At 63.9% G+C, this 113,780-nt stretch carries 108 protein-coding genes, 5 pseudogenes and 1 other annotated feature (2 of these 114 only partly in view); of the genes and pseudogenes, 72 read left to right on the top strand and 41 right to left on the bottom strand.

Annotation, left to right across the window (positions count from 1 at the left end; translation table 11 throughout):
* The 3 genes in view from AC1L34_RS06985 to AC1L34_RS06975 are tightly spaced (each overlapping or abutting the next) and all read right to left on the bottom strand, a layout consistent with a single transcriptional unit that may run on beyond the window.
* Nucleotides 1-62, bottom strand: the beginning of a protein-coding gene (locus AC1L34_RS06985) for a zf-HC2 domain-containing protein (protein WP_081598158.1). Its footprint begins 616 nt before the window's first position; the window shows 62 of its 678 coding nt (coding positions 1-62); the start codon lies at nt 60-62; the stop codon falls past the left edge of the window.
* Entirely contained in the window at nt 59-610 is a 552-nt protein-coding gene (locus AC1L34_RS06980) for a sigma-70 family RNA polymerase sigma factor (RefSeq protein ID WP_006898178.1), read from the bottom strand. The genes AC1L34_RS06985 and AC1L34_RS06980 overlap by 4 nt, the downstream gene beginning before the upstream one ends.
* Nucleotides 611-1,576: a DUF302 domain-containing protein gene (locus AC1L34_RS06975; protein ID WP_039868152.1), complete on the bottom strand. Its 966-nt coding sequence runs from the start codon at nt 1,574-1,576 to the stop codon at nt 611-613. It lies immediately after the preceding gene.
* Nucleotides 1,577-1,845: 269 nt separating this feature from the next.
* Between AC1L34_RS06975 and AC1L34_RS06970 the strand changes: the two genes are divergently transcribed.
* On the top strand, nt 1,846-2,250 hold the full coding sequence (locus tag AC1L34_RS06970) for a Fur family transcriptional regulator (protein ID WP_006898181.1): 405 nt from the start codon (nt 1,846-1,848) through the stop codon (nt 2,248-2,250).
* A 93-nt stretch (nt 2,251-2,343) separates the two neighbouring features.
* Nucleotides 2,344-4,539 carry a catalase/peroxidase HPI gene (katG, locus tag AC1L34_RS06965; RefSeq protein WP_039868156.1) on the top strand — a complete coding sequence of 732 codons (2,196 nt, stop codon included), beginning with the start codon at nt 2,344-2,346 and terminating at the stop codon, nt 4,537-4,539.
* Between the two features lie 257 nt (nt 4,540-4,796).
* On the opposite strand, the gene AC1L34_RS06960 is transcribed toward katG, so the two are convergent.
* The 3 genes from AC1L34_RS06960 to AC1L34_RS06950 are packed head-to-tail and all read right to left on the bottom strand — an operon-like array spanning nt 4,797 to nt 6,109.
* A complete protein-coding gene (locus AC1L34_RS06960; protein WP_151097334.1) occupies nt 4,797-5,432 on the bottom strand; it encodes a class I SAM-dependent methyltransferase in 636 nt (211 codons plus the stop codon).
* A gap of 3 nt (nt 5,433-5,435) precedes the next feature.
* Nucleotides 5,436-5,867 carry a DUF5313 family protein gene (locus AC1L34_RS06955; RefSeq protein ID WP_051999705.1) on the bottom strand — a complete coding sequence of 144 codons (432 nt, stop codon included), beginning with the start codon at nt 5,865-5,867 and terminating at the stop codon, nt 5,436-5,438.
* A complete protein-coding gene (locus AC1L34_RS06950) occupies nt 5,864-6,109 on the bottom strand; it encodes a YgaP family membrane protein (protein ID WP_006898186.1) in 246 nt (81 codons plus the stop codon). Before AC1L34_RS06950 ends, AC1L34_RS06955 begins: the two co-directional genes overlap by 4 nt.
* 135 nt (nt 6,110-6,244) lie before the next feature.
* On the opposite strand from AC1L34_RS06950, the gene AC1L34_RS06945 reads away from it, so the two are divergent.
* Together AC1L34_RS06945 and AC1L34_RS06940 are read left to right on the top strand one after the other, a co-directional pair.
* Nucleotides 6,245-8,425: an MMPL family transporter gene (locus AC1L34_RS06945; protein WP_006898187.1), complete on the top strand. Its 2,181-nt coding sequence runs from the start codon at nt 6,245-6,247 to the stop codon at nt 8,423-8,425.
* 121 nt (nt 8,426-8,546) lie between these two features.
* Nucleotides 8,547-8,810 (top strand): metal-sensitive transcriptional regulator, encoded by a 264-nt coding sequence (locus tag AC1L34_RS06940; protein ID WP_006898188.1) that lies wholly within the window; start codon nt 8,547-8,549, stop codon nt 8,808-8,810.
* Nucleotides 8,811-8,903: 93 nt separating this feature from the next.
* Here AC1L34_RS06940 and AC1L34_RS06935 read toward each other — a convergent pair whose 3' ends face one another.
* Both AC1L34_RS06935 and AC1L34_RS06930 read right to left on the bottom strand, forming a co-directional pair.
* On the bottom strand, nt 8,904-9,440 hold the full coding sequence (locus AC1L34_RS06935) for an Rv2732c family membrane protein (RefSeq protein ID WP_006898189.1): 537 nt from the start codon (nt 9,438-9,440) through the stop codon (nt 8,904-8,906).
* Nucleotides 9,437-10,642 (bottom strand): NAD(P)/FAD-dependent oxidoreductase, encoded by a 1,206-nt coding sequence (locus AC1L34_RS06930; protein WP_006898190.1) that lies wholly within the window; start codon nt 10,640-10,642, stop codon nt 9,437-9,439. Before AC1L34_RS06930 ends, AC1L34_RS06935 begins: the two co-directional genes overlap by 4 nt.
* A gap of 579 nt (nt 10,643-11,221) precedes the next feature.
* On the opposite strand from AC1L34_RS06930, the gene AC1L34_RS06925 reads away from it, so the two are divergent.
* The 6 genes and pseudogenes from AC1L34_RS06925 (at nt 11,222) to AC1L34_RS06900 (ending at nt 17,494) form a co-directional block, all read left to right on the top strand.
* Complete coding sequence (locus tag AC1L34_RS06925; protein WP_006898191.1) at nt 11,222-12,616, top strand: MBL fold metallo-hydrolase; 1,395 nt, start codon at nt 11,222-11,224, stop codon at nt 12,614-12,616.
* A gap of 485 nt (nt 12,617-13,101) precedes the next feature.
* Entirely contained in the window at nt 13,102-13,890 is a 789-nt protein-coding gene (locus AC1L34_RS06920) for a GntR family transcriptional regulator (protein ID WP_006898192.1), read from the top strand.
* A 28-nt stretch (nt 13,891-13,918) separates the two neighbouring features.
* Nucleotides 13,919-14,257 (top strand): rhodanese-like domain-containing protein, encoded by a 339-nt coding sequence (locus tag AC1L34_RS06915; RefSeq protein ID WP_006898193.1) that lies wholly within the window; start codon nt 13,919-13,921, stop codon nt 14,255-14,257.
* Nucleotide 14,258: 1 nt separating this feature from the next.
* On the top strand, nt 14,259-15,101 hold the full coding sequence (locus AC1L34_RS06910; RefSeq protein ID WP_480035225.1) for a sulfite exporter TauE/SafE family protein: 843 nt from the start codon (nt 14,259-14,261) through the stop codon (nt 15,099-15,101).
* An 82-nt stretch (nt 15,102-15,183) separates the two neighbouring features.
* A pseudogene (gene ctaD, locus AC1L34_RS06905) lies at nt 15,184-16,958 on the top strand (aa3-type cytochrome oxidase subunit I).
* Complete coding sequence (locus tag AC1L34_RS06900; RefSeq protein ID WP_480035224.1) at nt 16,955-17,494, top strand: hypothetical protein; 540 nt, start codon at nt 16,955-16,957, stop codon at nt 17,492-17,494. Before ctaD ends, AC1L34_RS06900 begins: the two are co-directional and overlap by 4 nt.
* Nucleotides 17,495-18,078: 584 nt before the next feature.
* On the opposite strand, the gene AC1L34_RS06895 is transcribed toward AC1L34_RS06900, so the two are convergent.
* Nucleotides 18,079-18,765, bottom strand: coding sequence for a sigma-70 family RNA polymerase sigma factor (locus AC1L34_RS06895; RefSeq protein WP_480035223.1), 687 nt, complete (start codon nt 18,763-18,765; stop codon nt 18,079-18,081).
* Between the two features lie 180 nt (nt 18,766-18,945).
* Here AC1L34_RS06895 and AC1L34_RS06890 point away from each other — a divergent pair, with 180 nt between their 5' ends.
* Nucleotides 18,946-19,161, top strand: a complete 216-nt coding sequence (locus AC1L34_RS06890) for a YgaP-like transmembrane domain (RefSeq protein WP_006898201.1) — start codon at nt 18,946-18,948, stop codon at nt 19,159-19,161.
* A gap of 22 nt (nt 19,162-19,183) precedes the next feature.
* On the opposite strand, the gene AC1L34_RS06885 is transcribed toward AC1L34_RS06890, so the two are convergent.
* The 3 genes from AC1L34_RS06885 to AC1L34_RS06875 all read right to left on the bottom strand — a co-directional run bounded on the left by AC1L34_RS06885 (nt 19,184) and on the right by AC1L34_RS06875 (nt 21,355).
* Entirely contained in the window at nt 19,184-20,356 is a 1,173-nt protein-coding gene (locus AC1L34_RS06885; RefSeq protein ID WP_480035222.1) for a hypothetical protein, read from the bottom strand.
* Nucleotides 20,357-20,764 (bottom strand): DUF302 domain-containing protein, encoded by a 408-nt coding sequence (locus tag AC1L34_RS06880; RefSeq protein WP_006898203.1) that lies wholly within the window; start codon nt 20,762-20,764, stop codon nt 20,357-20,359.
* 78 nt (nt 20,765-20,842) lie between these two features.
* Entirely contained in the window at nt 20,843-21,355 is a 513-nt protein-coding gene (locus AC1L34_RS06875) for a hypothetical protein (RefSeq protein ID WP_480035221.1), read from the bottom strand.
* A gap of 106 nt (nt 21,356-21,461) precedes the next feature.
* On the opposite strand from AC1L34_RS06875, the gene AC1L34_RS06870 reads away from it, so the two are divergent.
* Together AC1L34_RS06870 and AC1L34_RS06865 are read left to right on the top strand one after the other, a co-directional pair.
* Nucleotides 21,462-22,190 carry a DsbA family protein gene (locus AC1L34_RS06870; RefSeq protein WP_042925970.1) on the top strand — a complete coding sequence of 243 codons (729 nt, stop codon included), beginning with the start codon at nt 21,462-21,464 and terminating at the stop codon, nt 22,188-22,190.
* 11 nt (nt 22,191-22,201) lie between these two features.
* Nucleotides 22,202-23,074: a cytochrome c biogenesis CcdA family protein gene (locus tag AC1L34_RS06865; RefSeq protein ID WP_042925969.1), complete on the top strand. Its 873-nt coding sequence runs from the start codon at nt 22,202-22,204 to the stop codon at nt 23,072-23,074.
* A gap of 37 nt (nt 23,075-23,111) precedes the next feature.
* Here the strand turns inward: AC1L34_RS06865 and AC1L34_RS06860 are convergent, their stop codons facing one another.
* From AC1L34_RS06860 to AC1L34_RS06845, 4 genes and pseudogenes are all read right to left on the bottom strand, one after another.
* Nucleotides 23,112-23,459 (bottom strand): DsrE family protein, encoded by a 348-nt coding sequence (locus tag AC1L34_RS06860; RefSeq protein ID WP_042925967.1) that lies wholly within the window; start codon nt 23,457-23,459, stop codon nt 23,112-23,114.
* Nucleotides 23,456-23,824: a hypothetical protein gene (locus AC1L34_RS06855; protein ID WP_480035350.1), complete on the bottom strand. Its 369-nt coding sequence runs from the start codon at nt 23,822-23,824 to the stop codon at nt 23,456-23,458. The genes AC1L34_RS06860 and AC1L34_RS06855 overlap by 4 nt, the downstream gene beginning before the upstream one ends.
* A gap of 7 nt (nt 23,825-23,831) precedes the next feature.
* Nucleotides 23,832-24,074 (bottom strand): annotated as a pseudogene (locus AC1L34_RS06850) (class I SAM-dependent methyltransferase); the annotation flags it as partial.
* A 115-nt stretch (nt 24,075-24,189) separates the two neighbouring features.
* Nucleotides 24,190-24,816: a peroxiredoxin gene (locus AC1L34_RS06845; protein WP_042926436.1), complete on the bottom strand. Its 627-nt coding sequence runs from the start codon at nt 24,814-24,816 to the stop codon at nt 24,190-24,192.
* Nucleotides 24,817-24,874: 58 nt separating this feature from the next.
* Here AC1L34_RS06845 and AC1L34_RS06840 point away from each other — a divergent pair, with 58 nt between their 5' ends.
* Nucleotides 24,875-25,552 carry a GntR family transcriptional regulator gene (locus AC1L34_RS06840; RefSeq protein ID WP_167349920.1) on the top strand — a complete coding sequence of 226 codons (678 nt, stop codon included), beginning with the start codon at nt 24,875-24,877 and terminating at the stop codon, nt 25,550-25,552.
* A gap of 269 nt (nt 25,553-25,821) precedes the next feature.
* Here the strand turns inward: AC1L34_RS06840 and AC1L34_RS06835 are convergent.
* From AC1L34_RS06835 to AC1L34_RS06825, 3 genes and pseudogenes are all read right to left on the bottom strand, one after another.
* Nucleotides 25,822-26,136 (bottom strand): annotated as a pseudogene (locus tag AC1L34_RS06835) (integrase core domain-containing protein); the annotation flags it as partial.
* A gap of 4 nt (nt 26,137-26,140) precedes the next feature.
* Entirely contained in the window at nt 26,141-27,538 is a 1,398-nt protein-coding gene (locus AC1L34_RS06830) for an IS30 family transposase (RefSeq protein ID WP_051649791.1), read from the bottom strand.
* A pseudogene (locus AC1L34_RS06825) lies at nt 27,538-28,529 on the bottom strand (IS3 family transposase); the annotation flags it as partial. The pseudogene AC1L34_RS06825 and the gene AC1L34_RS06830, both read right to left, overlap by 1 nt.
* Nucleotides 28,114-28,242, bottom strand: a sequence feature (AL1L pseudoknot). (Overlaps the previous pseudogene by 129 nt.)
* A gap of 279 nt (nt 28,530-28,808) precedes the next feature.
* On the opposite strand from AC1L34_RS06825, the gene AC1L34_RS06820 reads away from it, so the two are divergent.
* From AC1L34_RS06820 to AC1L34_RS06795, 6 genes are all read left to right on the top strand, one after another.
* Nucleotides 28,809-29,390, top strand: coding sequence for a recombinase family protein (locus tag AC1L34_RS06820; RefSeq protein WP_480035220.1), 582 nt, complete (start codon nt 28,809-28,811; stop codon nt 29,388-29,390).
* Nucleotides 29,387-30,058, top strand: coding sequence for a hypothetical protein (locus AC1L34_RS06815; protein ID WP_480035219.1), 672 nt, complete (start codon nt 29,387-29,389; stop codon nt 30,056-30,058). Before AC1L34_RS06820 ends, AC1L34_RS06815 begins: the two co-directional genes overlap by 4 nt.
* A gap of 163 nt (nt 30,059-30,221) precedes the next feature.
* Nucleotides 30,222-30,383 carry a hypothetical protein gene (locus AC1L34_RS06810; protein ID WP_480035218.1) on the top strand — a complete coding sequence of 54 codons (162 nt, stop codon included), beginning with the start codon at nt 30,222-30,224 and terminating at the stop codon, nt 30,381-30,383.
* A gap of 62 nt (nt 30,384-30,445) precedes the next feature.
* On the top strand, nt 30,446-30,895 hold the full coding sequence (locus AC1L34_RS06805; protein WP_480035217.1) for a hypothetical protein: 450 nt from the start codon (nt 30,446-30,448) through the stop codon (nt 30,893-30,895).
* Nucleotides 30,896-30,966: 71 nt separating this feature from the next.
* Entirely contained in the window at nt 30,967-31,341 is a 375-nt protein-coding gene (locus AC1L34_RS06800; protein ID WP_480035216.1) for a hypothetical protein, read from the top strand.
* A 39-nt stretch (nt 31,342-31,380) separates the two neighbouring features.
* Nucleotides 31,381-31,938 (top strand): antirestriction protein ArdA, encoded by a 558-nt coding sequence (locus AC1L34_RS06795; RefSeq protein WP_480035215.1) that lies wholly within the window; start codon nt 31,381-31,383, stop codon nt 31,936-31,938.
* Between the two features lie 64 nt (nt 31,939-32,002).
* Here the strand turns inward: AC1L34_RS06795 and AC1L34_RS06790 are convergent, their stop codons facing one another.
* Nucleotides 32,003-33,100, bottom strand: a complete 1,098-nt coding sequence (locus AC1L34_RS06790; RefSeq protein WP_480035214.1) for a hypothetical protein — start codon at nt 33,098-33,100, stop codon at nt 32,003-32,005.
* Nucleotides 33,101-33,348: 248 nt separating this feature from the next.
* On the opposite strand from AC1L34_RS06790, the gene AC1L34_RS06785 reads away from it, so the two are divergent.
* From AC1L34_RS06785 to AC1L34_RS06775, 3 genes are all read left to right on the top strand, one after another.
* Complete coding sequence (locus AC1L34_RS06785; RefSeq protein WP_480035213.1) at nt 33,349-33,651, top strand: helix-turn-helix domain-containing protein; 303 nt, start codon at nt 33,349-33,351, stop codon at nt 33,649-33,651.
* Nucleotides 33,652-34,027: 376 nt separating this feature from the next.
* Entirely contained in the window at nt 34,028-34,663 is a 636-nt protein-coding gene (locus tag AC1L34_RS06780; RefSeq protein WP_480035212.1) for an MspA family porin, read from the top strand.
* Between the two features lie 55 nt (nt 34,664-34,718).
* The gene (locus tag AC1L34_RS06775) at nt 34,719-35,051 is read left to right on the top strand and encodes a hypothetical protein (protein ID WP_480035211.1); all 333 of its coding nucleotides are present in this window, start codon (nt 34,719-34,721) and stop codon (nt 35,049-35,051) included.
* 192 nt (nt 35,052-35,243) lie between these two features.
* Here AC1L34_RS06775 and AC1L34_RS06770 read toward each other — a convergent pair whose 3' ends face one another.
* Complete coding sequence (locus AC1L34_RS06770; RefSeq protein WP_480035210.1) at nt 35,244-35,429, bottom strand: hypothetical protein; 186 nt, start codon at nt 35,427-35,429, stop codon at nt 35,244-35,246.
* Nucleotides 35,430-36,827: 1,398 nt separating this feature from the next.
* Here AC1L34_RS06770 and AC1L34_RS06765 point away from each other — a divergent pair.
* The 4 genes from AC1L34_RS06765 (at nt 36,828) to AC1L34_RS06750 (ending at nt 41,235) form a co-directional block, all read left to right on the top strand.
* The gene (locus tag AC1L34_RS06765; RefSeq protein ID WP_353108177.1) at nt 36,828-37,163 is read left to right on the top strand and encodes a hypothetical protein; all 336 of its coding nucleotides are present in this window, start codon (nt 36,828-36,830) and stop codon (nt 37,161-37,163) included.
* Nucleotides 37,164-37,212: 49 nt separating this feature from the next.
* A complete protein-coding gene (locus tag AC1L34_RS06760; protein WP_353108178.1) occupies nt 37,213-37,554 on the top strand; it encodes a hypothetical protein in 342 nt (113 codons plus the stop codon).
* 1 nt (nt 37,555) lies between these two features.
* Complete coding sequence (locus AC1L34_RS06755; RefSeq protein ID WP_480035209.1) at nt 37,556-39,898, top strand: hypothetical protein; 2,343 nt, start codon at nt 37,556-37,558, stop codon at nt 39,896-39,898.
* Between the two features lie 629 nt (nt 39,899-40,527).
* Entirely contained in the window at nt 40,528-41,235 is a 708-nt protein-coding gene (locus AC1L34_RS06750) for a hypothetical protein (protein WP_480035208.1), read from the top strand.
* A gap of 394 nt (nt 41,236-41,629) precedes the next feature.
* On the opposite strand, the gene AC1L34_RS06745 is transcribed toward AC1L34_RS06750, so the two are convergent.
* The 3 genes from AC1L34_RS06745 to AC1L34_RS06735 all read right to left on the bottom strand — a co-directional run bounded on the left by AC1L34_RS06745 (nt 41,630) and on the right by AC1L34_RS06735 (nt 46,604).
* Complete coding sequence (locus AC1L34_RS06745; RefSeq protein WP_480035207.1) at nt 41,630-45,223, bottom strand: hypothetical protein; 3,594 nt, start codon at nt 45,221-45,223, stop codon at nt 41,630-41,632.
* Nucleotides 45,220-45,408, bottom strand: coding sequence for a hypothetical protein (locus AC1L34_RS06740; protein ID WP_480035206.1), 189 nt, complete (start codon nt 45,406-45,408; stop codon nt 45,220-45,222). The genes AC1L34_RS06745 and AC1L34_RS06740 overlap by 4 nt, the downstream gene beginning before the upstream one ends.
* Before the next feature lie 239 nt (nt 45,409-45,647).
* The gene (locus tag AC1L34_RS06735) at nt 45,648-46,604 is read right to left on the bottom strand and encodes a hypothetical protein (RefSeq protein WP_480035205.1); all 957 of its coding nucleotides are present in this window, start codon (nt 46,602-46,604) and stop codon (nt 45,648-45,650) included.
* Nucleotides 46,605-46,796: 192 nt separating this feature from the next.
* Between AC1L34_RS06735 and AC1L34_RS06730 the strand changes: the two genes are divergently transcribed.
* Together AC1L34_RS06730 and AC1L34_RS06725 are read left to right on the top strand one after the other, a co-directional pair.
* A complete protein-coding gene (locus tag AC1L34_RS06730; RefSeq protein WP_480035204.1) occupies nt 46,797-46,991 on the top strand; it encodes an XRE family transcriptional regulator in 195 nt (64 codons plus the stop codon).
* Between the two features lie 361 nt (nt 46,992-47,352).
* On the top strand, nt 47,353-48,069 hold the full coding sequence (locus tag AC1L34_RS06725) for a hypothetical protein (protein WP_480035203.1): 717 nt from the start codon (nt 47,353-47,355) through the stop codon (nt 48,067-48,069).
* Between the two features lie 51 nt (nt 48,070-48,120).
* Here AC1L34_RS06725 and AC1L34_RS06720 read toward each other — a convergent pair whose 3' ends face one another.
* From AC1L34_RS06720 to AC1L34_RS06700, 5 genes are all read right to left on the bottom strand, one after another.
* Complete coding sequence (locus tag AC1L34_RS06720; RefSeq protein WP_480035202.1) at nt 48,121-50,226, bottom strand: relaxase/mobilization nuclease domain-containing protein; 2,106 nt, start codon at nt 50,224-50,226, stop codon at nt 48,121-48,123.
* A complete protein-coding gene (gene mobC / locus AC1L34_RS06715; protein ID WP_480035201.1) occupies nt 50,207-50,608 on the bottom strand; it encodes a plasmid mobilization relaxosome protein MobC in 402 nt (133 codons plus the stop codon). The genes AC1L34_RS06720 and mobC overlap by 20 nt, the downstream gene beginning before the upstream one ends.
* Nucleotides 50,609-52,259: 1,651 nt before the next feature.
* Entirely contained in the window at nt 52,260-54,254 is a 1,995-nt protein-coding gene (locus AC1L34_RS06710; protein WP_480035200.1) for a DNA primase family protein, read from the bottom strand.
* A 1,757-nt stretch (nt 54,255-56,011) separates the two neighbouring features.
* The gene (locus AC1L34_RS06705) at nt 56,012-56,329 is read right to left on the bottom strand and encodes a helix-turn-helix domain-containing protein (protein ID WP_161896098.1); all 318 of its coding nucleotides are present in this window, start codon (nt 56,327-56,329) and stop codon (nt 56,012-56,014) included.
* A gap of 249 nt (nt 56,330-56,578) precedes the next feature.
* Nucleotides 56,579-58,039 carry a recombinase family protein gene (locus AC1L34_RS06700; RefSeq protein WP_480035199.1) on the bottom strand — a complete coding sequence of 487 codons (1,461 nt, stop codon included), beginning with the start codon at nt 58,037-58,039 and terminating at the stop codon, nt 56,579-56,581.
* A gap of 38 nt (nt 58,040-58,077) precedes the next feature.
* Here AC1L34_RS06700 and AC1L34_RS06695 point away from each other — a divergent pair.
* A pseudogene (locus AC1L34_RS06695) lies at nt 58,078-58,239 on the top strand (zinc finger domain-containing protein); the annotation flags it as partial.
* 32 nt (nt 58,240-58,271) lie between these two features.
* Here AC1L34_RS06695 and AC1L34_RS06690 read toward each other — a convergent pair.
* Together AC1L34_RS06690 and AC1L34_RS06685 are read right to left on the bottom strand one after the other, a co-directional pair.
* Nucleotides 58,272-58,715: a type II toxin-antitoxin system VapC family toxin gene (locus AC1L34_RS06690; RefSeq protein ID WP_424294339.1), complete on the bottom strand. Its 444-nt coding sequence runs from the start codon at nt 58,713-58,715 to the stop codon at nt 58,272-58,274.
* Nucleotides 58,716-59,026: 311 nt separating this feature from the next.
* On the bottom strand, nt 59,027-59,431 hold the full coding sequence (locus AC1L34_RS06685) for a winged helix-turn-helix transcriptional regulator (protein WP_424294340.1): 405 nt from the start codon (nt 59,429-59,431) through the stop codon (nt 59,027-59,029).
* Between the two features lie 56 nt (nt 59,432-59,487).
* Here AC1L34_RS06685 and AC1L34_RS06680 point away from each other — a divergent pair, with 56 nt between their 5' ends.
* From AC1L34_RS06680 to AC1L34_RS06620, 13 genes are all read left to right on the top strand, one after another.
* Nucleotides 59,488-59,898, top strand: a complete 411-nt coding sequence (locus AC1L34_RS06680; RefSeq protein WP_424294341.1) for a RidA family protein — start codon at nt 59,488-59,490, stop codon at nt 59,896-59,898.
* An 85-nt stretch (nt 59,899-59,983) separates the two neighbouring features.
* On the top strand, nt 59,984-60,391 hold the full coding sequence (locus AC1L34_RS06675; protein ID WP_424294342.1) for an OsmC family protein: 408 nt from the start codon (nt 59,984-59,986) through the stop codon (nt 60,389-60,391).
* Between the two features lie 5 nt (nt 60,392-60,396).
* Nucleotides 60,397-60,684 carry an acylphosphatase gene (locus AC1L34_RS06670; RefSeq protein ID WP_424294343.1) on the top strand — a complete coding sequence of 96 codons (288 nt, stop codon included), beginning with the start codon at nt 60,397-60,399 and terminating at the stop codon, nt 60,682-60,684.
* 73 nt (nt 60,685-60,757) lie between these two features.
* Nucleotides 60,758-64,417, top strand: a complete 3,660-nt coding sequence (smc, locus tag AC1L34_RS06665; RefSeq protein WP_424294344.1) for a chromosome segregation protein SMC — start codon at nt 60,758-60,760, stop codon at nt 64,415-64,417.
* Between the two features lie 16 nt (nt 64,418-64,433).
* Nucleotides 64,434-65,882 (top strand): signal recognition particle-docking protein FtsY, encoded by a 1,449-nt coding sequence (gene ftsY, locus AC1L34_RS06660; RefSeq protein WP_424294345.1) that lies wholly within the window; start codon nt 64,434-64,436, stop codon nt 65,880-65,882.
* Between the two features lie 235 nt (nt 65,883-66,117).
* Nucleotides 66,118-66,744, top strand: a complete 627-nt coding sequence (locus tag AC1L34_RS06655) for a TetR/AcrR family transcriptional regulator (protein WP_424294346.1) — start codon at nt 66,118-66,120, stop codon at nt 66,742-66,744.
* 44 nt (nt 66,745-66,788) lie between these two features.
* Entirely contained in the window at nt 66,789-68,435 is a 1,647-nt protein-coding gene (locus AC1L34_RS06650; RefSeq protein ID WP_424294347.1) for an acyl-CoA dehydrogenase family protein, read from the top strand.
* A gap of 41 nt (nt 68,436-68,476) precedes the next feature.
* Nucleotides 68,477-69,994, top strand: a complete 1,518-nt coding sequence (locus AC1L34_RS06645) for a class I adenylate-forming enzyme family protein (RefSeq protein WP_424294348.1) — start codon at nt 68,477-68,479, stop codon at nt 69,992-69,994.
* A 298-nt stretch (nt 69,995-70,292) separates the two neighbouring features.
* Nucleotides 70,293-71,627 (top strand): ammonium transporter, encoded by a 1,335-nt coding sequence (locus AC1L34_RS06640; protein WP_424297465.1) that lies wholly within the window; start codon nt 70,293-70,295, stop codon nt 71,625-71,627.
* 44 nt (nt 71,628-71,671) lie between these two features.
* On the top strand, nt 71,672-72,010 hold the full coding sequence (locus tag AC1L34_RS06635; RefSeq protein WP_424297467.1) for a P-II family nitrogen regulator: 339 nt from the start codon (nt 71,672-71,674) through the stop codon (nt 72,008-72,010).
* Nucleotides 71,985-74,420 carry a [protein-PII] uridylyltransferase gene (locus tag AC1L34_RS06630; protein ID WP_424322884.1) on the top strand — a complete coding sequence of 812 codons (2,436 nt, stop codon included), beginning with the start codon at nt 71,985-71,987 and terminating at the stop codon, nt 74,418-74,420. The genes AC1L34_RS06635 and AC1L34_RS06630 overlap by 26 nt, the downstream gene beginning before the upstream one ends.
* Before the next feature lie 54 nt (nt 74,421-74,474).
* Nucleotides 74,475-76,055 (top strand): signal recognition particle protein, encoded by a 1,581-nt coding sequence (gene ffh / locus AC1L34_RS06625; protein WP_424296360.1) that lies wholly within the window; start codon nt 74,475-74,477, stop codon nt 76,053-76,055.
* A gap of 120 nt (nt 76,056-76,175) precedes the next feature.
* Nucleotides 76,176-77,249 (top strand): amidohydrolase family protein, encoded by a 1,074-nt coding sequence (locus AC1L34_RS06620; protein ID WP_424296359.1) that lies wholly within the window; start codon nt 76,176-76,178, stop codon nt 77,247-77,249.
* Nucleotides 77,250-77,257: 8 nt separating this feature from the next.
* Here AC1L34_RS06620 and AC1L34_RS06615 read toward each other — a convergent pair whose 3' ends face one another.
* Entirely contained in the window at nt 77,258-77,914 is a 657-nt protein-coding gene (locus AC1L34_RS06615) for a hypothetical protein (RefSeq protein WP_424296358.1), read from the bottom strand.
* 274 nt (nt 77,915-78,188) lie between these two features.
* On the opposite strand from AC1L34_RS06615, the gene rpsP reads away from it, so the two are divergent.
* The 13 genes from rpsP to AC1L34_RS06550 all read left to right on the top strand — a co-directional run bounded on the left by rpsP (nt 78,189) and on the right by AC1L34_RS06550 (nt 88,191).
* Nucleotides 78,189-78,656, top strand: a complete 468-nt coding sequence (rpsP, locus tag AC1L34_RS06610; protein ID WP_424296356.1) for a 30S ribosomal protein S16 — start codon at nt 78,189-78,191, stop codon at nt 78,654-78,656.
* Nucleotides 78,653-78,895: an RNA-binding protein gene (locus AC1L34_RS06605; protein WP_424296355.1), complete on the top strand. Its 243-nt coding sequence runs from the start codon at nt 78,653-78,655 to the stop codon at nt 78,893-78,895. The genes rpsP and AC1L34_RS06605 overlap by 4 nt, the downstream gene beginning before the upstream one ends.
* A gap of 23 nt (nt 78,896-78,918) precedes the next feature.
* Complete coding sequence (rimM, locus tag AC1L34_RS06600; protein ID WP_424322882.1) at nt 78,919-79,446, top strand: ribosome maturation factor RimM; 528 nt, start codon at nt 78,919-78,921, stop codon at nt 79,444-79,446.
* Between the two features lies 1 nt (nt 79,447).
* Complete coding sequence (gene trmD / locus AC1L34_RS06595) at nt 79,448-80,128, top strand: tRNA (guanosine(37)-N1)-methyltransferase TrmD (protein WP_424296352.1); 681 nt, start codon at nt 79,448-79,450, stop codon at nt 80,126-80,128.
* A 62-nt stretch (nt 80,129-80,190) separates the two neighbouring features.
* Complete coding sequence (locus AC1L34_RS06590) at nt 80,191-81,462, top strand: hypothetical protein (protein WP_480035198.1); 1,272 nt, start codon at nt 80,191-80,193, stop codon at nt 81,460-81,462.
* A 168-nt stretch (nt 81,463-81,630) separates the two neighbouring features.
* Nucleotides 81,631-81,972 (top strand): 50S ribosomal protein L19, encoded by a 342-nt coding sequence (rplS, locus tag AC1L34_RS06585; protein ID WP_424322880.1) that lies wholly within the window; start codon nt 81,631-81,633, stop codon nt 81,970-81,972.
* Between the two features lie 132 nt (nt 81,973-82,104).
* Nucleotides 82,105-82,929: a signal peptidase I gene (lepB, locus tag AC1L34_RS06580; protein ID WP_424296494.1), complete on the top strand. Its 825-nt coding sequence runs from the start codon at nt 82,105-82,107 to the stop codon at nt 82,927-82,929.
* 3 nt (nt 82,930-82,932) lie between these two features.
* Entirely contained in the window at nt 82,933-83,610 is a 678-nt protein-coding gene (locus tag AC1L34_RS06575) for a ribonuclease HII (protein ID WP_424296492.1), read from the top strand.
* Nucleotides 83,610-83,921 carry a DUF2469 domain-containing protein gene (locus AC1L34_RS06570; RefSeq protein ID WP_347954436.1) on the top strand — a complete coding sequence of 104 codons (312 nt, stop codon included), beginning with the start codon at nt 83,610-83,612 and terminating at the stop codon, nt 83,919-83,921. The genes AC1L34_RS06575 and AC1L34_RS06570 overlap by 1 nt, the downstream gene beginning before the upstream one ends.
* A 269-nt stretch (nt 83,922-84,190) precedes the next feature.
* Nucleotides 84,191-84,592: a YraN family protein gene (locus AC1L34_RS06565; protein ID WP_424296490.1), complete on the top strand. Its 402-nt coding sequence runs from the start codon at nt 84,191-84,193 to the stop codon at nt 84,590-84,592.
* A gap of 31 nt (nt 84,593-84,623) precedes the next feature.
* Nucleotides 84,624-86,114, top strand: coding sequence for a YifB family Mg chelatase-like AAA ATPase (locus tag AC1L34_RS06560; RefSeq protein WP_480035197.1), 1,491 nt, complete (start codon nt 84,624-84,626; stop codon nt 86,112-86,114).
* A gap of 17 nt (nt 86,115-86,131) precedes the next feature.
* Nucleotides 86,132-87,256: a DNA-processing protein DprA gene (dprA, locus tag AC1L34_RS06555; RefSeq protein WP_424296496.1), complete on the top strand. Its 1,125-nt coding sequence runs from the start codon at nt 86,132-86,134 to the stop codon at nt 87,254-87,256.
* 71 nt (nt 87,257-87,327) lie between these two features.
* Nucleotides 87,328-88,191: a siderophore-interacting protein gene (locus AC1L34_RS06550; protein ID WP_424296489.1), complete on the top strand. Its 864-nt coding sequence runs from the start codon at nt 87,328-87,330 to the stop codon at nt 88,189-88,191.
* Between the two features lie 143 nt (nt 88,192-88,334).
* Here the strand turns inward: AC1L34_RS06550 and AC1L34_RS06545 are convergent, their stop codons facing one another.
* The gene (locus tag AC1L34_RS06545; protein WP_424295421.1) at nt 88,335-89,789 is read right to left on the bottom strand and encodes an MFS transporter; all 1,455 of its coding nucleotides are present in this window, start codon (nt 89,787-89,789) and stop codon (nt 88,335-88,337) included.
* Nucleotides 89,790-89,895: 106 nt separating this feature from the next.
* Here AC1L34_RS06545 and AC1L34_RS06540 point away from each other — a divergent pair, with 106 nt between their 5' ends.
* Entirely contained in the window at nt 89,896-90,804 is a 909-nt protein-coding gene (locus AC1L34_RS06540; RefSeq protein WP_424295419.1) for a tyrosine recombinase XerC, read from the top strand.
* On the opposite strand, the gene AC1L34_RS06535 is transcribed toward AC1L34_RS06540, so the two are convergent.
* A complete protein-coding gene (locus tag AC1L34_RS06535; RefSeq protein ID WP_424295417.1) occupies nt 90,801-91,352 on the bottom strand; it encodes a M23 family metallopeptidase in 552 nt (183 codons plus the stop codon). The genes AC1L34_RS06540 and AC1L34_RS06535 overlap by 4 nt on opposite strands.
* Before the next feature lie 275 nt (nt 91,353-91,627).
* Here AC1L34_RS06535 and rpsB point away from each other — a divergent pair, with 275 nt between their 5' ends.
* The 5 genes from rpsB (at nt 91,628) to AC1L34_RS06510 (ending at nt 95,785) form a co-directional block, all read left to right on the top strand.
* The gene (gene rpsB / locus AC1L34_RS06530; RefSeq protein ID WP_424295416.1) at nt 91,628-92,476 is read left to right on the top strand and encodes a 30S ribosomal protein S2; all 849 of its coding nucleotides are present in this window, start codon (nt 91,628-91,630) and stop codon (nt 92,474-92,476) included.
* Between the two features lie 117 nt (nt 92,477-92,593).
* Nucleotides 92,594-93,418, top strand: coding sequence for a translation elongation factor Ts (gene tsf / locus AC1L34_RS06525; protein ID WP_424295414.1), 825 nt, complete (start codon nt 92,594-92,596; stop codon nt 93,416-93,418).
* Between the two features lie 135 nt (nt 93,419-93,553).
* On the top strand, nt 93,554-94,315 hold the full coding sequence (pyrH, locus tag AC1L34_RS06520; RefSeq protein ID WP_424295412.1) for a UMP kinase: 762 nt from the start codon (nt 93,554-93,556) through the stop codon (nt 94,313-94,315).
* Nucleotides 94,316-94,361: 46 nt separating this feature from the next.
* Nucleotides 94,362-94,919, top strand: coding sequence for a ribosome recycling factor (frr, locus tag AC1L34_RS06515; RefSeq protein ID WP_424295410.1), 558 nt, complete (start codon nt 94,362-94,364; stop codon nt 94,917-94,919).
* The gene (locus AC1L34_RS06510) at nt 94,916-95,785 is read left to right on the top strand and encodes a phosphatidate cytidylyltransferase (RefSeq protein ID WP_424295408.1); all 870 of its coding nucleotides are present in this window, start codon (nt 94,916-94,918) and stop codon (nt 95,783-95,785) included. Before frr ends, AC1L34_RS06510 begins: the two co-directional genes overlap by 4 nt.
* Before the next feature lie 39 nt (nt 95,786-95,824).
* On the opposite strand, the gene AC1L34_RS06505 is transcribed toward AC1L34_RS06510, so the two are convergent.
* A complete protein-coding gene (locus AC1L34_RS06505; protein ID WP_424295406.1) occupies nt 95,825-96,253 on the bottom strand; it encodes a LapA family protein in 429 nt (142 codons plus the stop codon).
* Between the two features lie 31 nt (nt 96,254-96,284).
* Here AC1L34_RS06505 and rlmN point away from each other — a divergent pair, with 31 nt between their 5' ends.
* A complete protein-coding gene (gene rlmN / locus AC1L34_RS06500) occupies nt 96,285-97,391 on the top strand; it encodes a dual-specificity RNA methyltransferase RlmN (protein ID WP_424295404.1) in 1,107 nt (368 codons plus the stop codon).
* Between the two features lie 141 nt (nt 97,392-97,532).
* On the opposite strand, the gene AC1L34_RS06495 is transcribed toward rlmN, so the two are convergent.
* Nucleotides 97,533-97,796 carry a DUF2631 domain-containing protein gene (locus AC1L34_RS06495; RefSeq protein WP_424322876.1) on the bottom strand — a complete coding sequence of 88 codons (264 nt, stop codon included), beginning with the start codon at nt 97,794-97,796 and terminating at the stop codon, nt 97,533-97,535.
* 65 nt (nt 97,797-97,861) lie between these two features.
* Between AC1L34_RS06495 and dxr the strand changes: the two genes are divergently transcribed.
* The 5 genes from dxr to AC1L34_RS06470 all read left to right on the top strand — a co-directional run bounded on the left by dxr (nt 97,862) and on the right by AC1L34_RS06470 (nt 104,398).
* A complete protein-coding gene (gene dxr, locus AC1L34_RS06490; RefSeq protein WP_424295272.1) occupies nt 97,862-99,028 on the top strand; it encodes a 1-deoxy-D-xylulose-5-phosphate reductoisomerase in 1,167 nt (388 codons plus the stop codon).
* A 66-nt stretch (nt 99,029-99,094) separates the two neighbouring features.
* Complete coding sequence (locus AC1L34_RS06485) at nt 99,095-100,303, top strand: M50 family metallopeptidase (protein ID WP_424295270.1); 1,209 nt, start codon at nt 99,095-99,097, stop codon at nt 100,301-100,303.
* A gap of 179 nt (nt 100,304-100,482) precedes the next feature.
* Nucleotides 100,483-101,616 (top strand): flavodoxin-dependent (E)-4-hydroxy-3-methylbut-2-enyl-diphosphate synthase, encoded by a 1,134-nt coding sequence (gene ispG, locus AC1L34_RS06480; protein WP_424295276.1) that lies wholly within the window; start codon nt 100,483-100,485, stop codon nt 101,614-101,616.
* A gap of 69 nt (nt 101,617-101,685) precedes the next feature.
* Nucleotides 101,686-102,522, top strand: a complete 837-nt coding sequence (locus tag AC1L34_RS06475; RefSeq protein WP_424295268.1) for a GNAT family N-acetyltransferase — start codon at nt 101,686-101,688, stop codon at nt 102,520-102,522.
* A 31-nt stretch (nt 102,523-102,553) separates the two neighbouring features.
* On the top strand, nt 102,554-104,398 hold the full coding sequence (locus AC1L34_RS06470; protein ID WP_480035196.1) for a penicillin-binding transpeptidase domain-containing protein: 1,845 nt from the start codon (nt 102,554-102,556) through the stop codon (nt 104,396-104,398).
* A 45-nt stretch (nt 104,399-104,443) separates the two neighbouring features.
* Here AC1L34_RS06470 and AC1L34_RS06465 read toward each other — a convergent pair whose 3' ends face one another.
* The 3 genes from AC1L34_RS06465 to AC1L34_RS06455 are packed head-to-tail and all read right to left on the bottom strand — an operon-like array spanning nt 104,444 to nt 107,317.
* Nucleotides 104,444-105,244, bottom strand: coding sequence for a heme ABC transporter ATP-binding protein (locus AC1L34_RS06465; RefSeq protein WP_424295264.1), 801 nt, complete (start codon nt 105,242-105,244; stop codon nt 104,444-104,446).
* Nucleotides 105,238-106,287 (bottom strand): FecCD family ABC transporter permease, encoded by a 1,050-nt coding sequence (locus AC1L34_RS06460; protein WP_424324221.1) that lies wholly within the window; start codon nt 106,285-106,287, stop codon nt 105,238-105,240. The genes AC1L34_RS06465 and AC1L34_RS06460 overlap by 7 nt, the downstream gene beginning before the upstream one ends.
* 25 nt (nt 106,288-106,312) lie before the next feature.
* The gene (locus AC1L34_RS06455; RefSeq protein ID WP_424295262.1) at nt 106,313-107,317 is read right to left on the bottom strand and encodes a heme/hemin ABC transporter substrate-binding protein; all 1,005 of its coding nucleotides are present in this window, start codon (nt 107,315-107,317) and stop codon (nt 106,313-106,315) included.
* Nucleotides 107,318-107,413: 96 nt separating this feature from the next.
* Here AC1L34_RS06455 and map point away from each other — a divergent pair, with 96 nt between their 5' ends.
* On the top strand, nt 107,414-108,280 hold the full coding sequence (gene map / locus AC1L34_RS06450; RefSeq protein WP_480035195.1) for a type I methionyl aminopeptidase: 867 nt from the start codon (nt 107,414-107,416) through the stop codon (nt 108,278-108,280).
* 96 nt (nt 108,281-108,376) lie between these two features.
* A complete protein-coding gene (locus tag AC1L34_RS06445) occupies nt 108,377-109,204 on the top strand; it encodes an alpha/beta fold hydrolase (protein WP_424295258.1) in 828 nt (275 codons plus the stop codon).
* Nucleotides 109,205-109,219: 15 nt separating this feature from the next.
* On the opposite strand, the gene AC1L34_RS06440 is transcribed toward AC1L34_RS06445, so the two are convergent.
* Together AC1L34_RS06440 and AC1L34_RS06435 are read right to left on the bottom strand one after the other, a co-directional pair.
* Nucleotides 109,220-110,653, bottom strand: a complete 1,434-nt coding sequence (locus tag AC1L34_RS06440) for a mycothione reductase (RefSeq protein WP_424295256.1) — start codon at nt 110,651-110,653, stop codon at nt 109,220-109,222.
* Nucleotides 110,614-111,645, bottom strand: a complete 1,032-nt coding sequence (locus AC1L34_RS06435) for an alpha/beta hydrolase (protein WP_424295254.1) — start codon at nt 111,643-111,645, stop codon at nt 110,614-110,616. Before AC1L34_RS06435 ends, AC1L34_RS06440 begins: the two co-directional genes overlap by 40 nt.
* A 231-nt stretch (nt 111,646-111,876) precedes the next feature.
* Between AC1L34_RS06435 and mqo the strand changes: the two genes are divergently transcribed.
* Together mqo and AC1L34_RS06425 are read left to right on the top strand one after the other, a co-directional pair.
* Nucleotides 111,877-113,313: a malate dehydrogenase (quinone) gene (gene mqo / locus AC1L34_RS06430; protein ID WP_480035317.1), complete on the top strand. Its 1,437-nt coding sequence runs from the start codon at nt 111,877-111,879 to the stop codon at nt 113,311-113,313.
* Between the two features lie 33 nt (nt 113,314-113,346).
* Nucleotides 113,347-113,780, top strand: the start of a protein-coding gene (locus AC1L34_RS06425) for a GAF domain-containing sensor histidine kinase (protein ID WP_424295252.1). It continues 1,189 nt past the right edge of the window; the window shows 434 of its 1,623 coding nt (coding positions 1-434); its start codon is at nt 113,347-113,349; its stop codon lies off the right edge, out of view.

The following is a 113,780-nucleotide window of genomic DNA, read 5'->3' as shown; positions in this document are numbered from 1 at the left end:
TCGAGTCCGTCGAGTACGTACGCCCCGAGCAGTGGTCGGATCTCGTCGTGCGCTGAGCTCATGGAATCAATCCCAACTCGTCGAAGATCCGGCGTAGGGCACGTACAGCGTAGTAGGAGCGGGACTTGACCGTGCCGACCGCGATATCGAGGTGTGCGGCCACTTCGGAGACGGTTCGGCCCTCGTAGTAGATGAGCACGATGACCGCTCGATGCTCCTCGGACAACCGGTGCAGCGACTCGTCTATGAGCCACCCGTCGAGGACCCCGCCCAATTCGTCGTCGATGCACTCGGCAGCGAGTGCGATCTGGTCGTGGACAAGAGTCGGCCTGCTCGTGCTCGCCCGCCACTGATCGGTGAGCACGTTTCGCGCGATCGTCATGAGATAGGACCGCGTCGATGCTGCTGTCACATCGATGCGGTCGATCCCGCGCCACGCACGCAACATCGTCTCCTGGACGATGTCCTCGCACTGCTCGCGGGTCTGGGTGTAGCGGCTGACGAATCGAGTCACTGCATGCTGGTGCTCGCGGAAGAGCGCCGACATGGCAACTTCGGACGCATCGACGAGCTGATGGTTCTGCTGTGAGCCGGATTCGACACCGTCCACCTAACTGCCCGAGCCGGAAGCGGCATCGGTGAAACCGGTCGTGGCGGCCTCGACCATGTCGAGAACGGGATTGGTCGGCGAGATCGAATGCCGAGCAGCGAGTACACGGATATCGGGATGAGCCACGTGAACGATCCCTTCGGAGTCCTGCCACGCCACGTATCGGGCGGGGAGGTCGATCCCCATGGTCTGCTGCGCTCCGACCAGCGCAGTCGAGACCGCAGGATTACCGACGTAGGTGACCATGGTGGGCCTCAGAGGTGTCTCGGCAGCGGCGGACGCGAGATCGACGGTGGCGACTGTGGGCTGATTCTTGGCCGCGAACGCTGCCTCGTATCGAGCGATGGACGCAGCAACCGATGCATCACTGGTCTTTTCGACCAGGTATCTCGGCGCTGTGGACACATCGGTGCCCTCTGCAGCGGCCGCCGAGGATCCCGTCGCATCGGACGCGGTGGATGCCGACCCGGCCCGGAGTCCGTCGAGGGCGTCGGACGACACCGGGATACCAGCGAGCGCCGCGATGTACTCCGCGGAGTTGTATGCCAGAAACACCGTCCCGTTGGCAGCCTGCCAGACCAGGTACTTCTGTGGAAGGTCGATCGCGGCCCGTTGATCCGCGGTGATCAACGGCGACGCCGCCTTCGGATTCCCCCCGATCACCACGGTGGTCGGACGGATCGTCTTACCTGTTCCCTGTGCCAACTTCTCGAAATCCACAGTGGCTGCCACAGTCCCCACCGTCTCGAGCGCGCGCTGGACCCGAGAGACCGTGTCACTCACGGAGTAGTTGCTGGCGTACACCACCAGACCGGGTTCGGACGGTGCTGCATCAGGTGTTGAGGCGCTCGGATCCGCCGACGTGGACACCGGAGTACTCGACACAGCGACCGAACCGGTGGGTTCGGTGGAACCGCACCCGGCGAGGGCGATCATCGCCGCCGACGCCAGGAGCGACGTTGCCATACGGAACCTTGAAGTGTTCATCACGTGTCCTGTCCTCGGGCCCACGACTGCTGTGGGCTTCACTGTGGTGTACGCACACCGAGCCTGAGGGGTTCACCCGAACCGAAGATCCTCCGGCGATTGCTCCCCGCAATCTCGGTGCCACTCGGCGCGGAACGCGCTGGCTCTGCGCTCGCCGCCTCACATCAGTCCGTCGCTCAGTTTCCGGACTCATTCCAGAAAAGTCATGCATACTGGTCGATGTGAGCTCATCGTCGAACTACTCGGAGATGCTGCGTAGTGCTGCGCTCAGAGTCACCCGCCCCCGTCTGGCGGTGCTCGACGTGGTGCACGAACATCCGCACGTCGACACCGACACCGTCTACGGAGCCGTTCGGGCCACCCTGCCCGACGTCTCGCGCCAGGCCGTGTACGACGTGCTCCGCGCTCTGACCATCGCGGGACTGGTCCGGCGCATTCAGCCGTCGGGTTCGGTCTCCCGGTACGAGAGCAGGATCGGCGACAATCATCACCATCTCGTGTGCCGCAAGTGCGGCGCGATCGCCGATGTGGAGTGCGCCGTCGGCGAGGCTCCGTGCCTCACTCCGTCGGAGGCCCCTGGTTTCGTCGTCGACGAGGCAGAGGTCATCTACTGGGGCCTGTGCGAGAACTGCTCCACCAGCGTCAGCCCCTGATGTCGCGGCGCGGGAGCGCCGCGGAAATCAGATCATTCACCATCTTCTGGAGGGAAACTCGTGTCCGAGGACCACACAACACGCGAAAAAGAGATGAACCAGGACCAGCCACAGGAGTCGGGTGGCAAGTGTCCGGTCATGCACGACTCGATGCCGGCACCCGTCGAAGGCGGAAGCAACCGCGAGTGGTGGCCCAAGTCCCTGAATCTGAAGATCCTCAAGAAGAACCCGGCAGTCGGCGACCCCATGGGCCCGGACTTCGACTACGCAGCCGAGTTCAACTCTCTCGATCTCGCTGAGGTCAAGCGCGACATCGAAGCCCTGATGACGAACTCGCAGCCCTGGTGGCCCGCGGACTTCGGTCACTACGGCCCGTTCTTCATTCGCATGGCGTGGCACGCAGCGGGCACGTACCGCAAGCAGGACGGACGCGGCGGTGCCGGAGCGGGCATGCAGCGCTTCGCGCCTCTGAACAGCTGGCCCGACAACGCGAGCCTGGACAAGGCCCGCAGGCTGATCTGGCCGATCAAGCAGAAATACGGCCGCAAGCTCTCCTGGGCCGACCTGATCGTGCTCACCGGCAACGTCGCCATCGAGTCCATGGGCCTGCCGACCTACGGCTACGCCGGCGGACGCGTCGACGCCTGGGAGCCGGACGAGGACATCTACTGGGGCCCGGAGCAGACCTGGTTGGGCGACGAGCGCTACTACGGTGACCGCACCAGCCTCGAGGGCCCGCTGGCCGCAGTGCAGATGGGTCTGATCTACGTCAATCCCGAAGGCCCGAACGGTAACCCGGATCCGGTGCAGTCCGCACTGGACATTCGCGAGACCTTCGGCCGCATGGCCATGAACGACATCGAGACCGCCGCGTTGGCCATCGGCGGACACACCTTCGGCAAGACGCACGGCGCTGCCGATCCCGAGGTGCACATCGGTGCCGAGCCGGAAGGCGCTCCCCTCGAACAGATGGGCCTCGGCTGGAAGAACAGCTACCAGAGCGGTGTCGGTGCGGACGCGATCACCAGTGGCCTCGAGGTCATCTGGACCCCCACGCCCACCCAGTGGGACAACTCGTTCCTCGAGACCCTGTACGGGTTCGAGTGGGAGCTCTACAAGAGCCCAGCCGGTGCACACCAGTGGCGCCCGAAGAACGGCGAGGGCGCGGACCTCGTTCCCGATCCCGCCGATCCCTCCAAGCGTCGCCACCCGTCGATGCTCACCTCCGACATCGCGATGCGCGTCGACCCGATCTACGAGCAGATCACCCGGCGGTGGCTCGATCATCCCGAGGAGCTCGCAGAGGAATTCCAGAAGGCCTGGTTCAAGCTCACCCACCGCGACATGGGACCGGTCACGCGTTACCTCGGCCCCGAGGTTCCGGCGGAGCCCCTGCTCTGGCAGGACCCGATCCCGGCCGTCGATCACGAGCTGATCGGTGACGCACAGATCGCCGAACTGAAGCAGGCCATCCTCGGATCCGAATTGACTCAGGATCAGCTGATCTCGGCTGCGTGGGCGGCGGCGTCGTCGTTCCGCGTCAGTGACAAGCGCGGCGGTGCGAACGGTGGCCGTCTGCGTCTGCAGCCGCAGGCCGGCTGGGAGGTCAACGAGCCCGACGAGCTCGCACAGGTCATCCGCGTTCTCGAAGGAATCCAGCAGTCATTCTCCGGAACTGTGTCCTTCGCCGACCTCGTGGTACTCGGTGGCGTCGCAGCCGTCGAGCAGGCCGCCAAGAACGCCGGCGTCGACATCACGGTCCCGTTCACCCCGGGCCGCATGGATGCCACGCAGGAGAAGACGGACGTCGACTCGTTCTCCGATCTGGAGCCCAAGGTCGACGGTTTCCGTAACTTCCTGGGCAAAGGCCAGAAGCTGCCGGCCGAGTTCAACCTGGTCGATCGGGCAAACCTGCTCTCGCTCAGTGCGCCCGAGATGACCGTGCTCGTCGGTGGTCTGCGCGTGCTCGGTGCGAACTTCAAGAAGTCGACGCACGGCGTTCTGACCGACAAGGTCGGCACGCTCACCAACGACTTCTTCGTCAACCTCCTCGACATGGGCACCGAGTGGGTTCCCGCCGCCGAGGAGGGCATCTACGAGGCCAAGGATGCCGCTACCGGTGAGAAGAAGTGGACCGGAACTCGCAACGATCTGGTCTTCGGCTCGAACTCCGAGTTGCGCGCTGTCGCAGAGGTTTACGCTTGCGATGACGCCAAGGACAAGTTCGTCCGCGACTTCGTCGCGGCGTGGGACAAGGTCATGATGCTCGATCGCTACGATCTGGCCTGATTTCTCCATCGAACCCCATCTTCACCCCCGTACCGACTCTCGGTGCGGGGGTGAAATGGGTTCAGCGTCGGAGCCTCGGCGTCGTTGCGAAGTCTCGGTGGGCTGATCTCGTCGCCCCTACATCCTGGGTTGTTCGCCGTGGGTGCGCGACAAGTGTGGGTGGATGGCAGAGAAGCAACTTCTCGAGTTCGTCGAGACCGAGATAGCCGGGCGTGGCCGGTAGTTCGTGCCGCGAGGATGGTGGTCCTTGCTCCCGTTCAGGCCACTTTCGTGGCGTGAAGACGCTCGACAAGACCGAGAGTGAACCGGTCGATGTCCTCGATGGAGAAGCTCTCGTCACCGGTGATCACGAGCGAGGGCCGGCGCAGAAAGTGCTCGCCGCCGATCGGGACGCTCACCAGTTCCAGGGCGCGTTGGATCCATCGAACCGGCCGGATCGACGAGGCGACGTGATCGGCGAGTAGCAACGTTCCACCCGGACGCAGCACCCGCGACATTTCCGCGAGCGCGATGTCCGTGGCGGGGATGGCGCAGAGTGAGAACGTGCACACCACGGTGTCGAAGGATGCATCGGGAAAGTCGAGAGCATGAGCGTCCCCGAGCGTCAGGTGCGCATCCGGTCTGACGTCGGCGGCGCGAAAGTGTGCCTGCGCGAGCATGTCCGGACTCAGCTCGATTCCGGTCAACGATGTCCCCGCCGGGTAGTGCTCGAGATTGAGTCCCGTTCCCACTGCGACCTCGAGAACCTGGCCTCGGGCGCGACTGCAGATCCAGGATCTGGTGTCGCGGAAAAGGACTCGGTCGAGGAAGGTCATGTGCTTGTCGTAACCGGCCGCTTGCTTGTCCCAGAATCGTTGCCATCGGGCGAGACGGTGCGTCGAATCGCCGACCATCGCTCAGTGCTCCCGGCCGGGAGCGATGGGTGCCGCGGCGGTGCGTGAGGCCTCGGACTCGGGGTGCGCCGCCAGATAACGCTTCTTGACCAGCTCCGATTCCTGCGCTTTACGGGAGTTCGTGAGATCGCGGGGCAGCATGTGTCGCACGAGGCGGCGTTGCCGATTCTCTTCCATGTACGAGGCGGTGAAGAACAGCGAGAGCAGGACCGCCAGAAGCACCATGGAACCACGCAACCACAGTTCACCCGGAAAGAACATGAACACGGCGTAGATGGGAAGAAACGGAACCTGGCCGCGGATCAGGTGCCGAACCACGGCGTGATTGCCCGTCAGATCGTTGGCCACCCAGTCCGTCATGGTCGAGGGCAGAGTGCGGCCGAAGGCGTAGCCGACCCACTGCCACGGCAAAGGGCGGGTCCTGTTGCGGTTCACCGGGTCGGGGTCGCTGTGCTCTGACGCATCCCCAGCCGCTTCATCAACAGGCTGGCCGGGCACCATCCGACTGCGGAATACAGCAGCAGATTCCCGCCGACGAATGCTGTCAGGACATGCCAGCGGCGGTCGTGAAGGGAACCGGCGGCGAGGCTGGCAAGGACCATGGTGCCCGCCAGCGCGGGGACTGCGCGTTCGATACTCGGTCCGCCGGGGCCGGTGAGGGTGTCGGTGCATGACATGCGGTAGATCCTCGCTTCTCTGCGTGTGGTGCGGTCGTCCGTGCATACCCTAGGGGGTAGATACGATGATACCAGCATACCCCTGGGGGTACTGTGTTACGGTTCCTCCATCTTCCCGACCAGTAAGGGCACGATGTGAGTTCCACCGACGTTCGAACCGACGAGAGTTCTGCAGACAACTCGCCGCCAGGAATCACCGGCGGGCCGTTGGCGCGCTTCGGTGCGCGCATGGCAGGCAACTTCAAGTGGGTGGTCACCGCGTGGCTCGTGGTCATCATCGGATTGGGAGCGTTCGCCCCGTCGGTGTTCGGATCCCTCGCCGGTGCCGGGTGGCAATCCAACGGATCGGAGTCGGTCCAGGTTCGCGAACTCGCACAGGAGCACTTCGGCGGGAACTCCTCGGCCGCGATCCAGGTGGTCGTGCATTCGGACACCGAGCAGGTGACCGATCCCGCTGTCGCGGCGGTCATTTCCGAGGTCACCGACATTCTGGCCGCCGATTCGCGGATTTCCGAGGTGATCCCCCCGCAACCGGGAATGTCGATCAGCCCCGACGGACACACCGGGATCCTCATCGGTGGAGCGAACGGGACCACCGACGAGATGGTGAAGGCCGTCGACGATCTCAAAGGTGAGCTGACCGCAGCCTCCACGGACTCGATCGAGGTCTACCCGACCGGAGCATCGGCACTGTGGAGTGACTTCAACAAGGCCAACCACGACGCGATGATCAAGGCCGAAATCATCTCCTGGCCCGTCACATTGGCGATCATGGTGCTCGCGTTCGGATCGCTCGTCGCGGCAGGTCTGCCCTTGCTGTTGACTCTGGCCGGCCTCGTCGCATCCGCGGGTGGTCTGGTTCTGCTCAACGAAATCACACCGATCTCGGTGTGGGCGATGAACTTTGCGATGATGTTCGCGCTGGCGCTCGGTATCGACTACGCGCTCTTCCTCGTCGTCCGATTCCGGGATGCGCTCCGCAAGACCATCGACGCCGGACGGATCGACCCCCAGCGTGCAGTGGCAGAAACGATGGACACGGCAGGCAAAGCAGTCCTGCTGTCCGGCCTGACCGTGCTGATCAGCCTGTCCGCCGTGCTTCTGGTACCTGCACCTGCGGTACGCACGATGGCCGTGGGCATCATGCTCGCGGTGGTGTTCGTTCTCGCGGCCACCCTCACACTGCTCCCCGCAGTTCTGGGCAAGCTCGGACCGAAGGTCAATGCCGGCTCCCTCCCGTACGCGAAGCGACAGGTGCACCGCTCGCCGAAATTCGCGACCTGGGGTCAGTTGCTGCACAAGCATCCGTGGCCGTTCGCCATCGGCTCCCTGCTGATTCTGGTGGCGCTGTCGATTCCGGCACTGGGTCTCAAGGTCGCCATGCCGTCCATTTCGGTTGTCCCCGAGGACGCTCCGGTCCGCCAAGGCTACGAACTGGTGCAGGCACAGATGGGCGAAGGCGCACCAGGCATGCTGCAGATCATCGCCCCCACGGCGGAGGCAGAGCAGACCGCACAGATCGCAGCGAGCGTCGACGGCGTATCGATGGTGACGCCGCCCATGCCCGCCATGGACGGATCCGATTACGTCATGCTGCAGGCCATCCCGAACGTGGACCCGTCGGACCCCGCACTCGAGACCACACTCGACGCCTTGCGCGCCGAGCTGCCCGAGGGAGCGATCGTCGGCGGTGCACCCGCGGAGAACCTGGACCTACAGACCGCGTTGAACGAGTACCTGCCGATCGTGGTGTCGGTGATCCTCGTGCTCGGATTCCTGCTGCTGCTGATCGCGCTCCAGGCACCGCTGATCGCCCTGCTGGGGACCGTGGTCAGCCTGCTGTCCACCGGCGCAGCATTCGGTGTGGCGAAGCTGATCTTCCAAGACGGTCACGGGGCGTCGCTGCTCGGATTCACCCCGCAGGGATTCCTGAACGGTTGGGGCCCGGTGTTCTTCTTCGCGATGATCTTCGCAATCGCGATGGACTACACGGTGTTTCTGCTGTCGAGCGTCAAGGAACACTACGAGAACACCGGTGATCCGCACGGTTCTCAGGTCGACGGAATGGCGCATTCGGGTCGGGTGATCTTCGCGGCCGCAGCGGTGATGATCGCGGTGTTCTTCTCGTTCGCGCTCGCCGAACCACTGCCACCCAAGGAGATGGGCATCATTCTGGGTGTCGCCGTATTGCTGGACGCGATACTCATCCGCTTGGTTCTGCTGCCGGTGCTCCTGCGCCTGACCGGCCATGCCGCATGGTGGTCACCCACGTGGCTACGAGCAGTACTACCCAAGATCGGCTTCTCGCACAGCTGAGACGCTCGCACAGTCGAGATGCTCACCATGGTGGTGGCCGATACCGTCCGGCGTCGGCCACCACGACCACTCTTACCCCTAGGGGTAACCTGGAGTTTCATCGAACGAAGGACTGAACGACATGACCGGTGACACCGAAAGCATCGCGTTGGTACTGAACCGTCTGCGGCGTGCGCAGGGTCAGCTCGCAGGAGTGATCTCGATGATCGAGAGCGGCCGTGACTGCAAGGACGTCGTCACCCAGCTGGCCGCGGTGTCGAAGGCTCTCGACCGGGCAGGCTTCAAGATCGTCGCCACCGGACTCCGTGAGTGCATCACCGGGGCGGAAACAGGGGAGAAGATGAGCGAAGCGGAGCTCGAGAAGCTCTTTCTCGCCCTCGCCTGACAACGGTCCGATCACCCCCGCATCGATGCACGGGGGTGATCGGACCGAGGCAGGACAGCCGGTTCGAGATGGGGTGCTCGGGCCCGCGACGTGTCAGCTCCTGCGCGCTGGACCGGGATGCTCGGGTGGGCGGGTGAACACCACACGAGCCCAGAGAACGGTGGACAGCAGGGCTGCCACCGCCCCCAGATACAGGCCGATCGATGGACCCGCCACCGTCGCGGTCGGTGCCAGTGACTGCCGAGCCCAGATCGCGAGCACACCGAACACCGTGGTGACACCGTTGCCCGCCAAAGCCAGAGCGGCCCACCGAAAACGCCGAACCAGACGCGCGATCGAGGCCGCTACGACGGTGAACGTGAGAGTGAATGCGGTGAACAGTGTCGCCAACACACCCGCTGATTCCGCGTCGGCGCTTTCGGTGCGCAGAAGAACGTCGTACCCGTGTGCGCCGCCGGTGTGCGGAAGCACCACTCCGAGCACGGCCGCCGACACCAGAACGAGCAGATACGGGGTGACCCGGGTGATCACCACCTCCGGTATCACGCGTCGTTCGATGGCCTCGAACACCGACCGATAGTGGCTCAGGTCGCCCTCGCGGTCGTAACTGTGCGGCGGTCGACCGTTCACGCTCGGCCGGTGAGAATGGCATTCCAGTACAACGCCGGCAGTCCGCGTCTCTTGAGGAACCACATGTCGCGGCGTTCGCGGGTGGTGTCGATCAGCGGTATCGAGGGAGCCGGCTGCATCGTGTAGTCGAACTCGGCCAGAAGCATCGTCTTACGAGAGGTGGTCAAGGGGCAGGAGGCGTACCCGCCGTACTGTGCGGTCAGTGGACGGCCGGCGATGCTCGCCTGCAGGTTCTCGGCGACCACGGGTGCTTGCTTGCGGATGGCGGCACCGGTCTTGGAATTCGGTGACGATCCGGCGTCACCGAGGGCGAAGATGTTGTCGAATCTGTTGTGACGCAGTGTGTTCTTGTCGATCTGGACGTATCCGGCTGGATTCTCGGGGTCCGCTATGGGGCTGGCCTTGATCCAGTCCGGTGCAGATTGGCGCGGTACGACGTGGAGCAGATCGTAGGGTAGCTCGTCGGTGGTACCTGCACTGTTGTCGGTGATCGTCACCGACCGGCCGTCCGGATCGACAGCGGTGACTTCGCTGTTCTTGCGCACCTCGATGCCGTAACGCGCCACGACTCGTTCGAGCTCCTCGGCGAACACCGGTACCCCGAACATTCCGGGTGTGGGCAGGACGAGGACAACTCGGATGGCATCGAGCACGCCCTGCTCGCGCCAGTAGTCGGCCGCGAGGTACGCGATCTTCTGCGGGGCACCCGCGCATTTGATGGGGCCGGAGGGCATCGTGAACACGGCGGTGCCCGACCGCATCTTTTGAATCATCTGCCACGTCTTGGGTGCGAGATCGTAGCGGTAATTGCTCGAGACCTGCGGGGTGTCGATCGATTCGGCCATGCCGGACACCGAATCCCAGTCGAGCTGGATGCCGGGGCACACCACCAGGTGGTCGTAATGGATCGTAGTTCCCGAGGAGGTGCTGACCGTCTGGGCATCGGGGTCGACCCCCTCGGCGCGATCCTTGATCCAGCCGACGCCCTGGGGCATCACCGACGCCTCGCTGCGCGCACTCTCCGAGGCCGGGGCGCGGCCTCCACCGACGAGCGTCCACAAAGGTTGGTAATAGTGGGTCTCTGCCGGCTCGATGATGCCGATGTCGGTCATTCCTGCTCGCCGCAAACGTGCCGCGAGCGAAATACCGGCGTTGCCTCCGCCGATGATCGCGACTTTGTGGTCGATGGTGTGCGCGGACATGTGGTCCTCCTGTTCGAGACACGAGCTCGGTGAGCGCTGTCTCGATTTCGGTTGATGCCGGGTGGTTCAGCTCGACGTCGGTGTGGGCGCGAGCCGTGTGGTCACAACATTGGTGGTCATTGAAGCCAGGTGCACTGCATCCACAGCAGTCGTGCTGGAAGGTCATTCCGGCGTTCGAGCAGGTGGTGCAAGGACACGTGCCGAGGTGTACGTCGCCCTCTCCTTGATTGATCGTACGGATGTACGTACATTATGGAAGAGGTTAGTCGCCAATACCGACAAACGCCACACTCGGGACGAATGAAATTTCCTCGTCCGCCCCGAGTCGGTGAGTGCCGGACGGCTGAGGAGGACGTGATGATCGGCAACCACTGCGATGTCGCTGTGAGTCGTTGCGCCTCGCTGGATCAGTCGGTTGCGATGCCCCTGGTCGCCCAGTGGAATGCCGCCCACTTCACCTCCACCCCGCAGGAATCGGAACCGTGCACCTCGCCGCACAGAACCTCCTGAAATACCCCACGGGGTACCATGAATTCTGAGACCTGTACGAACGCCACCACGATCGACAAGGAGATTTCGATGCTTCTCGAACGCATCTACGACGAAGACCTCGCCCAAGCCGGATACTTCATCGGCTGCCAGGCCAAGGGAGAGGCAGTGGTGGTCGACGCCCGCCGCGACATCGGTGTGTACCTGGACCTGGCCGATCGACATGGCATGACCATCACCGCCGTCACCGAGACCCACATCCATGCCGACTACCTGTCCGGCACCCGCGAGCTGGCCAAGGCCACCGGCGCGACCACCTACGTCTCAGGAGAGGGCGGCGACGACTGGCAGTACGGCTTCGAGGCCGAACGCCTCCACGATGGCGACACGCTGGCTCTGGGCAACATCACCGTGCAAGCCGTTCACACGCCCGGTCATACCCCGGAGCACCTCTCGTTCCTGGTGACCGACGGCGCCTTCGCCGATGCTCCGGGATACATGTTGACGGGCGACTTCGTCTTCGCCGGCGATCTCGGCCGCCCGGACCTACTCGACGAAGCTGCAGACGGTGTCGACACCCGTTTCGAGGGTGCCAAACAGATCTTCCGCAGTCTGAAGCGGTCGTTCGTCACGCAGCCGGATCATATCCAGGTCTTTCCCGGTCACGGTTCGGGCAGTGCCTGCGGAAAAGCTCTCGGCGCGCTTCCGTCGACCAGCGTCGGCTACGAACGCCGTTTCGCTTGGTGGGCCGGGTATGTCGAGCGCGACGACGAGCAGGGCTTCGTCGACGAGATGCTCGACGGTCAACCGGATGCACACGCCTACTTCGGCCGGATGAAGCGTCAGAACAAGCAGGGCCCGGTCGTTCTCGGGCCACTCTCTCCCTTGCGCGAGTACGACTCCGCAGAATTGGCACGCGCCCTCGACTCCGACGAGGTCGTCCTCCTCGACACCCGCGGCCAAGATGAGGTGCACGCCGGCGCTGTCCCCGGAGCGCTCAACATCCCCGGCATCGACAAGGCAGCCTCGTTCGGTGCCTGGGTCTACGACCCCGAACGAGAGGACACTCCACTGGTGGTGCTCGCCGAGGACCACGCCGTCGCCGACGAGCTACGTGATCACCTGCTGCGGGTCGGCATCGATACGGTGACCGGGTACGTCACGAGTCTACGAGGGCTCCCCATGACGACACCCGAGACGATCGGTGCGGACGAGCTGGATTCGTTCGACCCGGCAATGGTGCTGGACGTGCGCAACAAAACCGAACACGCCGACGGCCACATACCTGGCTCCGAACAGCTCAGCGGTGGCCGATTGCTGTGGAACCTCGACGGACTGCCCACGGGCGGTCCGATCGTGACTTATTGCCAGAGCGGCGTCCGTAACGCGGTCGCAGCCAGCGCCCTGCGCCGCGCCGGCTACCGAGTTGTCGAACTCGAGGGCAGCTACGCCGCCTGGGCCGAGCGCAACCTCGAAACAGTCTGATCGAACCCGCCCGAATCGGAGGCGGTCGTGCAGTCCGCCCCCGGTTCGGTCCGGTGCTCGCCCTGTCGGCTCGCTGCGCCACCGACGGTAGAGCAGGCCCCGGGCGAGCAGCCCCCGGGCGACACTCCTGATCCGGCACCGACTGGCCTGATCCGGGACCGACTGGGAAGCGAAACGATGACGCTCGCTACGCGGGCGGATTCACCAGGTTCGGCGCGATCTCCACCAGGCGCTCGTTCGTGGTGGGAAACAACTTTTCTCGAAGCAAGCATTGTCTCGTTGTGTGTCGGCGACGCCGACGGATGGTTTCTCGGGGACGGGGGGAGCTGCGGTCCCCGAGATCCTCGGTCGACATCGCTTCGACGCGTAGAGAGCATCACTGCCGTCCGTACGGATGTACGTACATTTGTTGTACAGTGGCCCCGAGGGTCAGCAGCCGGCGGCTCGAATTCGGATTCCGACACAGATCGACAGGAGGGCCTCTGATGGTTGAACCCGATCGCAGCGCCGCGCTCGACCGCTCCAGTGCGATGCCGCTGTGGGCGCAACTGCATGCCGATCTGGTCCGCCGAATCGGTGACGACGAATTCGCCGGCTCCGAGTTCCCGGGCGAGCATGCGTTGACGACGAGCTACGGGGTGAGCCGTCACACCACCCGCGAGGCCCTGCGGCACCTGCGGAACGAAGGAATCTTGATTGCAGAGCGTGGCCGGCCTTCTCGGTTGGCGGCTCCGCCGGTGATCGAGCAGCCACTCGGTGCGCTCTACAGTCTCTTCGCTGCCGTGGAAGCCACGGGTGTTGCTCAGCACAGCGTGGTGCGTGCACTCGAACTGCGGACCGACCCCGCGGTGGCCGCTACCTTGCAGGTCGGTCCCAAGGCTCCGCTGCTCTACCTGGAGCGCATCCGTATGGCAGGGACCATGCCGTTGGCTCTCGACCGTGCCTGGTTGCCGGGGGAGCTGGCACGCGACCTCCTGGATGCGGACTTCACTCACACGGCTCTCTACATCGAGCTCGAGAAACGCTGCGGCATCCGCCTGACCGGTGGCCGCGAGGACGTCACTGCCGTCGTGCCGGATCCGGAGGATGCGGCAGCACTCGAACTCGACTCGAAGACCGCGGCGCTGTCGATCCGCCGCTTGGGCTGCATGAATTCCCGGCCGGTGGAGTTGCGGCACACAGTGATTCGAGGAGATCGGTTCACCGTCTCGGCCACGTTCTCACCGAGCGAGGGCTATCGCTTCGTGCCGGCCACGCCGCTGCACGCCCTGTAAGCACCCACTGATCCAAGGAGCGTTGTTCATGACTGGAGCACCACCGGAAGCCGATCCGGCCGCCGCATATGCACTGATCGCCGAATCGGGAGCCATCCTGATCGATGTCCGCGAGGACGACGAATGGGCTGCCGGCCACGCCCCGGACGCCGTCCATGTACGCCTCGGCGATCTCGATCCTGCTGCCTACCCTCCTGAGCAGAAATTGGTCGTGGTGTGCCGGTCGGGCGCTCGGTCGAGCAAAGCTGTCGCGGCCCTCACCGATGCCGGTCGTACAGCGCACAATCTGTCGGGCGGAATGAAAGCGTGGCACGAAGACGGCCGCCCTGTGGTCCGTGATGACGGCACCCCCGGCGCAGTGATCTGACATGGTCGCCACCCTGGCGATTGCAGTTGCCGCAGGGATTCTCATCGGTCTTTCCCTCGGCGCGCTCGGTGGTGGGGGATCGATACTGACTGTTCCTGCCCTGGTGTATCTCCTGGCGGTCGAACCGCAGTCGGCAACGAGCGCCTCGTTGATCATCGTCGGAATCACCTCGATCATCGCGGCCATCAGTCATGCGCGAGCACGGCACGTTCGGTGGCGGGCAGCGGCAGTGTTCGGAATTCTGGGCTCGGTCACCGCCTTCGGTGGATCGGTCCTCAACCGATCGGTCGACCCGCAGATCTTGCTGCTCGCGTTCGCGGCACTGATGATCGTCGCCGCCGGTGCGATGCTGCGCCGCACCCGGCGTGGACACGATGCCGACCTACCGACACCGAACCCGGCCGAGACCGCGGGAACACGCCCGGGTGCCGTTGCGGTCGCCACCAAGCCCGCGAAAGTGAAGATCACCACGTCGCAGGTAGTCAAGCTGGTCGCTTCCGCGCTCGTCGTCGGCTTCCTCACCGGGTTTCTGGGAGTGGGCGGCGGCTTCCTCATCGTCCCCGCCCTGGTTCTGGCACTGGGCTACTCGATGCCCGTCGCGGTCGGAACGTCGCTGGTGATCATCTCCATCACCAGCGCGGGAGCCTTCACCGAACGCCTCGGCACAGGTGCCACCATCCCGTGGGAGATCGTCGTACCGTTCACCCTCGCGGCCATCGCCGGATCGTTCGCAGGAAAAGCCATCAGCGACAAAGTCTCTGCCACCACACTCACCCGTAGCTTCGCAGCCCTGTTGCTCGTCGTGGCCGTCTACGTCACCGTCCAGGCCTCCATGGCCCTGTAACGCACATCGTTGTGCATCACTGAGCCTATTTCTGCGCATGCAAATGCGGGCGCATCCCACACCTAGTTCGAGGAAATCGTCGATGACCGCACTGATTCCCCGCCCTGAGGCGGCCAGGCCGTATCCGATGCGTCACGAGCCGAAGGGCTCGACGCTGTTCCAATTGGTGACCACCACCGATCACAAGACGATCGGGAAGATGTATCTGGTCACCTCGTTCGGGTTGTTCCTCATCGGCGGGTTGATGGCGCTGCTCATGCGCACCGAACTCGCCGTACCGGGGTTGCAGTTCCTGTCCAACGAGCAGTACAACCAGCTGTTCACCATGCACGGCACGATTATGCTGTTGCTCTACGCCGTCCCGGTCGCGTACGGATTCGCCAATTACATTCTGCCGCTTCAGATCGGGGCACCGGACGTCGCGTTCCCGCGGCTCAACGCGTTCGCGTACTGGCTGTACGTGTTCGGATCGCTGATCGTGCTCGCCGGGTTCATCACCCCGGGAGGTGCCGCGGACTTCGGATGGACCGCCTACACCCCACTGACGAGCGCACTGCATTCCCCCGGCGTCGGCGCCGACCTGTGGGTACTGGGGCTGATCCTGTCCGGCTTGGGCACGATCTTGGGCGCGGTCAACTTCATCACTACCGTGGTGTGCCTGCGCGCACCCGGCATGACGATGTTCCGGATGCCGGTCTTCACCTGGAACATGCTCGTGACCTCGGTGCTGGTATTGCTGGCGTTCCCGACCTTCGCGGCCGCGTTGGCCGGGCTGGCCTTCGATCGACACTTCGGTGGTCACGTGTTCGACCCGGCGACCGGGGGAGCGGTGCTCTGGCAGCACCTGTTCTGGTTCTTCGGCCATCCCGAGGTCTACATCGTCGCGCTCCCGTTCTTCGGCATCGTCTCCGAAATCTTCCCGGTCTTCAGCCGCAAACCCATCTTCGGCTACAAGGGTCTGATCTTCGCCACCCTCGGCATCGCAGCGCTCTCGATCACGGTGTGGGCGCACCACATGTACGCCACCGGAGCTGTTCTGCTGCCGTTCTTTTCGTTCATGTCCTTCCTCATCGCCGTGCCGACCGGGGTGAAGTTGTTCAACTGGATCGGCACCATGTGGCGAGGACAGGTCACCCTGGAAACCCCGATGCTGTTCAGCATCGGGGTTTCTGATCACGTTCCTGTTCGGCGGACTGACCGGTGTGCTGCTGGCCAGCCCCCCCGATCGATTTCCACGTCACCGACACCTACTTCGTGGTGGCTCACTTCCACTACGTGCTGTTCGGGACCATCGTCTTCGCCACCTACGCCGGGGTGTACTTCTGGTTTCCCAAGATCACCGGACGCATGCTCGACGAACGCCTCGGCAAGTGGCACTTCTGGACGACGTTCGTCGGGTTCCACATGACGTTCCTGGTTCAGCACTGGCTCGGCAACGAAGGGATGCCGCGCCGCTACGCCGATTACCTGCCCTCCGACGGATTCACCACCTTGAACCTGATCTCCTCGATCGGAGCGTTCATTCTCGGGCTGTCCACGCTGCCGTTCGTGTGGAATGTGTTCAAGTCCTACCGATACGGCGAGGTCGCGACCGTCGACGATCCCTGGGGCTACGGCAATTCCCTCGAATGGGCCACCACCTGCCCACCGCCCCGCCACAATTTCACCGAACTACCCCGGATCCGCTCCGAGCGGCCGGCGTTCGAGCTGCACTACCCTCACATGGTCGAACGTATGCGCACCGAAGCCCATGTCGGGCTGACGGGCCACACCGCCGCTGTGCGGGCACCCTCCGAAGTGATCGCCGACGGCGTCGAAGAGGGCACCGCCAGCGGGACCTCAGGGGAGAGTCGGTGACGGGCACGCGGAGACTGCGCTCGACGGGTGCCGCTGTCCTGGTACCGGGGCGGGTGTCGTACGCGATAGCGGTCGCCATGGGGTTCTATGTGCTCGCGCTGATCCTGGTGTTCACATTCCTCGTCCCTCGACTCTCTCCCGGGTCAGCGACCGCTGTCACCGCTGCCGTGGTGGCCGGCTTCGCGGTGCTGCTGATGGCGGCGATGATGTTCGCAGCCCGCACGCCGCTGCATCCCGCAGCAGTGTCTCCGGTCCGCGACACGGCGGCGGACCGAGAGGACGACATCGTCGAGGGGTGGGCGGTGGTCCTGGGCACCGACATCGATTCACGACGGGTGGAACTGGAAGTGACGGTGCCCGGGTCCGGAACGTACCAGTGCGATGTGCGTGCAGAACGGTCGACCGGCCGCGCACTGGTGACCGGTGCCACCATTTCGGTGTGGGTCGATCCTCACCATCGCCGATCGTTGACCTTGGTCGGGGTCGGGGTCGGTCCGAGCATCGACGACGATATGTCCGGGAACGGGAAAAGCTGATCGAGCAACCTCGCCTGCACCCCGCGGCGGCGAAAGCCACTCCAGGGTCGCAGACGTCGATCGTAACTACCCTCGACTGCCCGCCGGACGGCTGGCTGTGCCGGTGACCGACGCGAGTGTGCCTGCGCGACATCGACTTTCCCGCGACGGAGCCCCCGCTTGCCGGCGATGGCGAGTGTGGTCGTGGTGTTGCACCTGATCGGGTGGGGGCTGTTCGTTCACTACGATGCGGACCTGCGTATGCACGGTCTGGCCGGTCGGCGCGCCGCGACGGGCGAGACCACGAAGAACGACGACTCGGGTCGCAGCCCTGGCAAGACCAGGGCTGCGGACCGCGATCTACTTCTTGGAGAACATGCGGGAGAACAATCCCGGTGACTTCGGATCGGAGTCGTGCCCCTTGCAGCGATTGGACGCCGGAACGCCCCGCATCACCTGATCGACGTGTTGACCACATCCCGCCCACGTCGTTTTCCCGCACTTCTTGCACGTGACAGCCCTGCACATGAGTCTCTCCCTCGGTCGACAATTCACTTTCAATATACCCTATGGGGTATCTTTTTCCGGGTGTCGGGGATGATCGGTCATCGCGGCGGGGGTCCGCCCAAGTGGGCGACGTCGTAGACGAACTGTTCGGGTACCGCGCTGGTCCACGGCCGCAGGCCGAGTGCGGTCTTGATACCGATCAGGGCCTGTGCGATGGGTGGGCACCGGCGACACTGCCGCAGGTGCGTATCGATGCGGGCCGAGGCGTCGACATCGAGACGCCCGTCCAGGTAGTCCGATGCCGCGGCGAGTGTGCGCCTGCATGCCTGGGAGTCGTTTCGCGGGTGTGCGGGACCGTCGTCGAGGGCGCGTAGCAGCTTCACCCGTGCGCGGTGGATGCGCTTGTACACCGCTGCGGTGGTGAGCGCGCCGACCGCACCGATCTGTGTCGCCGTCCAGCCCTCGCCGTCGTGTAATGCCAGGACCATTCGATCCTCGACGGTCAACGTCGCCAGCGCCGCTCGCACCGTGGATCGATCGCTGAGCGCCTGCGCGACCGTCTCGGGGTGCTCGAGGTCGCTGATCGGTCCATCGATGTCGCCCGTGCCCGATGGTTCGGTGCGCTGAGTCTCCGCGCGTGCGGCCACATCGCGGGCACGATTGATCGCGATTCGATACAGCCACGTCGTGAGCGCCGATTCGGATCGAAACGTTCTCCGGTTGCGCCACGCGCGTTCGAGGACGTCCTGCACCAGATCGTCGGTATCGGCCGGTGATCGTGTCATCGCGGCTGCGAAGCGACGAAGAGTCGTGCCCTGGTCGATCAGATCGCGCGCGAAGCGCTCGTCGTATGCCGCGCTGTCGAGGTCGGGGCTGGGCTGTTCGCGCGAGGAGCCATGGATTGGTCCACTTCGTCGTTCTCGCCCGTCCAACAGTGAAAGTCCCTCTACAGAACTGGAATCATCATGTCGTTCGTCGAATTCATGCGCAGTACTGCCGGACGCGCACTGCGCATCGTGGTGGGAATAGCTCTGATCGTGGTCGCCGTCGTGCTCGGCGGTGTCGGGGGCATCGTGGTGGGAGTGATCGGCGGTGTCTTCGTGCTGACTGGGGTGATCAACGTGTGTCTGCTCGGCCCGTTGTTCTCCGTCGATCTTCGAGGTCGACCCAAGACGTCCTGAACGGGGTGCGCGGGCGGGCAGCTCAGAAATGGGGGATCACCTTGAACGCGGTGTACCCGTCGTTGCTCTGGGCCAATGCGACACCGTTCGAGGTCACTGCTGTCGGCGCCGCACTCGGTGATGTGCCGGTGACGCGGCCGGAGGTCGCATCGATGGCGGTCACCCCCGAGTCCGACGCGCCGTAGACGATGCCGCCGACCAGAGCGAAGCGGTCGGCACCGGGAAATTGATCGGCGGTGAAACCTCGGGTGCCGTACTGCTCGAACAGGACAGCGATTCCGTCGTCGGTGAGGTCTGCGGTGGTGATCATCGTCGCCCCGCTACTGCTGTCGGCGGTCACCACCATCGGACTGCGGCTACCGCTGATCCATCGGATCTCGGCATCGGAGAGGCGATAGACCGCCTGGATCGGTTCGGGACGGGTCGGGATCGTCCATGCCACGACCACTGCATTGCCGGCGGTAGCGACGAATCGTGCGCTCCCGGGGATCGCTGCGGGGGGCGGGGTGAGAGTGTCGGTGGACCAGGCGATGTTGCCGGTATCGGCGGTCACGACATGCGCTGTGTCGCCGTCGACGGTGACCGCGTATCCACCGGATTCGGAGACCGCACCCGCCAGGTCGGTGCGGTGTCCGTCGGTTTCCGAGACGGCGGCGACAGCCACGGGCGCATCCGTTTGCGAGCAGTCGGCGTCGATCAGCAGTCCGGACCCGGTCAGGCAGCCTGCAGTGGAGACCGGGCCCCATACGAGGTCGCCGGTGCGGGTATCGCGGGCGGTCATCGTGGCCGGTGCACCCGAACCGGGATCATCGATGTCCTCGGTGATCAACAGCTCACGGTTGTGTGTGCTGGTGACCGCGAACTCGTCGCGATCGGCGGGTACGTCCACGCCGAATCGTGGTGTGCCGGTGTCGTCGAGTACCTGCACCCGGTGCGAACCGGATGCGTCCGAGGAGTCGACGACTCCGACGAACCCGTCCTCGACGATGTGAGGCTGCGACAGGAACGGGATCGACCACAGGGCCGTGTCTCCGAAGCCCGGCGGCGGCGCGGCCGGCGACGACGGATGTGCCGCCGGATCGGTGCCCGTGGTGTCGGGAGCAGGTGAGGAACTGCACCCCGACGCCAGCGCGACGGCGCACAGTGCAACGGTCCCGATCACCGCCGCCGCTCTGCCGATACGGTGCGCACCCATCTATGCGGTGGTGCTGTCTCCGCCGAGTGCCATGATCGCGCTCTGCAGCAGTGCAGTGGCCCGGTCGGCGACCTCGGCCAGGCCCGCTGCATCCGAGAGCCCCACCATCACCTGGGGGTTCATCGCTTCGACGATCGTGCTGCTGCCATCGGCCCGCACCACCACGTTGCACGGCAGCAGCAACCCCACCTGCCGATCGGTGTCGATCGCAGCCTTCGCCAACTGCGGATTACACGCTCCGAGGATGACGTAGCGTTCGATGTCGGCGTCGATCTTGCTCTTCAACGTCGACTGCATGTCGATCTCGGTGAGCACTCCGAATCCCTGTTCGGCGAGTGCCTCACGGGTTGCGTCCACGGTTTCCTCGAACGGCATGTCCACGCGGGTACCGATGGCCAATTCGGTCATAGTTCGTTCGGTTCCTTTCGATCGGTTCGGGTGCCGGTCACCCGATGGTCGGTGCACGGGTGAGCAGGCGTCGCCCGGTCATGCTGCGCAGGACGCGGAGGTGCAGTCGCGTTTGCGCCATCGCACGATCACCGCTGCTGTCAGCATTGCCAGGGACACCCCGGCAAGGATGGGTTGTATCGGTGCCCACAACCCCAGTGCACCCGAGGTGCCGAGCGCAAGAAGTACCAGCTTGTTGCACACCGGACACCCGACGGCGAAGAAAGTCAGGACCACACCGAGGGCGGCGGGTGTGCCGGTCCGCTCGACCCGCGCGGGTTTGTCGATCCCGAACCACAGTGCGGTCAACAGGGCCGTGGCCAGCAGAACCGGAAGCTCCCATGCCCGCACCGGCACTTCACGGCCGAAGACGGGCGTGTCGATGATGTCGGTGGGAATGCCGACCACCAACACGGTGATCACACCGGCGACAGTGCCGCGTGCCGCCCGCATCCCCCAACGCCGGTACCGAGAGAACTGGGCAACCACCTCGTCATCGGAACGGCCTGCGGTTTCGACGTCGAGGCGGTCGGACGTGGCGGGCTCGGTCATCAGCGAGGATCTCCTACGGGTTGTAGTTGTGTGAGTAGGGTGACACTGTGAGGCTATACCCAGATGGGTATCGCTGCCAGTATTGCCGACTGCCGAAAGGTATTGCATGACTTCGACATCTCGCTCCACTCGCCGACGCGACCTTGTGCTCCTGGCCATCGCCGTGGTGGTGGCGGCCGTGCTCGTGGGAGCTCTCGTGCTCGGAACGACAGGTGACGGCGAGCAGTCGGAGGCGGCACCGGACGCCGGGTCGAGCAGCGTGAGCGGCCCGCCGGCGATGGGACCGCTCGGCGATCTGGCGCACCGCGAGCCCGATGATCCGATGGCCCTCGGCGACGTCGAGGCCCCGGTGGTGATGATCGCCTTCTCGGACTTTCGGTGTCCGTTCTGCGCCCAGTTCAGCCGGGAAACCGAGCCGCAGCTGATCGATCGATACGTCGATACCGGCACCCTGCGCATCGAATGGCGAGATCTACCCATTTTCGGGCAACAATCATTCGATGCTGCCCGGGCCGGACGCGCGGCCGCCGCCCAGGGCAAGTTCTGGGAGTTCACCCGCGCCGTCTACGCCGATGCACCCGAGACCGGTCACGCGGACCTGACACTGGAGACGCTGCAAAGCTACGCGCAACAGGCCGGGGTACCGGATCTGGCTCGGTTCACCGCCGACGCCACCGGCACCGCATTCGATGCCGCGATCACCGCCGACTCCACCGAAGCGCAGTCGCTGGGTATCCCGGCCACTCCGGCGTTCTCGATCAACGGTGATCCGGTTCTGGGCGCACAACCGTTCTCGGAATTCGTCGATCTGATCGACACCGCAGCCGGCGCGTAGGGCGGCCCGCGATGTCGCAGATCGGACTTCTCGGAGCATTTCTCGGCGGGCTCCTGGCACTTCTCAGTCCATGCTCGGCCCTGCTGCTCCCTTCCTTCTTCGCGTACGCCTTCGACGGGGCCGGCAAGCTCGCCGGCCGCACCGGGATCTTCTACCTCGGGCTGGCAGCGGTCCTGGTGCCCCTCGGTGCCGGAGTCGGTGCCATCGGCTCGGCGATCACCCGGTATCGCGAGGTCACCACCATGATCGGCGGCGTGGTCATCATCGCACTCGGAGTGATGATCATCGTCGGTCGCGGCTTCGCGCTGGGGTCCGCTCAGAGAGCAGCCGCGCGCATCGACGTCTCCTCCACCGGATCGGTCTTCGCCCTCGGCGCGGTCTACGGGCTCGCAGGGTTCTGCTCGGGACCCCTGCTCGGCGCGGTCCTGACCGTTGCCGTCGCCGGCGGTCAGGCCGCATACGGCGGAGTGCTCATGGCACTCTACGCAGCGGGGATGGTGATACCCCTGTTCGTGCTGGCGCTGGTATGGGACCGATTCTCGCTCGGATCACGAACGTGGTTGCGCGGCAAGGAAATCAGCATAGGACCGCTGAAGACGCATACCACGTCTCTGATATCGGGGGTACTTTTCATCGGTATCGGAGTGCTGTTCCTGCTCACGGAGGGCACAGCGAACCTCGGCGGCGTCATGGGGGTCGACAGTCAGTACTCGCTGCAGGTCTGGATCAGCGATGTGGCCGACGCGGTACCGAACACCGCAGTACTACTGATCGCAGTGCTGATGATCATCGCAGTCCTGACGGTGCGCATCGTCCGTGGTCGAGGCCGTGACACCGCAGCCGAGTCCTCCGAGCTCGGTGAACGCGAGAACCGAACGCCCTGAGACGATGTGCCTACGACACTGGAGCGGGGATGTGATGTCAGGCGTAGAGCTGTGACCACCCATCTCGCTGACGTCGAGCGAGATGGAGCACTACAGCGGGAACCACTTCGACACCCATCAGCAGATCGTCGTCACCGAGCCCTCTGCCCTCCAGACTGTTGCGGCATGCTTTCACCGTGATGGAGGCCGAATCGATCAACGCCCGCATCTCCAGGGAAATATCCGAACAGCGCAGGGCCGCATCGAGACCCGGTCCGAAGCACACGACTTCGATCGTCACCGGCTCGGTCGCAGCATCGAGAAGGTTGTGGATCGCCCGCACCACCACGGTGGGTGTGGTGTTGACGGCGAACACCACACGCAGGGGAGTCGGATGATCGGTCACGTGAAAGTTCCGCTCTTCAGATCACGGTGAGCTGCGGCGCCCCACGGCTGTGCATGGAGAAGAACATCGATGGCCCGACCCTCGCCGACAGGGCGGACCAGATGTTCCAGCTCGTGGACCTGCAATCCGCTCGCGGCGCGGGCGAGGTCGTCGATGGCGGGCAGGATCGACGGATCCGGCGGGCCCCCGACTCCGTGAGTGAAGTTATCGAGCGCATGACCGAGATACAACAGCCGTCCACCCGGTGCGAGCCAACTTCCTGCACCGGCAATGACGGCAACCAACTCGTCGACCGGTAGATGCAGGAAAGCCGATGGCCACCAGATCCACCGGGCCGGGCGGCTCCCAGGCCCGCACGTCGGCAACGGTGTAGTCGATCGACCGGTCCTCCCCGCCGCTGCGTGCGAGTTCGATTGCCACAGAAGAAAAATCGACAGCATTCACCGTCCACCCCGCGTCGCCCAACCATCGAGCGTGGCGCCCGTTCCCGCACCCCAGATCGACCGCCCGGCCAGGGGGCAGCTCCGCAAACCGCGCAGACAGGGCAGCCGCCGGGGCCGACCCCCACGGATGCTCGACGCTGCTGTACCGAGCATCCCAGTCCGACGAATTCACTGATTCACGCCTTTCCACCGCTGACCACCGCAGGGTCGGACAACCCCACGCGTCGACGAAGCTGTGACTCACTGCACTGTACCCCGGGGGGTAACAGCGCGAACGAGTGCCCTGGTCAGGGCTGCGCGGTCAACCGCAGATAAGGCTTCAAGGTTCGATATCCGGGGAACCGTGTTGTTGCCTCGTCGTCGGAAACGCCCAGTCCGATGATCACGTCTTGACCCGGCTGCCAATCGGCGGGCGTAGCCACTGGCTGACCGTAGGTCAGTTGCAAGCTGTCGATCGCGCGCAGAATTTCCGTGAAGTTGCGGCCGGTGGACATCGGGTAAGTGAGGATCAGCTGTACCGACTTGTCCGGGGCGATGACGAACACCGAACGTACGGTGGCCGCCGCGCTGGCGCTCGGGTGAATCATGTCGTAGAGCTCGGAGACTGCGCGATCGGTGTCTGCGATCATCGGGAAATTCACTGCTGTGCCTTGCGTTTGACCGACATCGCCTTCCCATGCCAGATGCGAATCCACCGAGTCCACAGAGAGGCCGAGTAGCTTGACTCCACGTCGGTCGAACTCAGGTTTCAGCCGCGCTGCCGCACCGAGTTCGGTTGTGCATACGGGCGTGAAGTCACCGGGGTGGGAGAACAGCATTCCCCACGAGTCTCCCAGCCATTCGTGGAAGGAGATCGTTCCTGTGGTCGTAGCGGCGGTGAAATCTGGAGCTGTATCGCCCAATCGAATACTCATCGGTGCATCCTCTCAATAATGGTAGATCCTAAATAATCGATCATCTATGATGGTACATGTGAAAGTCCCCTCGGAGTCGACGGATACTCGGTCAAAGACAGGGCAGGGCGTCACGGTGACCGGTCTGCCCGAACAAATCAAAGATCTGCTGTGGGAACGAATAGCCGATGGCACGTACCCGCCAGGAGATCGGTTGATCGAGACGCGGATCGCTCGTGAGCTCGGCGTGAGCCAAGGTCCCGTCCGTGAAGCTCTTCGGCAGTTGGCCGGAATGGGCCTGGTGGTCTTCGAAGCGCACCGCGGGTGCCGAGTCAGACGGGTCGACCAGGACGAGCTCGATGAGGTGTCAGTGGTGCGCGCCGCACTGGAAGAGACAGCAGCACGACTGGCAGCCGGTCGCGGCATGGCGGTGGACCGCATTGCCGATGAAGTCGACGGTATGCGCTCCGCCGCCGTCACCGCGAACCGTCGAGCATGGGTCGCGCACGCTATGGCATTCCATCGGCTCGTCGTCGCGGCCTCCGGCAACAGCACACTGCTGTCGACGTGGGAGCATCTGTCGATCGAAGGTCGAACCGCTCAACTCGTATTGGCACCAGGATTCGACATGGGTGCCAGCACGGAACAGCACCAAGTAATACTCGAAGCGCTCGGTGCGGGCGATGCCGAAAGGGCCGCTCGGCTGTCCCGCGAACACGAAGAGACCTTCATCCGCGGTGACCCCACGTCAGATTGAGCGGAAGGGCGCGACCACAACGACCGCAGCTGCCTCTGCTTCGCGGCCCGTCACCTATCCAAACGGCGTGGCCGGTTCGGTGGATTCGGACGTCAGGCGACGCTATGCGTGATCCACATCTAGCGTTGGTGACGGTGTATGAAACCCGTGCTCAGTTATGCGAAAAACCGAACGAACCCGAACCACGCCCCGGCGGTAAACGCGCCCAGTCACCGGATGATTCCGTAGCACTCGCTCACTCTGTGAATCGCACCGGCGAGTCCGGAGACTTACTGATTTGAGAACTCCGCAATTCGCGTAGTTCTGTGTTCACCGTAGTAGAACGCCTCGAGTTCGGCAGGAGGCACATCCCCACAATGCTCGTAGAGTCGCCGGTGGTTGAACCAGTCCACCCACTCCAACGTCGCGATCTCCACATGCTCGACCGTTCGCCACGGCCCACGAGGTTTGATCAACTCGGTCTTGTACAACCCGTTGATCGTCTCGGCGAGAGCATTGTCGTAACTCGACCCAGTCGCCCCGATCGAGGCATCGATACCCACCTCAATGAGCCTGTCGGTGAACGTAATTGACGTATATTGGGCGTATTCAACCGGTCGTCGCAACAGTGTGTTGTTGTGCAGATCGTAGCAATTCTTCGAATACCTCCGCGGGGGTGCGCCAATCAAGGATTCCTCGGGGGCGGTTGTTGATCACGTTCGCCACTGCGGTGATCTCCGCGGAATTCCATCGGGAAAGGTCGGTCCCCTTCGGAAAATACTGGCGTAGCAAACCGTTGAGATGCTCATTGCTGCCTCGCTGCCATGGGCTCTTGGCATCAGCGAAATATACTGGGACACCGGTCTGTTCGGTGAAGAGTGCGTGAGCTGAGAGTTCCTTGCCTCGATCCCATGTCAAAGACCGCCTGAGGGTTTTCGGTAGAGGGGTGACGGCCTTGGCCAGGGCGTCTTTCATGGTCAAGGCGCCGTAACCGGCCAGTGCTGGGCCGTTTTTCCTCGGGGGAATCATCCCGTATCCTTTTTGGCGAGGGAGATGGACGAGCACCGCGTAGCGGGAGGTGCGCTCGATCAATGTCGCTACCGCAGAACGCTTCAGTCCGATGATTAAGTCGCCCTCCCAGTGGCCGGCGAGTTTACGATCAGCGACCTCTTTCGGACGTTTAGCCAGCACGGTGTCTGCAGTGACATGAGCCCACGTTTGCTGGCGTGCACGCGATCTGGGCATTCGTTTGGTCCTGCCTCGCCGTAGATGCCAGGATTGCATTCGCTCCAACCCGCCACGGCTTTCGATGTAAAGAGCCTGGTAAATCGCCTCGGCTGAGATCCTCATCGATTCGTCATCGGGGAAATCGAGCGGCAGCCGTTTCGAGATCTGCTCGGGGCTCCACCCCGTCACCCACGCCCGATCTCCGCGATGGGGTTTGTTCTTCCCATCCCAAGACGGACCGTCAGGACCTACGACTTTCCCTGTGGTGGTGTGGACCTCACCGCTGAGCCTGTCCTGCACGTACTCACGCAATCGACCGTTGATGACCATTTTGGCGACCCTGGGCCTGCGAGCACGACGCTCGGCATGCCATTGAGCTGTCGATGCTTTGTACTCGAGTCGGTAGGTTCGCGTTGACGCGTTCCTGCGCAGCTCCCGCGAGATCGTCGACGGGCTGCGGCCCAGACGGCGAGCAATTTGTCGGACTCCTTCGCCTTGCGCACGCCAAAGCGCGATGTCCTCACGCTCGGACGAGGAGATGTACCGTCCAGAAACACTAGGGGGCAGTTGCGGATTCACTCCACCAGCATGCTTGAACCAACGATGAGCGACCGGCTCTGACACTCCGGCGGTAATCCCCGCGTCAACGGTTTTCGCTCCACCGGCGATCGCGATCCAGAAGCGAACCCGGTCTTCACGCCAGGCTATTGTCGGTCGCCCTGGTGAAGCGATCTGTCCTCGATATTCCCGGACTCGTTTCTGCCTCTCGATGGCTCTCATCGAACACCTCTATCGGGTAGGTGTTGCGACGACCGGTTGAATACGCCTTGCGACCCGCGGTCGTTGTGGTGAATGAGCCCGGCCAGTTCGGTAATCCCTTCTCGGCGTCGAGTCCAGATCGCGTGCTCGATCGCATCGAGTACCAACGGTGTCGCCATCGTCGTCGCAGTCCTCCAACCCAGAATCCGCCGTGAATACGCATCGATCACGAACGCGACGTACACCCAACCCGACCACGTCGAAACATAGGTAAAGTCGGCTACCCACAACACATTTGGCGCAACCGGGTTGAACTTTCGCTGCACCAGATCGTCCGCCCGACGGCCTTGTGGATCTGCGATAGTGGTCCGTTTCGCCTTGCCTCGACGTGCACCTTCGAGCCCGAGGACACCCATCAACCGTTCGACCGTGCACCGTGCCACGTCGATGCCTTCTCGACGCATTTCCAGCCACACCTTCCGGGCTCCGTAGACCGAATAATTCTCGGCATGTACACGGCTGACCGCGGCTTTGAGCTCTTCGTCGCGCAGAGCCCGCCGAGATGCGGAACGATTGCGCGCGTCGTAGTAGGTGGACGGCGCAATTGAGCAGCCATGCTCGCTGAGCACCCTGCACATCGGCTCGACGCCGTACTCACTCTTGTATCGGTTGATGAAGTCGATGATCACTTGTTGTTGCGGTCGAGCTCCGCTGCGAAGAAAACCGATGCCGAATTCAGGATCTCGTTGGCGCGCTTGAGTTCCCGATTCTCGGCTCGAAGTTTGCGCATCTCCGCTGCCATTTCGCTCGTCACACCGGGACGTTCGCCGGCGTCGGTCTGAGCTCTCCGGACCCAGTTGAGCAGCGTTTGCGCTGTTCCGATGCCGAGTTTGTCAGCGACGGATTCGACTGCGGCCCACTCGGACGGGTACTCGTGTTGGACTTCTGCGACCATCCGCACTGCCCGCTCACGCAGTTCGGGCGGGTACCTCTTGTTCGTTGCTGAGGACATGACTCCATCTTTCCCAAAGGATGAAGTCTCCGGAAACTCCGGTTCGATTCACTGATTCCGTTGTCGGCGAGAGGCTGCTCGCTTCGTTAGCGAGATTTGTGGACATCACTCTTTAAGCTATGTCGACTTAGTCGACCCTCTAGTGCAGTCCACTTCTGGCATAGTGCAGCCGTCTTCTGAAACTGACACGGCCGGTGGCAGGCCGCCCAGGTCGCGCAGTCTCATAAGGCCCGTCCGCTAATAGTCGCAATGAGGGTACCTCTAACGTACGATTGAGTCATGAAGATCGGCTATGCGCGCTGCTCCACCGACGAGCAGGACCTCACCGCCCAGATCGACGCTCTCACCAAGCTCGGCGTCGACGAGGCGCACCTCTACACCGACCCCGGCTACACCGGCACCAACCGCGACCGGCCTGGTCTGCGCGAGGCCCTGGCCGCAGCCAGCCGCCCCGGCGACGAGCTGGTGGTGACCAAGCTCGACCGCCTGGCCCGCAGCGTGCCCGACGCCCGGGACATCGTGAAGGGGCTGACGGAGAAGGGTGTGAAGCTCCGCATCGGCGAGAGCCTGCACGACCCCGACGACCCGACCGGCCGGTTGTTGTTCAACGCGCTGGCGATGGTCGCCGAGTTCGAGGCCGACCTCATCCGTGCCCGGACCCGCGAGGGCATGGCCGTCGCGAAGGCGAAGGGGCGACTGCAGGGCAAGAAGCCGAAGCTCCCGCCGAACCAGGAGAAGCGACTGGTCGAACTGTTCCACTCCGGCGAGCACACCGTCGGCGAGCTGGCCGAGGACTTCGGAGTCAGCCGGGCGACGGTCTACCGCGCCGTCGAGCGCTCCGGTGCCAAGTCCGCGTCATGACTGTCGAGTTTGACCTAGCCGTGGATGCGACGATCACGCCAACCGTGCCGCCGGAAACCCACGGCGGATACTGGTTGCTCGAAGTGGCATCAGGGCCGGTCGTCGCCCTCATCGTCGGTGCGTTCACGATCGTCGCTGTAGGCATGGCCGGCAGGCGCCGCGAGGCAGAGGTCCAGCTGAGTCACGCGCACAGCGAACTCACCAGCGAGCGAACAGATGCTGCCCGCGACCGTCTATTCCGGCAGAATCGGGAGACTGAGCTGATTCCGGACTATGGCCGCGATGCCAGCCGAGCGATCAATGACTACTTCACTCTCATGTACGCGGTCGAGGCGTGTGCCGTCGCAGTCAAGGCGTTCTGCAGTACTTCCTCCCTGAGGTGGAGTCAGTACCTTCGCGGGGTCCTTCCGAAAGAGCGCGCCGAGTTCCTGAGGTGGCATCTCACAGCGGTCCAGCAGGGCATCGAGGATTTTCGCGATAGGGCAACAGCTGATCGTCCATTCCCATACGGCATCGCCAAACTGAACGATGCCTACGTCCGCGCCGCAATCGAAGCGCACTACAAGACCCTCCGCGAGTACGACCTGCTGGATGCCGTGCCTGCCGCAGGCAGTGCGGATTCCGGTACTGGCGTCGAGGGAGGAGGTGATGAACAGTCACCGCGATGACGTCGAGCGTCGGTCTGGCGGACGCAGCGATCCAACCGTAGGTAGCGCGGTTTTGCCGTCACCCGAGCCGAACAGGTCTTGGACGCCCCCCCGACGTCGCCGGGCGCATGGCCGCCGACATCGACGGCCTGACGCGAGGGAACTGAACCGCTGAGCGTTGGGTATGGAGCAACGCATCGATACCCCAGTCAGCATCTACCTCGGCGACATCGACATCACCGACGGCCCCGCAACGATTGACTTCTCCGACGACGGGCCGGTCGAAATAGTGATTCCCGTTCAGCTTGGCGTGCTCGGCTGGCTGAACATTCGATTCAGCGACTGACCTCCGCGCCGGCGAAGCCGTCGACGGCCGTCTCCTCGACCGATACGAGGAGAGGCACCACAATGTCCGCATCACACCCGTCGCCCGTGACGACCACCGCCACCAGGTCAGGCAGCACCGTTGTCGTCACGAGAACCGATGATGTCCTGCCCGGTTACGAACCCCTTGTCAGCGTCATGGCAGGCAGCTGCGAGATCCTCACGTTCAGCCCGGCGACGGCGCTGGAGCTGGCAGGCATGCTCGCCCGTGCCGCCGCAGCCACGGTTGCTCTGAAGATCAAGGTGACGAACTCCTATCCCACCGAGTCGTTCGAGCACCTCCACGACGTGACCGTGCCAGCACCGCTCGCGGGCGAGTACGACGTCGACGACTGGGCGTACGAGTATCTCTACGAGTTCACCGGCGAGGGGCCGGACTACGCGTCCGTTCCTGCAGTGTACGAGGTCGAGATCGTCTCCGCGCCAGTTCATTTCGAGCATCTGGTCGGCCTGAAGGTCGACAGTTTCGGCTAGCTGCAGGCTAGCGACGGCGGAGCCGTCGACGGCCTCCACCTCGAACACCACACCGAGGGAGGGGACCACCCATGACAACGATCTTCTGCGACCCGTGGGTCGAACGCCACATCACCGCCGGCCGACTCGCTCCAGGCGCTCGCCGCCTCGCTCGCGAGGAGTCGGCCCGGCAGTACAACGACTGCAACGGACTCGTCGAGTCGGACCAGGACTTCCTCTATACGCCGGCCCAAGCGGCTTCCGCCGTCCGAGAACTGCTCGGCGATATCGGCCTCGACATCCCCGAAGGTGCCCGCGTGCTGCTTACCGACGGCGAGGGCGGGTCGAGGTGCTGGAGCTACCTCGTCGAACTCGGACAGATCGAGTACGCGTGCGAGCAGCACCGTCACATCACCGGTGAGAGCATCCGCTCCGACCCGCTGGTCGCCGCCCTGCCGTGGGCGTGAGGAGCACCGAACCGCACGACCTCTGATTGGAGACTTCCCATGGACCAGACCGCACCGTCGGTACCGCTCACCGTGTCCGACGCCCCGCGCGTCTTCGCGACCTGTCTCTACCACTACAACTGCGGCGATCTCGTCGGGAACTGGGTCGACGCGCAGGGCGCCGAGGACGTCACCCTCGCCGACGTCCACCGCGGCCAGGCCCCGGTCACGTCCGAGTGCGAGGAGGTCGCAGTTTTCGACACCGACTGCATGGCCGTGAACCACGAGATGGACCTCGTCGAGGCGGGGAAGTGGGGCGCGCTCTACGCCGAGGTCGGCCCCGACCAGTGGATCGCCTTCTGCGCGTGGGTCCGCGCGCAGGGCATCACCGACGGCGAGGAGGTCGTGACCAGTTCCTTCTACGACGCGTACGCCGGGGAGTGGGAGTCGTGGCGGGACTACGTCGAGAACCTCGTCGACGAGTTGTCGCTGTTCGACGCGCTGCCGACGGACCTGCGCAGCTACATCGACATCGACAAGTTCGGCGGCGACCTCGCCCACGACTACACCGTCGAGGACAGCCCAGGCGGCGGCGTTTACGTGTTCCACGGTTGCTGAACCGTGCGAGCCCCTCACCTGGGATTTCCCGGGTGAGGGGCTCTTCTTTTCGCTCGGCGGACGACTAGTCCGTGAAGCAGATGTCCACGGCGCGGTTCTCGCTGAAGCTCTGTCCCTGGCCGGGGAAGTAGATCGCCGCTTTCGTGTAGGCGCGCCTGCCGTGGCAGGTGCCGGGTGCGAACGCGACGATCGTCGCGGGGCGCTTGACCGACTGCGCGGTGGTGCGGCCGGGCGCGACGTAGTTGCCGGTTCCGGTGCCCTCGGCTCGGTCGTCGCCCCAGGAGCTCCAGGTGATGCCCTCGACGAGGCTCGTCGGCGATCCGCCGTAGAAGACCGTCGCCGGTTTAGGGGTGCCCAGGCCCTGGCCGTTGGAGGCCATCGATCCGAACACGATCGACGAGTCCGCTGTCACGGTGCCGGTCGTCGTTCGAGTCCCGGCCGTGGTCGCGGTGCCCGGACCGTCGAAGGTGACGGCTTTCTCGTTCGACAGGAAGACGCCGGAGCCCGTCTCGGTGTTCCAACAGGTCAGGCCGGTCGTCTCGGACGCGCAGGCCCACTGGTCGAAGCTGTAGACCTTGCCGTACTCCGCGCGTGGCACGGTGTAGCCGAGGCTTGGTGCGTTCATCCACCCGGTCGTGCCGCTGCTGCCCACAGGTGCCTGGACATGGTCGCGGGCCAGTGGGAACAGCCACTTGCCCTTCGTGGTGCCGCCGATCCGCTGGGTGCCCAGCGGGCTGTCGACGCGGTTCATGCTCAGCACGCCGCACTGACCCTGCTCGCCGTCCTGGTTCATCCGGTTGAAGTCGCAGCCCACGCCACCGGTCGGCGTCAGCAGGTGCGCACTGGTGTCGTTGGTGTACTTGTTCACGTACGGGGCCAGTGGCACGGTGCCAGACGGCATGGGGCCGCCCGCTCCCGGGTATGCGCCGGGCACTGGTGCCTGCTGCTCCGGTTCGGTGGTCTCGGCGGTTGGAGTCTGCTCAGCGGTCTCGGTCGACGCTGTCGATGCCGTCGCCGCGGTGTTGTTGCCGTTTGGATCGTCGTCGGACACGATGACGACGATTGCGACCAGCAGTGCCGCTGCGAGCACGACGGCGGTCACCACCAGTAGCGGAAGCAATCGGTTGGGCGTGGGCTGGGGCGGGTAGCTCGGGTAGGTCATGGGTCGTCTCCCGTGGTTGGAACTGGTGCCATATCATGTGGCAGTGAATCACTAGTGAATCACGTGGGTCGGACATTTGAATGAGCGGACCGCGCGAGTGCCCGCGGGTGATCGTGAGGCTCGGGGCGGCTCTGCGTGTGTGGCCTGCACGGTCCGCGCACCGCTCTCGTGAACCACTAATGATTCACGGCCGTGCTGACGAGACAGGGGAGGGCGAATGACGCCGCATCACGTGGGAGACTGGGCACGTGCCCATCGGACCAAACCGCTTCACGCCTGCGCAGTTGGAGCTGCGTGACGTGCGCCGTCGTGCGCTCGGGTCCGCCATCGCCGACGCCCGGAAGGCTGCTGGCCTGACGCAGGACCAGCTGGCCGCGGCCAGCGGCGTCAGTCGCCCGACGATCAGCCGCTTGGAGCAGGGGACCAGCTCGCTGGGCTCGGACCGCATCTGGGATCTCGCTCAGGCGTGCGGCGTCACTCCGGCCGACCTCTTCGCCGCCGCGCAGGAAGGCGTGCGCGTAGCGAAGGGGGCGGGCGAGCAAGCGCAGTAGCTCGTCGGGCTGTCGCGGTGGCGTGGTTCAGGTGCCTGCCTCTCGAGGTGCCGACTGTCCTCCTGGGCGAGCGCTACCCGCGTTGGCATCACTCTCCTCCGCGCTGCCGAGACAAAGTCAGCCATGTTTGCTGCCAAGTGCCTAACGGGTATTGAAACTTCCCCTCGGGAGGGTATTGAACTGGAAAAATCCCCATTTGAATGTGACGTCCGTCTCATTTAGCAGCAAACTTGCAAATGCTTAGTAAAGTCCCAGACATTCCAGTTCAGCCGCATGGGAGGATGCGGTCAAGCTGCGGAGGGGCAATGATTTTGGGGGCCTTCCTTCGGCTTGTCTGATCTTCTTCGGCGGCGCATCGAATCTCGAGGGGGAGTTCATGCGCGTATCGCGCACTGTCGCAGCCGTCGTTCTAGCCGGTAGCGCTCTGATTGCCAGCACCGGCGGTGTCGGGGCCGCTGACGCCGCGTCGACCTACAAGGACAAGACGATCACTCGCACGTCTGATGACGGGTGGAAGGTGTCGTTGACCAAGTCGGGTGAGCGGATTCAGAGCGTTCCGGCGCTCAGTCGTGGACATGGTTCGTATGAGGCGTTCCTGGACTTGCGCGGGTCGGCGACGATCACCGGCACAGGGAGTGCGCCGGTGAATGCTGCGGTGTTGTCGACCGGGTTCCAGGTGTCGTGCCAGTGGCAGATGGACGGGGTGAACGTCGGCATCACTGGTGGTCCGACTGCACAGATGTCGATCAGCTACCCGCCGGCGATCGTGCTGGGCGTGCAGGCGATGCCGAACATTTCGACGTCGCTGAAGAACGGCGCGACCGTCGATGTGCCGTTCGCTCAGAAGCCGTTGCAGGGGCCGTCGGCCGGTGCGCGCCTGGAGGGTGTGCGCGTGGAGATCTCCGGTTGTGTTGGTGCTCGTCCTGCGGTGCGCGCGTATGTGCGGGTGGCGATGACGACCAAGGCCAATGACAACACGTTCAACTTGTACGGCAAGCCGCACCTGCTCTAACAGCGCCCAGGCGCTGACATCGATCTGGCTGACACAACGAATACGGGGGTATGACATGACAACAGCAGAACAAGCGACACGACCGACCAAAGCAGGGGTACCGAAGCACGCGCAGTCCGCTGCAGCGACGTCTACGGGTGAGGAGCCGGGGCAGGCGTCGACCGGAGGTAGCCGGTCGGTCTCGGCCTGGACGATGCTGGGTTTCATCGCCGGTTGCGCGATTTTGATCGTCGCGGCGATCAATCTGCCGAATCTGGGGCGGTGGGGTGATGAGCACGGGAATGTGTTGGTGTTCTTGTGCTTCTTCCTGGTGATGTCGATCGGCGGGCGGTGGTTCTGGGCTGGGGTCGACGCCCTGTGGGGCGCAATTCGCGGCAAGGGGAACTGACATGACCACAACCAATAGCTCACGCGTGGGACGACGCGCAGCGGCCTTGGCTGCGGGGGCGGGGACGCTGGCGTTCACTGGTGCGATGCTGGCAGCAGGTTTCGGCGGTGCCGGTGATGCGCGGGCGGATGCGTTGTGTGATCAGATGCGTGCTCAGTACGGGCCGAGTTGGCCGTGCATCAGTGTTCCGACCTACACTCCGCCGCCGACGATGGACGCCCCGACAACCACTCCGGGCGCACCGGGCACCTCCAGCGGTGGTGCTGTGATCGGCGGCGACGCTGGCCCGAGACCGGGAACCGGTAACGGCACGCCTATCGTCGGCGGTCCGAGTGTCACTGGCGAGCCGTCACCACGCAGCGCCCAACCGGGATCCACGCGCGATGGCCCTTCACCGACAAATCACGGCTCGACGAGCGAACGGCCCTCGACCACCCCGGCGCGGAAGACTTCTGCCGACGATCCACGTGTGCCCGCGCGAGCAAATCTATCTGATCAGAGGTCGAACGACGCCTTAGTTGGCCCGTCCGGGAATAGGGGAGCGGTGCCGATCACCGTCTGGGCGCTGGCAGGTGCTGCCGCAGTTGCGGTCGCGAATCCCCGAACGCGATCGTTCCTACGAACCACTTCGATCAAGAATAACGTCGATGCGTACTCTGGCCAATCTGCGCAGCTTGGAAAGCTAGGGCCTAGCGCAGACCGTATCCTCAGCTGTGATGCGCCTGGAGCAAATGTCGGGCAGCGTTCGCCGGGATACATTACGACTGTGTCGCAGCCCCCGCTCGAAACCACTCCAGGTTATAAACCGGGACCGACTTCCGGAGACGAAGTTTCGATCGACCCGAACTTGCCTGGGAACACCGGTCCGTGGGGTGTCGTTTCCAAGTTTGATGGAGCATCGCACGAGACGCCACCGCTGACCCTTGAGCGTCAGTATCGCGCACGCATTGTTGGAGCACGACCAGTGTTCAACGGATCCGCTCCTGGCCCGGGTGGCAAGCAATACATCGCCATTACGTGGGAACTCCAGTACGAGATCCAGTCTGCAAGTATCGCAAATGTCACAAACGGCGGCGGAACATCGAAATTCCCTGGAGGGTGGGGACAATGGGAACGAGCAACTCCCGACCAGATCAGCTTTTTGCGTTCTCAGGGAGTGATCATTCCTGGCTGACCCGCGGAACGATCGGGATCCTGCTAACGGGCACGGTAATGGCGACGGCAAGTTGCGGTTCAACACCTGGTAGTCAGGACTCGACGCCCACGTACTCGCGTACGTTCCAGATGCCAGGCTACGACGCGACTGAAGAGCATAGGTTCTCGAAGGCAGAGTCGGCAGAACTCTTGACTCCTCAGCGCGACGAACTCGTCAAGTCGTTGCCGTCGCCTTTTCGCGACATCGATCTCGATTTCTACGGACCGTCGATCACGCTGTCTGCGCAGGAAGCGGTTGAGAAGGGGACATGCGTAGCAATCTCAGTCGCCCATAAGGCCGGTGTGCCTGACCACTACGGAGCGACGGTTTACGACTCGCCAGGTGACTGCCGATAGGTCACTCAAACGGCGCAGCCGCCGCGCGGCACGAGATGACTGGCCGTCCAAGGTCGCTGGGCGAAGTCGCATCGTATCCGCCGGTGCATGCGCCGTCCACTGCCGAAGACTCTGGTCGCCAGCGCATGCAGCAGTTGCGGCAGTCAGAGCCTGCTCTAGGCATCGATGTCGTCCCAGAGCGTGCTCGTCACGTTCTTCCGTTCTCGAATTGAGGGAGTTTTCAACATGAATCGTAAGTCGGCTATAGCAGCAGTAGCGGCCGTGGCAGGTGTGGCGGCGTCAGTCGTCGGTGCCGGTGAGGCCGATGCGGCCAAGCACGGGATCAAACTGACGCACTCGCAGACAGTGGTGGTCTCGCAGCAGGGTCTGGGAACGGCGTTCTCATCGGTTCCCTACATTCCGAATCTGGTCTACAACCCCACGTGGGGGCGGATCATTCAGCACGATGCCAACATTGCGGCGCGGCAGGGTGGCTGCATCTCGGTTGGGATCATCACCGTCGCCGGGAAGTCGAACGTCAACTACGTGACCCGCTACCCGGCCCGCAGCTGCGCCCGATAGCCCGAATCCAATGACTACGCCAGCATCAGAGCTACGCACAGGACGCCACATGGCAAGCACCGACACCACGACCGTCGCCGACCCGGCCGCATCTACCGGTGGCAAGGGCAGACGCGCACAAGCCGCTCACGATCATGCCCAGGTTCGAGAACCCGAAGCCGATCAGTCCGCAGGTAGGTCGGTCTCCGTGTGGTCGGTGCTGGCGTTGATCGCCGGCTCCGCGATCTTGATCGTCGCGGCGATCAATCTGCCGAATCTGGGGCGGTGGGGCGATGAGCACGGGAATGTGTTGGTGTTCTTGTGCTTCTTCCTGGTGATGTCGATCGGCGGCCGGTGGTTCTGGGCTGGCGTGGACGCTCTGTGGGGCGCTATCCGAGGTAAGGGCAACTGACATGGCCACAACAAGAAACCAACGCGTGGGACGTCGAGCGGCGGCGTTAGTTGCCGGAGCCGGGACGTTGGCGTTCACCAGTGCGATCCTGGCCGCAGGCCTCGGCGGTGCCGGTGATGTGCGGGCGGATGCGTTGTGTGATCAGATGCGCGCTCAGTATGGGCCGAGTTGGCCGTGCATCAGTGTCCCGACCTACACCCCGCCGCCGACGATGAACGCACCAACGACCACCCCGGGTGCCCCGGGGACGTCCAACGGTGGTGCGGTGATCGGCGGCGACACCGGCCCCGGACCTGGGACCGGAAACGGCACGCCGATCGTCGGCGGTCAGCCGACGGACCAGCGCACGGGACGGACCGGAGGACCGACAGGTCCAAGGACCCCGGCCCCGGCAACGGTCACACCGAACCGTCCAGGCCAGCCCAGCGACAACGGCCAGACGCCCGGCCGTACGCAGGCACCGGCCGGGGTGCCGGTGAAGCAGTCGGAACAGTCACCATCGGATCAGGCGTTCCTATCTCCGTCCTCCTCTGACGGTGATGGCGGGTCGATTCCGTTGCCGGTGTGGGCGATCGCCGGTGCTGCGGCTGTCGCGGCGGCGAGTCCGCGGGCTCGGTCGTTGCTCTCGCGCGGTGGGTCTACTCGGGGGAAGATCGGCTCGTCTGACCTGGTCCTGATTCACGACAGGACCAGCCCCGATCGGTACGTCTTCGATGAGAATGTGCCTCCCGGTGGACACATTCGAATCAACTCGGACGGTTCGGCGACGGTGCTCGATGCTGACGGGAAGGTCGTCAAGCAGATCGGGCGGCCGTGGGCGTTCGACGCCGCCGGTCGACCGCAGAAGACCTGGTACGAGGTCGACGAGAACGGCAACTTGGTTCAAGTTGTGGAACCGGCCGACAACGCTTTGTACCCCATTCTCGCAGATCCTCCGGGCGATACGGGCGGCGGCTTGATCGCTCCCACAACCGGCGACAATGGCGCCGACATCAGTGCGATGCCTGACACGACTGGCAAACAACCCGGCGATACGTGGACGGAGACCCGAGGGGGACAGGACGTCAAGTTCACGATCCCCGAAGGAAACGGGAACCAATCCGTCGAGATGGCCTACAAGGGCAACGACGGTCAAGATGCGACTGCACTGATCGTCTCCGACGGCGAAGGCGGCTACCAGGCATGGTCTCAGTCCGCAGACGGATCTGGACAGTACATCGACAAGGACGGACCTCAAGCTCCCGGGTACTCGCAGTGGTATCGAACCGGCAATGATCCTGCGTATAACTCGCCGAACCAGATCACTGACGCGAACTACAACTTCACTGAGGGCACGACGTACGATCTGGACAATGGTTCCGTCACGCAGGCGCAGCTGCAGCCGGACAATACCTACTTGAATCGGACCGAGTACCAGACGGGTGAAGTCGACACTGCGGTCAATACGCCCAATGGCGATGGTTCGTATGACCAGACGCAGACGTCCCACCTCGATGCCGATGGCGAGAACGGGTGGGAGCTTCGCGACGGGCAGAAGTGGACGATCGAGCGCACCGAAGACGAGTTCGGACGGCCTCTTGTTCAATATGAGAATCCGAAGACCGGCGAATCTGAAATCGATTTCCACGACGAGGATGGAAATAGAAGAATTCAGACGTTCAATTCGGCTGGGGATGTCGTATTTCAGCGATTCTATACCGACGACGGATATAACGAGATAACATACGACTCGACCGGTCGGCAGACTGGAGCTGCGTTCTACGATTCTGAGGGTAAGCTTCTCGCTGGAACTGTCGACCTTGGTGACAAGTACGCCTACAGGCACCTCGATGGCAGCTCGACTATCGAAATGAAGTCGCCGACGCCGGACGGAATTGCAATGCAGCACATTGGCATAGACGGTACCGTGACAAATTTGACGGGCGATGGTCACTTCTCTCGTAGTGAGCCGGGGCAGGCGGCTCCGATGGACTGGACCTGGGGCACATCCAATACTGCGGCAGCTACCATCGATGCTCAGACTGCGTTGACCGAACAGGGGATACGGAAAGTTCCCGGAGGTGCGCTTTCGGCTGGGGATTCGAAAATACTTGGCGGACTAAAATCATTTGGTCTGTTGGGTGGCGTCGCAATCGGTACTATTGCTGACAGTCAGACGATGGACCCTAGCAGAGCATTTATGACCAACGCGATCGGTGGCACGACTGGACTCATCGTCGGCGAAACGGCTGGGGCTTGGCTGGGCACGTTCATCATGCCTGGTGTTGGAACTGCCGTTGGTTGGGCGATCGGGGCAGGTGTTGGGTACGGAGTAACAAAACTGACGCAATGGATGACTCGATGATGCTAGTCGTTAGCGCCATCAGATTGGTGGGGACGCAGTGGAAACCATAGAGAAGCGGATTGAAAGGAGTAGTGCGACTGCTACGTCGTTACGACTCCGAAGTGATGTCAGGCCGGACAGGCTGTGGTCTATTCCTTCCTCTTGGAAAGACTATGAGTCCAAGGCAGATTTGGAGCGCGGACTATATGTAGTGCGGGCTTCAGGTCTGGGTGTTGCTGGGTTCTCTCCTAACTGTTGGGCGGCATTTTGGCGCATAAACGTACCTGTGAACGACGCGTTGGAACTGATCGATGGTACGGTCGAATCGATTCCAAACCTGCCTGATTTTGATGTGATTGAGATGAGAACAGAGTCGATCGTCGACGCTGGCCGTCGAGGAGTTCTCTATTATTCGATCATAGATGCCCGATTCCGGGGGCTTGTTCGTACTGTGACTGAGGTGGAGGTATTAGATGATCCGGAGTCTGAGGCGTGCGCGATTCTTGCTCAGCGAGCATCGTCGGTGCCTGTGCTAATGCAATCAGATGGGATTCCGTCACTCCGGTCAATCGACGCGCGGACTTTATTCGAATAATGCGATCGGTAGCCTTAGATTGAATGAAGTCGAGCGAATTCGTCGAATGCACAGTGTGCAGGGTGGCACTGTAGCCGTTCTTGAGGCGTTGCTGGTTTTGATGCTAGTCGTGTATGTCTGGGCACTTGTGAAGATCTGGCCTGCCCTTGATGCCAAGTGGAGTATAGTCATCGCAGCGTTATTGTATGGAATCGTTCCTTGGTCTGTATGGTTCTTGCTGTACCTAAAGTCGCCGGTATTGACACCAAAGATCATGGCAATTCGTGTGGTGCAGGTTGACGGCGGATTCGATATTGATGTCGGCAGAACCTTTGGGTTTGTCTTCTTGGTTCCGCTGATTAGTGGTGTCTCGATGATTCTCTCGCCAATTGTTTCTCCCGCTGTCCTTCCAGGGGGCGGCGTTTCCGGTCGCGCCCCGGTTGTAGTCGGAATTGCTCTGGTCATTGCGTATGCGGCGCTGCTTACGGCTAGATCTCACACGCGCATACGGCTTCACTCTACGACTACGACATCGCTATTTCTCGGCATCACGAATGTGGTCTCGACAAATAAGGTCCGGCGGATCATGCTGGTCCGTGGTGGAGTGGCGAGGGTGGTGGACGGTGATTATGAACGGAAGGTGTCGATGGGCGGGCGTCCTTATCGACATGTTCAGAGCCCAAATATGAATATTGCGATTCCCGTTTCCGTGTTGAACTCTCCCGATGGATTTTCTGTTGAGGATCTATCGGCAATCGCAGGAATTGAAGTTGTAAGATCGTAATTCTCCCCGTCCTTGATCGGTGGACGAGTGCGGGCTCCGCTACTAGAAACAGATCGGTAACATGGTTTATGTGCCGGGCTGCTCAGCGACGGTGCGTCTGATGAAGGCTACGTAGCTAGTCTGCGGCAAGATTGGTTGGTGGTTCATGGATTTCGTGTCTGCAGTCAAGGCAAGGATGAACAGGTTCAGCAGAAACCCGCACAACCTGAGGTTCAACGCGTGGCTTGAGCGGCATCCAGTTCTCAAGAGGTTTCTCGAGTGGTTTCCCTGATTGTGCGTAGATGATGCTCGTTGGCGCGGGCAGCCGTCTTCGAATTACATGGGCGGTTCGCGGTCGGAAGGACCCCTCACCTGAATTAGCGGGGTGAGGGGTCCTTCTTCTTCAACCACGTTTTCAGTCGCCGCCGCTACCCCGCTTGGGCAGCATGGCGTTCGCGGTGAGCATCGTCGTGGCGGTGGTGCCCAGCTGCGAGGCCGGCTTCTGCTTCTTCGGCAGGCCACCCATGCCCGAACTGGAGCTGCCGCCTTGGCCGCCGGCGCTGCTGCCGGATCCGCCCATCGACTCGCGCACCGTGCGCGCGAGGTTCGAGTTCGACGATCCACCGAACACCCGCTGAGACGCGGCTTGGACCGCGGCCATGCCCATCGCCTGGCGCATCACGCCCGGGCCTCCGTCCGAGCCGCCGTTCCCGTCGGCGCGCAGGTTGCCCGGCCGCGGGGACGCGGTTGTCTCCACGGGAGCCGCAGACGGTGCGACCCCGCCGAAGTTGCCCAGGGCCCCGACCGGCACGCCGGCCGAACCCTCCTGGTTCGACAGGCCGTTGGCCGCCACCCGCTGAGCCAGCGCCTTCTGGCCGGCCAGTCCTCCGGCCATCGACGCGGCGTTCGCGTTGGTCAGCGGGTTGCCGTCGTTGTCGGTCAGCTGACCGCCCTCGCCCATGACTTCGCCGTTGGGGCCGAAGCCGGTCACGTCGTCGGCGGTCAGCGGCGAACCGTTGGCACCGATGATCTCGCCTCCGCTGCCGTCGGTGAGCGGCCCGTCGCCGCCGAGCATCCCCGACACCGTCGACTGCTTGCCGTCCGAGCCCACCACCGGGTTGCCGGACGCGTCGACCAGACCTCCGTCCTCGCCCACGCGCATCGAGCCGTCGCCTGCTCCGGGCACGCCTTCGCCGGTGTCTACCGTGACCCCGCCGTCGGACCCGTCGCCACCGTCGTCACCGCTGCCTCCGCTGGCACGGCCCATGATCGCCGACGTCGCGGCCATGCTGACGCCGCGCTGGAGACCCTGGCGTAGCGCGCCCGGCTGTCCGGGGCCGCCGCTGGAGACCTCCGAGCCCATGAACTTGTTGATGGCCTTGCTCATCGCCTCGTCGATGCCGTTGATCAGCGCTCCTCGCACCTTGAGCGCGAGCATCGTGGCGATGATGATGCCGATCGAGGAGACCAACGTGATCACCAGAACCGCCGTCTTGGGGTTGTCGAAGGCCTCGATGGCTGCACCGACGCCCGCCCCGGCGATGCCGATGGCCTCGTCCTGGTCGATGTTGCTGGCCCGCTCGGACAGCGGTCGCTCCAGGATCGTCGGAATGGCCGTGAGTACCAGCATCATGCCGCGGTAGATCACCATCGTGCCCACGATCTCGACCAACGTTCCCGCCGTGGTGACCACGACCTTCGCGATGCCGGCCTGGAAGCCGAGCAGTGCGAAAGGCGTCGAGCCCAGTACCGTGACCGCCCGGCGCAGGGCGCCGAAGAACAGCAGCAGGCAGTAGGCGTAGCCAATCACCATGAACGACACGAGCAGGCTCAGCGCCGAGAACAGGTAGACCAGTCCCATCGCGCCGCCGCCGTGGAGATTCGCGGCCATGTGCTGGTCACGGGCGTACGAGGACGAACTGTCGCGCGGGCTGTACATCTTCATGCCCGTCGACCCGTCCCACGAGCTGTTCAGGTAGTTGTACATGGCGATGGGACTCATGTTGCAGCCGGTGAGCGGGGAGCCCTTGCCCTTCCATCCGTCAGCGACGACTTTCGTGGACAGGCAGAAGTTGTCCTTGCCCGGCTTGAACTCCATCAACAGGTTGTTGCGGTCGCCGGTGCGTTCACCGCTGAGGCCCCCGTCGGCGACCTTGATCAGGGGGTTGTCGAGCTTCTCGACGTCGGCGGACGTCATCTTCGACAGCTTGGTGGGATCGGTCAGGCTCGTGACCCACTTGAGCACTGTGGGCCCGTTGCCGCCGGCAGCGGCATCCGTCAGGCCCTTCTTGACGCCCGTTTCGAAGCTGCCCGCCGAGATCTGCTCGCCCGCGGTGTACCGCTTGATCAGGTCGAGCGTCGACGAGAACACCGATCGACTGCCCGTCGACTCGCCGGTATCCTCCTCCATTGCCTCTTCGTTCCACTGCGTGTTGTCGCCCGAGGCTTTCGGTGTGAATTTCCGCCATTCTGGGCGGACCTGAGCATTGACGGCCAATGCGGTCCGTCGGCCGTCGGCCACCGTCTCCTTGGACGGCTCGTTGGTGGCGCTGTCCCAGACGAACTCGCCAGCCTCGGCCGGAAGGCCCAACCGCTGGTCGCTCCATCCCTGGAAGTCGACGATCGTCGAGAGCACGACCTTGCTCGCGTTAGCGCCGGCCGCGTCGTCGACGCCGCCCGACAGCGAGTTGAGCACACCTGTGTACGTCGCGCCCACCAGCGGAACGCCGATCGCCACGAACGCCACCTTGATGACCAGCGGCCGGAGACGGTCGCCCGCGGACTTCTTCTTGCTCAGCAGCATCATGATCGCGGTGAAGCCCATGAGCAGCGGAATCGTGACGCCCCAGCTCAGGTCCAGGATCTTGACGATGGTCGTCGACGCGAACTCCTTGAGGTCCTCGAACGCCGAGGAGTCCGAGACGTCCTCGCCGTCCATGCCCTCGGTGAAGCTCGCCGGAGTGCCGGCGTCGCGGAGGCCGTCGGCGATCCATGCGAACGGGTTCAGCTTCTGCATCACCGTCAGCACGGAGTCAAACACTGCATCCACCGAGCCGGCGCCGACGTATGCGAGCATCAGGATCGACCCCGAGGCGTAGCGAAACGGGCTCGCACCCTCGTCCTTGGCCTCGGCCTTGTCCAGGCCCAGAGCAGCGAGGGTAGCGCCATAGAGCACGTACTGGTCCGCGCCCGCATCCACCGCGGTCGGCTGTTCTGCGCGGCTCAGAGCCCGGATATCGAGAGCCGCGTCATTTTTCGCGTCGCCGGCACCAAGGATCCAGCTCGAACTCTCCTGCTTGTCCTTGTTCGGCGCTGCGAGGAAGGCACCCGCCGTTCCTCCTGCGCCCAGCAGGGAAGACCAAGCCGGCAGGCCGGTGGCCGAGGCATCGTCCGTCGCCGCCGGTGCTTCCGACCCTGTTGCCGGGGTCTCATCGTCGCCATCTCGCTCGTCTCCGCCATCAGGTGCCAGCGAGTTCACGTAGAACGCCGTCAGCGCCTCGCTGATGCGCGCCAGCGAGAGGTCGGCGACGGCGTTCTTCGTCTCGTCGTCGACCTCCTCTTCCTTGTCCTCTTCGCCGAAGCCCTCCTCGGCCATGCACTTGAGGAAGTCGTCCTTGTCCGAATCGACTTCCTCGACGGTGGCCTTCTCCTTGGCGTCGCCCGGGGCGCACTTCTCGGCGGCCTTCTGCAGGCCGGTGTCGTCGATGGTGCAGTCGGCACCGGAGCTGGGTGCTGCCGACGTGCTGGGAGAAGCCGATGGTGTGGTGGAGGGTGCGGTGCTGGTGGTGCTCGTCGTGGTCGCGTCGTCATCCTCGCTGCCGGTGTCCTCCTTGCCCATGCACAGCGAGGAGATCTCCTGCTCGACGAGGGCGGCGTAGCCCTTGCCGACCTTGGCGATCAGCGAGTCCGGCGGGGCCGCCATCGCCACGGGCGACGTACCGAACACCGCACCGGCCGCGATGGCCGCGGCTCCCATGAACGCGCCGAAGCGTGCGCGTGCGGTGCTCATGCTCCACCGCCGTACTTCTTGGTCACGGCCTGGCGCGAGACGCCGAACGGCGGGGCGATGTCGGTCCAGGTGATGCCCGCCTTGCGGGCCGCGCCGACGGCGGCCAGGATGTCGCGGTCGAGCGCTCGGCGCTGCTCAAGAAGGACGGCGATCAGGGAGACGGGCGATGGGGGTGCTTTCGACATGACAGATCCTCAGCAGTGGTGTGCTGAGGTCCATCCAGATTCGGCCCCTGAGTTCGGCAGGACTGCCCTCCAGACCCCAGGGTGCGGGCCCGCGTGCGGGCCCGTCAGCGCGGGTGGCAGCGCCATCCTGTGTCTTGTCTGCAACCAATCTTACGAAAGACCGCATTGACTAGCAAGCATGAAAGAACCCCGGGAGCCTGGATGGGGCTCCCGGGGCTCTGTCTTGTGTGCCGGACCGGCTAGTTCTTGACCTTGATCTCGTAGAGGATGCCACGGTTCTCGGTCGTGTCGTCGGTCACCCATGCGGCGAAGATCCGGCCGTCGTCCAGGGCCACGGCGTCGATCACTCTCGCGGGGCCATCGGCCGAGCGGATATCGGTTCCGAGGGTGCCGTCGGTCTCCGCGGCCGACGTACGAGCGTCCATCGCGCCGACAGTGGTCTTGCCCGACTTCACGACCTTCGCGGTGCCGTTCGCGTCGATCGACAGCGTCGCTGACCACTCGTATCCCTTGTTGTACGAACCGGTATTGCTCGCTATGCCGATCTCGATTGTGTCCCCGGGTCCATGAATCAGAATGGTGTCCGTCCAGAACTTGTCGCTCAGGTCTGCGTCGGGGAGCAAGGTCTTGAGGTCGATCGTCCGCACCACCTCGAACTCCGCGCCGTTCGCCAGCTGCTCCAGCGGCGACTGCTCGGCTGCGGTCTCGGTGATCGGGCCGTCCGCCGCGGTGCTTGCCGTGCCCGGCGTCGCGCCGGGGGAGCGGTCGTCGCTGCCGCTGCCGCTGCCGCTGCCGCAGCTCGCGGCACCGAACACGACGGTCAGCAGGATCAGCACCCCGAAGACGCCGTACCCGGCGAGCATCGCCGGGCTGGTCCAGCTCGACCGCCCGGCGCGCATGGCCTGTCGGATCGGAGCCCTGGTCATCGCGACCAACTCCTCGTCGGTCGGTCGGTGACCCGCGGCCCGCGCCGCGTCGTACTGCTGCTTGGGCCCGAGGAAGCCGAGGACGTCGCGGGCCAGGGCGACCCGCGCACGATACGCCGGGTTCACGCTCTGCCCGTGCCGGACCATCGCGTCGAGCGTCATGAGCTGGCCTGTCAGCTTCGCGTTGAGCGCCCGGGGCGACATCGACGGGTCGAGTCCGGCGATCGTGAAGTAGAGGTCTGCCGGATCGATGGTCGGCGGTTGAGTCATGGTGTCGTTCCCCTCGCGTGAATCACTAGTGAGTACATGTGTACCGTGCGTGTGCGGCATCTGCGGCACCCGGCTTCATTTGAACGGTATAGCTACCCTGACGTCTAGTATGACCCGGTTCCGGGTCACCTGTCAAGCTGACCAGGCGTTTTGATCGGGATTCGACCTGGTAGCGGCTGTATGATGAAACGCATGACACTTCACGCCCTCGCGATCGCCGAGGTGGCCGAGCAGGCCGGCGTCGAGCTGGAGCGTCTGCGGTCGATGGTCCGCAGGGGACAGTTTCCCGAGCCCGACGTGATCATTGGTGCCGACTCGGCGCGACCGGTACGCGGATGGACCGCCGAGACCGTCGACGCTTGGGAGCGGAGTCGGTCGGGCAAATGACGCGGTTGGACGACCGCGTCCGAATACGGCATAGTCCGCGAGCGTGAAGAGAATGCGGGTTCTAGCGTTATTGTCACTGTTGCTTGTGATTATCACGGCATGTTCGTCAACAGGGGGTCGATCCGAGAGAGCGGCAGATTCTATGCTGACGCCGTCGTCGCAGGAGGATGAATCGGCGTCTGCGTTGGCGACGGTGAAGGGTCGTACGTGGCCAGTAAGATTGTCGGCCAAAGATGAGGTCGACCCTGCAACGTCGCGTCGCTACACTGATCCGCGGAATCCCGGGTTAGGTAAACCTGGGTACAGTCCAAACCTCGCCGACCCGGGTGGGGTTGCCTATCCGCCCACCTGTGATGGCGGCGTGATGGCGTTGAAGGGGCCGGGTGGTTTCAAGGCTGACTGCTCGTCTTCGGAGCGATACGACATCACTCAGATCAATTGGCTCGCGCTCCAACCAGAGGTGTCGTACGGAATTGGGTACGAAGCGTTGTGCATCAACGAGTGCGCATCGGATGAAGGGGGAATGCGGACGCTGACTCCCGTGACCGTCACGCTGGTCGAGCCGGTCGACGGCCGCTACACGGGGGTGATCGTCGATCGCGGTAAGCACGGGGTGCGGACCTACTCCTTCGTGGGATCGGCGACACCGGTGTCAACCCCGCCGAGCGTCAATTCAGGCAGCCAACGTAAGGAACTTCGAACCCGCGCGTTCTGGTCTCCTACGAAGTCGATCTATTGCCAGGGTGGCGGGGATGCGGCCGGCTGCACGGTGGTCTCCGCAACGTCTGGTTCGTGGCCCGACAACACGCCGAACGCTATGAGCTGTGACAGTGAGCGTTATCCGTCTCCGAATACTGTCGGATTCCTCGGGAGGCAGGGGCCGTGCTGGTGGAGCGCGCAGTGGGGGTATCGCGACCCGAACACGCCTACCCTCGAGTACGGGCAGTGGGCCGTCCTACACTCTCCCGGCGGTCCGCAGCTTAACTGCCTCATGGAGACTCGCGGCGTCACCTGTAAAGAGGTGACAGGCGACCGGGGATTCTTCGCGAGTAAAGAGAAGTTTAGCTACACCGCTTAATAGTTGTGTGACGCGACAGACCCCCGCCCCCATCGAGGGGGTCTGTCGCTGTCAGTCACCGAACTGTTGGGACTTCGTGAAGCCGTCGCCGTTACCGCCCCCATCTGTGCGGGCGCGGTGCTCGTCGACCGACTCCCGGTAGTACAGGTGCTCGCCGATGACCTCGCGCCGCGCCTGTGCCCGCTTGAACTGCTCTGTTGCGAACGCCGCGTACGTCTCGATGTGCCCCGTCGCCGCGAGGTACGCCGCGAACTCCGGCACCCCACCGGTCGCGGCCTGCTGCACCGCCGCTGGCGCCGTGTCTGGCGGGGTGCCTGTGGAGGCGGGTCGGAAGTACGTCGCGCGCCACACCAGGTACTCGGCCTGCTCACCGTGCTCACGTAGGAACGCTGTCGCGGGCCGGGGGAGGGAGCCGAGGAACTCCGTCTCGTCGCGTACCGCTCGCACCGCGTCGCCCCAGGAGTGCCCGTAGTACGCGTCCATGGGCTGCGGTGTCTCGCCCGCGGCCCGCTTCCGGCCCGCGTAGGCTGCGTACTTCTCTTCGGCGAACTGCGCGTACCCGGCGGCTGCGCCGTCCTCGTGCGTCGACAGGAACCGGATCGCATCGGGGCTCAACGACGCCAATGGCCCACTGGCCGGTCGTTCGACCGGCGTGGCCATCGCGTCGCGCTTCTCAGCGGCCCAGGTGCGCAGGGCGTCGGCCTGCTGTCGCTGCTCCATGAACAGGACCAGCAACCAGGCGAGTCCCTCCATGACGCTCTGCGACCGGCTGATCCGTCGCGCCGCCACCTCGACGTCACGGTCGAGTCGTGCCTCGACCTTGTCCCGGACCGTGTCGATCCACGCGTCGGTCTTGGTGCGGTGCCGGGCGGCCCGCTTCTCGATGCTCGCGTTCAGCGCGCCCCGACCACCCATCCCTGCAGGCGATCCCGCTTCGCGGCCTCGGCTGTCCGCTGCGCCTCGGCCCGCTCCCGCGCCGCCTGAGCCCGTTCCGCCGCTCGACGCTCCGTCTGGGCCCGCAGGGCCGCCTCGTCGCGCCTCGCCTGCAACAGCCGATCCTTCTCCCGCTGTCGCATCGACGTCTGCGCCGCCACGGCCCGTGCCGCCGATTGCTCCCGCTCCCGCGTCCACTCCAGGGACAGGCGCGCTTCCTGGAGCGGCGTCAACTCCGGTTCCGGTGTTGGCTGCTGCGTCGCTGGCTTCAATGTTTGCTCCCGCAACTTCTTCTGTCGCTCGGCCCTGCTGCTCATGCTGGATCTCCTTCTGTCGGTCGGCGATGCTCTGCTCGATCGCCTGATAGGTGTAGTCGGTGCCGAAAACCGTTCCTGGGCGCGACATCTTGTAGGTCTTGCCACCGCGCGACTCGAACCGGCGAACTCGGCCCGCGTCGTCAAGGACTGCGAACGACACTGAGTGACTGGGGTTCGTCTTGTTCGGCTTCTTGTAGCGCACGTCGACGCCGCGTGCGCGGATCTGCTTCTTGAAGACGGCCATCGAGTCGACGCTGTCGTCGTCGAGGACACTGTCGACCGTGTCCCGAATCCAGCTCTGCCAGTTCTCTTCGGTGACGTCGAGGTGCGTCATTCCCGCGTTCTCGGGGATCTCGACGCCGCGGCGGCGAAGCCAGACCGACTCCTTGGTCTTCGACACCTCGCCGGGCTCGGCGACCCGTAGGCTGTGTTCCTCCATCAGCTCGTCGTTGATCGGCTTCACATCGCTGTAGACAAAGCCCTTACGCAGCGCCCGCATGGTCTGTGTGTCGTGATTCAGAATGAAGACGTGCGCGTGGAGGTGAGCCTTGTCGGCATGGACGCCGACCACGCACGGGCTGTGCGGCGCGACGCGCTTGGCGAGTTCGTAGGCCAGTTCGAGGACCCGTTGCTGGTGCTCGGGATTGTTCACGTCGAACTCGTCGGGCGGGAAACTCAGAGTAAGCAAGGCGCCTTTGCGTGGACGCCTCTTGTCGTACGGCGCGAACATTTCCTCCGCAGCGATCACCGTTGCCTCTCCCGCCGCGATGCCGGGCGGCAGCATCGTGAAATCGCTCCTGAAGGCGACAGGTCGAAACACCTGATCGCGCTTCCGCACCTTGCCCACGATCACATACATGATCGGCCCGCGGATGCCACTCGCGGGCTCAGCTTTGCAGATGCTCATGGACACCTGCCTGGATCTGGGCCACTAGTTCGCGGAGTTCCGCCACGAGGCCCTGCAGCTCGACGGCCTCGCCGCTGTTGAGCTTCCGCGCGATCTGATTGGCGTTGTTGCCGACGCGATTGATCGACGCGGTGCTCTGGGTCAGGAGCGACGCCCACCGTGCGGTCTCCGACCGCACGGGCCGGCTCCGCGGCTCCTCACGGACGGGTGCAGCGGCAGCGCCCTTGGCTCGTTGCTTCTTGACGTAGCGGTGCGTCATGCCGATCGCGTGGCGGATCGCCGTCGAAGCGTTCTTGGCGCTGTAGAAGTCCTGGATCTCGTCGACGGCGGCTCGCTCGTCGTCCTTGACGCGGACGTGGATGATGGTCGATTTTGCGGACACGGGTTCCCTCGCAATGGTGCTGTGCGAGAGACCTGGAGTGCCCTTGGAACCTGCATCGGCTCGACCCGGACGGGCCTCAAGTGTGGAACCGAAGCGGTTCCTGGGGTTCTTGCCCCTACCTGATTCGTCGTCGATTCTACCTCGGCTGCGCGGTGGGAAACAGCACGGCTAGAAACGCACAAGTGTGAGACACCTCTGCCCGCTGCGCGGGCCTCCTATCACTTGTGCCTGCTAAAGGGAGGTGGCCTGCGGCCCCTCCCTCTCGGCCTGACGGCCGATTCACCCTCCCTGCGGGTGCTCGCACTCCGCGCTGCGCCTGGACCGCGTGCGCCTCGCTGGCCGGCCGATGGCAGGCCACCTCGACCCACGGACGTGTCGACCGCTCCGCGACGCGGGTTGGACGGTGATCCCGTGAGGCGATCACTGACTGTCGCGAGCACGCGCCCGTGACGCAGGTCGTCGCTTCGCTCGTCCCGCTCGGGCGCCGATTGCTGGATGGCCCCGGCCCTGGCGGGCCGGGGAGGGCACTGCGCACTCGCTTCGCTCGCACGCCGCGCCCAGGAAAGAGCCCGCGCCGAATGGCTGCGCGGGAGCCGGCCTCATGAGTGCAGTCAAGGTGGGTTCGGCCCGGTGACGCCGGCGGCTGGGTCCGCGGCGACGTCGTGATCGTGAATCGACGCGGAGTCCTGTGATCAGTGAGGCCCAAGGCTCGGCGGGGCGTCGCGGCGGTCCGGGCCCAGTCGGTCACGGTCGACGTGGTGGTGGAACGACCCGGGAGGTGTCGACGCGTTGAGGAGGCCGAACCCACCATGTCCCCGGCAGCGCCGGAATACCGTCGCCGAATAACGCGCGCGGACGAATCAGGTGCCGAAAACTATTGCAGTGCAATAATTCTGGTCGATCGGTGGTCGGTCGAGGTTCTGTCTTCGGGTCACTGTGTGCCCACACAGGCCCGAAGGCGGGTCCTCGCTGGTGTACTCGAACGACCACTTCGGGGCAAGGTAGCCCGGAGCAGGCCAGGAAGAAGGCGTCGCTGGCTCCCCGAGAGCGTCGTCTCAGGCCACTCCGGCCCGGGAAGGGTTGTCGCTGGCCCGAAATGGGCCTGAGTGGTCTCCGAATGGCTCGCGTTCGGTACATCGGACGACCAGCGACGCCTCGAAGTGGGCTCTCGTCGGTCGCTGGACGGTCTCAGTACATCGGGTGACCATCGACGCCCCGAATCGGGCCCTCGTTGGTCTCTCGACGGTACGAGCAGAAGCCAGCGCGACCCGGAACGGGCGCCTTCGGGTCAGGCGGCGACCAGCGAAAGCTCGTCGAGAGGCCGGTGTGAGCCAGCGCCAACCGTGCCGGCCCGGATTCGCCCAAGCGCGGCCGTGACTGGTCGGTCGACGTACCAGCCAGCGACCACCGCCAGCCCACTTCGTCCCGTCTCGGGCCGAAGTGAGCGGTCGAGCGACCGGCGGGCGACCGTGATCGGTGCGTCACCGAGCCCACAAACGATCCAACCTCCACCATCACGTAGGTGACGGAGTGCGGAGCGCGAATGGCTCGTTGTCGTGAAACGACAGAACCCCTACCGCGGTGGAAGCAGTAGGGGTTCTGAGAGGGTGCGGCTAGGATCGCTGACGCGGCGTGATCGACGTAGTCGAGATCATCGTGCAACCTCCGGGATGAAGCCGACGGCCGCGCGGGCGGCGACCGATCCGGGTGCGGAGTGCACTCGCTCCAGACCGGCGTATCGCGTTTTGAACTGGCTCGCATCGAGAGTCGCCCGGGTGTTGATCGAGGCGTTCTTGGGCGCTTTGCAGTTGAGCCAGTTGGTCAGGTCGTACTCCACGATCAGCGGCTCGGGCAGGGACATGCACATACCCGGCTTCGGCCGCCGCTGCTTGCCGTCCGCACCCACGTCCGGGTAGGACCAGAGACCGGGTTCCTCGTCCACGAGCGACAGCAGCTCCCGTTTGAAGTTGGTGACGCCCATCGGCTTGCTGGCGGAGTTGAACCGCTCCATCCAGGCCTTGAAGTGGTCGTAGAGGAAGCTGTAGGGCAGCAGGTCCCAAGCGAACTCCTCGCGGAACTCGATCCACCACTGGCGGACCGGGTCGTTGTTGACCTTGTATTCACTCTGGTCAGCGACCATCTGCTCGGTCTGCTCGATGTCGTAGTACGTCGGGGTCAGCTCGGCGGTGAGCACACGCTTGAGCACGTACTCCAGGACGTCCGGTCTCTTGAGGTACTCGTCCTTGATGTACTTGCGCTCCACGCCGGTGAAGGACTTGCGGAAGCGCATGAACAGCTGGCGCCGGTAGAACGAGCCCGACTTGTCCTTGGTCCTGGGCTCCTCGTTGACGCACTGGACCATGAACCCGAAGAACTGGAACTCGATCGGGTCGCGGTACTTGACATTGATCGAGAGGACATCGTTGGTGGCGATCGTCTTGAAGTTCGCCAACTTCTCGATGAACAAGCCCACGTCGTTCTCATCAACGAGGATCGCGCTGGCAGTCAGCAAGCTCGTCAGCATGAAGTCCCGACCGAGATCCGCCAGCGCGATCGACGCGTAGTTGCCCACGCCAACGAGGTTGCGTATGAGCTCCAGGAGCGTGCCCTTGCCGTTGTTGCCCTTCTCCGAGACGAAGAAAGCGGCCTTGTTCCAGCTCACGTACGGCCGGACGACGGCGCCGATGACCTGCCAGAGGACCTCGGAGAACCCGGGGTCGCTCTCGTCGTTGAGGTCGCGCATCCAGGACTCGATGTCCCAGTCCTCGGCCTTCATGCACGTGTCGTCGCACTCGGGCACGTCCGGGCACTCGTCGTCGTAGTCGCGGGTGCACACGGCCTTGCTCGGGTGGTTGTGGCCGCAGACCCAGAGGGCATGGCCTTCAGTGCAGGTCGCCGGCATGGTGATGACCGGATTCTCGGCGGCTGGGTTCCATCGGATCGGGAGCTTCGACAGGAAGATGTAGTCGGGGCTGAACTCGATGCGCTTGGGATGCCCGCCGTTGTAGTCGACGATGCAGTCGTTCGCTGCGATCAGGTCCCTGTTCGTCGCCCTGAGCGCCGGCTGCGCGATCAGGCGCAGATGGGACATAACCTCCTCCCGCTCCTTTCGCAGCACGCCCTCCTGGTAGCGGTTGATCAACGCCGCCCACTCCACCGGCTCACTGCGGTACGTGCCGTACGTCTCAGACCGAGGATCGCTGTCGTAGAAGGCCAGGAGCGCCGTGGACAGGCTCCCGCCCTTCTTCGTCCTGACCAGCACCACTCGGTTCTGGGCGGCCACCAGCTCGGCGACCTGGACGAAGCTGAGGCGATCGAGGCCTCGATAGACGCTTCGGTGCACCGTGCGCTTCTCGGTGATGTGACCGTTCTCGGCGGTGATGGCGGCGTTGATGCGCCCCAGGAGGCTGTCGCGCAGGTCCTGCGGGGTCATGTTGTCGATCATGGCGCGCCCGGCGTCGGTGGTCGGCTTCAGGAACCGCTGGGTGACGACGTTGACGATCGTGTCGAACGACGCGGCGTACGGCTTGGACTTGCGGTTGTTCGGGTCCAGGCGGGAGCGGGGGATGCCGTCCTCGGCGAGCCGGTCGAGTTCGTCGGAGGTGAGCTCACGACGGTTCTCGCGCTTGATCTGTGCAGGGGTCAACTTCCGCGTCCGCCCGTTGTCACCCGAGTCGGCGGGTTCCTCTGTCGCTGGCTTCTCTGCCTTCGACGCGTTAGAGGAGTCAGCCTGTGACTGGGCCTGCTGTTCGGCCTGAATGGCTTCGAACGCGAGGTCGAGCGCGTCGAAGATGTCGGTGCTGGACGGACCTGCGCTGACACCGGTATCATCGGTATCAGATCCGGTACCCGCCAAGGCCTTGATCTCAGGAGCCCCGCCCTTTGCTGCGGGGCTTTCTGCTGTGGTCGTCATCCCTGTGCACCCCCGACCGCGGCCGGACGCCGGCGAGCGGCGCGCCACATGATGTAGGAAGCGACCGGAATCGCGAACGACTGACCATCGCGGATCGCCGCCAGCCGGCCCAGCCTGACCTCTCGGCGGATCGTAGCCGCTGACAGGTGGCAGAGGTCGCTGATCTCGCGTGCAGAGTAGTCCGCGCGACGGCCCCGCTCGGGCCGCTCGGTCGGCGGGATCGCTTGAAGCGCTTCGCGCAGCTCGTCGAGGGACGGTGAACAGGAGTCGTCCTCGATCCGAGGAGCGTCCAGCGTAGATGATGTAGCGGCCATGGAAGCCACCCCTTTCATAAGGGTGTGACTTCGAGGGAGTTTGGCTGTTCGCTCCGGTGGTAATCGGACCGGTGGAGCACATTCACGGGGGCCGCCGCCCGGATCCGCATATCCCCGCGCCTCGAGGAAGGGTCACTGTGCAGTCCATCATACGCAACCTGTGAACGACGAGCAACGTGCACACTGATCTGATTAATCCGCAGCAACCGGTGCAACCCGAGCGTCAATCGGTGTGCAACCGGTGCAACCCGAGCGTCAATCGGTGTGCAACCGGTGCAACCCGAGCGTCAATCGGTGTGCAACCGGTGCAACCCGAGCGTCAATCGGTGTGCAACCGGTGCAACCCGAGCGTCAATCGGTGTGCAACCGGTGCAACCCGAGCGTCAATCGGTGTGCAACCGGTGCAACCCGAGCGTCAATCGGTGTGCAACCGGTGCAACCCGAGCGTCAATCGGTGTGCAACCGGTGAACTCCGCACTGCCGAAACGCCGTCGGAAGGTGGCAGTTCGCAGAGGATTAACGCCTCGGGAACGCTCTACGGCCAAAAAGTGTTCCCGGTGTTCCCTTCTATGTTCCGCGCTTTGGGTGCGTTTCCGCAGGTCACGGCGTTAAGGAACACCGGGAACACCGGGAACACTTTTCCAGAAACCTTTGTATAGCTGCTTACAACGATCCGCACCGGCGCTCTCCTTCCCATCTCTTATTCTCTCGCGTATAGAACTTCTTCAAAATAGTGTTCCCGGTGTTCCCTACACAGATTTAGCGTTCCTGACCTGCAAAAATGAGGGAACACCGAAGGGAACACCAGGGGAACACCGGGAACACTTTCGATGCTCGCACCCAGGTGCCCCATCTCAACGGCGTCGACAGCTCTCGACTTGCTCCCACGGTCACGCTCCACCGTTCCGAGTACCTGGCTGGCGACAGTGGTGGAGCAGGGTGGTGTAAACAGGCCGTTCTCAACACCCCACCCATGCCACCCTCCACCGTTCCGAGTACCTGGCTGGCGACAGTGGTGGAGCAGGGTGGTGTAAACAGGCCGTTCTCAACACCCCACCCATGCCACCCTCCCCAACGGCGTCGACAGCACCACACTCGCTCCCGTGGTCCCGGAACAGCAGAACGCCCCACCGGATGCTCGGGTGGGGCGTTCTCGGCTTCGCAGTCGGGCACGCCTCACGTGCGCGTCGCGGCTTGTCGCTCCGCACCCCTCAGTGCCGCCTCGATGGCGGCCCGGCGAGCGGGGCTGAATGCCGGCGCGGCGGCCACGATCGCGGCGACCAGCTGTTCGTGCTCGGCTTCGGCATCGGCGATGCGAGGCCGGGTGAGCGCGTCGACGTCCGCAGGACGGAAACGCAACGCACCTTTGAGCTTGGCAGCCGGCAGCCGGCCGGCGTCCTTGAGTCGCCTCAGATGGCGTTCGTTGTAACCGCTACGGGTCGCCGCCTCGGCGAGCGACAGGGTGAACTGGGTGGGATCTGCAACGGCGAGCATCGGCCCGCCTCCTTTCGGAGGTCGAGCGCCCGCACCCTTCGCCGGGCCCCTGCCGGGGGAGTTCCCGCTGCTAGACCGAACCGCGTCGGTCGCGCTCCACCACTTCTTGCCGCTCGGTCATCGTGGCGGTGGTCCCACTACCGAGGCGGCCTGGCAACATCTCTACTGTTCGTGGGATGCCACCCCGTCAAACAGCGGCGCACCCGGCATCTGCCGGGATGGTCCGAGTGTAGCCGTTCGTAGCCGGATCTAGTCGGACCGAAACCGCACGTCGATGAGCTTCTTGTCGAATCCCTTCGCACCCCTCTTGCTGGGCAGGATCGTCACGGTCAGCACTTCGTTGAGGATGATCCGCTGTCGCGCCGTGTCCAGCGCATGCCATGCAGCCTCGACGTCGTCGGCCTGAACCACGGTCAGGCCGGGGTTCGTCGACCGTGGTGTCAGCAAGGCGTCGATCTCGTTGAGCCGACCGCGGAGCTTGACCGACTCGTGCTTGACGCCGTCGCCGTCCAACACGCCCTCGGCGTAGAGCGCAGCCAGCCCGTCGATCCTCTCGCTCACCACAGCACGCTCAACGCGCAGCTTCCCGACGTCGACGCCGGCCTCCTCCGGTGGAGCGAACAGGTCGCGGGCGTCGGCGCGGCTCAGCCGGGGGAGTAGCCACTCTCCGACGACGTAGTCTTCGACGTTCTGGGCATTGCGCGACAGGTGCTTGTGCGCGAGGCACGCGTACAGTCGCACCGGTTCGTACGTTCGCTCCTCGCCGGACTTCAACGTGCGGGGGCGCTGCTGGTAGTACGACGTGTAGACCTTCGTCTTGTCGTCGGCGCACTTCCCGCAGTAGGCCAGGCCCGACAGCAAATGCCGCGGCTCTGTGCCCCACGCCCGACGGCGCTCCGGCGCCCTCAGCTTGCTCTGTGCGGCGTCGAAGACGTCGACGCTCACAATCGCCTCGAAGGCACCGGCATAGGTCAAGTCCTGGACGGCCGATCCGGTGGCCTTGCGCTTGTCGGCATCGGGTTCCCACTTGGTCAGCACGCCCTTGTACCGCGCGTTCCCCAGCAGTGATCGGATGTTCGCATTCGACCACTCCCGTCCCTTCGAGCTGGTGTAGCCCAGCGCGTTCAGGTCACGGGCGATGTGCGTGATCTTCTTACCGGTGACGAAGTCCTCGAACGCCTTCTTGACCGCGGCCGCTTCCTCTGGAACCAGAGTCACGCCATCCTCGGCGAACCCCAGGATCTTCGCCCGGAGCACCGGCTCGCCTCTCAGCCGCCTCGTCTCGTTCGCGTGGATGGCCCGCTCGGACTTGCGACGGATCTCGAACCGGGCGACCGCCGCGAGCATGGTCGCCCGAAACTCCCCGTCTGCCGTCGTGAGGTCGATCTCGCCGTCGACCGTGACGATTCGGGCCTTCCGCTCGATCAGCCGCACGAGGTCTTCCAATGTCCGGAGTAGGCGGTCGAGATCCCGCGCGACGATCACGTCGAACGCCCCGGAACCGACCTGGTCGAGCATGGTCGACCACGCGGTGTTGTCACCGCGAGCCTTCGTCGCCGAGACGCCGTCGTCGATGTACTCGGGGCCGTACTCCCACTCTCTGGCAGTGCAAAGCGCCTGGATACGGCGCCGCTGCGTCTCCAGCGACAGTGACTCGTCATCATCTTCATCGGACTTCGAGACGCGGAGGTATGCAGCGGCGACGGTCATAGTAGGACACTGTAGGCTATCAATGTCTAATGCTGTTGAAGTCAGGGTACTTCGAGCGGGCACTGAATGCTTATGGCCGCGAAGGGCTTCCGTGCCGGCGTTGCGAGACGCCGATGGTTCGGGAGGCATTCATGAACCGGTCGTCGTTCTTTTGTCCGGAGTGTCAGCGACCTCCGGGTGCAAGGCGGAACTCTCGCTGATTGAGACCCGGGTGCGGAATCTGTCCGACCGTTCAGGTGCCGATGGTCATGATCACGCCGGGGCGACCTGCTGGTCCGGCGGTGTACTGAGCGATGGGCAGTTTGAGGGCTTGGGCAGCGGTGCGCATCTGCTTATCGAAGGTCAACACTGCGGGCCGAAGGCTCGTCAACGCCTGCGCTGAAGCCAGATGGATCGCATCGAGTGTCCGGATGTGGATCCTGAAGGCGGCGGCCCGGTCGAGGATGGGCTGGATCACGGCGACGAGGTTGATCATGTCGGTGAGCATGTCCACATGGTGCTGCGGGACTCCTGCCCGAAACGCGACTCGGCTGAGTTCGGTATGCAGCAGAGCGGAGGAGATAAGTTCGCCGCCATCGTCAGTGTGCGCTGTAAGTGCGTCGGCAACGCCTGCACTTTCAGGTTCTTCCAGAATGAGCTTGGCGGCGGCCGACGTATCGAGGTAGATGACGTTCACCAGTCGCCACGCAATTCTTCGAGTATCTGTTCGCTAGTTCCGGTTTGCGAACTGTGCCGCGGCGGAGGTGTGAATTTCGCAGTGGAGCGGCGAAGTAGGCCTCGTAGAGCCATGGCGTCGAGGTTGTTCGCGTTTGGGTCTTCGACATAGGGAATGACGCGCCATCGAGGAACGCCGTTCTCGGTGATGACGAGGGTGTTCGTTTCGGTTACTTCGCGTAGAAACGCGCCCGGGTGATGGTTCAGATCCCTGAGCCCGGCGATATTCTCCATACTTCACTGTATTACATGTCATGCATGCAGAGAGTGTGACTAGCCTTCGTCGTCTGCGAGGTCGAAACTTGCTCGTGCCGACTCGATCTCTGCGAGGTGATCGTCGGCCCAGGCCAGCAGGATGTCAATCGGCCCGCGCAAGGTCTTGCCAAGAGGTGTGATGCGGTATTCGACGGCGACCGGACGGGTACTGACCACCTCGCGTTCGATGATCCCGTTCCGCTCCAAGCGTCGCAGTGTGGTCGTGAGTGACCGCTGCGAGACCGCCGGAATGGCGCGTCGAAGTTCGTTGAATCGCGAGGGTTTCTCGCACAGAGTATTGAGAACGCTCAGCGACCATTTGTCGAGCACATGCCCGAGAAGTTCCCGGTGACCGGCGCTCACGGAGATGTCGTTGGTGGTATCGGCGGTGATACCTGGTCTTGCTGCCGCATCAAGTGCCATTGAAGTGCCCTTTCAGTCCTTGGTATCAAAGATATACCTACTGCAAAGGAGTCACCATGACAGTCACATTCGCGAACCCAGACGGAATGATGCAGGGCGTTCCCTATCACCACGTCGCGATCGCGTCCGGCACCAGACACGTGCACGTCAGCGGCCAGGTCGCACGCGGCGCGGACGGTGAACCGCTGGGCGGCGCTGACCTTGCCGCGCAGGTTGGTCACGCCCTTCGAAATACCGCACGCGGTCTCAATGGTGTCGGGGCCAGCTTCGACGACGTCGTGCGGCTCACGTTCTACGTGCGCGGTTGGGAAGCTTCGATGATGCCTGCGTTTATCGAGGGGCTGACTCGTATCGCGACCGAAATCGGGCTGCCGACCCCGATGCCGCCGGCCTCGCTCATTGGCGTCGCAGCGCTATTTGAACCGGACGTGCTGGTGGAAGTCGAGGCGACCGCGGTCCTCGACTGATCGGGGCGGATCGGGGAAAACGGCCTCCACCCGACCCGTCTATGCTCAATCACGGCCGAACGCGCCGGACGAAAGGCAGTGCGACATGACTGAATTGTGGGTCCAGCGGACCGGGACCCGCCGATACACCGGGCAGAGTTCGCGGGGCGCGGAAGTGCTGATCGGGTCGGAAGACGTCGACGGCGTATTCACCCCGGGCGAACTCCTCAAGATCGCACTGGCCGCCTGCTCGGGAATGTCGTCCGACCGTCCGCTGTCGCGTCGCCTCGGCGACGACTACGACGCCACGATTCGCGTATCCGGCGACGCCGATCGTGAAAATGAGGTGTATCCGAGGCTCGACGAGACGCTCGAACTCGACCTGTCCGAGCTCGACGCCGAAGCCGCCGAGCGCCTGCTGATCGTCGTCGAGCGGGCCATCGACAAGGTCTGCACCGTCGGTCGCACCCTCAAGGCCGGAACCGAAGTAGACCTGAAGTTCGAGACCCAGTAGTCACAATGACCACTCCCGAACCTGCACAGCGGCTGACCGCCTGGGTGCACGGACACGTCCAAGGCGTCGGTTTCCGCTGGTGGACACGTTCCCGCGCGCTAGAACTCGGGTTGGTCGGCTACGCCTCGAACCAACCCGACGGGCGTGTCCTCGTCGTCGCCGAAGGCCCGCCGGACGCCGTACGGGCACTCCTTGCGGCATTGCGCTCGGGCAAGACCGCAGGCCACGTGGACCTCGTCGTCGAATCCTTCGATGCCCCGCGTGGTGACCTCACCCGGTTCGTCGAACGCTGACTCCCGGACGCGACGCGCCTAAAGCGCAGGTGAACGCGGAATCGGACACCGCCGATAGGTAGGCTTTACTGTCGTGCACCTGAAGAGCCTCACCCTCAAAGGGTTCAAATCGTTTGCGTCGTCCACGACGCTGCGCTTTGAACCCGGGATCACCTGTGTGGTGGGGCCCAACGGGTCGGGTAAATCCAACGTCGTCGACGCCCTGACCTGGGTAATGGGCGAGCAAGGTGCCAAGGCTCTGCGCGGCGGAAAGATGGCCGACGTGATCTTCGCCGGCACCTCGGGTCGGCAACCGCTCGGGCGCGCCGAAGTGACCCTCACGATCGACAACTCCGATGGTGCCCTCCCGATCGACTACTCCGAAGTTTCGGTGACCCGCCGCATGTTCCGCGACGGTGCGGGCGAGTACGAAATCAATGGCAACACCGTGCGTCTGATGGACGTGCAGGAACTGTTGTCGGACTCCGGTATCGGCCGCGAAATGCACGTCATTGTCGGGCAGGGGCGCCTCTCGGCGATCCTGGAATCGCGACCGGAGGAACGCCGCGCCTTCATCGAAGAAGCCGCCGGTGTCCTCAAGCATCGGCGACGCCGCGAGAAGGCGGCCCGCAAACTCGACGCGATGGCGGCCAATCTGGCTCGCCTCACCGACCTCACGAGCGAACTGAGCCGCCAGCTCAAACCGCTCGGGAAGCAAGCGGAAGTGGCCCGCCGCGCAGCCACCGTGCAAGCCGACCTCCGCGACGCACGGCTTCGACTGGCAGCCGACGACCTCGTCGCCCGCAGAGCCGAGATGAGTCAGCACAGCGCCGTCGAAGCCGATGTGCGTCGCCAGCAGGATGAGGTTGCGGCAGGGCTGGACGCCGCCACCGAAGCCCTGAACGAAGCGCAAGAGCACCTGGCGCAGGTCTCGCCGGCCGCCACCGAGGCAGGCCGAGTGTTCTACCAGTTGGGCGCGCTGTCCGAACGCGTGACCGGCACCCTCCGCGTGGCCAGCGAGCGCGCCTCGCACCTGGCGTCGCCGAGCGTCGCCGCCAGCGGGCCCGACCCGGAACAACTGGAACTGCAAGCCGAAGAAGCCGCCCTCACCGAAGCCGAGCACACTGCGGCCGTTGAAGCTGCCGCTGAGCGACTGGAGTATGCGACCGCTGAACTGCAAGCGGCGGAATCGGCAGCCAACGCCGCCGAACGCGCGCACCTGGAAGCTGTCCAAGCCGTCGCCGACCGCCGCGAAGGACTCGCCCGACTCGAGGGCGAAGCGGCCAACCTCCGCACCAAAGTCGAGTCCGTCGACGCGGAAACTTCGCGCCTGTCCGCAGCGATCGAAGCCGCAGCCGAACGCGCCGAAGCCGCGCAGGTTGCCCTCGATGAAGAGGTGGCGCGAGTCTCGGTCCTCGAAGACGCCGAACGTGGCCTCGACGACAACTTCGAGAACCGGGCCGCAGCCCTCACCGCGGCGACCGCAGCCGTTGAACAGTTGCAGCACGCCGAACGCGATGCGTCGCGCTCCATCGCGTCGCTCACTGCCCGCATCGAGGCATTGTCGGTGGGCTTGGACCGCGCCGACGGCGGGAAATGGCTGATCGAGCAGGGGACCGAAGGGTTGCTCGCCCCGCTCGCTGACCTGCTGACCATCGCCCCCGGATACGAAGCCGCCCTCGCCGGAGCGCTCGGACCGGCTGCCGAAGCCATCGCGACGGTCGACGGGATTGCCGCCGTCCAAGCACTCGCTGACCTCCGCAGCGGCGACGGCGGTCGTGCCGCCTTGATCGTCGGCGGACTGACCCAGCGGACCAATACGCAGACGGTGTCGTTGCCAGCGGGTGTGACGTGGGCTCGTGACCAGGTGCAAGCGCCCGAATCGGTGGCCGGAGCACTCGACGTCTTGCTGGCCGGCATCGTGGTGGTCGATGATGCCACCGCAGGCCTCAAAGTGGCGGGGGAGTTGGGCCTGATCGCGGTGACCCGCGACGGAGACCGGATTTCGGCGGCCAGCGTCGAAGGCGGATCCTCCCGCCGCCCGTCGACCCTGGAAATCACCTCGGCTATCGACACCGCGACCTCCGACCTTGCGCGGGCCGAAGCCGACGTGACCCGCCTCGAATCAGAACTCGCGACCGCGCTGGCGCATCAAATGCAAGCTCAGGACGCCGCAGATGGCGCGCAGGCCGCTCTGCACGAGTCCGATGCCAACATCGGTGCCGCCTATGAAACGCTCGGCCGACTCGGCGCCGATATTCGCGCCGCGCGCGACGAGTCGGACCGGTTGATGCGGCAGCGGAACTTTGTTGAACTCGGGCGCGCAGAAAACCTCGAGAAGCTCACCGAGGTGGAAGAACGACTTTCGCGGGCGATCGACGGCGTTGAAGAAGCCCCGACCGGCGATGCAGATCGAGCCATGCGCGAGGCCACCGCCGCCGAGGTCGCGACGGCCCGCTCGGCGGAGGTCGAGACACGACTGACCCTGCGTACCGAAGAAGAACGGTTGGCTTCGGTTCGCGGCAAGGCCGAAAGTTTGCGCCGCGCCGCAGTCAACGAGCGCGCCAATCGAGAACGACAACGCAAGCAAGACGCGCAACGCCGCTATGCCGCCGGGGTTGCCAGCGCAGTCACGGAGACCGGCGAACAACTCGCTGACTCCGTCGCCCAGGCCACCGCTGCCGCAGCGGAGGCACGCGACGAACTCGAAGGCATTAGGTCAGCCCGCACTGCCGAAGTCGATGCGCTACGCGCCCAGGTGGAACAGCTGACAACGGTGATGAACAAGCTGCGCGACGCCGTCCACCGCGACGAGCTCGCCAAAGCCCAGGCGGCCCTGCGCATCGAGCAGCTCGAAGAGCAAGTGATGGAGCAGTTCGCTATCGCCCCCGACGACCTCGTCGCCGAATATGGACCAGACGTCTCGATGCCGCCCTCCGAACTCGAAATGCGCGAATACCAGGACGCGAAAGAACGGGGCGATCAAGTCGTCGCGCCCGCCCCCATGCCCTACGACCGTGCCACCCAAGAGCGGCGAGCGCGGCAGGCAGAGAAAGATCTGAAGACCCTTGGTCGCGTGAATCCCCTCGCGCTCGAGGAGTTCGCGGCGCTGGAAGAGCGCTACAGCTTTCTCTCGACCCAACTCGAAGACGTCAAGGCCGCTCGCCAAGACCTGCTGGAGGTGATCGACGACGTCGACGCCCGCATCCTGCAGGTTTTCACCGAGGCCTACGCCGACGTCGAACGGGAATTTGTTCAGGTGTTCGCGACCCTGTTCCCGGGCGGCGAAGGACGCCTGGTCCTCACCAACCCCGACGACATGCTCACCACCGGCGTCGACGTGGAAGCACGACCGCCGGGCAAAAAAGTGAAGCGGCTATCGTTGTTGTCGGGCGGCGAGAAGTCACTGACCGCCGTCGCCATGCTGGTCGCGATCTTCCGTGCACGACCGTCACCGTTCTATGTGATGGACGAAGTGGAAGCCGCGCTCGACGACGCCAACCTGCGTCGACTGATCTCGCTATTTGAGCAATTGCGGGAGAAGTCGCAGCTCATCGTTATTACGCACCAAAAGCCGACGATGGAAATCGCCGACGCGCTCTACGGTGTGAGTATGCGGGGCGACGGCATCACCCAGGTGATTTCCCAACGCCTTCGCGGTGTCGACATCAAACCGACGGTCGATATACCCGATATGGCGATGGCTGACGCGACTCCCGAACTCACCACGACCGATTCCGCTCCCACCAGCTGAAGGGACATCTCCTCAAGTGGAAACCCCAGTCATTATTGCGATCATCATCGCGATCGTTGCCGTCCTCGCCTTTGTCGGCGTAACCGGCTACGTACTGAGCCGCAAGCGTCGTATTTCGCTGTCGGAGACCGAAGCCGCCGAGCAGGTGACCGACGGCTCGCAGCGGCAAGTCGACCGGTCGGGCGGCTATAAGGCCGAGTCCGGGTTCAGCTTCAGTCAGGGCGGTGCCGGGTCAGCGACGCTGGAACGGGACGAGCATCCGGCAGTCGTGCCGCCGACCGGACCGACCGTCTGTGAACCGCCGGTTGTCGAGGATGCGGTTGTTGAGGAACCGGTCGTCGAGGCTCCAGTTGTCGAGGCTCCAGTTGTCGAGACTCCGGTTGGTGAGAGTCCGGTTGCCGAAACGCCAGTTGTGGAAACTCCGGCGGTCGAAGTTCCGGTCGAGGCTCCCGTCGACGAATCGGTTGCACCCGAGGTCGAGCCGGAAATTGTCGACGAGGTGCCGGAGGTGGCACCGGAACTGGCCACACCCGCCCTCGACGAAATCGATCCCACAGAGGGGCGACTGTCGCGGTTGCGCGGCCGGTTGGCGAGGTCGCAGGGTGCCATCGGCGCCAGCGTTCTCGGCTTGCTCGGTGCTGGCGACCTCGACGAGGACAGCTGGGAAGAAATCGAAGACACCCTCGTGATGGCCGACTTGGGTACCGCCGCCACTGCGACGGTCACCGAAAACCTCCGTGGCGAACTCGCCTCCGGCAAGGTCCGGACTGCGGCTGACGCCCGCGCCGCTTTGAAGCGGGTCCTCGTCGAACAGTTGCGCCCGGAACTCGATAGGTCTGTGAAGGCCCTGCCACACGCTGGCGGTCCTGCCGTGGTGCTGGTGGTCGGTGTGAATGGCGTCGGCAAGACTACGACCACGGGCAAGCTGGCCCGCGTTCTGGTGGCCGATGGTCGTCGTGTGCTCCTCGGTGCTGCAGACACCTTCCGTGCCGCCGCCGCCGATCAGTTGCAGACCTGGGGCGAACGCGTCGGTGCCAGCATTGTTCGCGGCAAGGAGGGCGCAGATCCGGCTTCGGTCGCGTTCGACGCCGTCTCGACTGGCATCTCCGAAGGTGTCGACGTCGTCCTCATCGATACCGCTGGTCGCTTGCACACCAAGACCGGTTTGATGGATGAGCTCGGGAAGGTGAAGCGCGTCGTCGAGAAGAAAGCCAAGGTCGACGAAGTGCTCCTCGTGCTCGATGCGACCGTCGGACAGAACGGCCTGATGCAGGCCAAGGTGTTCGCCGAGGTCGTCGACCTGACGGGTGTGGTACTCACGAAGCTCGACGGCACCGCCAAGGGCGGCATTGTGTTCCGCATCCAGGAAGAGCTCGGGGTGCCGGTGAAATTGGTGGGTCTCGGCGAAGGCGCCGACGACCTCGCCCCCTTCGTCCCCGAAGCCTTCGTCGACGCCCTGCTCTAGCCCCGGTTCTTATTCCCGGACTTTTCGCTTCGCTCCAGTTCCGCATTTCTGTCACGATTCGACCAGACCGTCACCGATCAACGCGATCGGTGACGGTCTAGTCGTTTTGCGGACCCGTTTCGTGACAGAAATGAGGCGGTCCCTTGTGCCATTGATTGAATGATGATTCAATTCTTTCAAGGGTTGAACATGGATTCAGTCCTTGAGGTATTTGGACGTGCCGAATGGAGGCGACATGGCTTACCGACCGACCGAGGCCACCCGTCGCAGTGCCGAAGCGAAGCGGGAAGCGATCTTTTCCGCTGCACGCGGGATCATCGCTGACTCCGGCTTCTCTGGTGCGACGGTCGCCGCGATCGCCGAAGGTAGTGGCGTCAGCGTCGGATCCGTCTACTCGTACTTCGACAACCGGGAGACGTTGCTCGCTGAAGTCTTCCGCGAAGCCGCGCAATACGAGTTCAACCAGGTGAGACGCGCCGTCGACCAGGTGGGCGACGATCCCGGCAAACAATTGGGCACCCTCATCGACGTCTTCGCCGATCGAGCCCTCCGTGGCCGCCGCCTCGCGTGGTCGTTGCTGTTTGAACCTCTGATCCCGGCAGTCGAAGCCGAACGACTCACCTTGCGGCAGTCGTATCGGGACCTGGGGGAGCAGATCATCGCCCGCGGCGTGGCTCAAGGGGCGTTCGTCGATCAGGACGCGCCGGTCGTCGCCTCGGCGCTGATGGGGGCGATCTCCGAGGCCCTCGTCGGTGCGCTCGACCCCGGGACAACCCTCCTCCCGCACGCGGACCCCACCGAACTCGTCGCCACCATCAGACGTTTCTGCTTCCTCGCGCTCGGTGCCACCAGCCCCGCCTGACGCGTCCACCACAATCACTCGCCCGAAAAGACTGAGGAGTCAACATGGCAACCACGCACGAAGTGTTCAATCAAGCGCCGCCGCGCTCGGGCATCAATGAATACACCAGCCACACCGCACTGGTTGAGGCCGTAAACGTCTACGGGGGCGGCTGGGCAACGGAATCGCTCACCGCGGCCGGTGCCCTTGTTGGTCAGGCCGACTTTCAGCGGGACGCCGAACTCGCCAACACCATCACCCCCAAGCTGCAGACGCACGACCGCTGGGGTAACCGCATCGACGATGTGGAGTTCCACCCGGCGTATCACCGCATCATCGGCGACGCCATCGCCCACGGCGCGCACACCAGCTGCTGGTCCGATCCGCGCGACGGCGCACACGTGGCCCGAGCGGCGATGTTCATGCAATTCGGCCAGATTGAACCCGGTCATGCGTGCCCGGTCAGCATGACCCACGCAGTGGTGCCGTCGCTGCGTGTCGACGAGAAACTCGCCGACCTGTGGCTGCCGAAAGTGTTCTCCACCGACTACCAGCACGACCTCGGAGCTGGCGACAAGTCCTCGGCAATCTTCGGCATGGCCATGACCGAGAAGCAGGGCGGCTCCGACGTTCGCGCCAACACCACCCGCGCGGTAGCTCAGTCCGACGGCACCTACCTGATCACCGGCCACAAGTGGTTCTGCTCGGCACCGCAGTCGGACGCGTTCCTGGTGCTCGCGAAGACCGAATCGAAAACGGATCAACCAGGGGCATCGAGCGTCACCTGTTTCGTCGTTCCGCGCGTCCTGCCCAACGGCACGCGCAACGTTTTCAACATCCAGCGGCTGAAAGACAAGCTCGGCAACAAGTCGAATGCCTCGAGCGAAATTGAATTCGACGGCACCGTGGGCTGGCGTCTCGGCGATGAGGGGGCGGGCGTCCGGACCATCATCGAGATGGTCAACCAGACCCGCCTCGACTGCATCCTCGGCAGCGCTGCAGGCATGCGCCAGTCGGTCGCGGAGGCAGCCTGGCATGTTCGCAATCGTTCGGCCTTTGGTGCCACGCTGATCGACCAGCCGGCCATGACCGCCGTCGTCGCCGACCTTCAGCTTGAGGCCGAAGCCGCAATCTGGACTGGCATGCGTTTGGCGGCCGCGTACGACGACGAGGCTGAAGAATCGGCCGCCTTCCGTCGCCTGGCGACGGCCGTCGGCAAGTATTGGGTCTGCAAGCGTGGACCCAACCACGCCTACGAGGCACTGGAATGCCTGGGCGGCAATGGCTACTGCGAGAACGGGTTCCCGCTCTCGCGCCGCTACCGTGAGCAGCCAGTTATGGCCGTCTGGGAAGGCTCGGGCAATGTGATTGCCCTCGACGTCCTCCGCGCGATGATGCGTGATCCGCTGTCGGTGGAGGCCGTCGATAACGAATTTGAGCGGTCGCTCGGCGTGTATCGCGACTACGACCTGCACGTCGAGAAGACCCGCAAGTTGATCGCGCAAGCAGCAGCCGATCCGACCGCCGCTCCCGCGCTCGCACGTCGACTCACCGAGTCCATGGCGATCGCGCTGCAGGGTGCCATTCTCATCCGCCAGGCACCGGAGTCGGTGACCGACGCCTTCATGGCTGGCCGTATCGCTGACCCCGGCCACATGTATGGCGTCCTCGACTCCTCGCTCGACCTTGCTGGCATTGCCGCACGGGCGTGACCTGCTAGTTCACCAATCCTCCCCATCGAAAGACCCATTTGATGCATCTGACTGCCACCCTTGAGCGCAGTGCGCGCCAATTCCCAACGAAACCCGCCCTGGAGTTTGGGGCGGAAACGATCACCTACTACGACCTGCTCGACAAGTGCCGCCGTGCGGGATCGGTCTTCGTTGAGGCTGGCGTCAAGCCGGGCGACCGCGTCGCGGTAATGACTTACAACACGCCGGGCTTTGTCGTCGCGGCGTTCGGCGCGTGGTTTGCCGGAGCTGTGCTGGTCCCGGTCAATCACAAGTTCGCTGCACCGGAGGTGGCCTACGCGGTCGGGCACAGTGGTGCGTCGATCGGCGTGGTGTCGGGCTCGCTGGCGGCCACCGCTGTGAGCGCCGGTTCGGAAACCTCTTGGCTGACAACCGAATCCGGCCACGAGGGGCTGTCGGATTTCGATGCGCTAGTGGCGGGGGCCGCACCCATCGTGGGTCCGGTCAGCGGCAACCTCGACGATGTGGCACAGATCCTCTATACGTCCGGGACCACAAGTTCACCCAAGGGGTGCCTGCATACGCATCGCACCCTCTCGGGACTGGGTCCGGCGCTGTCCGCGACTCTCGGCTTCACTTCCGAAGAGCGGTTCCTGCTGGCGATGCCCATCTGGCATGCGGCACCGCTGAACGACTGGCTCCTGACGATGATTTCTCTCGGTGCCACAACGGTGCTGATGCGCGAATTTGACCCGACCGCGTTCCTCCCAACTGTCGATAAGCACCGGATTACCGCGTTCTTTGGTTCGCCGATCGCGTACCTGTTGCCCGTTCAGATGGCCGACGCCGGGAAGATCAACTTTGCCGACTACGACCTGTCGACGGTGTCGAAGTGGCTGTACGGCGGGGCATCGCTGGGGGAGCACACCGCTCGTCGGCTGGTCGATACCTACCGCAGTGACAGGTTCTTCCAGGTGTACGGAATGAGCGAGATGGGACCCGCGGGCACCGCGCTCTATCCGCACGAACAAGTAACCAAAGCTGGATCCATCGGGCGGGGTGGCATGGTTGCCATCGACTTACGTTTGGTCGACGCGAACGGCGTCGACGTTGGCCCCGGAGGCACGGGCGAGATTTGGCTCCGCGGCGACAGCCGGATGATCGGCTATTTCGAGAACGACGCCGCGACCGCAGACTCGTTCGACGGTGACTGGTTCCGTACCGGCGACGTCGCGCGCATGGACGACGACGGCTACCTCTACATCGTCGACCGCCTGAAGGATGTGATCATCGTCGGAGGTGAGAACGTCCATTCGCAGGAGGTCGAAGAGGTGCTGCGCGGTCACCCGCGCCTGGCCGACGTCGCGATTATTGGTCGGCCGCACCCAGAATGGGGTGAGACGGTGGTCGCGGTGTGTGTCACGAACGACGGTGCCGATATCACCGTCGAAGAGGTGCGTGAATTTCTCGCCGACAAGCTCGCGCGCTACAAGCTGCCCCGAGAAGTGGTCGTCGTTGATGCTCTTCCGCGCAATCCGAGCGGCAAGATCGTCAAACACGTCCTCCGCGAATCGCTGTAGGACGTCGGCCCACCGTCGAATTCGTCCCTTTTCTGTCACAAAGCGTCGTCGACATCCGACCAGACCGTCACCGATCAGTGCGATCGGTGACGGTCTGGTCGTTTTGTGACAGAAAAGGGGCGGGCGGGGAAGGGGTGGCCCGAGCGCGAAAGTTGGGCGGGCGGCGAGTTACACAGCCGAAACACAAGCGGGAATCCTTGACGAAGTCGAAACATCGGGGCGTAACGGCACGCAACACTTCGCTTGCATTCTTCTCGTGGGACGTCGATGGGCGACGTTCCTTCGAGGAGGTGCAACCGTGCAGATTGCCTTGCCGGACGACGTGTTCGGAACAATTGACGCGGGCAATACCGCGTGGGTCCTCATGAGCGCCGCGCTCGTGTTGCTGATGACGCCGGCCCTGGCGTTCTTCTACGGCGGACTTTCCCGTGGCAAATCAGTACTCAACATGATGATGATGTCGTTCGCGGCACTCGGAACAGTGACCGTCATCTACATCCTGTGGGGCTTCTCAATGTCCTTCGGAAACAGCCTCACCGGCGACGGTGACATCGGCGGCGTTTTCTCCAACCCGCTGTCGCTCTTCGGATCTGATCAGCTGACGCAGACACGAGACGTCAACGGGACCACCGAGGTCGTCGTGTGGGGCAGTACCCACATCCCCGCGATCGTGTTCTTGGCGTTCCAGTTGACCTTCGCCGTGATTACCGTGGCCCTCATCAGCGGTGCCCTCGCCGAACGCGTGAAGTTCGCTACGTGGGTTGCCTTCACTGTGCTGTTCACCACCATCGTCTACTTCCCGCTCGCCCACATGGTGTGGGGTGGGGGACTGCTCTCCAACGCCAAAGACTCGATCGCGTCGTGGATGTTTGGCGTGGCCGACGGCGTGGCCAAAGTGGCACCCATCGACTTTGCCGGTGGCACCGTCGTACACATCAATGCCGGTATCGCGGGCTTGGTTCTGGCCCTGGTCGTCGGTAAGCGTCGCGGATTCGGCAACACGGCCTACCGCCCGCACAACATTCCCTTCGTCATGCTCGGTGCCGCACTCCTGTGGTTCGGCTGGTTCGGCTTTAACGCGGGCTCCGCGCTCGCCGCAGACGGCATTGCTGGCCTCGCTTGGGTCAACACCGCGGCCGCTACCGCCGCCGCCATGGTCGGTTGGCTCATCGTTGAATGGATCCGCGACCGTCACCCCACCAGCGTCGGCGCCGCTTCCGGCATCGTCGCCGGTCTCGTCGCGGTGACTCCGGCGTGCGGATCCATCACACCGGTTGGCGCGCTACTGCTCGGTGTTGTTGCTGGCATCCTCTCGGCATTGGCGATCAGCCTGAAGTACCGGTTCGGTTTCGACGATTCGCTCGACGTCGTCGGCGTCCACCTGGTGTCCGGTCTGTGGGGAACTATCGCCATCGGCCTCCTCGCGAAGGAAACGGGACTCTTCTACGGCCACGACCTGAAGCAGCTTGCCGTCCAGACCGTCATCGCGTTCAGTGCCCTCGCCTTTACCGGAATCTTGACCTACCTGATCGCACTCGTCCTCAAGCCCTTGGGCTGGAGGGTCGACCGCGAGGCCGAACTCGGCGGGATCGACGGCGCGCAGCACGCCGAGAGCGCGTATGAGCCGGCATGAGTTCTTCTAGCAACTAGTCTCGTTTGTGAGAGAAGGGGTAATCCATGAAGCTGATCACCGCAATCGTCAAGCCGTTCACCCTCGAAGATGTGAAGGCGGGGCTTGAGCAAATCGGGATCGTCGGGATGACCGTCAGTGAAGTACAAGGCTACGGCCGCCAGAAGGGGCACACCGAGGTGTATCGCGGTGCCGAGTACGCCGTCGACTTCGTCCCGAAGGTGCGCGTCGAGGTAGTCGTCGATGACGAAGCCGTCGACCAGGTCACCGACGTCATCGTCGAAGCCGCCCGCACCGGAAAGATTGGTGACGGCAAAGTTTGGGTGATGCCGGTGGAGTCGATCATTCGGGTGCGAACCGGTGAACGCGGACCCGAAGCCATCTGATGGCCGCGCGGCCCCGGACCCAACGTCCGGGGCCACCCTGGCTGCCGTCAGAACAGTTGTCCTGCAAGATGAATCACTGACCGGGGCAAGGCGTCGGGCAGCGATCGGCGCGGTATTCGAAGACTGGATCAGCGAGCGCGCCAAAGCTCTCGGCATCGTCGATCAGAGCGGATTCGCCGTCGTGGCGGTCGGCAGTCTGGGCCGCAACGAGATGGTCGGATACTCCGATCTGGACCTGATCCTGGTGCACGACGACCGCTACCCGGAACGACTGTCGCAGGTGGCAGACGGACTGTGGTATCCGCTCTGGGACGCAGGGATCAAGCTTGATCACAGTGTGCGTTCGGTCCCGGACGCCCTGCGGGTCACCCGGGAAGACGCCACCGCGGCACTGGGACTACTTGACTCCCGCTTCATCGCCGGTGACGCGGATCTTGCCGGGCTGATGACCACCTCGGTCCGCAACTTGTGGCGCTCTGAGGCACGACTGCGACTGCCGCAGGTGCTTGAGGCAACCCAGGATCGGTGGCGGCGGTCCGGCGATATCGCGCACCGCGCGGAACCGGATTTGAAGAATGGCCGCGGTGGCCTCCGCGACATCCAATTGCTCAATGCTTTGGCCCTCGCTCAATTGACGGACGGTCTGGATCGGTTGGACCCCGGCACCGAAGGGTCACCGTTGGCGCAGGCATACGACTTTCTGCTCGGCGTCCGCGACGAAGCCCACCGGATTGCTGGCCGTTCCCGTGATCAGGTTCGCGCGCAGGACGCGGACGAGATCGCAGAGGCGTTGGGGGTGGGTGACCGCTTCGAACTATCACGCCGAATCAGCGATGCCGGGCGCACCGCGTCGTATGCCGTCGACGCCGGCCTGCGGACCGCACAGAATGCGGTTAGTCGTCGCGGTTTTTCCCGCCTACGGCGGTCGCCGCTGCGTCGCCCACTCGACGAAGGGGTGGTGGAACACAACGGCGAAGTGGTGTTGGCGCGATCGGCCATCCCGAGCAGCGATCCGGGTTTGGTTATCCGCGTGGCCGCCGCCGCGGCGCGCAACCGACTCCCGATCAACGGGCCCACCCTGGAACGGCTGGCCAAGTACGGCGCGCCGATGCCGGAGCCCTGGTCAATTGAGGTGCTCTCGGATCTGCTGGTTCTGCTGGCATCGGGGCACGATATGGCCGGTCCCGTCGAAATGCTCGACCGTGCAGGTCTTTGGGGTCGATTGTTTCCCGAATGGGATCGCGTCCGTGACGTGCCGCCACGTGACGGCATCCACACGTGGACCGTCGATCGGCACCTCATCGAGACGGTCGCGTTCTCCGCGGAACTGACAACCAGCCTGTCGCGGCCCGACCTCCTGCTTCTGAGTGCGCTCCTGCACGACATCGGGAAGAGTTCCGCTGGAAAAGATGGCCCGGGCGGGCCAGACCACTGCGAGGTCGGTGCCGAACTCGCCGACACCGTCGGACGGCGATTGGGGCTGTGGGCACCGGACCGTGAAGTCGTCAACCAGGTGGTTCGGCACCACCTGCTGCTGCATCAAGTGGTGACGCGTCGGGATTCGACCGATCCGGCGGTCGTTGCTGAAGTAGCCGAGAAACTGGGGAACAACGCGGTGGTCGTGGAAGTCCTCGGTGCCCTCAGTGAAGCCGACTCACGCGCTACGGGGCCAGGGGTGTGGGGTGAGTGGAAGTCGTCGCTGATTTCGGGGTTGGTCGATCGCGTCGTCGCGCATATCGGCGGGTCTCCGATCTCCGTGCCGGAACCTGTATCACCGGAATTGCGCGACCTTGCCGAGCGAGGTGGCCTGCACGTGCTGGTGGAACGGGGCGATGGCCCCAACATGTCGATCGTGACGATGATTGCGCCGGACCGTCGAGGGTTGCTGTCGACGATGGCGGGCGTGTTGGCGGTGGCGGGGCTGCAAGCACACTCGGCGACGCTCGCCTCGCATGCGGGCCACGCCGTCGACACGTTTGTTGTGATGCCGACCTTCGGTGGGCCACCCAACGCCCAGTTGCTGCGGCAGCGACTCAATGCGTCGTTGGCCGGTGATTACCACCCGATCGTCGAACTGGCCGCGCGCACCGCGGCACGACTACCCGAGGCCGGAACTTCCGCGCAAACGGCGGTTCCGGTCACGCGGGTCGTCGCACCTCCGCGAGCCCGTTGGTTAACCGGGGGCGCGGGGCATTGGCTCCTTGAACTGCGGGCCGCCGACGATGAGGGGCTCCTCGCGAAGGTCGCCGCAGAATTGGAAGCGGGCGGGGTCAACGTCGATTGGGCGACGGTCTCGACGCTGGGTGCCACCGCCGTCGACACGTTCAGCGTCACTTTGCCGGACGAGAGTGTCGCGGCCAGGGAAGCGTTGACGGCCGCGGTGCTCGCGGTCTGCGCGCCCGCGCGGTGACGGTGTACGCCTCCCGCGGGCCCGCCGGTTGCGTCGACGTGGAAAGATGGGGGAATGTTCGAATCCCTCTCTGACCGGTTGACCGGTGCTCTGAAGGACCTGCGCGGCAAGGGGCGGCTTACTGACGCCGATATTGATGCCACCGCACGGGAAATCCGACTGGCATTGCTCGAGGCCGACGTTTCGTTGCCCGTTGTGCGTTCGTTCATTGGACGCGTCAAAGAGCGCGCCAAGGGCGCCGAGGTCTCCGGGGCGCTGAACCCGGCGCAGCAGATCGTCAAGGTCGTCAACGAGGAACTCATCGCCATCTTGGGCGGCGAGACCCGACGGCTCTATCTCGCGAAGAACCCGCCGACGGTCATCATGCTGGCTGGTCTGCAGGGTGCCGGTAAGACGACGCTTGCCGGAAAGCTGGCGGCATGGCTGGTGACGCAGGGGCATACGCCGCTGTTGGTGGCCTGTGACCTGCAGCGTCCCGGCGCCGTGCAGCAGTTGCAAATCGTCGGTGAGCGGGCTGGCGTGCCGGTGTTCGCTCCCAACCCCGGTACTTCGGTGGGTGGCGAAGGCTCACTCGGCGTCGACGGTTCGCAGGGCCCGGTCCAGGTTGCCGAAGCCGGTGTCCAGGAAGCGCGCGACAAGCAGCACGACGTTGTCATCATTGACACCGCGGGTCGTCTCGGTATCGACCAGGAGTTGATGAGCCAGGCGACCGCGATTCGCGACGCCACCAGCCCCGACGAAGTCCTGTTTGTGCTCGACGCCATGATCGGTCAGGACGCGGTCACCACCGCCCAGGCCTTCGCCGACGGTGTCGACTTCACCGGTGTGGTCCTCACCAAGCTCGACGGTGACGCCCGCGGTGGTGCGGCCCTGTCGGTCCGCGAAATCACCGGTCGACCCATCATGTTCGCGTCGACCGGCGAAAAGCTCGAAGAATTCGATGTCTTCCACCCCGACCGCATGGCCAGCCGCATTCTCGGCATGGGCGATGTCCTCTCGCTTATCGAGCAGGCCGAGCAGCACTTCGATGCCGCCGAAGCCGAGAAGACTGCCGCCAAGATCAGTCAGGGCGAACTGACGCTGGAGGACTTCCTTCAGCAGATGATGATGATCCGCAAGATGGGCCCGATCGGCAACATCCTCGGCATGCTGCCGGGTGCCGGTGACATGAAGGAAGCCCTCTCGCAGGTCGACGACTCGCAGCTCGACAAGATCCAGGCGATTATTCGCGGCATGACGCCCGCCGAGCGTGACGATCCGAAGATCATCAACGCCTCGCGCCGCATCCGTATCGCCAAGGGTTCCGGTGTCACGGTGACCGACGTGAACCAACTCGTTGATCGCTTCTTTGCTGCGCGCAAGATGATGTCGCAGATGTCCGGCCGCATGGGTATGGGCATGGGCGGCGGGCGAAAGAACAACCGCAAGGGCAAGAAGGGGAAGAAGGGCAAGGGAAGCGGACGCGGACCGACGCCACCCAAGGCCATGCGCGGCGGATTCCCCGGCATGCCGGGGATGGGAATGCCGGGCATGCCTCCGGGCTTCGACTTGTCGAACATGCCGCCGGGGCTGGACGAACTTCCGCCGGGCCTCGAAGGTATCGACCTCAACGACCTGAAGTTCCCCAAAAAGTAGCGAGTACAGCAGTAGTAGTCGAGTACAACCGGTGGCGTCCCCGTGAGAGGTAGCCGAGGACAAATAGTCCTCGGTGGGTCCTCACGGGGACGCCGCGGTCGTTAGAGAGGTGTGAGACCTGTGTCTGCAGCGTTGGAATTGACCGGCACTGACCCGTTCACCGGCGAAAGACTCCATTTCTGGGTGGCCGACGGCGTGATCTCCACCGAGCCCGTCGCCGGTGCAGAGCGCGTCGAGGGTGCCGCGATCATTCCGGGACTGGTCGACGCTCACAATCACGTCGGTATCGCGCCGGGACTCGGCGTCACCATCGAGCGGGCCCGCGGCTTCGCGACCGAGGATGCACGTGCCGGAGCACTGCTGATCCGCGAGGTGGGATCACCACTCGACACACGTCCGCTCGACGATGATCCGGCAGGTCCGCGGTTCATCCGCGCCGGAAAGCACATTGCCCGCCCGAAGCGGTACCTGCGCGACTACGGCATTGAACTCGAAGACCCAGACACCCTGGCCGAGGAAGTCGCACGGCAAGCCCGCGAAGGCGACGGCTGGGTGAAGTTGGTTGGCGACTGGATTGACCGCGAGGTCGGCGACCTCGCGCCGCTGTGGACGCGCGCGCAGTTGGACGCGGCGGTTGTTGCGGCGCATGAGAACGGCGCGCGAATCACCGCGCACGTCTTCGGGGCCGATGCGCTGCCCGATATTGTCGGAGCCGGCTTCGACTCGATCGAGCACGGCACCGGACTCGACGAGAATTTGATCGACGAGATGGTGCGCCGAGATATTGCGCTGGTGCCGACGCTGATTCAGCTCGAGAACTTCCCAAACATCGCCGATGGTGCCGATCGTTTTCCGAAATACCAGGCCAATATGCGCGCGCTGTACGCGGGTCGCGGAGATGTCTTCGCGAAGGCTCGAGAGGCGGGCGTCCGGATTTTCGCGGGTACCGACGCCGGCGGCTTCATTGGCCACGGCCGCATCGTTGACGAAGTGGAAGCGCTGGTTGGCATTGGTTTCTCGCCGTTGGAATCACTGACTGCAGCGTCGACCGCGCCGCGAGCATGGTTGGGGGAGTCGGGCATCGAACACGGTGCCCGCGCGGACTTCCTCGTCCTCGATGCCGATCCGGCTCAGGACTTGTCGACCCTGCGTCGGCCCATTCACGTGTTCTGCGGTGGCGTCAAGATCGCTTGAGTTGGGATCTAGCCCACGATCTGAAGTACGCCAATCGCAACGAGTAGGGCGGTGACCAGCCAGCCCGCGCCACGGGCGACGGCGGCCTGGTTGCGACGTCCCGCGGCAAAAACGCGGCCAATCCAGGAGTGCGGGCGGGCGCGAACCACCACCAAGGCTAAGCCAGCCAGAAACGGCAAACTCAGGGCTGCGGTGGCGTAAAGAATGAGGCCCAAGTACCTCTCGGTGACGGGGATGTCCGCCGCCGAGAGAATCGCGAGGCCCGCATAGAACGGCACAGACGTCGCCGACTGGATTAACCCAAGGACGAACCCGACCAGGACGGTGAGGGCCGACGGTCGGCGCAGAGGGCTCAAGATTTTGTCGACCAGCGCCGACGAATCGCCACCTTGGACGGTCAAGAACGCGGTCAACAAACCGGTGAGGATCAGCAGGATGCCAAATACCGGCGACGCAAGGACCGCGTCGACGAGTGACTGCAGGCCGTCAAAAACGAGCAGCACAATGAAGGCGAGGACCAACACGCCCAGCCAGTCGCCGATCAGCAGCAGCGGGGCGATCCGGCGATACATGCCGGAAGCAGACATCATGGCGAGGGCCACCAGCACCCCGATCAGCAACACATTGACCGAGTCGACGAAGGCGAGCGACAAGGCATGCAGCATGGGCTTCTCAGGTCTCCGGAGGTCTGGTCGACAACTCGTCGTGGCGTCGATCTCGGTGACACGCTACCGGGTGCAGCGCCCAGGACCGATATTCGGTGGTGGCTGGGGCGGCACGCGGTTTGGGTGCAGGCCCACTGCTCTGGCAGAATGAAACGCTGGTTCGCCGGAACCGGCCAAGGCCGACCGGCGGTCACCCCTGAAGAGATCGCAAAACCGGACTCGTCGCCAATCGGCGGGTCGCTGAATTGCGCTGTGACACACAAGGAGAGCCCGCATGGCTGTCAAGATCAAGCTCGTCCGCCTCGGCAAGATCCGCAACCCGCAGTACCGCGTTGTGGTTGCCGACGCCCGCACCCGCCGCAACGGCCGCGTCATCGAAACCATCGGCAAGTACCAGCCGAAGGAAGAGCCGTCGCTCATCGAGATCGATTCCGAGCGCGCACAGTACTGGCTCAGCGTCGGCGCGCAGCCGACCGAGCCCGTCGCCGCCATCCTCAAGATCACCGGTGACTGGCAGAAGTTCAAGGGCCTGCCGGGCGCCGAAGGCACCCTGCGCGTCGCAGAGCCCAAGACCTCCAAGCAGGACCTGTTCAACGCTGCGCTCGCCGCCGCCGAGAACGAGCCCTCGGTTGCCGCAACCACCGCGAAGAAGAAGGCTGCCAAGAAGGAAGAAAAGGCCGCTGAAGCTGAGGCCACCGAGGCTGCAGCCGAAGAAGCCGGTGACGCCAAGGCCGACGCGTGAGCGCAATCGTCGCTGACGCCGTCGAACATCTCGTTCGCGGAATCGTCTCCAACCCAGACGACGTTCGCGTCGACCTGATCACCGGCCGTCGCGGTCGGATGGTCGAGGTTCACGTCAATCCTGACGATCTCGGCAAGGTGATCGGCCGTAATGGTCGTACCGCCACCGCGCTGCGCACCCTGGTCGCCGGTATCGGTGGCCGCGGCATGCGCGTCGACATTGTCGACACCGATCGCTGATTGAAGCCAGGAATTCATAACTGATGGATCTGGTGATCGGTCGTGTGGCCAAGACGCACGGTGTCCGCGGTGAACTCGTCGTCGACGTCCGCACGGACGACCCCGCAACCCGTTTCGCGGTCGGCACGACCCTCCGTGGTCGTGCCCCGCGCAACGCGGGCGGCGGGGAAAAGCAATACGTAGTAGCAGCCGCCCGGATGCATGCCGGGCGGCTGTTGCTGTCGCTCAAAGATATCCAGGGCCGCGATCAAGCTGACCAGCTCCGCGGAACCCTGTTCCTCATCGACGCAGCCGACGTCGATTCCGGTGATGACCCGGACGAGTTCTACGACCATGAACTCGAAGGCCTGCCCGTCAGCACCGTCGACGGTGAAGCGGTTGGCACGGTGAAGGAAGTACTGCACCTTCCCGGAGGGGAATTGCTGTCGGTGAAGACGCCCGACGGCCGTGACGTGTTGATTCCGTTTGTGCGCGAGATTGTGCCGACGGTGACCCGCGAGGGAATCGAGATTGATCCGCCGGAAGGCCTGATCGATCCGATCGAGGACTGACGTGCGGGTCGACGTCGTCACGATTTTCCCCGAGTACCTGGCACCGATGCGCGAGGCGTTGCTGGGTAAAGCAATTGACGCCGGTCTCGTTGAGGTGGGTGTCCACGACCTCCGCAATTGGGCCCACGACGTGCACCGCAGCGTTGACGACACGCCGTACGGCGGCGGACCCGGAATGGTCATGAAACCGCAAGTGTGGGGCGAGGCGCTCGACGAGGTTTGCCCCGACGATGCGTTGCTGGTGGTCCCGACCCCGGCCGGCGTGCCGTTCACACAGGCAACCGCCCAGCGGTGGAGTTCGGAAAAGCACCTGGTGTTCGCCTGCGGACGTTACGAAGGTATTGATCAGCGAGTCTTCGACGACGCCGCGCGCCGCGTGCGGGTGGAGGAAGTTTCACTCGGCGACTTCGTGCTCATCGGCGGGGAGGTGGCGGTGCTCGCGATGGTCGAGGCCACCACTCGGCTTATGCCCGGTGTGCTGGGTAATCCTCAGTCGCACCAAGAAGATTCGTTCTCCGACGGCATTCTGGAAGGTCCGAGTTACACGCGACCAAAGCTGTGGCGCGATCTGGAAGTGCCGCCAATTTTGTTATCGGGGGATCACGCGAAGATAGCCGCCTGGCGTCGCGAGCAAGGGATGGAACGCACCCGGGAACGCCGGCCAGACCTCCTTCCGGAATAGTCGGCGACCAGGTTCCTCGGCGTGTCGTGGAACCGAACGCCGATTGCGTGCGTCTAACCACCATGGGGACCTCGTGGATCGTGGGAATCGGTGAGCTCATGGCTCGCCTCAATTCGATGGAACCGGGCGCAGCGGCCGCCGATGCAGCGGAAATTTCCCGCATCGTCGACGAAGCCACTGCCATCGGCGACAAACTGAAGGCCGCATTCGCCGACGGTGCATGGGTTGGGGCGGGCGACGTGACCGGTGTTGCGGCCGACGCCAGTCGAGAATCGGCGCATGCCTTGGCCGCACAGGTTGGGTCGGTGGCAGACCGGTTGCGGACGGGGCACCAATCATTGACGACCGCCTCCGGCGTACTGACCGCGGCCGTCGCGTACATGCCGCGGCTGATGGCGCTGCAACTTCTGGCTCCGTCGTCGGAAGGGATACGGCAGGGGGTGGGGATGGGTGTTGGCCTTGAACTAGAGAAGGTCTACAACCCGCCTATGTCGTCGACCGCGAATACCTTGATGACGTCGGGTGCCGGGCCGCAAACCTTTGGTGGCGGCTTATCGGGGGTCGGTGCAGATGCCACGGGTGCCGTGCCCAACAGCGGGGGTCCCGCCGGGCCCGTTGCGGAGATGCCGACGGACGGACTGGGATCCGGTGATGGCGCTGCCGGTCCGGCTGGGTTGGGGAACGCCGACCACGGATTGTCTGGACCCGCGGGCGGGCCATCCGGCCCCGGAAACGGGAGTCAGGCCGAATCGCCAAGCGCGGGGCCAACGCCGAATCTTGGTCCGGGCGGTCCCAGCAATCCCGGGCCGGCGGGACCCGGTGGACCAACCGGACCACCAGCGACGTCGTCTCCGACTGCTATCGCGCCCGTGGTCAACCCGCGTATGCCCGGTGCTCTGGCGGTAAACAGACCAACGCCGGTGCCTGCGTCGTCGTTGCTCGGACGGCCGGTGGCACCGGTGGCAGAAGTGAGGACCGGGTCGACGTCGACGGGGGCCGGTGGAGTGCCTTCGGCCGCCAACCCGGCCAATGCGACGGCAGGGGCCGGGGCCAATCAGGCCGGGAGTCGCGCCTCGAGCGGACCGTACGGTCCGACCTCGCGCCGCAGCGATGATCAACGTGTTCATCGACCGGCCGACTACCTGCGATCGACCACCGAGGGGATATTGGTCCTAGGGCCACAGCCGTTTGTCGGACCACCGGTTATTAGTGCGATCGGTGTTCGCGAAGCTGACATTCGGGATGACGATGGGGCCGATCACGACAACTTCGACGATCTCGACGCCGACCGTGATGATGACGACGATGATCAGGAATTGGACCTGACCCTGTAGAGGTGGCAGAATGTTTCAGGTTGCCTGCCCCGTGAAATAACGGCCCGGATACTTGTGTCTGGAGAGTGCAGCGCACAGACCTATGCAACGGGCACGAACCGGTCGAACCTTACCGCTTGCGGGAGGCCGCCAGGTTCCTCTGTCCCCGCCCTAGATTGGACGAGAATTATGAATACCCTGGACTTCCTCGACAAGGCGTCCCTGCGCGACGACATTCCTGAGTTCGGCCCCGGCGACACGCTCGACGTGCACGTCAAGGTCATTGAGGGCTCGAAGGAGCGCGTGCAGGTCTTCAAGGGCGTCGTGATCCGTCGTCAGGGCGGCGGCATCGGCGAGACCTTCACCGTCCGCAAGGTGTCGTTCGGCGTTGGCGTGGAGCGTACCTTCCCGGTTCACAGCCCCAACATCGCGAAGATCGACGTCCTGACCCGCGGTGACGTCCGTCGCGCCAAGCTGTACTACCTGCGCGACCTGCGTGGCAAGGCTGCCAAGATCAAGGAAAAGCGCTGATCGCTTAGGCGCCGTACTTTTCCGAAAGCCCCGCATCCCGACTTCGGTCGAGGTGCGGGGCTTTTGCCATGTGCACACAAACTCAGCGGGTGCGATAACCAGACGCGGGTGGCGATCGCTAGGCTATTCAACGTGGATGACACTAGCGGGGACTACCAATCGCACTCAAGCGGTGAACCGGACGACGACACCCCCTCGTTCAGCATCAGGGATGCTGACAGCGATACGGACGACGGCGAGGGCAAAAGCCACTGGGGGCGCGAGATCGCGATCATCGTCGCCATCGTCCTGGCCCTGATGTTCATCTTCACCCAATTCTTCTTCCGCCAGTACGTCGTGCCGTCGGAATCGATGGAACCGACATTGCACGGATGCGTTGGCTGCACCAACGACCGCATCGTCATCGACAAGATGGTTTACCGGTTCGGTGACCCGAAGCCCGGCGATGTCGTCGTATTTAAGGCCCCGACCTCGTCGTGGGACGAAGGTTGGAGCTCGCCGCGATCGTCGAACCCCGTGATGCACAAGGTGCAGGACGTCCTCTCGGTTTTCGCGTTGGCGCCGCCGAACGAGAACAACCTCGTCAAGCGTGTGATTGCGACCGGCGGGCAAACCGTTGAGTGCAAGGAAGCCAATGGCAAGGGCGTCACGGTGAACGGTAAGTCGCTGAATGAGCCCTACATCGACAAACAGTTGCAGGCGGAGACCTATCAGTCCTCGGACGGCGTTCTTGGGAAGGGCACGTGCTACGGCGCTGATTTCGGTCCGATCACCGTGCCGCAGGGCAACGTTTGGGTGATGGGCGACAACCGCAGTAATTCGGCTGACTCCCGTGCCCACATGGAGGACGAATACCAGGGCACCGTCCCGGTCTCCGACATTCGTGGCAAGGTTCGGACTATCATTTACCCGTTCTCCCGGATCGGGGGCGTGGGCTCGGTTAACCCGCAGGGCTGACCGATGAGTGTTTCCCCGTCGACAAGTGGTGCCTCACGCTGGCCGCCGCGATCCCCGGTCCGTAAAGCGGCCGGACTGCGAACCCTGGAGTTCACGCTCGCCCGGCAGGGTCTCGGCCCGGTCGCTGGCGTCGACGAAGCCGGACGTGGTGCTTGCGCGGGCCCGCTCGTGGTCGCCGCGTGCGTGCTGTCGAATTCACAGTTGAAATCGCTCGCCGAACTCAACGATTCAAAGAAGCTCAGTCACGCGACCCGCGACAAGTTGTACGACGCCGTCGTCAAACATGCGGTGAGCTGGCACGTGGTCGCGATTCCCGCCGCTGAAGTCGACCGCATTGGCGTGCACGTGGCCAACATCGAAGGTATGCGACGCGCTGTCGCTGGGCTGTCGGTGCGGCCCGGATACGTGTTGTCGGACGGCTTCCATGTGCCGGGCATCCCTGCGCCGTCGTTGCCGGTAATCGGGGGTGATGCCAACGCCGCCTGCATCGCTGCCGCGTCGATCCTGGCGAAGGTAACCCGCGACCGCATGATGGTGGCCCTCGATGAGACCCTGCCCGGCTACGATTTTGCAGTTCACAAGGGGTACAGCACCGCGCTTCACATGTCCCGACTCGACGAGCACGGTCCGTCGCCGGAGCACCGTCGCTCGTACCGGAACGTCCGCGATAGGCTGGCCTGATGAGCGCTGAAGATCTCGAAAAGTACGAAGCCGAGATGGAGCTGTCTCTGTACCGCGAGTACAAGGACATCGTCGGACAATTCACCTATGTGGTGGAGACCGAGCGACGCTTCTATCTCGCCAACGGCGTCAACCTGGTTCCGCGCAATTCGGACGGCGAAGTGTACTTTGAAATCCACATGACCGACGCCTGGGTGTGGGACATGTATCGGCCTGCCCGCTTCGTGAAGCAGGTGCGCGTCGTGACGTTCAAGGACGTCAACATCGAGGAATTGGAGCGCTCCGAGCTCCGTCTACCCGACGAACCGTGACCGGAAATTCGGTAATTCGAGCGAACCAGGGTCACTACGGTGGCCCCATTGCTCATCTTGATGATTTCAAGCGCCGCCCGTTGTCGACACTGTCCCATTCGGACCTGCGACGCGGCGGCGTGGCATCCGGTGTCGATTGGCGGTAGTGAAGCGTCGTCATCGCCGTCCTCCCAGGTAAATCTGTTGATGATTTTCTCGTTGTACCCAATCGCCGGTGACTGCGGCGGTCGCGATAGTTTCTGTCGGAACGCCTGCGCATGCTTGCGTGCATGGGGGAAGAAAATGCACGCCAGCGCACTGATCGTCGACGGCTCATCGGTCAAGTCGGGGAAGACCTCGCCGCCAACTACGTCGAGAAGCTCGGCTGGCAGATTCTGGAACGCAACTGGCGCACGCGGAACGGTGAACTTGACCTAATCGCCGCCGACGGCGACACCCTGGTAATCGTCGAAGTGAAGACGAGAGCGAGTCGTACCTACACCGATCCGCTCGCCGCGGTGACTCCACAAAAGTTGCGTCGAATGCGGTTGCTGGCCCGGCAATGGCTCGCGCAGCAAGACCGGTTCTGGGAGGTCGTGAGGTTCGACGTCATCTCTATCCTGCTCGACATTCAAGATCCCGAAGACCTCGAGCAGGCGACGTGGTGGCATCACGTCGGCATCACCGAGTAGCGCCGTGACCGGGCTCGGGAGGGTGCATTCAGTGGGGCTCAATGCCTTTGCCGCCGACATCATCGAAATCCAGGCGAACATCAGCTCGGGACTTCCGGGCGTCACGATCACCGGAAGTGTCGACGGCGCCCTCCGCGAAGGCAAAGACCGGGTGCGTGCCGCCATCACCAACAGTGAACTGAAATTCCCCGAAACCAAGGTGACGATTGCACTCGCGCCCGCCAGCCTGCCAAAGCAGGGGCCGGGATTCGACCTGCCCCTCGCCGTGGCCGTTCTGATCGCCGCGAAACAAGCCTCGACGTCCCGGCTCGATGGCACCGTCATGCTCGGAGAACTCGCCCTCGACGGTCGGCTGCGACCGGTGCGCGGGGTGCTCCCACTCTTGCTTGCTGCCCGTGACGCCGGTTTTGAGCGGGCGGTCGTGCCGCTTGCCAATGTTGCCGAAGCGACGCTGGTTTCTGGGCTCGATGTCGGTGGTGCGCAAACGCTTTCCGATGTCGTGCGGTGGATGTCCGGCGACGTTGTACTCGATACTGTCGACGGTGAACCGGTAGCACCGCCAGCGGCCGTGGTCCCGGACATGGCCGACGTCGCCGGCCAGGCCGCGGCGCGACAGGCCCTCGAAATCGCGGCGGCCGGGGCGCACCACTTGCTAATGACCGGTCCTCCAGGGATCGGGAAGACCATGCTCGCCAGTCGACTACCCGGAATCCTGCCGCCGCTCGGCCAAGAGGAGTCGCTCGAGGTCACCGCAATCCATTCCATCGCAGGCACCCTGCCCGAACATCACCCGCTGATCACCGCGCCGCCGTTCGTCGCACCACACCACAGCGCTGGTATGACTGCACTTCTCGGTGGCGGCACCGGAATGGCACGACCGGGGTCGGTATCGCGTGCGCACCGAGGCGTCCTTTTCCTCGACGAGTGCGCGGAAATGGGACCGAAAGTTTTGGACTCCCTACGACAGCCGCTGGAAGAAGGTCTCGTGCGGATCTCGCGGAGGGACGGAACCGCCGTTTACCCGGCTCGGTTCCAACTAATTCTGGCGGCGAACCCGTGCCCGTGCGCCCCCGCCCACGACGTCGACTGCGTGTGCACCTCGGTGCAACGCCGCCGCTACCTGGGGCGATTATCGGGACCGTTGATGGACCGCATCGATTTGCGAGTCCGGATGGAACCGCCAGCCAACAGCGCCCTGATGACCGAGGCGGGCGAGTCGAGTGCGGTGATGGCCGCCCGCGTCGCGCAGGCTCGGTCGGCAGCGCGTGAGCGATGGTCTTCCGACCAGTGGCTCACCAACGCCGAAGTGCCGGGAAGTGCTCTGCGACAACGCTATCGGCCGCCGCTAGCCGCGCTCGCTCCGGTCGAGCAAGCATTGCGCCACGGACGCATCACTGCGCGCGGTGCCGATCGGGCCCTGCGGGTGGCGTGGACCATCGCCGACTTGCGCGGGGCCGACCAACCAGAGGCCGACGACGTGGTGTCGGCCCTGATGTACCGAGATCGGGGAGGACAACTGTGACAACGACGGGGACAGGTATGACGGATCGGGAGCGTCGAGCGTGGGCCTATCTCGCGGCAGTAGCTGAACCGCCATGTGCGCCGCTGGTCGCGTTGGTCGAGGAAGTCGGGTCGGTCGAGGCGGCCAAGGCGGTGCGGACCCGAACTGTGCCGCCGCACTATCAATCGGTGTTGGTGGCCACTGAAGCACGCGCGGCCGTTGACACCGCTGCACGTGATTTAGAAACATGCGATCGACTCGGTGCCCGGCTGCTGACCCGCGACGACGCTGACTGGCCAGCCTGGCAGGTCTTAGGCCTCGACCAAGCAGACACTGCCGCGCGCGGGGGAGCCCCGTTAGCGCTGTGGGTGCGTGGACCGGAGTCGTTCGCGGACATTTCGGAACGATCGGTGGCCTTGGTGGGATCGCGGGCGGCGTCGTCGTACGGCGACTACGTGGCCGGACTGCTGGCGGCGGATCTGTGCGCCAGCGGGTGGGCCGTCGTCTCTGGTGGGGCGTACGGCATCGACGGATCGGCGCACCGCAGCGCACTGGCTGCCTCCGGCACGACCGCCGCTGTGCTCGCGTGCGGAATCGACCGCGACTATCCGTCTGGGCATGCGCAGTTGCTGCGTGAGATCGCTCAACGCGGGCTGGTCGTGACCGAGTATCCGCCAGGCACGACGGCCGCCAAGCATCGCTTCCTCACGAGGAATCGGTTGGTGGCAGCATTGTCGTCGGCGGTGGTCGTCGTGGAGGCAGGTCGGCGGTCCGGGGCGGCGAATACGGCAGCGTGGGCCAAACGGATTGGGCGGCCGCTGGGGGCAGTGCCTGGCGCGGTCACGAGCGCGACGTCGGTCGGGACCAACGCGATGATCGCGGACGGCGATGCGACGCTGGTCGCCGACGCCGCCGCGGTGATTGCCCTGGCGGCACCTGACGGGCACGACGTGCGACCTGCGGCACCATCTCGACGAACCGATGGTTTGCTGCCCGACCAACTGCGCATTTTGGAGGCGCTGCCCGCCCGCGGTGGCCTGTCAGTGGATGAGATTGCGTTCGTCAGTGGCGTCCGTACTCAAGACGCGCTCCGGGCTCTCGCCGCTCTCGACTTCGCTGGTTTGGTGGATGGATCCGATGGGACCTGGGGGCTGGCACGGTGATGCGGGCCCCGATTCGCACAAACTGTTAGGCTCGCCTAAGTGGGGTAATGGTGGCTAACTGAGGAGCGAGTGTGGCGAAGCGACTGAACACAATGACGGTGCTGCGGACCGAGAAACTGACCCCGCACATGGTGCGCGTCTGGTTCGGCGGCGACGGCTTCGACGATTTCCTCCCGGTCGGAGGCGACGGCACCCCTGAACGCCCCGACACCGACATGTACGTGAAGTTCGTGTTCGCGCAGGACGGCACCGTGTACCCCCAGCCCATTGATCTTGACGTTATCCGCGATACCTTGCCGCCCGAACAGCAACCTGTTCTGCGTACCTACACGGTGCGTCGCTACGACGCTGCGGCGCGGGAACTTGCGGTCGACTTCGTCGTGCATGGCGACGAGGGGATTGCCGGGCCGTGGGCGCGCCGCGTGCAACCTGGCGAGCGGATCACGTTCCGCGGCCCCGGTAGCGGTTACCGCCCGGATCCCGGCGCGCCGTGGCACCTATTGGTGTCCGACGAGGCGGGCCTCCCCGCGCTGTCGGCCGCGTTGGAATCCCTGCCGGAGGACGCGATCGCCAAGGTCTTTATCGAGGTCGCGGGGCCCGAGGACGAACTGGAACTGACTGCGCCGGTCGGTGCGGAAATTACGTGGGTGCATCGTGGGGCCGGGCCGTCGGAGGCACCCGAGAGCAGGGCGGGGGACAACGCTCCGGTAATCGCGGCTGTCCGCGCTGCGGAATGGCTCGACGGTGAACCGCACGTCTTCATTCACGGCGAGGCTCAGGCTGTCATGAAGAATCTGCGCAGCTATGTCCGCAAGGAACGAGGTGTCAGCGCCAAACGCGCCGCGTCGATCTCCGGTTACTGGCGCCGCGGTCGTACCGAAGAGGGCTTCCGTCAGTGGAAGGCCGAAGAGCGCAAGGCCGCTGCGGACGCTTAATCCGCTCCGTCGTTCGGTGCCCCAGCAACCTCCCCTCCCTGTTCTCGCATGATGCGTTGATTCCCGCACTACGTCAGACGTAGTGCGGGAATCAACGCATCATGCGAGAACGGGCAAGGGCGGCAGCGGGGCGTGAGGGAAGGTCAGACCACGGATTCGACGCGAAGGGTGCTGCGGGGGACGGCGAAGGCGGCGATTGCCGCGACGAAGCATACGGCGAGGGACAGGACGCAGGCCCAAATGTAGGCGCTCGCAGTCGGAATGGGGACCGGTCCGGAAGGACTGTTGTACACGGCGTACGACGCCGCCAGGATCATGCCGACGACGGCCGTCGCCAGCGAGGTACCGATCGACCGCATCGTGGAGTTGACGCCATTGGCTTCGCCGGTCTGCGTCACCGGGACCCATTCCATGATCAGCGACGGCATCGCCGAGTAGGCGATCCCCAAACCGGCACCGACTACGGCGTTGATGAGGATCAGCCAAATCCAAGTTGGTGGCCATGGGCCGAGCAGCATTACCAAGAAGCCCACATACCCGATAGCAATCACCAGGCTGCCGATTCCCAACGAAATCCGCGCCCCGTGACGCCGTGTCAACCAGGCGCTCACGTAGGAGAACGCAAACATCACCAAGCCGCCGGGCATGAGCACCAACGCGGCCTGAACCATCGGCAACCCGACGCCGGTCGGCGCAGCCTCGGGGGCCATCAGGATCTGAATCGGCATCATCTGCATCGCATAAAACACAAAACCCGCCGCAATCGAAGCGGTGTTCGTCAGCATGATCGGCCTGCTGGCGTTGACCTTCAAGTCGATCAGCGCATTGGGGTGACGTTTTTCGAACCGCCACCAGAGAAATGCCGAGACCACGAAACCGGCGAAAAGACCGATGGTGACCGGGCTACCCCAGCCCCACTCGGCGCCCTTCGACAGCGCCAACAAAATGCACACCATGAACACGCTCAAGCCGATGGCTCCGACCAAGTCGAATCGTCCGCCCGTCGCAATATCGCCAGCCGGGACGACGATGTACACCGCGATGGCCACCACGACCGCCACCAGCATGCACACCCAGAATAGGGCGTGCCAACTGACGTTCTGCGCGATGACGGCGGCGAACGGAAGGCCCAGCGATCCACCGACACCGAGCGAGGCGCTCATGGCACCGATCGAGGATTCGAGGCGTTCGGCGGGCACGATGTCCCGGATCAGGCTGATCCCGAGCGCCACGGTCCCGATTCCCATGCCCTGCAGGCCTCGTCCAATCAGGAACGGCACCAACGACGACGACACCGCGCACACCACCGAACCGATGGCCACGGCGCTCAGGCAGGCGAGCAGCATGCGTCGTTTGCCGATCATGTCGCCGAGGCGACCTGAAATGGGTGTGACGACCGCACCCATCAGCAAGGTGATGGTGAGGGCCCACGTCGCGTTGGTCGGCGAGGTATGGAGCAGTTTTGGGAGGTCGGGGATCAGCGGCACGATGATGGTCTGCATCAACGAAACGACGATGCCCGCCGCACACAAAACGGCAACGGCCAGGCGGTCGTTGCCCGGTGTCGCGGACTTAGTGAGGTCGGTCAGGGGGAACACTTCCCATCGAGGCGTCCAAAGACGGATAACTACAGAATTAGTGGATAGGTGCATTGTCGCTGGCTCAATCCCTACTGGCGAGTCCGGGGCGGGGTACGGTTCGGTTATGACCGATGTGCTTGCGGCGTTCGCCGACCACCTGAGCTTCGAAATGGGGCACAGCAAGCACACGGTTCGCGCGTACACGGGTGACGTTCGCGGTCTTATCTCATTTGCCGGTGCGCGCGGAGTGGCCGTCGAAGACATTGACCTGGCACTCCTGCGTGCTTGGCTCGCCGAGCACGCACGACGCGGTGCTGCCCGCACGACAATCGCTCGCCAGGTCTCGTCTGCGAAGACCTTCTGTGCGTGGGCGGTGCGCTCACACATCCTTGCCACCGATCCATCGCAGCGATTGCAGGCGCCAAAAGCACATCGGGTCCTGCCTGCCGTTTTGGCTCCCGACGAGGCAGCGGTGGCCATTACCGCACCGCTGACCGCGTCGGACGATGGTGATCGTCCAGCATCCGACGACCCAGTCGCACTCCGCGATCACCTCATTATGGAATTGCTTTATGCCAGCGGTATTCGGGTCGGGGAGCTGTGCGGTCTCAACCTGTCCGATATCGAAGCCGATCGGCGGGTGCTGCGAGTGATCGGTAAGGGCGATAAGCAGCGGGCAGTCCCGTACGGCGTCCCAGCGGGCAACGCCCTCGACCGCTGGCTGGCGCACGGTCGGCCGGCTCTGGCGACTGCGGCGTCGGGGGAGGCCCTGCTGTTAGGAGTCAAGGGCGGCAGGCTCGATCAGCGGATGGCGCGGACAGTGGTGCATCGGGCCACCGAGCGGGCCGGGCAGTCGGTGGGCCCACACGCCCTGCGTCACAGTGCCGCGACGCACCTGTTGGAAGGTGGGGCCGACCTTCGCGTGGTGCAAGAACTCCTCGGACACTCGTCCCTCGCCACCACTCAGCTCTACACGCATGTGAGCGTGGAACGACTCCGCGCTGTGCACCGGCAAGCCCACCCGCGCGCCTAGTGGACGTTGGCGAGTGAGACGACGGGCTTGAGGCGCACGCGTAGTAATCCCAGCAGCCCCAGGGGATTGACGTATGTCGCTTGCCGGCCGGTGCCGCGTCGAGCACCCCAGTGCAGGCACGTCGCAGCACGACAGCCAGCGTGGCCAGACTGCAAGTACCCCAGCACCTGCCCGGTTTGGACATGGTCGCCGCGCCGGACGGTCGGTTGAACGGGTTCATAGGTGGTAGTGATCCCATCGGCGTGCAGGACAGAGATCGTGGGACGGCCAGCGACGGGTCCGGCAAAGGTCACCGTGCCTGCGCGTGCGGCAAGGACCGCGGAATCGCTCGTGGTGCCGAGGTCGACGCCACGGTGCCCGGCTTGCCACCGCTGTGCCGGTGGATCGAATCCGCGAGTGACCGGTGGACGCGGCTGTAGCGGCCAGTCGTAGTGGGGTCGGGCTGTTGCTGCGCTCACCGCGAAGGTCGACCACGCCCCGCAGATGAGCGCCACCACCATCACTGCGGCGAGTCGGAGTGCGGGCGGGGAATGAGATGGGCGCGTCATACTAATTAGACGCACGCGAACCGCGTTTGGATCCATGGGCGTGTCGCGGCAGCGACCAGCGCAAACGTCTGTCGAGCGACGATTTGGCTGGGCCTTGCGATTCGGAGTAGTCTGGCCGACGCACCTGGGTATGTCCCGGGTGACTTCGCGCACCCGCGTTTGAGCAGCAGAACGAGCAGTCCCGGAACCAATTTCCGGGGTCGTTATGCGGTGGTGGGTGCCAGGGCTGGGACTCAAACTGAGCTCCGGCGACAACTGCGAGAGAGGACACATTCATGGCTGTCGTAACCATGAAGCAGCTGCTTGATAGCGGCGCACACTTCGGGCATCAGACCCGCCGTTGGAACCCGAAGATGAAGCGTTTCATCTTCACCGACCGCAACGGCATCTACATCATTGACCTGCAGCAGACGCTGGGCTTCATTGACCGCGCCTTCGAGTTCGTCAAAGAGACTGTCGCTCACGGCGGCACCATCCTGTTCGTCGGCACCAAGAAGCAGGCACAGGAATCGATCGCCGCTGAGGCGACCCGCGTCGGTATGCCCTACGTCAACCAGCGTTGGCTCGGCGGCATGCTCACCAACTTCCAGACCGTCCACAAGCGCCTTCAGCGGATGAAGGAGCTGGAGGCCATGGAGCAGACCGGTGGCTTCGAGGGTCGTACCAAGAAGGAAATCCTCATGCTCACGCGTGAGAAGAACAAGCTGCAGCGCACCCTGGGCGGCATCCGCGACATGGCCAAGATTCCTTCGGCCGTGTGGGTTGTCGACACCAACAAGGAGCACATCGCTGTCGGTGAGGCACGCAAGCTGAACATCCCGGTCATCGCGATCCTGGATACCAACTGCGACCCCGACGTTGTCGATTACCCGATCCCGGCAAACGACGACGCTATCCGTAGCGCCGCACTGTTGACTCGCGTCATCGCCACGGCTGTTGCCGAGGGCGTTCAGGCGCGTGCGGGCAAGGCTAGCGGCGACGCAAAGCCGGAAGCTGGCGAAGGCGAGCCTTTGGCTGAGTGGGAGCAGGAACTGCTTTCGCAGCCGGCACCCGCTGAGGCAGCTGCCGCAACCGAGGCTGCGGCTGCTGAGGCTCCCGCTGCTGAGGCCCCGGCCGCAGAGTAATTGCCGCAGAATAACTTTCGGGCAACAAGAACGGGCTAGAGCCCATTCTCCGGCGGGGTAATTACCTCGCCGGAGAATCTTGTCTCTCGATCCAAAACCACAAAGGAGGGTCGCCATATGGCGAACTACACCGCTGCGGACGTGAAGCGTCTGCGCGAACTGACCGGCTCGGGCATGCTCGACTGCAAGAACGCCCTCGCGAACAACGACGGCGACTTCGACAAGGCCGTTGAGGAACTGCGCATCAAGGGCGCCAAGGACGTGGGCAAGCGTGCTGCGCGTTCCACCGCCGAAGGCCTCGTCGCTGCGCGCGACGGCGTCATGATCGAGCTCAACAGCGAGACTGACTTCGTCGCCAAGAACGAAGAGTTCCAGAAGCTGGCCGACGATGTCCTCGGTGCCGCTGTGGAGATCCGCGCCAACGACGTCGAGTCGCTGCTGGCAGCCAAGCTCGGCGACGGCACTGTCGGCGACGCTGTCGAGGCACTGTCGGCGAAGATCGGCGAGAAGCTGGTCCTGAACCGCGTTGTCTCGTACGACGGCCCCACGGCCATCTACTTGCACAAGCGTGCATCGGACCTGCCGCCCGCCGTTGGCGTCCTGGTCTCGTACACCGGTGATTCCGATGCTGCCGCTGAGGCTGCTCGCGGAGCTGCCATGCAGGTTGCCGCGCTGCGCGCCAAGTACGCCAGCCGCGACGAGGTTCCGGCCGAGGTTGTCGAGTCGGAGCGCCACGTCGCCGAGGAGACCGCGAAGGCTGAAGGCAAGCCGGAGCAGGCTCTGCCGAAGATCGTGGAAGGTCGCCTCACCGGCTTCTTCAAGGACGTCGTCCTCGTCGATCAGCCGTCGGTCACCGACTCCAAGAAGACCGTTAAGGCCATCTTGGACGAGGCCGGCGCGACCGTCGTTGCGTTCACCCGCTTCGAGGTTGGCCAGTCCTGATCTGAGGACTTAATTACCGCTTCCGGCCCCGGAATCGCCCCGTTGGGGGCGAGTCCGGGGCCGGAGTGCATGTGGGGGCACGTTCGCACCTTAAGATGGAGAGAGTTTGTGCCCGATACTCGATTGAAGGAAGAGATGAGCGAATCGCAGTCGACCGTAAACCCGGGCGAAACGGCATCCGGAGGCCGAACCGGCTATACCCGCGTCATGCTGAAGCTCGGCGGCGAAATGTTCGGTGGCGGCTCGGTTGGCCTTGACCCCGACGTTGTTGGTGCCGTGGCCGATCAGATTGCCGAGGTAGTTTCCTCCGGCGTGCAGGTGGGCATTGTGATCGGTGGCGGAAACTTCTTCCGCGGTGCCGAATTGCAGCAGCGCGGCCTCGACCGAGCTCGATCGGATTACATGGGCATGCTCGGCACCGTGATGAATTGCCTTGCCCTGCAAGACTTCCTGGAGAAGCGTGGGATCACCACGCGAGTTCAGACGGCCATCACCATGGGACAGGTCGCTGAGCCCTACCTGCCGTTGCGCGCCGTCCGGCACCTGGAGAAGGGCCGCGTCGTGATCTTCGGCGCGGGCATGGGCATGCCCTACTTCTCGACCGATACCACGGCCGCTCAGCGCGCCCTGGAAATCAAGGCCGAAGTGGTGCTGATGGCGAAAGCTGTCGACGGAGTCTACTCGGACGACCCCCGCACCAATCCGGATGCGAAGCTGTTCCGCGAGATTACCCACCGCGAAGTAATCGAACAGGAGCTGAAGGTCGCCGACGCTACCGCGTTCAGCCTCTGTATGGACAATAAGATGCCGATGTTGGTGTTCAACCTCCTTGAGAGTGGAAACATCGCACGTGCCGTCGCCGGTGAGCAGATCGGCACCCTCGTCCGGACCGTCTGACCCCCGACCTAACTCCCACTTCATAAGCAAAGGACACCGACGTCTCATGATTGACGAAGCTCTGCTCGACGCTGAAGAGAAGATGGAGAAGGCCGTTGCGCACCTGCGTGACGACATGGCCTCCATCCGCACCGGGCGCGCCAACCCGACAATGTTCAACAAGATCGTTGTCGAGTATTACGGTGCATTGACCCCGATCACGCAGGTCGCGAGCATCAATGCTCCGGAGCCGCGAATGATCATCATCAAGCCGTACGAGGCCTCCCTCATGCGCGACATTGAGACCGCAATCCGCAACTCGGACCTCGGCGTCAACCCGACGGACGACGGCAACGTGATTCGCGTGTCGATTCCCCAGCTCACTGAGGAACGGCGCAAGCAACTCGGTAAGCAGGCACGCGGCAAGGGCGAAGACGCTAAGGTCGCCATCCGAAACATTCGCCGCAAGGCGGTCGATGAACTCAAGCGCATCCAGAAGGACGGCGACGCAGGCGAAGACGAGGTTGTCCGCGCCGAGAAGGATCTCGATAAGACGACCCACACGTACACCGAGTCGGTCGACGAATTGGTGAAGAATAAAGAAGCCGAGCTGCTGGAAGTATGACGAGTTCACCGGGACAGTCTTCGACGCCGAGCCCCGCGGCGGCACCGTCGAAGGCGGGTCGTAATCTGCCCGCAGCCATCGGGGTGGGTGTTGCGCTTGGCGGTTTCCTGATTGCCGTCTTGCTGCTGGTGCCCGACGCTTGGTACGCCGTTGTCACCGTGGCGATCGCCATTGCGACGTGGGAAGTCACCAAGCGTCTGCGTGACGGCGGTTTTGCGGTCCCGGTGATTCCACTCCTTGTTGGCGGGCAGGCCATTATGTGGCTGTCGTGGCCATACGGGTTGGCCGGGTCGTTTGTTGCGATGGCGGCGACGATCCTGGTGATGATGGTGTGGAAGCTCTTCGCACAAGGATTGTCGGCTGCGCCGGTGAACTACCTGCGCGATCTGTCGGTCTCGACGCTCGTGCTGGCGTGGCTACCGGTGCTCGCTACCTTCGGTACCTACCTGGTCCGTGAAGACCAGGGCGCGTATCGGGTCTTCACCCTCGTGCTGGTCGTGGTCTGTTCCGACGTGGGTGGTTATGCGGCCGGTGTGCTGTTCGGCAAGCATCCGATGGCGCCAGCGATTAGTCCCAAGAAGTCGTGGGAAGGCCTCGGCGGTTCGCTGCTGGTCGGCACCCTCGGTGCCGTTGCTTGCTCGTTGTGGCTGCTCGACACCCCGCACTGGTGGATCGGCTTTGTCTTGGGCCCGTTGCTGGTCCTGGTGGCCACCAGCGGCGACCTCATCGAGTCGCAGATCAAACGCGACCTCGGAATCAAAGATATGGGTACTTTGCTGCCTGGCCACGGTGGAATCATGGACCGGTTGGACTCGCTGTTGCCCTCAGCTTTCGTAACCTGGGCGGTGCTGGCGCTACTTCTGTAGGCCAGCACCGCCCGGGGCACACTATTTCGTCAGCGACAGTTAGTCGGTATGGCTGCTGGCCTTCTTCAGTGCCCGGTTGAGTTGAATGATCCGGGCGGCACCGAGGGCGCCGGTAATAAGCGCACCGATGATTGCGGCGACGAGGACCGTCACGCCGACGGGGAGTTCCACGGTGCCGAATAAGAAATTGACGGCAACGCTGTCCTGATTTGCAACGATAAACACCAGCAGCAAAATCAGGGCGACGACGCCCACAATCCAACCGACGTACATGAAGCCCGCTCGGGTATGCGAAGCCTTTTTGGTGACCTGCTTGATGCGATCGCGTTCGCCAGCGACCGCATGTGTAATGGCGTCGTCGAAGGTCGGGGCATCCGGCTGCGCAGCCGCCGGCGGGTAATTCGCGGAGTCCGCATTGTCGTCCGGTCCAACTGGGTGCTGACCGTTGCTCGGATCTTGTGTCGTCATCTGCCCATGATTACATGAGACACTGGCTTACGTGAGTTCTCTGCCTTTGGTTTTTGACGCGCCTAAACGCGGTATGCCGCCCAAGCACTTCGCCGATCTCGACGCGGCGGGGCGAGTCGCCGTCGTCGAAGAGCTCGGCTTGCCAAAGTTCCGGGCAAATCAGCTGGCCAAGCAGTATTTTGGTCGACTCAATGCCGACGTTGAGGAAATGACCGATCTCCCCGCCAACAAGCGCGAGGCGGTCGCCGAGAAGTTGTTCCCGACACTGATGACGCCCGTACGGCATGTCGCGGCGGACGATAACGAGACTCGGAAAACGCTGTGGCGTCTGCACGACGGCACCCTGCTCGAATCGGTTCTGATGCGCTACCCGGGACGCAACACCCTGTGTATCTCCTCACAAGCTGGCTGCGGCATGGCATGCCCCTTCTGCGCGACGGGTCAGGGCGGTTTGGACCGCAACCTGTCGACCGCGGAGATTGTCGACCAGGTTCGCTCGGCGGCGCGAGCGTTGCGCGACGGCGAGTTCGGTGAGCCGGGACGACTGTCGAACATTGTGTTCATGGGAATGGGGGAGCCGCTCGCCAACTACAAGCGAGTGGTCGACGCCGTTCGGAAAATTACTTCGCCCGCGCCAGAGGGTTTCGGTATCTCCGCACGCTCGGTGACCGTGTCGACCGTCGGTTTGGCTCCGGCGATCCGCAGGCTCGCCGATGAAGGTCTGCAGGTGACCCTCGCCGTGTCGCTGCACACCCCGGACGATGAGCTTCGCGACACCCTGGTCCCAGTCAACAACCGGTGGTCGGTGTCGGAGGTTCTCGAGGCGGCACGCTATTACGCCGATACGACGGGCCGTCGCGTCTCAATTGAGTACGCGTTAATCCGCGATGTGAACGATCAGCCGTGGCGTGCGGACCTGTTGGGCAAAAAGCTGCGCAAGGCGCTGGGTTCGCTGGTGCACGTCAATTTGATTCCGCTGAACCCGACGCCGGGCTCGCAATGGGACGCCAGCCCCAAGCCCGTCGAGGCCGAGTTTGTGCGCCGAGTTCGCGAGCAAGGAGTCTCGTGCACCGTGCGCGACACCCGCGGCCAGGAGATCGCCGCCGCCTGCGGGCAGCTCGCGGCCGAAGAAAAGTAGAAGCTACTCCTGCGGGAGATCGCTCGCCCTGTGCATGAGCGCAGGGATGCAAGGGCAGTCGGCAAGCTCGGGTATCGAGCTCGACAACAAAAAGACCCGAACGACGTGGCGTTCGGGTCTTTTTCGTTTGTTGCGGTGGTGCTAGCGCTTCCAGACACCCTTGCGCGGGATCATCGAGTAGACGGTGTAGCCGATCAGGAAGACGGCGATGATGATCAAGTAAATGTCTTCGACGTGTCCTTCATGATTGCCCTTGAGCATGGCAAGGAGAATCAGGGCGGTCACGAACGATGCGATAGCAATCGACTTGCGTGCGACGCCGTGCCAGCCGAATCGTGCTGACGGCGCGTCAGCGGGCTCGCGAACCCATCCGGTATCGATGGTTTCGACCTCAGTGCTTGCCACGTTCACTCCTTATGACGACCGGTAGTAGTCCGGCCTACAGCATAACCTGACGCTCGTGCGCGACAATGGTTGGTGTGACGACGCGTGTGTTGATTTTGGGATCCACGGGATCCATCGGTACTCAAGCCCTCGAAGTGGTGGCTGAGCATCCCGACCTCTTTGAGGTTGTGGGGCTCGGCGCCGGAGGCGGCAACCTGGACTTGCTGGAACAGCAAGTCCGCCATGCACGACTGCCAGCGTCGCAGGTCGCCGTCGCCGATCCGGTCGCGGCCGCGGTCTTGAGCGACCGACTCGGACGTCCGGTGCTGTCGGGTCCCGACGCAATGGTGGCGTTGATTGAGTCAGTTGCCGCCGACGTCGTTCTCAACGGTGTGGTGGGGTCCATCGGGCTGGGACCGAGCCTGGCCGCCCTGAAATCTGGCGCGAGATTGGCCTTGGCCAACAAGGAATCACTTGTTGCCGGGGGAGCCCTGGTGCTCGACGCCGCTGCTCCCGGACAGATAGTGCCCGTCGATTCCGAGCATTCGGCGATTGCCCAATGCTTGCGCGGGGGGACGGCCGCCGAGGTGGACCGACTGGTGCTGACGGCTTCGGGTGGACCATTCAGAGGATGGACGGCCGAGCAGGTGGCCAATGTCACGCCAGAGCAGGCGGGGAAGCATCCGACATGGTCGATGGGTCCGATGATTACCCTCAACTCGGCAACCCTGGTCAATAAGGCACTCGAAGTGATCGAGGCGCACCTGCTGTTCGACGTGCCCTACGACCGTATCGATGTGACGGTTCATCCCCAATCGATCGTGCACTCAATGGTGACCTTCGTCGACGGCGCCACCATCGCCAAAGCCTCACCGCCGTCGATGAAATTGCCGATTGCGCTGGCCCTGGGCTGGCCGGACCGTGTCCCGAACTCGTCGACGCCACTCGATTGGACAACGGCGTCGGCGTGGACCTTTGAGCCCGTCGACAATGAGGTGTTTCCGGCAATCAACCTGGCCCGCCAGGCGGGGACCGCTGGCGGAAGCCTTACCGCCGTCTTCAACGCCGCCAACGAAGTCGCCGCCCAAGCCTTCTTCGACGGCGCCGTCGCATTCCCAGACATCGTTGGGATCATCGGTGATGTGCTTGCTCGGGCCGATCAATGGACCACTCGTCCAGGTAATGTCGATGAAGTTCTTGCGGCCGACAGCTGGGCGCGGTCGTGTGCCGCTGAGTTGGTGGCGCTGCGTTGACCTAATTTGGGTTGACCTATTTTGGGTTGCCCGGTTTTGGGCTGACCTGTTTGAGGGAGAGAGTTAGTGAGCTTGGTGCTCGGCGTCGCACTGTTTGCGTTGGCCCTATTGATCTCTATCGCCTGGCACGAGCTCGGCCACATGTGGGCGGCGCAGGCGACGGGGATGAAGGTCCGGCGCTACTTTGTCGGCTTCGGGCCCACCCTCTGGTCAACCAAACGCGGTGAAACCGAATATGGCGTAAAAGCCCTGCCGCTGGGCGGATTCTGCGACATCGCCGGGATGACGCCGCACGAGGAACTGACCGAAGACGAACGCGCTCGCGCCATGTACGCGCAGCCCACCTGGAAGCGCCTGGTGGTGCTGATCGCCGGGCCAATGCAGAACTTCATTCTCGGATTCGTGCTCGTGTTGATCCTCGGACTCGGCTGGGGACTGCCAATCATCGGAAACCTGCCGGTGTACGCCAAATCCATGGAGTGCGTGGCCCTCACGACAGATGCGCAGGGCAAGCCAGTCGAGTGCACCGGACCTGCGCCTGCTGCGGGCTCGGGATTGCAGATCGGCGATCAGATTCTGGCCGTTGACGGTGCGACCGTCGCCGGCCCGTCGGAACTAATTCAAGACGTACAGAAGGCTCACGACAGTGTTGTCTTGACGGTGAAGCGCGGGGACGAGCAACTCGACCTCACCGTGCCCGTCACTCAGGTGCAGCGGATGGTCGCGAAAGACGGTGAGGAACCGCACGCTGCGGAAGTCGGGGCCATCGGCGTCGGGCTCGACACGAAGTACACCAACGAATACAACGCGGTCACCATCTGTGGCGGTGCGCTCAGCTTCACCGGCGACATCTTTGCCGAGACGTTCAAGGCCCTTGTGGCCCTCCCATCTAAAATTTCCGGCCTCTGGGACGCAGTGACCGGAGGTCAGCGTGCCGCCGACAGCCCAGTGAGTGTGGTGGGTGCGTCGGTGCTCGGCGGGCAGGCTGTCGAACGCGGCCTGTGGGATGTGTTCCTGGGCCTGCTGATGAGCGTGAACTTCTTCCTCGGCCTCTTCAACTTGGTTCCGCTCCTGCCACTCGACGGCGGGCACATGGCAATCGCGCTCTACGAGAAGGTTCGCAACATCTTCCGACGCTGGCGCGGTCTCATTCCGGCTGGCCCAATCGACTATTACAAACTGTTGCCCGTCACATACGTGGTGGTTGTCGTGATGGGCGGCTTCATGCTGCTAACGCTGACCGCCGACGTGGTGAATCCGATCAAGGTCTTCTAGCTCGAAGGGCGATTTCACGGCGTAACCAAAACGGTCGCCGCCCGTGATGAGGCTCCCACCACCTCTACGGTGCTGACTGCGGGGTCCGCCGGTACTGTTGATAGCGAATATGAGGAGTGATGTCTGTGTCGACAACTGCTGGGTCTAATGGTTCCGGTCCGATTGCGGTAGGACTCGGTATGCCCGCCGGGCCACCGCCTGTGCTGGCCCCGCGGCGTCAGACGCGGCAGATCCATGTCGGCAAGGTTGGCGTCGGTAGCGACTTCCCGGTGTCGGTGCAGTCGATGTGTACCACTAAGACTCACGATGTAAACGCGACGCTGCAGCAGATTGCGCAGCTCACGGCCGCCGGGTGCGACATCGTTCGCGTAGCCTGCCCGCGCCAAGAGGATGCCGACGCACTCGCCGCAATCGCCAAGAAATCGCAGTTGCCCGTCATCGCGGACATTCACTTCCAGCCGAAGTACATTTTTGCGGCTATCGACGCCGGCTGTGCCGCAGTGCGCGTCAACCCGGGCAATATTAAAGAATTCGACGGCCGCGTGAAAGAGGTCGCCAAGGCGGCAGGCGACGCTGGTATCCCGATTCGGATCGGCGTCAACGCCGGATCGCTCGATCAGCGGCTGATGAAGAAATACGGCAAGGCCACTCCCGAGGCGCTCGTTGAGTCAGCACTGTGGGAAGCTGGCCTGTTTGAGGAACACGGCTTCGGCGACATCAAGATCTCCGTGAAGCACAACGACCCAGTCATCATGGTCGAGGCCTACCGTCAGCTCGCCGCCCAGTGTGACTACCCGCTGCACCTCGGCGTCACCGAGGCGGGGCCGTCGTTCCAAGGCACCATCAAATCGGCCGTGGCATTCGGCGCGCTTCTCGGTGAAGGCATTGGCGACACGATCCGCGTGTCCCTTTCGGCACCGCCGGTCGAAGAGATCAAGGTGGGCGATGCCATTCTGCAGTCGCTCAATCTGCGCCCACGGAAACTGGAGATCGTGTCGTGCCCGTCTTGCGGCCGCGCCCAAGTGGACGTCTACAAACTGGCTAACGAAGTCACCGCCGGGTTGGAAGGCCTCGATGTGCCGTTGCGCGTGGCAGTCATGGGCTGCGTCGTCAACGGACCGGGCGAAGCTCGCGAAGCGGACCTCGGTGTTGCCTCTGGCAACGGCAAGGGACAGATCTTCGTCAAGGGTGAAGTCATTAAGACCGTGCCCGAGGCGCAAATCGTTGAAACTCTGATTGCCGAAGCGCTGCGTATCGCCGAGGAATCAGGGGAGACTGGTAGCGGCGGCAATCCCGTCGTAACGGTGGGTTAGTTACTCGCTGGATTGACAGCAAGCCGATGTGGCAAACGTCCTTGCGGGTGTTTGCGGGGAGGTGGGGACGTGCTCGGGACGCTTGGCGAACATCCGCTCGGTGCAAAAGACGCTGACGCTGTCTCCCGTGCCCTTGACCTCAACCCGGTGGCATCTTGCATGGTGTCCGCGCGCGTCGAAGCCTACGGACTCTCGCCACGATTCCTCGGCGGCGAAATGTGGTCGGCCTCCCGACCCGCGGACTCACTCGCGTTTTCCGGTGCCAATCTGATGCCACTCATCGGTAGCGCCGTTGACCTCGGCATTTTCGCTGAACGTGCGCTCGCTGGCCCGCGCATCTGCTCGTCGATCGTTGGTGCCGCCGACCTCGCCATGCCACTGTGGGGCCTCCTCGGTCCAGTGTGGGGACCACCTCGTGAGATCCGCGACGATCAACCGCTGCTGGCATTGCACGGGTACCCGGAGATTTCGCCGGACCCGAACGTTCGCCTGGTCACCATGGCCGACCTGGACGTCTACTTCCCGGCGGCAGTCGAAATGTTCATCGGCGAAGTAGGGATCGATCCCTGCATCAACGACGGCGGGCGGTCGTACCGGCGACGCCTGGCCGCACTAATTTCCGCCCGGCGAGTTTTCGCCAGGTTCGACGGCGACCGCGTGATCTTTAAAGCAGAAATTGGATCAATGTCACGCAAGGTCGGCCAGATTCAGGGTGTCTGGGTCGACCCAGAATGGCGAGGTCGGGGACTCGGGACCATCGGTACCGCAGCGGTGGTCGCCGCTATCGCACGCCAAGGGCGCACGTCGAGTCTGTACGTCAACAGTTTTAACCACGGCGCTCGCCGCACCTATGCGAAGGTCGGCTTCCATCAGGTCGGCACGTTTGCGACTGTGTTGGTCGACTGATCATCGCTTGAACCCCACTAGAATCTGGGCAATGCTGTCATCCGCTGTGCTCCGAAATCGCTCATCGCGACCCCGTTGGCTGGTTGCAACATGCCTGCTGACGGCGCTTGTCCTGGCGGGTTCGTTGACGGCGTGCGCAACCCAAGAAGACGGGCCACGATCGGCAGCCCAGGCGTTCCTCGACAAGTTTGCCGCGAAAGATTTCGACGGAGCGGCGTCGTTGACGACCAATCCCAATCGTTCGGGTCCGCAGCTTAAGCAAACGTGGGAGGGGCTGGCAGCTACCGCGATGACCGCGTCGACCGGTCGCGTCAGCATTAACCAGGACGTCGCGGACGTTCCCGTCAGCTACACCTGGACGTTGCCCGGCAATCACCAGTGGCAGTACGATGCGACGGTTTCGATGGGACGGGACGACACTGGTTGGTCGGTGAGGTGGAAGTCGTCGGACATCCACCCCAAACTTGGTGCTGACCAACAGCTTTCATTCACTCAACTGGCACCGCCTCGGGCCGCGGTCAACGAATCAGACGGTTCGGAAGTAATGGTCGACGGCACCGTTACCGGCATCTCGTTCGATGCCGCGGCCGCCGCTGCGGGCGGGAGTGTGATTGATTCCGCGCATCGACTCGTCGGCACGCTGGGGCCGCTGATCCCCGGACTCGACGCGCAGGCGATCGCCGAGAAGGCCACCGCCCAAAGTGACCCGTTGCCGATTGGTCGGATTTCGTCGGGCGACTTCGACCGACTCCGCGATCAACTCGCTGTGCCGGGAATTCTGACCGCAGACCAATCGATCCTGATGCCGCGTGATCCCGGCTTTGCGCCGTCCGTGCTGGCCGAAGTCCGCGACCAAGTCGGCGGTGAGTTGACCGGTGTCAGCGGGTGGCGAGTTTCGGTGCTGAACCCGAATGCGGTGGTCGCCGATGTGGTGGCTGACGAAGCCGGAAAACCTTCCCCGGCAGTGTTGCTGTCGTTGTCACGAACCGTCCAAGATGCCGCTCAGCGTGCCGTTAATGCTGTCGCCGGGAAGCAGGCGATGCTCGTTGCGCTGCAGGCTTCGACCGGCAAAATTCTCGCCGTCGCCCAGAACCGAGATGCCGATCGCGACGGCCTCATCGCCGCTTCCGGGCAGTACCCGCCGGGTTCGACGTTTAAGATCGTCACCTCGGCTGCGGCCTTCCACGAGAACATGGTGAACCCCGACTCGACGGTCCCGTGCCCCGGCGAGATTGAGATTGGGCCGCGCACTATCCCGAACTACGATGGCTTCTCCCTGGGGCCGGTGCCGTTGCGGACCGCTTTTGCGCAGTCGTGCAATACGTCATTCGCCGATTTAGCGAGCCGGATGGGACCGACTGACCTCACACATGCCGCGGCGGCCATGGGGTTGGGTGCCCAATACGACGTCCCCGGGCTGACGGTGAAATCCGGGTCGGTGCCCGTCGAACCGGAACTGGTGGCACGCAGCGAAGACGGATTTGGTCAGGGCAAGGTGCTGGCCAGTCCCTTGGGCATGGCGCTCGTCGCCGCAGCGGCCCAATCTGGCAAAGCGCAGATCCCGACACTGATTGTTGGTCGAAAGACGACCGTGACCGGACCGCACGCCACCTTGTCCGACGACGTCTATCAACGACTGCGCCCGATGATGCGGGCCGTCGTCACCGAGGGCACCGCGACCTCGATCGCTGGCGCGGGTGAGGTCTTCGGAAAAACCGGTGAGGCGGAATTTGCGGGCGGCTCGCACGCTTGGTTTGCCGGCTATCGCGGTGACATCGCCTTCGCCACCCTGATCGTTGCTGGCGGCGATTCCACCAACTCCGTGAACCTGACTCGCGACTTCTTTGCTGCGATCCCCAATAGCTACCGGCCGTAGCGACAGCCGTCGAACCGGCGTAATTCCCGGTTTCAGGCGTGACAACTAGCGGGCGGGTGTGATGAGCCGTTCACCAGTTTCCGGGTGATCCCAGATGAGGACCGGGTGGTCGTAGGTGGTGCTCAGCAGTTCGGCGGTCATGACCTCTTCGACGGAGCCGGTCGCCAAGAGGCGGCCGTCCTTCATGACAGCGACTCGATCGGCGTAAGCGGCAGTCAACGACAGGTCGTGGACCACCAAGATGATGGTGGCCCCGGCGTCGGCGCGACGCTTCAGGATTGTCAGGACCTGCTCGGTGTGGCCAATGTCGAGCGCCGCCGTAGGTTCGTCGAGCATGACGACCGGGGTGTCCTGGGCGAGCGCCCGTGCCAGCGAAACCCGTGCCTGCTGTCCACCCGAGAGTTGGGTAAACGGGCGATCGACGAGATCGCCAAGTTCGCACTCGCTGATCGCGGCCGCGATGATTTCCGGCGATCGCAGTGCCTGATCGGTCCGCGTCCACGGAAAGCGGCCCATTTCGACGACTTCGCGGACCGTAAACGGAATATCATCGCGATTTTGCTGTGTCACCAGCGAACGGGTCCGTGCCAGCGAACGCGCGTCGGTCCCATGAACATCCAGATCGCCAATGCGAACCGTACCCGCGTCGGGGGAGCGGCTGCCCGACATTGCCGCAAGCAAGGTCGACTTGCCGGAACCGTTCGGGCCGACCAATGCCAAGATCTGTCCAGGAAGCGCGGTGAGGTCGATCCCGTGCAGAATCTGACGGCGGTTGATCTGCACGTCAACGCCGCTCACGACCACCGAGGTCCGCGTGATGGTCGGCTCGTAGGAGTTCTCTACCATCGTCCCGCCGCATTCCGCTGACGGAGCAGCAAGAAGAAGACCGGTCCGCCGATCAGAGAGGTCAGCATGCCCAGGGGGAGTTCGCCGTTGGTCATGGTTCGCGCCGCGAGATCGGCGGCGGCAATCACCAACGCGCCGCCGAGTGCGCTCGCGGGCAGGAGATAGGCATGTTTGGGGCCCACCAGCAGGCGCATCACGTGGGGAACGATCAGACCGACGAACATGATGATGCCGGTGAATGCGACACCCGCGGCAGTCAGCATTGCCACCAGGACGATGACCTGTCGTCGAACAACTTCGACGTTGACGCCCAACGAGGCGGCCTGGACTTCGCCGAGAGCCAGAAGGTCGAGTTTCTTGACCAACAGGATGCCGCCAGCCAGTCCCGCTAACGCGAGCGGCGCGACGATCTTGACCTGCGTCCACGACACGTTGCCGGCGAGGGAACCGAGCTGCCAAAACACGATCTGCTCGCGTGCTGCAGTCGACGCCACGTAGGTCAGGTAGGCGATGATGCCGAGTGCGAAAGCGTTAACTGCGATGCCGGTGAGGACCAGCATGATGGTCGATGAGGCACCGTCACGGATGCTCAGCAGGTAGACGCCAGCAGTCGTAATGAGCCCGAAAACGGCGGCAGCGCCAGCGATCGCCCAACTATTGGATCCGGTGCCGCCAATAACGATCACCAGGCAGGCACCGACCGCTGCGCCGGAGGAGACACCGATGATGCCGGGTTCGGCCAGCGGATTAGCCAGCACCCCTTGCAGCAGGCAACCCGCCGTGCCGAGGGCAAGACCGACCAGCAAACCCAGCAGAATCCGCGGGAACCGCGATACCCAAAGAGCGTTCTCGCCTTGCGGGTCCGACGGTAGGGGACCAATGTTCAGATGCCAGTGGTGAGCGATGGACCCGAGCACCTCGGCGGGGGAAACGTAAACCTGACCGGTGCCTGCGGAGAACACGACGACGACCCCGAGCAGGATTACCGTGCCGACCATCACCCAAATGGCGCGTTTGCTGATCTTCGACGCGCCCGCGACCATCCGTGCCCGGAGGGTCGGGGTGCCATCAGGCATAGATCGATTTTGCAAGAGCACTGAGCACCAAGCCTGTATTGGGACCGAATACGAGGATCTGCGTTTCATCCATCTCGATGACCCGGCCAGCGCGGCCAGCCGAAGTCGCAGCGATCGAGGGCAATTCTAGAACCTTGTCCATACCGCCGACAGAATCGGCACCCTGCGTCATCACGAGGATCACGTCGGGGTCGGCGCGGGCCATCGACTCGACGCTGACCTGGGTAAATGCGGACTTCATTCCGGCTTTGGTTCCGGCGTCGACGCCGCCAAGTGCGGTGATCAGGTCATCTGCACCGGATTCGGGACCGCCGAGCAGCATTAAGTTGGGCCCGCGGATATAGACAAATCCAATGGTCGGGTTCCCAGACGGGTTCGGGATCTGCCTGCGGGCAGCCTCAATCTGCTTCTCGGTGCGTGCCACCAACTTCTCGCCGGCCGCCGGGACCCCGAGTGTCTTGGCGACGGACCGGATCAACTCCGAATCGGTGGCCATCGATCGCTCTCCGGTGAACACCGCGACCTCGACATTGGTGTTGCGCAACTGGTCGACGGCGCCGGGCGGGTTGGCGTCGTCCGTGACCAACACGATCGACGGATTCTGTGCCAAGACCCGTTCGGGATTGATGGTGTGCCCGGTTTCGGTGACGTATGGCAATTGCGCGGCGGCGGGAAACGTCGTCGACCGGTCGCGGCCAACAACGTGCGGGCCCAATCCGAGGGCATAAACAATCGCAGCGAGGGTGCCGTTGCGATCGATGGCGATGATGCGATCGGCGTGGGGACCGGGCGTCGCATCGGTGTCGATTGGAACAACATCCGCCGTGGGCAGCGTGGCGGTCGTTGGACCGTTGCGCAACGTTGCGCTGGTCTTCGCGGCCGCGGCGTTCCCTGTATCGAGCGGTTCTGTGGTGCACCCGGACAGTACTGTGCCCAACACCAACAGGAGAACCCCAACAAAGACCGTCGACGCCGCGGACCGGGAGGGAGTCGCCACCTGAATCCGCCTTGTCGTTCTGAAGCTTGTGTTAGGCACACCTTACTGTCTGATCGGGTGGCGATGCACACCGGTGCGGTCCGTAGAATCGCTCACATGACAGTTCGCGCCCCCCTACAGCCCGGAATTATCTCGCCGACGTTGCCTGTTCCCGACACGATCGAACGTCCCGAGTACGCGTGGAAAGACACCGTCAACGAGGGCAACGAGCCGTGGGTGCAGACGCCCGAAATAATCGAGAAAGTGCGGGTTGCGAGCAAGATTGCGGCCAATGCGCTCGCCGAGGCCGGTAAGGCGGTGCGCCCCGGGGTCACGACCGACGAACTCGACCGCATTGCCCACGAGTACATGGTCGATCATGGCGCCTATCCGTCGACGCTGGGCTATAAGGGCTTCCCGAAGTCGTGTTGCACATCACTGAATGAGGTGATCTGCCATGGGATTCCGGACTCGACGGTGATTCAGGACGGCGACATCGTCAACATTGACGTGACCGCATACATCGATGGGGCTCATGGCGACACGAATGCCACGTTCCTGGCTGGCGAGGTGTCACAGGAGGCGCGTGATCTCGTCGAGCGGACCCGTATCGCGACCGAACGGGCGATCAAAGCGGTGAAGCCGGGCCGCGAACTGAACGTTGTCGGGCGCGTCATTGAGGCTTACGCGAACCGCTTCGGGTACTCGGTTGTTCGTGACTTCACCGGGCACGGGATTGGTGAGACCTTCCACAACGGCCTCATCGTGCTGCACTACGACCAACCCAACGTCGACACGGTGTTGGAGCCGGGGATGGTCTTCACCATCGAACCGATGATCAATCTCGGTGGCCTCGGATGGGAAATGTGGGATGACGACTGGACCGTTGTTACCAGCGATCGCCGATGGACCGCGCAATTTGAACACACTCTCGTGGTCACTGATACCGGTGCTGAGGTTTTGACGCTGCCCGACGAGAGGTAACGCTCGCACGGTGTGAAGGTCGTCTCGACGGGTATTGCTTGGACAGGTTGGTCGCGGACCGCCCCGCCGTCGGCCCGGTCGACATATCCTGTCTGGGTGACGACCTCGCGCCTGACGGCAACCCACGACGGACTGACCTTCGACGTAGAAGAGAGCGGCCCGGCCCGTGGGCCGTGGGTGGTTCTGCTGCACGGTTTTCCGGTGAATTCCCAATGCTACGACGAGGTGATTCCCCGCCTGCACGAAGCTGGCCTGCGGACCCTGCGCATCAACCAGCGCGGATATAGCCCCGGTGCTCGACCCGATGGGGTCGACGAGTACCGGTTGGAAAAGCTGGTCGATGACGTCAGTGAGATTTTGATTCAGCTGAATATCTCGTACTCGATGATCGTCGGACACGATTGGGGCGGGATCGTCGCCTGGCATTTGGCAGCCAAGTACCCGGACCGGTTTACCGGGCTCGTCGCCGCCAGTACCGGCCATCCCTCGGCCATGCGCGATGCGCTCGCAGTGGGTGATGACCAGCGCCGACGGTCGGCCTACATCAAGGACTTCATCGCCGACGGGGCCGAGGAGAACCTACGGGCCCGTGACGGTGTGCTGTTGCGCAAGGCGGGCGTTCCGAAGGAAGAACTCGCGCCGATTCTGGAACCGGGCGCGCTGACCGGGCCCCTCAACTGGTATCGCGCCAACTTCACCGGCGATGTTGCCGCCAACCTAGCGTGCCCGCCGGTGGAGATCCCAACGACGATGGTGTGGAGCGACGGCGACGCTGCACTGGGCCGCGAGCAGGCCGAGTTCAGCGGACGCTACGTCTACTCCGATTTCCGCTTCTCCGTCCTGGAAGGTGTCGACCACTGGATTCCGGAGAAGGCTCCGGCGGCCTTGGCCAGCGAAATCGCGCTCCGCTCAAACCGCTTCTGATCGCGGCCGCAGCTGCTAATCCAGCTCAAGACCGAGCAGCGCGTTCTCCAACACCTCGGGCATCGCGGGGTGGATCCAATACTGGCCGCGGGCCATGTCGCTGACGGTGAGCCCGAAGTTCAATGCCTGAATGACGGGCTGGATCACCGTCGATGCTTGCGGTCCCATGATATGCGCCCCGAGCAGTTTGCCCGTGGCACGGTCGGCGACAAGTTTGCAGAAGCCCGTTGTGTCTTCCATCGCCCAGCCGTAGGCGACGTCACCGTAGTTCTGGACCTTGACCGCAACATCGTGGCCCTTGCGGGCTTCTTCCTCGGTGAGTCCGACTGCGGCGATCTGCGGATGAGTGAACACGGCGAATGGCACGTACCGATGGTTGAATCGGTCGAGATTGTCCGCATGCCAACCCTTGAGTAGGTTCTCGGTGACCACCCGCTGCTCATGGTTGGCCACGTGCTTGAGTTGGAATGGCGAGCTGACGTCACCGAGCGCCCACACATTCGGTGCTGGCGTACGCCCGTGTGCGTCGACCGGGACGCGACCGTCATCGAGCAGATCAATGTTCAACGAGGCCAAGCCCAACTTGTCGCCATTGGGGGTGCGGCCTGTCGCGACGAGCAGTACCTCAGAATCGATATGGGTGCCATCGGCGAAGGAGAGACGGACTCCGCCGTCCTCGAGTTGGTTTGCGCCACTGACTGTTTGGTCCAAAAGGACGTTCCACTGCGTGGCCGCGACCGCGGTGAAGCGCTCGCTGAGTTCTGCATCGAGACCGCGTAGCAGTCGGCCACTGCGGGCTACAACGGTCACCTCGGTACCCAATGCGGCAAAGACGTGCGCGAACTCGGTGGCGATGTAGCCGCTGCCCAAAATCGTCATGGTTTTGGGGAGATCGGGGAGGCGCATCACGTCGTCGTTAGTGTAGTAGCGCACACCGGACGCCGCGATCACGTCGGGGACCTGCGCGCGCGAACCCGCAGCAATCACCACCTGGCGGGCCAGGACTTGGTCGCCCGCATCGGTAATCAGCCGGTAGTAGCCCGAGGCATCGTCGACGCCGTCGAACCGCACATGCGATGAATAGACGGTGATGTTGTCGCAGCGGTCGGTCCGATACTCCCGGCCCCCAGCTGAAATGGGGTCGATGCGACCGAAAACCCGCTCCACAATGGCTGGCCAGTCCACCGAATCGACACTCGCGTGGACGCCGAACCGCTCGGACGACCGCGCCGCATCCGCAACGTCTGCGGCGTAGACGAACATCTTGGTGGGGATGCAGCCAACATTGAGGCAGGTTCCGCCGTAAATGGACTCCTCGAACATCGCGATGCTGGTGGCGTCATAACGCTCGTCGGGGATCGAGTTGCCGCTGCCGGACCCAATAATTGCCAGGTCGAAATGCTGAATGCTCACTGCTGCGCTCCTTCGCCGAACACGGTGCTCAGCCATGTCTGAACCTCGCTGAACGCGGTGCTGCGAGCGGGTTCAAGGGACAAGAAAACATCGTGGCGGGCACCGGGAACAGCGACTGCCCACACTCGCTTCCCAATCGCGCCGGACCACTGGGCAATCTGTTTGACGTCCAACACGCAGTCGGCGGTATCCACTTCGGCACCGTACGTGGTCTGGAATTGTGTCTTATCCGACCGCAGGACGAGGGCTGGGACGCCGACGTCAATACCGCGGTGCAGCCTCTTGTGACCAGCCCGAACTGCGGCCAGCCATCCGAAGGTGACGGGAAACCCGACGAGCGGTTTGCGCCGCAAGTCGTACGACCACTCGCCGTGTTTGCTGACATGCAGGCTGTCGCCGTAGGCGCTCGACAATGCGCGGGACATTTCCTTCTTGGCCTGCACTTTGCTGAGGCCCTTGATGGCGAGTCCCACCGCGCTGCTGCGTAGGAGCGCCTCGCCCTGCAGGTCGAGCCAAGGACTGTTCAACAGCAGTCCCTTGAAGTGCCGGTGACGAGCCGGGTCGGTTTTACGGAGGCGGTCCATCCACAACGGCGTGATCAGGCCGCCAGTGGAATGCGCCACGACCATCACCTGCGCGGGTGCGTTGGGGGCGGAAGTCTCTTCGACGATGATGTCGAGTGCCGCGTTCAACTCTTCGTCGTAGATTTTGAGGTCCGAAACATAGTGGGGCTGGTGATGATCGTCGAGCGACCGTCCGCACTTGCGCAGATCGAGGGCGTAGAACGCGTAACCCTGTTCGCGGAAGTAGTCGGCGAGATGGGTTTGAAAAAAGTAGTCGGTGAAGCCGTGGACATACAGAACCGCACCGTTCTGCGCATCGGAAGCCCCTTGCGCTCGCACCAGAGTCGCGTCGATCGGCCCGGCACCGTCGGGATCGTCGTGTAGGTCTAGCGTCCGAGACTGAAAGTTTTCGAGAAACTCGTCCGGATGCCATTGAGGGTTCTTGGCGATGGTCACGACGACCATCGTAGGTGTACAGCGGCACGGATGGGCGGGGAGCAGGCCGCCAGCGGGCGGTGCCCGTGCGTTAGCACCCTGTCGCGATCGCCACAATTGCCCGCACCAATGATGACTCGCTCATGGCGATGGGGAACAATGAACACCAATGTAGGAGACGTGGATCCCGTTTGGGTAGAGGAGTTCAGCAGCGTGGCCAAGGTGATTAAGACAGATGTGGCGCTGATTGGCGCAGGAATTATGAGTGCCACCCTGGGTGCCCTCTTGCGTCAGCTGGAGCCGAACTGGTCCATCAGTCTGTTCGAGCGCCTCGAGGCAGCCGCATCCGAGAGCAGTGACCCGTGGAACAACGCGGGCACCGGCCACTCGGCGTTGTGCGAGCTGAACTACACCCCGATGGACGCCAACGGCGACATTGAGATCGCTAAGGCGCTCAGCATCAACGAGCAGTTCCAGGTCTCGCGTCAGTTCTGGGCACATGCTGTCGACGAAGGCATGCTCGGCGTGCCCGACGAGTTCATCAACCCAATCCCGCACGTGGGCTTCACCCACGGTGCAGAAGGTGTTGATTACCTGCGCAAACGCCACGCCGCGCTGGCTAGTCAGACCCTGTTCGAGGGCATGGAATTCATCGACGACGCCGACGACTTCGCCAAGCGTCTCCCGCTGATGGGGGCTGGCCGCGACTTCTCCGACCCGGTTGCGCTGAACTGGTACGACCAAGGCACCGACGTCGACTTCGGTGCGCTGACCCAGCAGCTGTTGAACTACGTCGGTCGCGAGGCAGACCTGTACTACGGCCACGACGTCCGCAACCTCACCAAGCAGTCCGATGGCAGCTGGGTGGTTAAGGTCCGCAACACCCGCACCGGTGAGAAGCTTCGCGTCGAGGCGAAGTTTGTTTTCGTCGGTGCCGGTGGAGGAGCCCTGCACCTGCTGCAGAAGTCGGGTATCCCCGAGGCCAAGGGCTTCGGCGGTTTCCCCGTCAGCGGCGAATTCTTCCGTTGCACCAACCCCGACGTCATCGCCGAGCACTCGGCCAAGGTGTATGGCCAGGCCGCCGTTGGCGCACCGCCGATGTCGGTGCCGCACCTGGACACTCGCGTCATCAACGGTGACCGCGGCCTCCTGTTCGGACCGTATGCCGGTTGGTCGCCGAAGTTCCTCAAGACCGGCGGCATCATGGACCTGCCGAAGTCGGTGAAGCCGAACAACTTGATCCCGATGATGTCGATCGCGCCGCAGGAATTTGGTCTGCTCAAGTACCTGATTTCCGAACTCGCCGCGAGCCCGATCGATCGCCTGCACACGTTGCAAGACTTCGCGCCGCGTGCTGTCGGAGAAGATTGGGAACTCATCACCGCTGGACAGCGCGTCCAGGTGATCCGCAAGACGGGCGTCGGCGGCAGCCTCGAGTTTGGCACCGCAGTTGTCGCCGCTGGCGACGGCACTCTCGCCGGCCTGCTGGGTGCCTCGCCCGGTGCGTCGACCGCGGTTCCCGCCATGATTTCGGTGCTGGAGCAGTGCTTCGGTGACCGGTTCGACGGTTGGAAGGGTGCGCTGACCACGATGATTCCGTCGTTCGGGCAGAAGCTGAACGACAATCCGGCGCTGTTCCGCGAGATGTGGGATTGGACCAACAAGAGCCTGCAACTCACCACCCACGATCAGGATTAACGCACACCAAACGATGGCTACAGGGGTGCCGCGATGAGTCACAGACGAGATCTGGCTGAGGTTCACGCGGCCCTCGACGCCCTCGCTTCGGCGAGCGTCGACGATCCAACAGCGCTGCGCGACCTGCTCGAGGCCGTGATCTTGGTGGGTCACGGACTGGAGCTTGACCAAGCGCTCCAGCGGATCGTCGAAGTGGCCGCTGATGTCCTTGATGCCCGGTACTGCGCGCTCGGTGTGCGCGGCCCGGAATTGAGCCTTCAAGCATTCGTCAACACCGGTATCGAACCGGAAGTTCGGGCGACAATGGGCCAACTGCCCGTCGGCCACGGCGTGCTGGGCGTTCTGCTGCATCACCCGGAAGTCCTTCGGATTCCGAAGCTTTCCGACCATCCGGCCTCGGTGGGTTTCCCGCCCAACCATCCGCCGATGGACACATTCCTCGGTGCGCCGATCATCGTGCGAGACGA

This window comes from Gordonia sp. 34D (genome assembly GCF_056682775.1).
Note: the sequence above shows the minus strand (reverse complement) of the source record. Positions and strands in the feature narration are given on the sequence as shown.

What these genes read in the sequence shown, in the direction of transcription:
- AC1L34_RS06975 (WP_039868152.1), bottom strand. Translation starts at nt 1,576, where the DNA reads ATGGCAACGTCGCTCCTGGCGTCGGCGGCGATGATCGCCCTCGCCGGG.
- AC1L34_RS06970 (WP_006898181.1), top strand. Translation starts at nt 1,846, where the DNA reads ATGCTGCGTAGTGCTGCGCTCAGAGTCACCCGCCCCCGTCTGGCGGTG.
- katG (WP_039868156.1), top strand. Translation starts at nt 2,344, where the DNA reads ATGAACCAGGACCAGCCACAGGAGTCGGGTGGCAAGTGTCCGGTCATG.
- AC1L34_RS06960 (WP_151097334.1), bottom strand. Translation starts at nt 5,432, where the DNA reads ATGGTCGGCGATTCGACGCACCGTCTCGCCCGATGGCAACGATTCTGG.
- AC1L34_RS06950 (WP_006898186.1), bottom strand. Translation starts at nt 6,109, where the DNA reads ATGTCATGCACCGACACCCTCACCGGCCCCGGCGGACCGAGTATCGAA.
- AC1L34_RS06940 (WP_006898188.1), top strand. Translation starts at nt 8,547, where the DNA reads ATGACCGGTGACACCGAAAGCATCGCGTTGGTACTGAACCGTCTGCGG.
- AC1L34_RS06930 (WP_006898190.1), bottom strand. Translation starts at nt 10,642, where the DNA reads ATGTCCGCGCACACCATCGACCACAAAGTCGCGATCATCGGCGGAGGC.
- AC1L34_RS06925 (WP_006898191.1), top strand. Translation starts at nt 11,222, where the DNA reads ATGCTTCTCGAACGCATCTACGACGAAGACCTCGCCCAAGCCGGATAC.
- AC1L34_RS06920 (WP_006898192.1), top strand. Translation starts at nt 13,102, where the DNA reads ATGGTTGAACCCGATCGCAGCGCCGCGCTCGACCGCTCCAGTGCGATG.
- AC1L34_RS06915 (WP_006898193.1), top strand. Translation starts at nt 13,919, where the DNA reads ATGACTGGAGCACCACCGGAAGCCGATCCGGCCGCCGCATATGCACTG.
- AC1L34_RS06910 (WP_480035225.1), top strand. Translation starts at nt 14,259, where the DNA reads ATGGTCGCCACCCTGGCGATTGCAGTTGCCGCAGGGATTCTCATCGGT.
- AC1L34_RS06895 (WP_480035223.1), bottom strand. Translation starts at nt 18,765, where the DNA reads ATGACACGATCACCGGCCGATACCGACGATCTGGTGCAGGACGTCCTC.
- AC1L34_RS06890 (WP_006898201.1), top strand. Translation starts at nt 18,946, where the DNA reads ATGTCGTTCGTCGAATTCATGCGCAGTACTGCCGGACGCGCACTGCGC.
- AC1L34_RS06885 (WP_480035222.1), bottom strand. Translation starts at nt 20,356, where the DNA reads ATGGGTGCGCACCGTATCGGCAGAGCGGCGGCGGTGATCGGGACCGTT.
- AC1L34_RS06880 (WP_006898203.1), bottom strand. Translation starts at nt 20,764, where the DNA reads ATGACCGAATTGGCCATCGGTACCCGCGTGGACATGCCGTTCGAGGAA.
- AC1L34_RS06875 (WP_480035221.1), bottom strand. Translation starts at nt 21,355, where the DNA reads ATGACCGAGCCCGCCACGTCCGACCGCCTCGACGTCGAAACCGCAGGC.
- AC1L34_RS06870 (WP_042925970.1), top strand. Translation starts at nt 21,462, where the DNA reads ATGACTTCGACATCTCGCTCCACTCGCCGACGCGACCTTGTGCTCCTG.
- AC1L34_RS06865 (WP_042925969.1), top strand. Translation starts at nt 22,202, where the DNA reads ATGTCGCAGATCGGACTTCTCGGAGCATTTCTCGGCGGGCTCCTGGCA.
- AC1L34_RS06845 (WP_042926436.1), bottom strand. Translation starts at nt 24,816, where the DNA reads ATGAGTATTCGATTGGGCGATACAGCTCCAGATTTCACCGCCGCTACG.
- AC1L34_RS06830 (WP_051649791.1), bottom strand. Translation starts at nt 27,538, where the DNA reads ATGAGAGCCATCGAGAGGCAGAAACGAGTCCGGGAATATCGAGGACAG.
- AC1L34_RS06820 (WP_480035220.1), top strand. Translation starts at nt 28,809, where the DNA reads ATGAAGATCGGCTATGCGCGCTGCTCCACCGACGAGCAGGACCTCACC.
- AC1L34_RS06815 (WP_480035219.1), top strand. Translation starts at nt 29,387, where the DNA reads ATGACTGTCGAGTTTGACCTAGCCGTGGATGCGACGATCACGCCAACC.
- AC1L34_RS06810 (WP_480035218.1), top strand. Translation starts at nt 30,222, where the DNA reads ATGGAGCAACGCATCGATACCCCAGTCAGCATCTACCTCGGCGACATC.
- AC1L34_RS06805 (WP_480035217.1), top strand. Translation starts at nt 30,446, where the DNA reads ATGTCCGCATCACACCCGTCGCCCGTGACGACCACCGCCACCAGGTCA.
- AC1L34_RS06800 (WP_480035216.1), top strand. Translation starts at nt 30,967, where the DNA reads ATGACAACGATCTTCTGCGACCCGTGGGTCGAACGCCACATCACCGCC.
- AC1L34_RS06795 (WP_480035215.1), top strand. Translation starts at nt 31,381, where the DNA reads ATGGACCAGACCGCACCGTCGGTACCGCTCACCGTGTCCGACGCCCCG.
- AC1L34_RS06790 (WP_480035214.1), bottom strand. Translation starts at nt 33,100, where the DNA reads ATGACCTACCCGAGCTACCCGCCCCAGCCCACGCCCAACCGATTGCTT.
- AC1L34_RS06780 (WP_480035212.1), top strand. Translation starts at nt 34,028, where the DNA reads ATGCGCGTATCGCGCACTGTCGCAGCCGTCGTTCTAGCCGGTAGCGCT.
- AC1L34_RS06775 (WP_480035211.1), top strand. Translation starts at nt 34,719, where the DNA reads ATGACAACAGCAGAACAAGCGACACGACCGACCAAAGCAGGGGTACCG.
- AC1L34_RS06765 (WP_353108177.1), top strand. Translation starts at nt 36,828, where the DNA reads ATGAATCGTAAGTCGGCTATAGCAGCAGTAGCGGCCGTGGCAGGTGTG.
- AC1L34_RS06760 (WP_353108178.1), top strand. Translation starts at nt 37,213, where the DNA reads ATGGCAAGCACCGACACCACGACCGTCGCCGACCCGGCCGCATCTACC.
- AC1L34_RS06755 (WP_480035209.1), top strand. Translation starts at nt 37,556, where the DNA reads ATGGCCACAACAAGAAACCAACGCGTGGGACGTCGAGCGGCGGCGTTA.
- AC1L34_RS06745 (WP_480035207.1), bottom strand. Translation starts at nt 45,223, where the DNA reads ATGAGCACCGCACGCGCACGCTTCGGCGCGTTCATGGGAGCCGCGGCC.
- AC1L34_RS06740 (WP_480035206.1), bottom strand. Translation starts at nt 45,408, where the DNA reads ATGTCGAAAGCACCCCCATCGCCCGTCTCCCTGATCGCCGTCCTTCTT.
- AC1L34_RS06735 (WP_480035205.1), bottom strand. Translation starts at nt 46,604, where the DNA reads ATGACTCAACCGCCGACCATCGATCCGGCAGACCTCTACTTCACGATC.
- AC1L34_RS06730 (WP_480035204.1), top strand. Translation starts at nt 46,797, where the DNA reads ATGACACTTCACGCCCTCGCGATCGCCGAGGTGGCCGAGCAGGCCGGC.
- AC1L34_RS06720 (WP_480035202.1), bottom strand. Translation starts at nt 50,226, where the DNA reads ATGAGCATCTGCAAAGCTGAGCCCGCGAGTGGCATCCGCGGGCCGATC.
- AC1L34_RS06705 (WP_161896098.1), bottom strand. Translation starts at nt 56,329, where the DNA reads ATGCTCGCCGTTGCAGATCCCACCCAGTTCACCCTGTCGCTCGCCGAG.
- AC1L34_RS06700 (WP_480035199.1), bottom strand. Translation starts at nt 58,039, where the DNA reads ATGACCGTCGCCGCTGCATACCTCCGCGTCTCGAAGTCCGATGAAGAT.
- AC1L34_RS06685 (WP_424294340.1), bottom strand. Translation starts at nt 59,431, where the DNA reads ATGGCACTTGATGCGGCAGCAAGACCAGGTATCACCGCCGATACCACC.
- AC1L34_RS06680 (WP_424294341.1), top strand. Translation starts at nt 59,488, where the DNA reads ATGACAGTCACATTCGCGAACCCAGACGGAATGATGCAGGGCGTTCCC.
- AC1L34_RS06675 (WP_424294342.1), top strand. Translation starts at nt 59,984, where the DNA reads ATGACTGAATTGTGGGTCCAGCGGACCGGGACCCGCCGATACACCGGG.
- AC1L34_RS06670 (WP_424294343.1), top strand. Translation starts at nt 60,397, where the DNA reads ATGACCACTCCCGAACCTGCACAGCGGCTGACCGCCTGGGTGCACGGA.
- AC1L34_RS06655 (WP_424294346.1), top strand. Translation starts at nt 66,118, where the DNA reads ATGGCTTACCGACCGACCGAGGCCACCCGTCGCAGTGCCGAAGCGAAG.
- AC1L34_RS06650 (WP_424294347.1), top strand. Translation starts at nt 66,789, where the DNA reads ATGGCAACCACGCACGAAGTGTTCAATCAAGCGCCGCCGCGCTCGGGC.
- AC1L34_RS06645 (WP_424294348.1), top strand. Translation starts at nt 68,477, where the DNA reads ATGCATCTGACTGCCACCCTTGAGCGCAGTGCGCGCCAATTCCCAACG.
- AC1L34_RS06635 (WP_424297467.1), top strand. Translation starts at nt 71,672, where the DNA reads ATGAAGCTGATCACCGCAATCGTCAAGCCGTTCACCCTCGAAGATGTG.
- ffh (WP_424296360.1), top strand. Translation starts at nt 74,475, where the DNA reads ATGTTCGAATCCCTCTCTGACCGGTTGACCGGTGCTCTGAAGGACCTG.
- AC1L34_RS06615 (WP_424296358.1), bottom strand. Translation starts at nt 77,914, where the DNA reads ATGCTGCATGCCTTGTCGCTCGCCTTCGTCGACTCGGTCAATGTGTTG.
- rpsP (WP_424296356.1), top strand. Translation starts at nt 78,189, where the DNA reads ATGGCTGTCAAGATCAAGCTCGTCCGCCTCGGCAAGATCCGCAACCCG.
- rimM (WP_424322882.1), top strand. Translation starts at nt 78,919, where the DNA reads ATGGATCTGGTGATCGGTCGTGTGGCCAAGACGCACGGTGTCCGCGGT.
- AC1L34_RS06590 (WP_480035198.1), top strand. Translation starts at nt 80,191, where the DNA reads ATGGGGACCTCGTGGATCGTGGGAATCGGTGAGCTCATGGCTCGCCTC.
- rplS (WP_424322880.1), top strand. Translation starts at nt 81,631, where the DNA reads ATGAATACCCTGGACTTCCTCGACAAGGCGTCCCTGCGCGACGACATT.
- AC1L34_RS06575 (WP_424296492.1), top strand. Translation starts at nt 82,933, where the DNA reads ATGAGTGTTTCCCCGTCGACAAGTGGTGCCTCACGCTGGCCGCCGCGA.
- AC1L34_RS06570 (WP_347954436.1), top strand. Translation starts at nt 83,610, where the DNA reads ATGAGCGCTGAAGATCTCGAAAAGTACGAAGCCGAGATGGAGCTGTCT.
- AC1L34_RS06565 (WP_424296490.1), top strand. Translation starts at nt 84,191, where the DNA reads ATGGGGGAAGAAAATGCACGCCAGCGCACTGATCGTCGACGGCTCATC.
- dprA (WP_424296496.1), top strand. Translation starts at nt 86,132, where the DNA reads ATGACGGATCGGGAGCGTCGAGCGTGGGCCTATCTCGCGGCAGTAGCT.
- AC1L34_RS06540 (WP_424295419.1), top strand. Translation starts at nt 89,896, where the DNA reads ATGACCGATGTGCTTGCGGCGTTCGCCGACCACCTGAGCTTCGAAATG.
- AC1L34_RS06535 (WP_424295417.1), bottom strand. Translation starts at nt 91,352, where the DNA reads ATGACGCGCCCATCTCATTCCCCGCCCGCACTCCGACTCGCCGCAGTG.
- rpsB (WP_424295416.1), top strand. Translation starts at nt 91,628, where the DNA reads ATGGCTGTCGTAACCATGAAGCAGCTGCTTGATAGCGGCGCACACTTC.
- tsf (WP_424295414.1), top strand. Translation starts at nt 92,594, where the DNA reads ATGGCGAACTACACCGCTGCGGACGTGAAGCGTCTGCGCGAACTGACC.
- pyrH (WP_424295412.1), top strand. Translation starts at nt 93,554, where the DNA reads ATGAGCGAATCGCAGTCGACCGTAAACCCGGGCGAAACGGCATCCGGA.
- frr (WP_424295410.1), top strand. Translation starts at nt 94,362, where the DNA reads ATGATTGACGAAGCTCTGCTCGACGCTGAAGAGAAGATGGAGAAGGCC.
- AC1L34_RS06510 (WP_424295408.1), top strand. Translation starts at nt 94,916, where the DNA reads ATGACGAGTTCACCGGGACAGTCTTCGACGCCGAGCCCCGCGGCGGCA.
- AC1L34_RS06505 (WP_424295406.1), bottom strand. Translation starts at nt 96,253, where the DNA reads ATGACGACACAAGATCCGAGCAACGGTCAGCACCCAGTTGGACCGGAC.
- dxr (WP_424295272.1), top strand. Translation starts at nt 97,862, where the DNA reads ATGGTTGGTGTGACGACGCGTGTGTTGATTTTGGGATCCACGGGATCC.
- ispG (WP_424295276.1), top strand. Translation starts at nt 100,483, where the DNA reads ATGCCCGCCGGGCCACCGCCTGTGCTGGCCCCGCGGCGTCAGACGCGG.
- AC1L34_RS06470 (WP_480035196.1), top strand. Translation starts at nt 102,554, where the DNA reads ATGCTGTCATCCGCTGTGCTCCGAAATCGCTCATCGCGACCCCGTTGG.
- AC1L34_RS06465 (WP_424295264.1), bottom strand. Translation starts at nt 105,244, where the DNA reads ATGGTAGAGAACTCCTACGAGCCGACCATCACGCGGACCTCGGTGGTC.
- AC1L34_RS06460 (WP_424324221.1), bottom strand. Translation starts at nt 106,287, where the DNA reads ATGGTCGCGGGCGCGTCGAAGATCAGCAAACGCGCCATTTGGGTGATG.
- map (WP_480035195.1), top strand. Translation starts at nt 107,414, where the DNA reads ATGACAGTTCGCGCCCCCCTACAGCCCGGAATTATCTCGCCGACGTTG.
- AC1L34_RS06440 (WP_424295256.1), bottom strand. Translation starts at nt 110,653, where the DNA reads ATGGCTGAGCACCGTGTTCGGCGAAGGAGCGCAGCAGTGAGCATTCAG.
- AC1L34_RS06435 (WP_424295254.1), bottom strand. Translation starts at nt 111,645, where the DNA reads ATGGTCGTCGTGACCATCGCCAAGAACCCTCAATGGCATCCGGACGAG.
- mqo (WP_480035317.1), top strand. Translation starts at nt 111,877, where the DNA reads ATGAGTGCCACCCTGGGTGCCCTCTTGCGTCAGCTGGAGCCGAACTGG.